The 84705-nt window shown below is 65.7% G+C and carries 81 protein-coding genes, 1 pseudogene and 4 riboswitches; of the genes and pseudogenes, 40 read left to right on the top strand and 42 right to left on the bottom strand.

Features of this window, described 5'->3' with window-relative positions; translation table 11 throughout:
- Positions 1-147: 147 nt before the first annotated feature.
- From AWB81_RS48500 to AWB81_RS19170, 6 genes are all read right to left on the bottom strand, one after another.
- Positions 148-699 (bottom strand): alpha/beta hydrolase, encoded by a 552-nt coding sequence (locus tag AWB81_RS48500; protein ID WP_062638140.1) that lies wholly within the window; start codon positions 697-699, stop codon positions 148-150.
- 69 nt (positions 700-768) lie between these two features.
- Positions 769-1890, bottom strand: a complete 1122-nt coding sequence (locus AWB81_RS19190) for an OpgC domain-containing protein (protein WP_087135065.1) — start codon at positions 1888-1890, stop codon at positions 769-771.
- Between the two features lie 162 nt (positions 1891-2052).
- Complete coding sequence (locus AWB81_RS19185; protein WP_062638139.1) at positions 2053-3231, bottom strand: osmoprotectant ABC transporter ATP-binding protein OsmV; 1179 nt, start codon at positions 3229-3231, stop codon at positions 2053-2055.
- The gene (locus AWB81_RS19180; RefSeq protein ID WP_062638138.1) at positions 3228-3881 is read right to left on the bottom strand and encodes an ABC transporter permease; all 654 of its coding nucleotides are present in this window, start codon (positions 3879-3881) and stop codon (positions 3228-3230) included. Before AWB81_RS19180 ends, AWB81_RS19185 begins: the two co-directional genes overlap by 4 nt.
- A gap of 10 nt (positions 3882-3891) precedes the next feature.
- Positions 3892-4773 carry a glycine betaine ABC transporter substrate-binding protein gene (locus AWB81_RS19175; protein WP_062638137.1) on the bottom strand — a complete coding sequence of 294 codons (882 nt, stop codon included), beginning with the start codon at positions 4771-4773 and terminating at the stop codon, positions 3892-3894.
- 56 nt (positions 4774-4829) lie between these two features.
- Entirely contained in the window at positions 4830-5546 is a 717-nt protein-coding gene (locus tag AWB81_RS19170) for an ABC transporter permease (protein ID WP_062638150.1), read from the bottom strand.
- 341 nt (positions 5547-5887) lie between these two features.
- Here AWB81_RS19170 and AWB81_RS44760 point away from each other — a divergent pair, with 341 nt between their 5' ends.
- Together AWB81_RS44760 and AWB81_RS19165 are read left to right on the top strand one after the other, a co-directional pair.
- The gene (locus tag AWB81_RS44760; RefSeq protein ID WP_143753551.1) at positions 5888-6280 is read left to right on the top strand and encodes a hypothetical protein; all 393 of its coding nucleotides are present in this window, start codon (positions 5888-5890) and stop codon (positions 6278-6280) included.
- Positions 6281-6307: 27 nt separating this feature from the next.
- Positions 6308-7063: a TerC family protein gene (locus AWB81_RS19165; RefSeq protein WP_062638136.1), complete on the top strand. Its 756-nt coding sequence runs from the start codon at positions 6308-6310 to the stop codon at positions 7061-7063.
- A 39-nt stretch (positions 7064-7102) separates the two neighbouring features.
- Here the strand turns inward: AWB81_RS19165 and AWB81_RS19160 are convergent, their stop codons facing one another.
- The 5 genes and pseudogenes from AWB81_RS19160 to cbiE all read right to left on the bottom strand — a co-directional run bounded on the left by AWB81_RS19160 (position 7103) and on the right by cbiE (position 11293).
- Positions 7103-7504, bottom strand: a complete 402-nt coding sequence (locus tag AWB81_RS19160) for a DUF4186 domain-containing protein (protein WP_062638135.1) — start codon at positions 7502-7504, stop codon at positions 7103-7105.
- A 6-nt stretch (positions 7505-7510) separates the two neighbouring features.
- A complete protein-coding gene (gene cobM / locus AWB81_RS19155) occupies positions 7511-8236 on the bottom strand; it encodes a precorrin-4 C(11)-methyltransferase (protein WP_062638134.1) in 726 nt (241 codons plus the stop codon).
- The gene (locus AWB81_RS19150) at positions 8233-8988 is read right to left on the bottom strand and encodes a cobalt-precorrin-6A reductase (RefSeq protein ID WP_062638133.1); all 756 of its coding nucleotides are present in this window, start codon (positions 8986-8988) and stop codon (positions 8233-8235) included. The genes cobM and AWB81_RS19150 overlap by 4 nt, the downstream gene beginning before the upstream one ends.
- The gene (locus AWB81_RS19145; RefSeq protein ID WP_062638132.1) at positions 8985-10082 is read right to left on the bottom strand and encodes a cobalt-precorrin-5B (C(1))-methyltransferase; all 1098 of its coding nucleotides are present in this window, start codon (positions 10080-10082) and stop codon (positions 8985-8987) included. Before AWB81_RS19145 ends, AWB81_RS19150 begins: the two co-directional genes overlap by 4 nt.
- Positions 10083-10104: 22 nt before the next feature.
- Positions 10105-11293, bottom strand: a pseudogene (gene cbiE / locus AWB81_RS19140) (precorrin-6y C5,15-methyltransferase (decarboxylating) subunit CbiE).
- Positions 11294-11396: 103 nt separating this feature from the next.
- Positions 11397-11572: riboswitch (cobalamin riboswitch) on the top strand.
- Between the two features lie 138 nt (positions 11573-11710).
- Between cbiE and cobG the strand changes: the two are divergent.
- From cobG to cobJ, 4 genes are read left to right on the top strand one after another with little or no spacing between them, the layout of a single operon-like run.
- The gene (gene cobG, locus AWB81_RS19135; protein WP_235025838.1) at positions 11711-12946 is read left to right on the top strand and encodes a precorrin-3B synthase; all 1236 of its coding nucleotides are present in this window, start codon (positions 11711-11713) and stop codon (positions 12944-12946) included.
- Entirely contained in the window at positions 12939-13565 is a 627-nt protein-coding gene (locus tag AWB81_RS19130; protein ID WP_062638131.1) for a precorrin-8X methylmutase, read from the top strand. The genes cobG and AWB81_RS19130 overlap by 8 nt, the downstream gene beginning before the upstream one ends.
- Positions 13562-14290 carry a precorrin-2 C(20)-methyltransferase gene (locus AWB81_RS19125; RefSeq protein WP_062638130.1) on the top strand — a complete coding sequence of 243 codons (729 nt, stop codon included), beginning with the start codon at positions 13562-13564 and terminating at the stop codon, positions 14288-14290. The genes AWB81_RS19130 and AWB81_RS19125 overlap by 4 nt, the downstream gene beginning before the upstream one ends.
- Positions 14278-15960 (top strand): precorrin-3B C(17)-methyltransferase, encoded by a 1683-nt coding sequence (cobJ, locus tag AWB81_RS19120; RefSeq protein ID WP_062638129.1) that lies wholly within the window; start codon positions 14278-14280, stop codon positions 15958-15960. The genes AWB81_RS19125 and cobJ overlap by 13 nt, the downstream gene beginning before the upstream one ends.
- A gap of 6 nt (positions 15961-15966) precedes the next feature.
- Here the strand turns inward: cobJ and AWB81_RS19115 are convergent, their stop codons facing one another.
- The 4 genes from AWB81_RS19115 to cobW form a co-directional block, all read right to left on the bottom strand.
- Positions 15967-16524: a vWA domain-containing protein gene (locus AWB81_RS19115; RefSeq protein WP_062638128.1), complete on the bottom strand. Its 558-nt coding sequence runs from the start codon at positions 16522-16524 to the stop codon at positions 15967-15969.
- Between the two features lie 113 nt (positions 16525-16637).
- On the bottom strand, positions 16638-17633 hold the full coding sequence (locus tag AWB81_RS19110; protein ID WP_062638127.1) for a magnesium chelatase ATPase subunit I: 996 nt from the start codon (positions 17631-17633) through the stop codon (positions 16638-16640).
- Entirely contained in the window at positions 17630-21388 is a 3759-nt protein-coding gene (gene cobN / locus AWB81_RS19105) for a cobaltochelatase subunit CobN (RefSeq protein ID WP_062638126.1), read from the bottom strand. The genes AWB81_RS19110 and cobN overlap by 4 nt, the downstream gene beginning before the upstream one ends.
- Positions 21389-21392: 4 nt before the next feature.
- A complete protein-coding gene (gene cobW, locus AWB81_RS19100) occupies positions 21393-22472 on the bottom strand; it encodes a cobalamin biosynthesis protein CobW (protein WP_062638125.1) in 1080 nt (359 codons plus the stop codon).
- A 107-nt stretch (positions 22473-22579) separates the two neighbouring features.
- Positions 22580-22877: riboswitch (cobalamin riboswitch) on the bottom strand.
- 55 nt (positions 22878-22932) lie between these two features.
- A riboswitch (cobalamin riboswitch) is annotated at positions 22933-23169 on the top strand.
- A gap of 158 nt (positions 23170-23327) precedes the next feature.
- Between cobW and cobA the strand changes: the two genes are divergently transcribed.
- Genes cobA through AWB81_RS19075 form a run of 5 tightly spaced genes read left to right on the top strand, consistent with a single transcriptional unit; the run spans position 23328 to position 26734 of the window.
- Positions 23328-24107: a uroporphyrinogen-III C-methyltransferase gene (gene cobA / locus AWB81_RS19095; RefSeq protein ID WP_062638124.1), complete on the top strand. Its 780-nt coding sequence runs from the start codon at positions 23328-23330 to the stop codon at positions 24105-24107.
- The gene (locus AWB81_RS19090) at positions 24104-24526 is read left to right on the top strand and encodes a cobalamin biosynthesis protein (RefSeq protein WP_062638123.1); all 423 of its coding nucleotides are present in this window, start codon (positions 24104-24106) and stop codon (positions 24524-24526) included. The genes cobA and AWB81_RS19090 overlap by 4 nt, the downstream gene beginning before the upstream one ends.
- Positions 24523-25125 (top strand): cob(I)yrinic acid a,c-diamide adenosyltransferase, encoded by a 603-nt coding sequence (cobO, locus tag AWB81_RS19085; protein ID WP_062638122.1) that lies wholly within the window; start codon positions 24523-24525, stop codon positions 25123-25125. Before AWB81_RS19090 ends, cobO begins: the two co-directional genes overlap by 4 nt.
- 14 nt (positions 25126-25139) lie before the next feature.
- Positions 25140-26438, top strand: coding sequence for a cobyrinic acid a,c-diamide synthase CobB (locus tag AWB81_RS19080; protein WP_062638121.1), 1299 nt, complete (start codon positions 25140-25142; stop codon positions 26436-26438).
- 2 nt (positions 26439-26440) lie between these two features.
- Positions 26441-26734: a DUF1289 domain-containing protein gene (locus AWB81_RS19075; protein ID WP_087135063.1), complete on the top strand. Its 294-nt coding sequence runs from the start codon at positions 26441-26443 to the stop codon at positions 26732-26734.
- On the opposite strand, the gene AWB81_RS19070 is transcribed toward AWB81_RS19075, so the two are convergent.
- Positions 26731-27534, bottom strand: coding sequence for a CbtA family protein (locus AWB81_RS19070; protein WP_062638120.1), 804 nt, complete (start codon positions 27532-27534; stop codon positions 26731-26733). The genes AWB81_RS19075 and AWB81_RS19070 overlap by 4 nt on opposite strands.
- A gap of 9 nt (positions 27535-27543) precedes the next feature.
- Positions 27544-27780: a CbtB domain-containing protein gene (locus AWB81_RS19065; protein WP_062638119.1), complete on the bottom strand. Its 237-nt coding sequence runs from the start codon at positions 27778-27780 to the stop codon at positions 27544-27546.
- Positions 27781-27815: 35 nt separating this feature from the next.
- Positions 27816-27939, bottom strand: a riboswitch (cobalamin riboswitch).
- 43 nt (positions 27940-27982) lie between these two features.
- On the opposite strand from AWB81_RS19065, the gene AWB81_RS19060 reads away from it, so the two are divergent.
- Positions 27983-28537: a histidine phosphatase family protein gene (locus tag AWB81_RS19060; protein ID WP_062638118.1), complete on the top strand. Its 555-nt coding sequence runs from the start codon at positions 27983-27985 to the stop codon at positions 28535-28537.
- 51 nt (positions 28538-28588) lie between these two features.
- On the opposite strand, the gene AWB81_RS19055 is transcribed toward AWB81_RS19060, so the two are convergent.
- Both AWB81_RS19055 and lhpI read right to left on the bottom strand, forming a co-directional pair.
- Positions 28589-28873, bottom strand: coding sequence for a hypothetical protein (locus tag AWB81_RS19055; protein WP_235025837.1), 285 nt, complete (start codon positions 28871-28873; stop codon positions 28589-28591).
- Positions 28874-28958: 85 nt separating this feature from the next.
- Entirely contained in the window at positions 28959-29900 is a 942-nt protein-coding gene (gene lhpI, locus AWB81_RS19050; protein WP_062638117.1) for a bifunctional Delta(1)-pyrroline-2-carboxylate/Delta(1)-piperideine-2-carboxylate reductase, read from the bottom strand.
- Between the two features lie 269 nt (positions 29901-30169).
- Here lhpI and ppk2 point away from each other — a divergent pair, with 269 nt between their 5' ends.
- A complete protein-coding gene (gene ppk2 / locus AWB81_RS19045; RefSeq protein ID WP_062638116.1) occupies positions 30170-31066 on the top strand; it encodes a polyphosphate kinase 2 in 897 nt (298 codons plus the stop codon).
- A gap of 22 nt (positions 31067-31088) precedes the next feature.
- Here ppk2 and AWB81_RS19040 read toward each other — a convergent pair whose 3' ends face one another.
- From AWB81_RS19040 to AWB81_RS19020, 5 genes are all read right to left on the bottom strand, one after another.
- The gene (locus AWB81_RS19040) at positions 31089-31301 is read right to left on the bottom strand and encodes a hypothetical protein (RefSeq protein WP_062638115.1); all 213 of its coding nucleotides are present in this window, start codon (positions 31299-31301) and stop codon (positions 31089-31091) included.
- A 148-nt stretch (positions 31302-31449) separates the two neighbouring features.
- Positions 31450-32979 (bottom strand): efflux transporter outer membrane subunit, encoded by a 1530-nt coding sequence (locus tag AWB81_RS19035; protein WP_062638147.1) that lies wholly within the window; start codon positions 32977-32979, stop codon positions 31450-31452.
- 8 nt (positions 32980-32987) lie between these two features.
- Positions 32988-36185 carry an efflux RND transporter permease subunit gene (locus AWB81_RS19030; protein ID WP_062638114.1) on the bottom strand — a complete coding sequence of 1066 codons (3198 nt, stop codon included), beginning with the start codon at positions 36183-36185 and terminating at the stop codon, positions 32988-32990.
- Between the two features lie 44 nt (positions 36186-36229).
- Entirely contained in the window at positions 36230-37417 is a 1188-nt protein-coding gene (locus AWB81_RS19025; protein ID WP_062638113.1) for an efflux RND transporter periplasmic adaptor subunit, read from the bottom strand.
- 55 nt (positions 37418-37472) lie between these two features.
- The gene (locus tag AWB81_RS19020) at positions 37473-38309 is read right to left on the bottom strand and encodes an alpha/beta hydrolase (RefSeq protein ID WP_062638112.1); all 837 of its coding nucleotides are present in this window, start codon (positions 38307-38309) and stop codon (positions 37473-37475) included.
- A 197-nt stretch (positions 38310-38506) separates the two neighbouring features.
- Between AWB81_RS19020 and AWB81_RS19015 the strand changes: the two genes are divergently transcribed.
- The 3 genes from AWB81_RS19015 (at position 38507) to AWB81_RS45755 (ending at position 40342) form a co-directional block, all read left to right on the top strand.
- Positions 38507-39517, top strand: coding sequence for a LysR family transcriptional regulator (locus AWB81_RS19015; protein WP_062638111.1), 1011 nt, complete (start codon positions 38507-38509; stop codon positions 39515-39517).
- A gap of 280 nt (positions 39518-39797) precedes the next feature.
- Positions 39798-40151 (top strand): DUF4148 domain-containing protein, encoded by a 354-nt coding sequence (locus tag AWB81_RS19010; RefSeq protein WP_062638110.1) that lies wholly within the window; start codon positions 39798-39800, stop codon positions 40149-40151.
- Between the two features lie 35 nt (positions 40152-40186).
- Positions 40187-40342 carry a hypothetical protein gene (locus tag AWB81_RS45755; protein ID WP_159938912.1) on the top strand — a complete coding sequence of 52 codons (156 nt, stop codon included), beginning with the start codon at positions 40187-40189 and terminating at the stop codon, positions 40340-40342.
- A gap of 173 nt (positions 40343-40515) precedes the next feature.
- Here the strand turns inward: AWB81_RS45755 and AWB81_RS19000 are convergent, their stop codons facing one another.
- Positions 40516-43038, bottom strand: coding sequence for an adenosylcobalamin-dependent ribonucleoside-diphosphate reductase (locus tag AWB81_RS19000; protein WP_062638108.1), 2523 nt, complete (start codon positions 43036-43038; stop codon positions 40516-40518).
- Positions 43039-43399: 361 nt separating this feature from the next.
- Here AWB81_RS19000 and mobB point away from each other — a divergent pair, with 361 nt between their 5' ends.
- Positions 43400-43942, top strand: coding sequence for a molybdopterin-guanine dinucleotide biosynthesis protein B (gene mobB / locus AWB81_RS18995; protein WP_062638107.1), 543 nt, complete (start codon positions 43400-43402; stop codon positions 43940-43942).
- 151 nt (positions 43943-44093) lie between these two features.
- Here the strand turns inward: mobB and AWB81_RS18990 are convergent, their stop codons facing one another.
- The 4 genes from AWB81_RS18990 to AWB81_RS18975 all read right to left on the bottom strand — a co-directional run bounded on the left by AWB81_RS18990 (position 44094) and on the right by AWB81_RS18975 (position 47607).
- Complete coding sequence (locus tag AWB81_RS18990; RefSeq protein ID WP_200822520.1) at positions 44094-44312, bottom strand: DUF2783 domain-containing protein; 219 nt, start codon at positions 44310-44312, stop codon at positions 44094-44096.
- A gap of 6 nt (positions 44313-44318) precedes the next feature.
- A complete protein-coding gene (locus AWB81_RS18985; RefSeq protein WP_062638105.1) occupies positions 44319-46001 on the bottom strand; it encodes an FAD-dependent oxidoreductase in 1683 nt (560 codons plus the stop codon).
- A gap of 259 nt (positions 46002-46260) precedes the next feature.
- Entirely contained in the window at positions 46261-47043 is a 783-nt protein-coding gene (locus AWB81_RS18980; protein WP_062638104.1) for an IclR family transcriptional regulator, read from the bottom strand.
- Between the two features lie 48 nt (positions 47044-47091).
- Positions 47092-47607, bottom strand: a complete 516-nt coding sequence (locus AWB81_RS18975) for a cupin domain-containing protein (RefSeq protein ID WP_062638103.1) — start codon at positions 47605-47607, stop codon at positions 47092-47094.
- 104 nt (positions 47608-47711) lie between these two features.
- Here AWB81_RS18975 and AWB81_RS18970 point away from each other — a divergent pair, with 104 nt between their 5' ends.
- Positions 47712-48452 carry an ABC transporter substrate-binding protein gene (locus AWB81_RS18970; RefSeq protein WP_062638102.1) on the top strand — a complete coding sequence of 247 codons (741 nt, stop codon included), beginning with the start codon at positions 47712-47714 and terminating at the stop codon, positions 48450-48452.
- A gap of 15 nt (positions 48453-48467) precedes the next feature.
- On the top strand, positions 48468-48899 hold the full coding sequence (locus tag AWB81_RS18965; RefSeq protein ID WP_062638101.1) for a GNAT family N-acetyltransferase: 432 nt from the start codon (positions 48468-48470) through the stop codon (positions 48897-48899).
- 31 nt (positions 48900-48930) lie between these two features.
- On the opposite strand, the gene AWB81_RS18960 is transcribed toward AWB81_RS18965, so the two are convergent.
- On the bottom strand, positions 48931-49620 hold the full coding sequence (locus AWB81_RS18960; RefSeq protein WP_062638100.1) for a DJ-1/PfpI family protein: 690 nt from the start codon (positions 49618-49620) through the stop codon (positions 48931-48933).
- 97 nt (positions 49621-49717) lie between these two features.
- Here AWB81_RS18960 and AWB81_RS18955 point away from each other — a divergent pair, with 97 nt between their 5' ends.
- Both AWB81_RS18955 and AWB81_RS18950 read left to right on the top strand, forming a co-directional pair.
- Positions 49718-50704 carry a GlxA family transcriptional regulator gene (locus AWB81_RS18955; RefSeq protein ID WP_200822519.1) on the top strand — a complete coding sequence of 329 codons (987 nt, stop codon included), beginning with the start codon at positions 49718-49720 and terminating at the stop codon, positions 50702-50704.
- Positions 50705-50950: 246 nt separating this feature from the next.
- The gene (locus AWB81_RS18950) at positions 50951-53866 is read left to right on the top strand and encodes a bifunctional diguanylate cyclase/phosphodiesterase (RefSeq protein WP_235025836.1); all 2916 of its coding nucleotides are present in this window, start codon (positions 50951-50953) and stop codon (positions 53864-53866) included.
- Here AWB81_RS18950 and AWB81_RS18945 read toward each other — a convergent pair.
- Positions 53835-54071 (bottom strand): hypothetical protein, encoded by a 237-nt coding sequence (locus tag AWB81_RS18945; protein ID WP_062638099.1) that lies wholly within the window; start codon positions 54069-54071, stop codon positions 53835-53837. The two genes, AWB81_RS18950 and AWB81_RS18945, sit on opposite strands and share 32 nt — an antisense overlap.
- Before the next feature lie 147 nt (positions 54072-54218).
- On the opposite strand from AWB81_RS18945, the gene AWB81_RS18940 reads away from it, so the two are divergent.
- A complete protein-coding gene (locus AWB81_RS18940; protein WP_062638098.1) occupies positions 54219-54452 on the top strand; it encodes a DUF2795 domain-containing protein in 234 nt (77 codons plus the stop codon).
- A 202-nt stretch (positions 54453-54654) separates the two neighbouring features.
- Positions 54655-54729 carry a pyrroloquinoline quinone precursor peptide PqqA gene (gene pqqA / locus AWB81_RS48300; RefSeq protein WP_008353049.1) on the top strand — a complete coding sequence of 25 codons (75 nt, stop codon included), beginning with the start codon at positions 54655-54657 and terminating at the stop codon, positions 54727-54729.
- A gap of 63 nt (positions 54730-54792) precedes the next feature.
- On the opposite strand, the gene AWB81_RS18930 is transcribed toward pqqA, so the two are convergent.
- The 9 genes from AWB81_RS18930 to ehuR form a co-directional block, all read right to left on the bottom strand.
- Complete coding sequence (locus tag AWB81_RS18930; protein ID WP_062638097.1) at positions 54793-55122, bottom strand: hypothetical protein; 330 nt, start codon at positions 55120-55122, stop codon at positions 54793-54795.
- Between the two features lie 111 nt (positions 55123-55233).
- The gene (locus AWB81_RS18925) at positions 55234-56631 is read right to left on the bottom strand and encodes an aspartate aminotransferase family protein (protein WP_062638096.1); all 1398 of its coding nucleotides are present in this window, start codon (positions 56629-56631) and stop codon (positions 55234-55236) included.
- A gap of 27 nt (positions 56632-56658) precedes the next feature.
- A complete protein-coding gene (locus AWB81_RS18920; protein ID WP_062638095.1) occupies positions 56659-58140 on the bottom strand; it encodes an NAD-dependent succinate-semialdehyde dehydrogenase in 1482 nt (493 codons plus the stop codon).
- A gap of 121 nt (positions 58141-58261) precedes the next feature.
- Positions 58262-58732 (bottom strand): Lrp/AsnC family transcriptional regulator, encoded by a 471-nt coding sequence (locus AWB81_RS18915; RefSeq protein ID WP_062638094.1) that lies wholly within the window; start codon positions 58730-58732, stop codon positions 58262-58264.
- A 1-nt stretch (position 58733) separates the two neighbouring features.
- Positions 58734-59762 (bottom strand): N(2)-acetyl-L-2,4-diaminobutanoate deacetylase DoeB, encoded by a 1029-nt coding sequence (gene doeB, locus AWB81_RS18910; RefSeq protein WP_062638093.1) that lies wholly within the window; start codon positions 59760-59762, stop codon positions 58734-58736.
- A 3-nt stretch (positions 59763-59765) separates the two neighbouring features.
- Entirely contained in the window at positions 59766-60974 is a 1209-nt protein-coding gene (gene doeA / locus AWB81_RS18905; RefSeq protein ID WP_062638092.1) for an ectoine hydrolase DoeA, read from the bottom strand.
- Positions 60975-60984: 10 nt separating this feature from the next.
- Positions 60985-61977: a cyclodeaminase gene (locus tag AWB81_RS18900; protein WP_062638091.1), complete on the bottom strand. Its 993-nt coding sequence runs from the start codon at positions 61975-61977 to the stop codon at positions 60985-60987.
- A gap of 1 nt (position 61978) precedes the next feature.
- Positions 61979-62944 (bottom strand): hydroxyectoine utilization dehydratase EutB, encoded by a 966-nt coding sequence (gene eutB, locus AWB81_RS18895; RefSeq protein WP_062638090.1) that lies wholly within the window; start codon positions 62942-62944, stop codon positions 61979-61981.
- Between the two features lie 78 nt (positions 62945-63022).
- Entirely contained in the window at positions 63023-64438 is a 1416-nt protein-coding gene (gene ehuR / locus AWB81_RS18890; protein ID WP_200822518.1) for a MocR-like ectoine utilization transcription factor EhuR, read from the bottom strand.
- Between the two features lie 460 nt (positions 64439-64898).
- Between ehuR and ehuB the strand changes: the two genes are divergently transcribed.
- The 7 genes from ehuB to AWB81_RS18855 all read left to right on the top strand — a co-directional run bounded on the left by ehuB (position 64899) and on the right by AWB81_RS18855 (position 70728).
- Positions 64899-65756, top strand: coding sequence for an ectoine/hydroxyectoine ABC transporter substrate-binding protein EhuB (ehuB, locus tag AWB81_RS18885; RefSeq protein WP_062638089.1), 858 nt, complete (start codon positions 64899-64901; stop codon positions 65754-65756).
- Positions 65757-65863: 107 nt separating this feature from the next.
- Positions 65864-66532, top strand: a complete 669-nt coding sequence (gene ehuC / locus AWB81_RS18880; protein ID WP_062638144.1) for an ectoine/hydroxyectoine ABC transporter permease subunit EhuC — start codon at positions 65864-65866, stop codon at positions 66530-66532.
- On the top strand, positions 66529-67188 hold the full coding sequence (gene ehuD / locus AWB81_RS18875) for an ectoine/hydroxyectoine ABC transporter permease subunit EhuD (RefSeq protein ID WP_062638088.1): 660 nt from the start codon (positions 66529-66531) through the stop codon (positions 67186-67188). The genes ehuC and ehuD overlap by 4 nt, the downstream gene beginning before the upstream one ends.
- An 82-nt stretch (positions 67189-67270) precedes the next feature.
- Positions 67271-68095: an ectoine/hydroxyectoine ABC transporter ATP-binding protein EhuA gene (gene ehuA / locus AWB81_RS18870; protein WP_087135066.1), complete on the top strand. Its 825-nt coding sequence runs from the start codon at positions 67271-67273 to the stop codon at positions 68093-68095.
- A gap of 86 nt (positions 68096-68181) precedes the next feature.
- Entirely contained in the window at positions 68182-69705 is a 1524-nt protein-coding gene (locus AWB81_RS18865; RefSeq protein ID WP_235025835.1) for an FAD-dependent oxidoreductase, read from the top strand.
- Positions 69706-69708: 3 nt separating this feature from the next.
- On the top strand, positions 69709-70317 hold the full coding sequence (locus AWB81_RS18860; RefSeq protein ID WP_062638085.1) for a UdgX family uracil-DNA binding protein: 609 nt from the start codon (positions 69709-69711) through the stop codon (positions 70315-70317).
- A gap of 30 nt (positions 70318-70347) precedes the next feature.
- Entirely contained in the window at positions 70348-70728 is a 381-nt protein-coding gene (locus AWB81_RS18855; protein WP_062638084.1) for a DUF3175 domain-containing protein, read from the top strand.
- 78 nt (positions 70729-70806) lie between these two features.
- On the opposite strand, the gene AWB81_RS46440 is transcribed toward AWB81_RS18855, so the two are convergent.
- The gene (locus tag AWB81_RS46440; RefSeq protein WP_167306280.1) at positions 70807-70965 is read right to left on the bottom strand and encodes a hypothetical protein; all 159 of its coding nucleotides are present in this window, start codon (positions 70963-70965) and stop codon (positions 70807-70809) included.
- Between the two features lie 206 nt (positions 70966-71171).
- Between AWB81_RS46440 and AWB81_RS18850 the strand changes: the two genes are divergently transcribed.
- The 8 genes from AWB81_RS18850 to AWB81_RS18815 all read left to right on the top strand — a co-directional run bounded on the left by AWB81_RS18850 (position 71172) and on the right by AWB81_RS18815 (position 78718).
- Complete coding sequence (locus AWB81_RS18850; RefSeq protein ID WP_327372376.1) at positions 71172-71336, top strand: hypothetical protein; 165 nt, start codon at positions 71172-71174, stop codon at positions 71334-71336.
- Positions 71337-71340: 4 nt separating this feature from the next.
- Entirely contained in the window at positions 71341-72690 is a 1350-nt protein-coding gene (locus AWB81_RS18845) for a PQQ-dependent sugar dehydrogenase (protein ID WP_087135061.1), read from the top strand.
- Positions 72691-73179, top strand: a complete 489-nt coding sequence (locus AWB81_RS18840) for a hypothetical protein (RefSeq protein WP_062638082.1) — start codon at positions 72691-72693, stop codon at positions 73177-73179.
- A gap of 205 nt (positions 73180-73384) precedes the next feature.
- Complete coding sequence (gene coxB / locus AWB81_RS18835; RefSeq protein WP_062638081.1) at positions 73385-74353, top strand: cytochrome c oxidase subunit II; 969 nt, start codon at positions 73385-73387, stop codon at positions 74351-74353.
- Between the two features lie 43 nt (positions 74354-74396).
- Positions 74397-76358, top strand: a complete 1962-nt coding sequence (gene ctaD, locus AWB81_RS18830; RefSeq protein ID WP_235025840.1) for a cytochrome c oxidase subunit I — start codon at positions 74397-74399, stop codon at positions 76356-76358.
- Positions 76351-76959 carry a cytochrome c oxidase subunit 3 gene (locus AWB81_RS18825; protein WP_062638079.1) on the top strand — a complete coding sequence of 203 codons (609 nt, stop codon included), beginning with the start codon at positions 76351-76353 and terminating at the stop codon, positions 76957-76959. The genes ctaD and AWB81_RS18825 overlap by 8 nt, the downstream gene beginning before the upstream one ends.
- Positions 76960-76970: 11 nt before the next feature.
- Positions 76971-77441, top strand: coding sequence for a hypothetical protein (locus tag AWB81_RS18820; protein WP_062638078.1), 471 nt, complete (start codon positions 76971-76973; stop codon positions 77439-77441).
- Positions 77442-77446: 5 nt separating this feature from the next.
- The gene (locus AWB81_RS18815; protein ID WP_062638142.1) at positions 77447-78718 is read left to right on the top strand and encodes a cytochrome c; all 1272 of its coding nucleotides are present in this window, start codon (positions 77447-77449) and stop codon (positions 78716-78718) included.
- Between the two features lie 21 nt (positions 78719-78739).
- Here the strand turns inward: AWB81_RS18815 and AWB81_RS18810 are convergent, their stop codons facing one another.
- Positions 78740-82849, bottom strand: coding sequence for a CheR family methyltransferase (locus tag AWB81_RS18810; protein WP_062638141.1), 4110 nt, complete (start codon positions 82847-82849; stop codon positions 78740-78742).
- Positions 82850-83637: 788 nt separating this feature from the next.
- On the opposite strand from AWB81_RS18810, the gene flhD reads away from it, so the two are divergent.
- Together flhD and flhC are read left to right on the top strand one after the other, a co-directional pair.
- Positions 83638-83955, top strand: a complete 318-nt coding sequence (flhD, locus tag AWB81_RS18805; RefSeq protein ID WP_062638077.1) for a flagellar transcriptional regulator FlhD — start codon at positions 83638-83640, stop codon at positions 83953-83955.
- A gap of 22 nt (positions 83956-83977) precedes the next feature.
- Positions 83978-84631, top strand: a complete 654-nt coding sequence (gene flhC / locus AWB81_RS18800) for a flagellar transcriptional regulator FlhC (RefSeq protein ID WP_062638076.1) — start codon at positions 83978-83980, stop codon at positions 84629-84631.
- Positions 84632-84705 lie beyond the last annotated feature (74 nt).

The raw sequence follows: 84705 nt of genomic DNA, 5'->3' as shown, positions 1-84705 counted from the left end.
GTCGCAGGTCGGCCGGCTGCTGCGCTTCGATCAGGTAGGTGAGGTGGCTGGCAAGCATCGCTCCGAAAAGTTAACAGCTCGGCGCAACGTTTACAACCACTTCCCGTACCAAAATTAAAATGCCGTCCAGTGCTTAACTGAACGGCATTACCCCTCGCGGCCTGTTTGCGCGGCGTATTTCGTTTCGATCTCCGGCAGCAGTTCTTCGAAAAACGCGGTTTCGATCGGCTCCTTGCGATCGACGTACCAGTCGGTGCCGCCCTGCGGCATCACGATCAGGAGCGGCGGAATCTCATGTTGCGCGATCAGCCGGTCGACGATCGTCTGGAGACGGCCTTGAGTGATCCAGTCGTAGGCGTCGCCGTTGTTTCCGTGCAGGAGGTACAGCACGGGATAGCGCCCGTCCCGTGGCGCATAGCCGGGCGGCAGATAGAGCACGTAAGGCCAGTCGCGATCGAGCGCTTCAGAGTGCATCGTGCGCGCGACGACCTTGCTCCCCGCCGCCGACGTCAGCACACCGGGAATCGGCTTCGTCGAAGCAGTCGCCTGCCGTACGGCCTTCGCTCCATGCACCGACTCGCTCGCCGCTGCGGACGCAGCTTGCGGCGCCGCGTAAGCGGCGACGATGGCGCCGGCGGCGGCGAGGCTGACCGTTAGTCGCGTTTTGAGGCGCATCGCGCGGCGGTTGGCGAGGAGCATTCGGAATGCGTTATCGTGAAGCAGGACGCGCCGGCGTGCGGCGCGCTTTCGGGAAAATCGGCTAGCGGCTCAACGTGCGCTGCGGGCGCGGGTGCCCGTGTCGAGCGCGGGCTTGGGCGTGATCGCGTGAACGAGCGGCCGCCGCAATTGCGGCACGGCGAGCAGCAGCGAAATCGCGACGGCGTCGGCGGCAAATCCGAGCGGTACGTTGATATAGCCGCCCGTCAGCGTGAACAGCACCGAATCGACGACGAGCGAGATCACCGTGCCCGCGACGAAGCAGACCATGCCGTCGCGACCGACGGCGCCGACCCACGGCAGGCGCGGGGCAATCTGCTTCACGATGCCGTAGCGCACGAGATTCGCGGCGAGCCACGCGATCGCCAGGAAGTTCGCGACGCGCGCACCGGCCAGATTGCGCTTGAAGTCGCTGTCGATGGCGCCCGGCAGCACGAGCAGCTTGTAGTACGCCATGCCCGCGACGATCGCGAGCGCGGCCACGCTCACCACCCAGCCGAATCGATGCGAACTCACGCGCTGATAGATGGGCTGGCAACGGGCGAGCACGCCCAGCACGAACATCAGCTGCCAGGCGGCGGGGTTGAAGTCCCAGAGGTTGTCGTCGACGGAGGGCAGGTAGTCGCCCAGTTCCGGCGCGAGCGCCCACAACACCACGCTCCCGCCGAGCAGGAGCCACGGCTTCGAGCGCGCGAGCGGCAGCAGGAGCGGCACGGCCAGCGCGAAGAACGCGTACATCGGCAGGACCGCCGCGAGATACGGCTGGCGCTTGAAGAGCAGGATGTCCGCGATGGACGCGACCGGCGCGCTCATCAGGCTGTCGAGGTCGCTGGTCGCGAGGTTTGGCGCGCTGCCGTAGAACGGGCGCAACACGAAGCTCGCGAGCAGCATCAGCGCGGCGGTGACGAGAAAAGCGCGGTAAATCTCGAACGAGCGCCTGACGAAACGCCCGCGCGCGACGCTCTCCGACTGGCGCGATGCCAGCGACACATACGCCGTGGCCGTCGCGAAGCCGCCGAGGAAGACGAAGACTTCGGCGGCGTCGTTGAGCGCGAACGCGTGCAGCGTGAAGCGCGACACCATGCTGCCGCCGATGTGATCGACGACGATGATCAGCAGAACCAGACCGCGAAAGAAGTCGAGTTCGACGAAGCGTTGAGATTTTCCCTGCATGCGGCTTTCGGGTAGCGCCTGCGCGGTGCAGGCTGTGACCAAGGCAAAGCCGCCCGAAAGGCGGCTCAAACGGACTTGGAGTTTACCCTAATTGTTGCGGTGCAATGTGATCGGAGTTTGACTAGACGTATCGATTGTTTACGCAGCGATACGTCCCCGATTTCACGCGTTGGACGCCTCCGCCGCAGCAACCGCCGGCGAGACAATCGCCGCCTGCCCCGTCTGGCGACGCGAACGGCCGGAACTCAGGTAATCGGCGATCGAATCCTGGGTCACTTCTCCCACATAGAGACCATCGGAATCGATGACGGGCATCCACGACGAATTGAATTGATACATCTTCGACAGCACGATGCGCAGGTTGTCGTCGACGGAAACGGTGGTCGCGAACGGCTTCAGCGCGTCGGCGCACGGCCCCCGCCCGTTGCGCGCCACACGCCGCTGAACGTAGCCGAGCGCGCGGCGGTCGCCGTCGAGCACGGTCAGGTAGCGGTTGTCGCTCTCTTCCATCATCTGGTAGGCCGTGGCGAGCACCGTGTCCGGGCGCGCGGTGTCGGGCTGCGTCGCGGCGTCGCCGGCCTTCACCAGCAACAGGCGTTTGAGCGTGCTGTCCGCGCCCACGAACGCGCCGACGAATTCGTCCTTCGGATGCGCGAGCAGCGTGTCCGGATGGTCGTACTGCACGAGCTTGCCGCGTCGGAATACCGCCACGCGGTCGCCGAGCTTGATCGCCTCGTCGATGTCGTGGCTCACCATGATCACGGTCTTCTTCAGTTGCCGCTGCATCTGGAAGAACTCGTTCTGGATCGACTCCCGGTTGATCGGATCGACCGCGCCGAACGGCTCGTCCATCAGGAGCACGGGCGCGTCGGCGGCGAGCGCGCGGATCACGCCGATGCGCTGCTGCTGGCCGCCCGACAGTTCCTTCGGATAGCGCTTCAGATACAGCTTCGGATCGAGCGCGACCATCGACATGAGTTCCGTCGCGCGCTCGCGGCAGCGCTTCTTGTCCCAGCCCATCAGGCGCGGCACGATCGTGATGTTCTCCTCGATCGTCATGTTCGGGAACAGGCCGATCTGCTGGATCACGTAGCCGATGTGCCGGCGCAGTTCCACTTCGTTCAGCGACATCGTGTCTTCGCCGTTGATCAGCACGCGGCCGGAGGTCGGCGCGATCAGACGGTTGATCATCTTGAGCGTCGTCGTCTTGCCGCAGCCCGATGGCCCCAGGAAAACGCAGATTTCGCCCTCGCCGACGGAGAGGCTCACGGAATCGACGGCCGTCACTTTCTGGCCGTCCTTCTGTGTGAAGGTCTTGGTGAGTTGGTCGAGTTCGATCATGCTTTTTGTACTCCCTTCGGTGTCAGAAGGCGCTGGAGCGCCTGCAATGCCAGGTCGGCGACGATCGCGAGCAGGCTCACGAGCACCGCGCCGACGAGCAGCTTCATCATGTTGCTCTGGCCGATCGCGCGGATGATCAGGCTGCCGAGCCCGCCCGCGCCGATCACGGCCGCAATCGTCATCACGCCGATGTTCATCACGACCGCCGTGCGCACGCCGCCGAGAATCACCGGCACCGCGAGCGGCAGGTCGACGAGGCGCAATCGCTGCCAGTACGTCATGCCGATGCCGACGCCCGCTTCCCTGATGCCGGGATCGACGTTGCGCAAGGCCAGAAACGTGTTGCGCATGATCGGCAGGAGCGAATAGAGAAAGACGGCGACGATCGCCGGCACCGCGCCGATGCCCTGGCCAAACCGCGAGAAGACCGGGATCATCAGGCCGAAAAGCGCGATCGACGGCAGCGTGAGGATCACGGTCGCCACGCCGAGCATCGGCGCCGCGAGCCATTCGTGACGGCTGATGAAAACGCCGAGCGGCACGCCGACGAGAATCGCGCAGCCCACCGCGATGCCCACCAGATAGATGTGCTGCAGCGTGAGCTGGATGAGTTCGGGCCAGTTGGCCGAGAGGTAGTCGAATACGTTCATCGTGGCCCCCTTATGGCAGCTTGTGCGTGCGCAGGAACTCGGCGGCGACCGCCGGCACGGACTTGCCGTCGATGTCGATCTGCTTGTTCATTTCCAGCACGACCTCGTTGTTCAGCGCCGCCGACAGCGCGTTGAGCTGCGTCGCGAGCTGCGGATTCTGGTCGAGGACCGGCTTTCTCACGACGGGCGTCGCGTTATACGCCGGAAAATAGTGGCGGTCGTCTTCGAGCGGCACGATGTCGAAGCCCTTCACGCGGCCGTCGGTCGTGTAGATCAGGCCGATCGAAACCTGGTTGTTGTGCAGCGCCGTGTAGACGAGGCCCGGGTCCATCTGGCGCACTTCCGGACGGCTGAAGTCCATGCCGTAGGCGGCTTCGAGCGGCTTCAGACCGTCGGGGCGATTCGCGAACTCGGCGTCCATCGCGAAGACGTGTTTCTTGCCGGGCTCGCTCCTGATCTTCTCCGCGAGCTGCGAAATCGTGCGGATGCCGGTCTCTTTCGCCGCCTGCTGCGGCAGGCCGAGCGCATACGTATTGTTGAGCGGCGAGGCGTCGAGCCACACGAGATCGCGCTTCGCATCGAGTTCCTTCACGCGCTCGTACATCGTCTTCGGATCGAGCTTTTCCGTGATCTTGTTGTAGACGATCGCGGCCGTGCCCGTGTATTCCCAGGTCAGGTCGACCTGGCCGTTTTCCTGCGCGCTGCGCAGAAGCACGCTGCCGAGACCCGTGCGCGCATCGATCGTGTAGCCCTTCGCGCGAAGGTACTGCGTCGTGATCTCGACGAGCACGTATTGCTCGGTAAAGTTCTTGCCGCCGATCACGAGGTTCGCAGCGTTCGCCCGCAGCGTCGTTCCGATCATCGCGGCGAGCACGAGCCAGCGCTTGAGCATCGAAGCTCTCATCGTTGTTTTCTCCTTGGCGTGTTGTCGGGTTTCTGCTTCGCGCATCACGCCGCGAGCCCGCGCCGCGCGAGCGCGCGCCGGCTGCCCGCCGCGACGATGCCGTCGAGCAAGAGCGCGAGCACCGCCGTGGCGGCCGCGCCGAGCAGCATCTGCTGCTGGTTGTTGAGATAGATGCCGGGGAAGATCAGCGTCCCGAGGCTGTCGGCGCCGATCAGGTACGCGAGCGGCGCACTGCCGACGTTGATCGCGAGCGCCGTGCGGATGCCCCCGACGATGATCGGCAGCGCGTTCGGCAGTTCCACCCGCGTGAGCGACTGCCACGGCGTCATGCCGATGCCGCGCGCCGCCTCGCGCAGCGCGGGCGACACGTTCCTCATGCCTTCGTAAGTGTTCCGCGTGATCGGCAAGAGCGACGCGAGAAAGAGCGCGGTGATCGCGGGCCGGTCGCCGATGCCGAAGATGCCGAGCGCGATCGCGAGCACGGCGAGCGACGGAATCGTGTTGCCGATGTTGAAGATCTGCATGAAGCGCTCGGCGTGACGCGAGAGCGACGGACGCGACAGCAGCACGCCGGCCGGCACGCCGACGACGAGCGCGAGCGCCATCGAGTAGCCGACGAGCACGAGATGGCGCGCCGTGTAGTAGACGAGATCGGCGCGATACTGCGCGAACGCGTCGGCGCCGATCGCGCGGCCAAGCAGCACGACGACGATGCCGATCGCGACGACGGCGGCGGCAACCCTGACGGGACGTTGGATCATCAAGCTGGAAGTCTCCTTGTTCGATGCGCCGCTCGCCGTCGGCCGCAAAGAGCGCAAAGCGCTGTCCGCGAAAAACATGGCGACACGACACAGCGGCGCCGTTCGACGCCGTGCTGGAAAAAGTTCGACCGGACCGCGCGTGCGCGGGCGTGTGCCCGGCAGCTAGGTTTGGCCGGCTGATCGACCGGCGTGAGTCGGCGGGGACATTCGATGGCAAAAGACCGGGCCGAAAGCCCGCTAGCCGCGAAAGGAACCCTGGTTTTTCCCGTCGCCGATGGCTGGTTGCCGGAGCCTTCGATTTGGCGTTGGCGGACGGGACTGGTACCGTCACGAGGACGGCGATGAATCAGGCTGCGACTGGCGAGCCGTCACAGGCTGAATGGACGGACCAGACACAACTCCCTGCGGGGAGCAAATCTGGGGCCTGGTCGTGCGGGCACGGGTTCTCATCGCTGCAAACGAAAGGCGAAGCGCGCATTTGTTTGCTTTGCGCCGGGAACCCCGCGCAACTATCGCTGAACTGCATCGATTGTGTTGGCGAGGCGGCAGTATATAAAATTGAGACGGCCGCGTCTACCTTTGAAAAAAACGCGGTGGTCGCCGAAGCGTCATTCACCGCGCCGCGAACTTTTTTCAAGAACGCCGCTCTGATCTTTTCAATTACCTTTCATCGAGAGGCCGGCGTCGGGTATTATCGGCGGCCTCGACAGCGCGCCGCGCATAGCCGAACATAACCGCTCCCTCCACGACACTCGAACCACATGGACTATTTCCTGGCACTGGCAAGCGATCCCGCCGCCTGGGCTGCACTCGCGACACTCGTCGTCATGGAAGTCGTGCTCGGCATCGACAACCTGATCTTCATCTCGATTCTCACCAACAAGCTGCCGCCCGAGCATCGCGCCCGCACGCAGAAAATCGGCATCGGGCTCGCCCTGATCATGCGGCTCGGGCTGCTTGGCACGGTCGCGCTGATCGTGCGCCTGACGACACCGATCTTCGATGCGTTCGGCCACGGCTTCTCGTGGCGCGACCTGATCCTGGTCGCGGGCGGCGTGTTTCTCGTGTGGAAGGCGACCAAGGAGATCCATCATCACGTCGCGCACGACGACAATCTCGACGACAGCGGCGCCGGCAAGACGTCCGGACTTTCGCCGATGTCGGCGATCGGGCAGATTCTCGTGCTCGACCTGGTGTTCTCGATCGACAGCATCGTGACGGCCGTCGGCATGACCGAGCACATTCCGATCATGTTCATCGCGGTGATCGCGGCAGTGACGGTGATGCTGTTCGCAGCCGGCCCGTTGTCGCGGTTCATCGAGCGCAATCCGACCATCGTGATGCTCGCGCTCGGCTTCCTGCTCGTCATCGGGATGACGCTGATTGCCGAAGGGTTCGGATCGCATGTGCCGAAGGGCTACATCTACGCGGCGATGGCGTTCTCGGCGCTGGTCGAGGGGCTCAACATGCTGTCGCGGCGGGCGAAGTCGCGCAGGAGCGCGCAGCAGCCGCATTGACTCCACAGCATCGCGCGGCCGCCGCCGCGCGATGCTGTGTCAGAACGGAAACTCCGACTGCCGCGAGGCCTTCTCCGGCTTCACCTCCCGCTTCGCTTCTTCGCCGAGCCACCACGCGATCGCATCCACGGCGTGCCGCCGCTCCGTCTCATCGAGCGCCCTTCCCGCTTCGATCCCATGCCATTTCGCGAGACAACCGCGGCAGCAGGTCCCGGTCGCGTGCTGCGCGATGAATACCGGGTGGCCGCGAAACGGCGTCTGCTTGCCGTCGTTCGCAAGCGTCGCGGAGGCGAGCCGTTTATCGATCAGTTCGCGTGCGTGCGCAATCACTTCGTCGAGACCTTTCTCGTGCAGATAAGCAAGCTCGCGCGCGCCTAGCCTGAAGCGCCTCCGAAACGCGGACTTCGATAGCGCATCGAACAGCGAATCGAGATCGCGCATCGTCGCTCAAGCCTTGCGATAAAGCGACGAATCCGCGAAACCCTCGGCGTCGAGCACGCGACCGACGACGATCAGCGCCGTGCGCTCGATGCCCTTCGACTGCACCTTCAGTGCGATATCGGCAAGCGTGCCGAGCACTTTCTCCTCGTCCGGCCAGCTCGCGCGAAACACCACCGCGACCGGGCAATCCGCGCCGTAATGCGGGAGCAGCTCGGCGACGATGCGCTCGATGTGCCGCACGCCGAGATGGATCGCCAGCGTCGCGCGATGCCGCGCGAGATCGGCGAGCGCTTCGCCTTCGGGCATCGACGTCTTGGTCGCGTAGCGCGTGAGGATGACGGTTTGCGAGATGCCGGGCAGCGTTAATTCGCAGCCGAGGGTCGCCGCCGATGCCGCCGCCGCCGTCACGCCAGGCACGATCTCATAGGGAATCGACAGCGCGTTCAGCCGCCGGATCTGCTCGCCGATCGCGCCATAGAGCGAAGGATCGCCCGAGTGCACGCGCGCAACGTGCTGCCCTTTTTCATGCGCGTCCCGAAGCAGCGCGACGATTGCATCCAGATCCAGCTCCGCCGTGTTCACGACGGTGTGCGCGGCGTGCCCCGAGAGCACCGCTTCAGGCACGAGCGACCCGGCAAAGAGAATCACCGGGCACGAGCGGATCAGCCGCTGCCCTTTGACGGTGATGAGTTCGGGATCGCCGGGTCCCGCGCCGATGAAATAGACCGTCATCGTGAAGCCTGCAACAGAGGTTGATCGGAAGGAAGCCAGTGCGCGAGCGCTTCGAGGGCGCTGGCCGTGTCGTCGAATTCGCGGGTCGCCGGGGGAAGTTCGGGCCTCTTCAGCATCACCACGGGCACGCGCAAGTCGCGCGCCACCGCGAGCTTCGCTTCGGTCGCACCGCCGCCGCTGTTCTTGCTGACGACGATCTCGATGTCCCGTTCCTCGAAGAGCGCGCGTTCGCCTTCGATGGAAAACGGCCCGCGCGCGCCGATGACCGTCGCGCGCGCGTTGCCTTCGTGCGCGTCGAGACAGCGGATCGTCCAGTGCTGCGACGGCGGGATTGCATCGAGATGCGCGAGCGGCTCGCGCCCGAGCGTCCACAGCACCCGCCGATACGGCGCAATGCGCGCGACGATCTCGCTCCAGCCGGCGACATCGCGCCAGTCGTCGCCGGGTTGCGGCGTCCACGCGGGACGCCGGATCGCCCAGCACGGCACGCCCGTCGACGCGCTCGACTCGCAGACATTGCGGCTCATGCGGGCTGCATACGGATGCGTCGCGTCGATCAGCAATCCGATGCCCTGCTCTGCGACAAACGCCGCAAGTCCCTGCGCGCCGCCATATCCGCCGACACGCACTTCGCAGGCAAGATCGGCGGGCACGCGGCCGAGTCCCGCGAGACTGTAGATGTGCCCTGGGCCGAGACGGCGCGCGATGGCGAGCGCGTCTCCGGTTCCGCCAAGAAGCAGCACGCGCTTCACGGCGCCGCCCCGACGATGCGTCCTTGCCGGTCAATCGCGAACGCCTCCACGACGATGCCTTCCGGCACCACGCCGAGCGCCACGTCGCGAGCCCGCGCGCACACGATATTGCCGAGCGCGATGCCTTGCGCACGCGCGAACGCGAGCGCTTCCTGACTGGTATTGGCCGCGCGGATCGCGTTCTGCAGGATCTGGTTCGCGCCCGCGTCGGCGGCCCACACGGCGAGCTGCGGCAGGTCGATGCTCGAATTGCGGCTGTGCAGGTCCATGTGTCCCGAGGCGAGCTTGCTCATCTTGCCGAAGCCGCCGCAGATGCTGAGCTTCCCGACGGGCGCGCGCCGCAGATGCTTGAGCACCGCGCCGGCGAAGTCGCCCATTTCGACGAGCGCGATGTCTGGCAGCCCGTAGTAAGCGCGCATCGCGTCCTCGCTCTGGTTGCCGGTGCACGCGGCGATGTGCGTGTAGCCGTTGGCGCGCGCGACGTCGATGCCCTGATGGATCGACGCGATATACGCCGAGCACGAGAACGGCCGGACGATGCCGGTCGTGCCGAGAATCGACAATCCGCCGACGATGCCGAGCCGCGGATTCATCGTCTTCTGGGCGAGCGCCTCGCCGTTCTCCACGCCGATGGTCACGTCGAAGCCGCCGGTGAAGCCATGCTCGCGCGCGAGCGCTTCGATATGTTCCGTCATCATCCTGCGCGGCACCGGGTTGATCGCCGGCTCGCCGATAGCCAGTGCAAGGCCCGCGCGCGTGACCGTGCCGACGCCCGGCCCGGCGAAGAACCGCACGCCCGGCTTCGACGACAGACGCACGCGCGCAAACACGATCGCGCCGTGCGTGACGTCGGGATCGTCGCCGGCATCCTTCACCGTGGCCGCTTCGGCGATGTTGCTGTCGCCGATCCTGTGCCGGCAGTACACGAGCGGCATGATGATGACCTGCCCCTTGGGCAGGGTGATTTCCGCGCGCTCGCTCGCTTCGCCGCACAGGAGCAGACGCGCGGCCGCGAGACTCGTCGCGGTGGCGCAACTGCCGGTCGTGTAGCCGCTTCTGAGCGGCGCGGGTGGTTCGGGCGTCTCGTCACGCATGGCTGGGTGGTCTCATCCGATGTCAGCGCTTGAACGCATGCAGCAGCGTGATCGGCAAAGCCTGGCGCCAGGTATCGAAGGCGCCGAGCGGCTCGGCCTGCGCGACGCCGATGCGCGTCAACTCGCCGCCATGCTGCTCGCGCCACGCGAAGAGCGCGGCTTCGCTCTGCAGCGTCACCGCATTGGCGACGAGCCGGCCGCCTTCACGCAGACGCGACCAACATGCATCGAGCACACCGGGCAATGTCACGCCGCCGCCGATGAACACCGCGTCGGGCGCGGGCAGGCCTTCGAACGCGCCCGGTGCAACGCCTTCGACCAACTGCAATCCCGGCACGCCGAGAGCATCGCGATTGTGCTCGATCAGGCGCTGCCGTCCGTGATCGGCTTCGATCGCGATGGCGCGGCAGGACGGATGCGCGCGCATCCATTCGATGCCGATCGAGCCGCAGCCCGCGCCGACATCCCACAGCAGTTCGCCTGGGCGCGGTGCGAGCCGCGCGAGCGTGATCGCGCGGACATCGCGCTTCGTGAGCTGGCCGTCGTGACGATAGGCGTCGTCGGGAAGGCCGTGCGTGAGCGGCAGGCTCGCGCCGTCCGCGCTCGCGCGGCAGTCGATGGCCACCAGGTTCAACGCGGCGACCCTCGCGTGCGTCCAGTCGTCGGCGCGGGCGTCGATGCGCCGCTCGTTCGCGCCGCCGAGATGCTCGAACACGCTCATGCGGCTCGCGCCGAAACCGCGGGCGTCGAGCAACGCGGCAATCGCGGCCGGCGACGCACCGTCGCTGCTCAATACGCAGAGGCGCGCGCCACGATGAAGATGCGCATTGAGCGCCGCGAGCGGCCGTCCGACGAGCGACACGCTCGCCACTTCCTGCAGCGGCCACTGCAAGCGCGCCGCCGCGAGCGACAGCGAAGAAGGCGCGGGCAGCACGCGCCATTCGTCGGCGGCGAGAACCCGCGCGAGCGAACAGCATCGGATCGCCGCTCGCCAGCACGACGATCGGGCGGCTTTGTTCGCGCAGCAGCGGCTCGACGGAAAACGGTTTCGGCCACGCGACGCGCCGCGCCCGCAGGCGCGCGGGCAAGAGCGCGAGATGCCGCTCGCCGCCGTAGACCGCGACAGCCGCGAGCAATGCGCGGCGCGCATCGCGCCCGATACCGGCCCAGCCGTCTTCTCCGATTCCCACCACGGTCAGCCAGGGTGACATCCGCCGATCCTCGATTCCGGTTCGTCCATGTTCGATGAGCGCGCGGGCCTGAAAAGCTCGCACGCAATGGCGCCGCGGCAGGCTGGCGAGCGCCAAAAGCGGGCATAATACCGCGTTAGTCGGTGCCCGTTCGGGCCTAACAGGGAACACAGTGAAACTGTGGCTGCCCCCGCAATTGTACGCAGCGAGTCCGTGCTCCACTGCCACTGGTTTATACCGGGAAGGCCGGCGCGGATGGCGACCTGCCAGCCAAGAGACCTGCCGACATAGTGCTCGCGAGACGCCGATCGGGCGGGGTGTACCGATCCAGCCGTGACCGCGCGAGTCCACACGGGTTACGCTTTGAGCACACATTCACACGCACCGCACGCTCCGCCGGCACCGCGAGTTTCCGCCTGTCCGGGGCTCGCGCGCATCGTGCCCGCACGCGACGGCGGCCTGTGCCGCATTCGCCTGATGGGCGGCGAACTGAGTTCGGCGGCGGCGCATGCCATCGCCCATGCCGCCGCGCACTACGGTTCCGGCGTGATCGAAGCGACCAATCGCGCGAACCTGCAACTGCGCGGCATCCGCGACGACGCGCACGAGGCGCTCGTCGCGCTTCTGCTCGATGCCGGTCTCGGCCCGGCGACGCCCGGCGCCGACGACATCCGCAACCTGCTCCTGAGCCCTGTCGCGTATGACGGGACGCGCTCGCTTGCCGCGCGAATCGTCGCGGAGATGCAGCGCGACGTGCGGCTCCATGCGCTCTCGCCGAAGTTCGCGTTGCTGCTCGATGGCGGCGAGCATCTCGCGATGCTCGATCATCCGCATGACATCTGGCTCGCGGCGCTGGACGGCGGCGCGCGTTTTGCATTTGGGCTTGCCGGCTGTCCGCCAATCGCGCCCGACGATGCCCCGGCCATCGGCTCGGTCGAACGATCGCAGGCCGTGCCGCTCGTGCTCGCGCTGCTGCAGGCATTTCTCGATCTCGCCGCGCCCGAGGATGCGCGCATGCGCGATCTGCTCGACGCGGTTCCGGTCGAACGCGTTCTGGCTTCGCTCGACGTTCCCTTCATACGCGACGCTCAAGCGTGGCGCCGCACGCCCGCCGATCCGGCGTTGCGCCTCGGCGCGCATGCGCAAGCAGAGAACAGCCTGCTGCACGTGGGCGCGCAACCGCCGCTCGGACGGCTTTCGGTATCGTCGCTGCATGCGCTGGCGGAGCTTGCCGTGACCCAAGGCTCGTCCGTCCTTCGAATGACGCCGTGGCAAAGCGTGCTGCTGCCCGACGTCGAAGCGGCGCACGCGCAGTTTGTCCTCGACACTATGCACGCGCTCGGCTTCGCGACCGACCCGGATCAACCGCTCGCGCGCGTGATCGCATGCGCGGGTTCGCCCGGTTGCGCGCGCAGTCCCGCCGATACCAAAGCCGACGCGCTGCGCCTTGCCGAGCGCCTGCCATCGAACGCCGGCGAAGTCCACCTGAGCGGCTGCGCGCGTTCGTGTGCAGCGGCGCGGCCCATCGCGACGACGCTCGTCGCCGTTGCGCCCGGGCGTTACGACCTTTTCCAGCAAGCAGCCCAACCGGACACCGAAAGCCGCTGCATCGCCCGCAACATCACCATCGAAGAGGCGGCCGCGTGGCTCGCCCGGAGCACTGCCGATGCTTGACTACATCCGCGATGGACAGGAAATCTATCGCCAGTCGTTCGCGACGATCCGCGCCGAAGCGAACCTCGCCGCCATCCCCGCCGAACTCGAAAAGCTCGCGGTGCGCGTGATCCACGCGTGCGGCATGGTCGACGCAATCGACGACCTTCGTTTCTCGCCGGGCGCGGCCGCAGCGGGCCGCGAAGCGCTCGCGGCCGGCGCGCCCATTCTCTGCGACGCGCGCATGGTGGCCGAAGGCATCACGCGCGCGCGGCTGCCGGCGAACAACCGCGTGATCTGCACGCTCGCCGATGCCTCCGTGCCCGAACGCGCCCGCGCGCTCGGCAACACGCGCTCGGCGGCCGCCGTCGAACTGTGGCTGCCGGACCTGGCGGGCAGCGTCGTTGCCATCGGCAATGCGCCGACCGCGCTCTTCCATCTGCTCGATCTGATCGATGCCGGTGCGCCTAAACCAGCGCTGATTCTCGGCTTTCCGGTCGGTTTCATCGGCGCGGCGGAGTCGAAGGCAATGCTCGCCGCAGACAGCCGCGGCGTGCCATTCGTCGCGCTGCAGGGAAGGCGCGGCGGCAGCGCGATGGCCGCGGCGGCCGTCAACGCGCTCGCCACGGAGGCCGAATGATGAGCGGGCGTCTCTTTGGTCTCGGCGTCGGCCCGGGCGATCCGGAACTCATCACGGTGAAAGCGCTGCGGCTGCTGAAATCGGCGCCGGTGGTCGCGTACTTCGTCGCGAAGGGCAAGAAGGGCAACGCGTTCGGCATCATCGAGGCGCATCTCGACGAAGCTCAGACGCGCCTGCCGCTCGTCTATCCGGTGACGACCGAAGCGCTCGAACCGCCGCTCTGCTACGAGACGATCATCAGCGCGTTCTACGACGAATCGGCGCTCGCGATTGCCGATCATCTCGAAGCGGGACGCGACGTCGCGGTGATCTGCGAAGGCGATCCGTTTTTCTACGGCTCGTACATGTATCTGCACGACCGGCTCGCGGCGCGCTTCGAGGCAGAGGTCGTGCCGGGCGTGTGCTCGATGCTCGGCGGCGTGGCCGTGCTCGGCGCGCCGCTCGTGTATCGCAACCAGAGTCTGTCGGTGCTGTCGGGCGTGCTGCCCGAGGGCGAACTGCGGCGCCGTCTCGAAGCAGCGGATGCCGCGGTCATCATGAAGCTCGGCCGCAACTTCGAGAAAGTGCGGCGCGTGCTGGTCGAACTCGGGCTCGCCGGACGCGCGCTCTATGTCGAACGCGCGACGATGGCGAATCAGCGCATCGTGCCGCTCGATGAAGTCGATCCGATGGCGTCGCCGTATTTCTCGCTGCTCGTCGTGCCGGGGGAAAAATGGCAGGCGTGAACCGGGAAGTCGCGATCGTCGTGCTGGGGCCGGGCGCGCTCGATACCGCGCGGCGCATCCAGTCGATTTATTCGGGTGCGAAAGTACACGGGCTCGCAAGCCGTGTTCAGGCCGACGTGGCTTTCACGGAACTCGGCGCGCATTTGCGGGCGCTATATGCGGCAGGCACACCGGTCGTCGCGCTGTGCTCGGCGGGCATCGTGATCCGCGCGATCGCGCCGTGTCTCGCGAACAAGGGCGCCGAGCCGCCGGTGCTGGCGGTGGCCGAGGACGGCAGCGCGGTCGTGCCGCTCGTCGGCGGCCTGTCCGGCGTGAACGTGATGGCACGCCAGATCGCCAGGACGCTCGATATCGGGCCCGCGATCACGACGAGCGGCGAGCTGCGTTTCGGCACCTGCCTGCTGAACCCGCCGGAAGGCTACGCCCTCGCCGACATCGAGCATGGCAAGCGCTTCGTGTCCGACCTGCTCGCAGGCGCTCCGACGCGCATCGAAGGCGCCGCGCCCTGGCTCGACGATGCCGACCTGCCTCGCGCCCCGGACGCGCGGCTCGCGATCCGCGTGACCTCGCGGGTCGCGCGACCGGGCGAAGGCGACGATCTGATGATTCATCCGCGCTGTGTCGTCGCGTGGATAGGCGATGGTGCGCGCGGCGATATCGCCGAACGCGTGCGGCTCGCGTTGCGCGAGCATGGCATCGCGCCGCCTTCGCTCGCGGTGCTGCTGGCGCCATTGCGAGACGCGGCAGCGGAGCCGCTCGCCGAAGCCGCGCGAACGCTCGGCGTGCCGCTGCGTTTCAGCGCGAAACCTCCATCGGATGTCAGCGAGCGATTCACGTCGCAAGGCATCGTGCTCGCGGTGTCCGAACGTCCAGTCGATCCGTCGACCACCGGCCGCGCGCGCGGCAAGCTGACGGTGCTTGGCCTCGGCCCGGGCAGCGCGGACCTGATGGTCCCGGCGGCGACGCAGGCGCTCGCGCAAGCCGACGACATCCTCGGCTACGAAACCTATGTGCGCATGGCGGGCCCGTTTCGCGACGGCCAGCGCGTCCACGGCACCGACAACCGCGAGGAGATGCAGCGCGCACGCCACGCGTTCGAACTCGCGAGCGAAGGACGCAAGGTCGTGGTCGTGTCGTCGGGAGACCCCGGCGTGTTCGCGATGGCGGCGGCCGTCCTCGAAGCGCTCGACGAAGCGCACGCGCGCGAGCCGGCATGGACAACCGTCGAACTAGAGATCGTGCCCGGCGTCTCGGCCGCGCTCGCGACGGCCGCGCGCGCGGGTGCGCCGCTCGGCCATGACTTTTGCATGCTGTCGCTGTCGGACAATCTGAAGCCGTGGTCGATCATCGAAACGCGGCTCAGGCACGCGGCCGAGGCCGATCTCGTGATGGCGTTCTACAACCCGGTTTCACGTGCGCGGCCGTGGCAACTGGATCGCGCGCTCGATATCGTGCGCGAGTATCGCGCGGGCGCGACGAAGGTGGTGCTCGGACGCGACATCGGCAGGCCGGGCGAGACGCTCGTCACGACGACGCTCGAAGCCCTGCGCTCTGCTCAGGTGGACATGCGCACGATGGTGATCGTCGGTTCGTCGACGACGCGCGGGTTTCCGAACGGCGCGGGAAGCGAATGGGTCTATACGCCGCGCTGGTACGGCGAAAAACCGTAGGGGTGTTCAGCGAACCAGGTTCGCAGCGGTGCTGTACTGCGCGCCCCACGCCTCGGCGAGCGTCGCGCACCGGCCGAGCCGAACCGCATCGCGCTCGAAATCGACGATGACGACGCGGTCCGCATCCACGGGACGCGAAGGCGTGTCCGACGTGCGGCCGTCGGTCAGCAGCCACAGCCAGCGCTCCTGCGCAGGGTTCTTCCGCGACGCGCGCGCGAGCACGTTACCAGCGGAGCGCATGCCGAGCGCGAGCGGCGTGCCGCCCCCGCCGCCGATCGGCGCGATCGAGTGTTCGTTCCACCAGTGCGCCGCGCCCGGCTGCCGGCGCACTTCGGCACGGCCACCGCCAAAACACACGAGCGCGACCTCCGCGCGCTCGCGATACGCCCGGTCGAAGAGCGCGATGAGCAGCCCCTTCGCGAGCGCGAGCCGCTTGCCCGCGAGCATCGAACCCGAGCAGTCCAGCACGAAGCAATAGAGCGCCGCGCCCTCCGCGCCCTTGCGGCGAAACCGGACGTGCCGCGCTTCGAGCGGCGCATGCCGTTTCGCGCGCAAGGTCTGCATCCAGTCGATTGAACGGCTCGCGGGGCCTTCGCGCCTGTTCGTCCGTCCCGCCGAATGCGATTCGAGCCATCGAAGGCGCCCTGCTTCGGCGTCCGGGTTCGGCCTTCGATGGCTCAGACTTTTTTTGGCTGCAACGGCCTCACGTTCTTGACCGTCGCTGTCTCGGCGGGTTCGGGCGGCAGATAGCCCCAGTCCGCGTCGTTCGCTTGCGGGTTTGCATGCGCTTGCGACTGTGGCTGTTGCGGCCTCTCGCCCTCGCGGCGTCGATGCTTCAGCACCGCTTCCGCGATGCTCTCCACATGCTCCACGCCGATCGCGCGTGCTCCGTCGAATGCCGCGAGCGCACGCGCCGCGCGCAGCATCACGAGATCCGCGCGCAGTCCGTCGACCTGCGCCGCGATGCAAAGCTCGCTCACGCGCGCATGGACGGCATCGTCGAAATCGAGACTCGCGAGTTGCGCGCGTGCATCGTGGATGCGCTGCGCGAGCGCCGCCTGCTCGCGCGCATGACGTTCGCGGAATGCCAGGCTGTCGGTATCGAACGCAAGGCGCGCCTTGACGATTTGCTGCCGCACCGACGCATCGAAGCAATTGCCGAGTTCCACCGCGAGGCCGAAGCGGTCGAGCAATTGCGGACGCAGTTCGCCTTCCTCCGGATTCATCGTGCCGATCAGCACGAAGCGCGCTTCATGCCGATGCGAGATGCCATCGCGCTCGACGGTGTTCACGCCGCTCGCGGCCACGTCGAGTAGCTGATCGACGAGCGGATTCGGCAGAAGGTTCACTTCGTCGACATAGAGCACGCCGCGATGCGCCTTCGCGAGCAGACCGGGCGAGAACTTCACGCCGCCATCGCGCAGTGCGCTCTCGATATCGAGCGTGCCGATCAGTTGTTCTTCGCTCGCGCCGAGCGGCAGGGTGACGAACCGGCCTTCGGGCAGCAGTTCGGCAAGGGCGCGCGCCGCAGTGGACTTCGCCGTGCCGCGCGGACCGGTGACGAGCACGCCACCGAGCGCCGGATCGACCGCGGCGAGCAACAGCGCCTCTTGCAACGGCTTCTGGCCGATCAGCGCAGCAAAGGGAAAAACGGAAGATTCGTTCAAGATCATTGGCCTTCGAGTTGCTGTTCCGCTTCGAGCAGATGCCGCTCGACCTGCGCGCGATAGTCGCCGGGGTTTTGCCACAGGCCGCGCTGCATCGCTTCGGTCAGGCGCTCGCAGATCGAATGCAGCGCGTGCGGGTTGTGGCGCTGCATGAACGAACGCGTGTCGGCGTCGTTCACGTAGGCATCGGTGACGAGCGCGTACTGATGATCCGACACCACGCGCGCGGTCGCATCGTAGCCGAACAGATAGTCCACGGTGGCCGCAAGCTCCGACGCGCCCTTGTACCCGTGGCGCTTCACTCCGTCGATCCACTTCGGGTTCACCACGCGCGAGCGGATCACGCGCGCGATCTCCTCGTTCAGTGTGCGAATGCGCGGCGCGGCCGGGTTGCTGTGATCGGCGTTATAGGCCTGTGGCTGTGCGCCCGACAGATGCCGGACCGCCGTGACCATGCCGCCCTGAAACTGGTGATAGTCGTTCGAATCGAGCAGGTCGTGCTCGCGGTTGTCCTGGTTCTGCACGACGACATCGATCCCCGCGAGCCGCGCGCCGAACGTCTCGCGCGCGTCGATGCCGTCGCCGCCCTGCGAGTACGCGTAGCCGCCCGCGCTCTGGAACGCGCGCGACAGGTCGCCGTCGTCCTGCCATTGCTTCGCGTCGATCAGTTCCTGCAGGCCCGCCCCGTACGCGCCCGGCTTCGTGCTGAACACGCGCCAGCCGGCGCGCGCACGCGCCTCTTTCGCATCGATGCCGCGCGCGACCAGTTCGTCGCGCTCGCGCATGATGCGCGCGCGGATGGGGTTGAGGTCTTCGGGTTCGTCGTCGAGTTCGGCGATCGCCTGCACGGCGGCATCGAACAGATGCATGAGATTCGCGAACGCATCGCGGAAGAAACCCGACACGCGCAAGGTCACGTCGATACGCGGACGGTTGAAGATCGTGATCGGCAGGATCTCGAAGTCGGTCACGCGATGACTGCCCGCGGCCCACTTCGGACGAACGCCCATTAGCGCGAGCGCCTGCGCGATGTCGTCGCCGCCGGTGCGCATCGTGGCCGTGCCCCACACGGAGAGACCGACCGCGCGCGGATAGTCGCCGTGATCCTGCAGGTGCCGCTCGATCAGCAGGTTCGCCGACTTGAGGCCGATCGACCAGGCGGCCTGCGTCGGCAGCGCGCGCGTGTCGACGGAGTAGAAGTTGCGGCCGGTCGGCAGCACATCGGGGCGTCCGCGCGATGGTGAGCCGCTCGGGCCCGGTGGCACGAAACGTCCGTCGAGCCCACGACGAAGCTGCGTGAGTTCCTGCGGTCCGCATGCATCGAGACGCGCGAGCAGGTCGCCTTGCAGGCGCTGCAGAACGAGCGATGTCATCGGCCATGCGCCCGGCGCTTGCGAAGCGTCGAGCAGCTTCGTCGCAAGCAGTTCGAGGCGCTCGCGTGTATCGCCGTGATGACGCCACGCCGCCTCCGTCACGTCGAGCAACGCGGCGGGACGCGGCCCGGTCCACGGCGCGGCCCAGTCGGCGTCGAGCGGATCGAACGCGTCGCCGAGTTGCAGGTCGCGTGCGAGCGCGCTCAGGAGACTTGCGTTCGCGCCCTGTCCGTCGCCGACCGGAAAGCGGCCGAGCGCGAGCAGCGTGTCGCGCCGCTGCACACCCTGCGGCGACGCGCCGAACGTATGCAGGCCGTCGCGGATCTGCGCTTCCTTCAATTCGCAGAGATAGGCGTCGGCGCGCGTGAGAAGCGCGTCGTCGTCGGCGGCAGCGAGTCCGAGTTCTTCGTGCAGACGTTGCGCGACGATGCCTTCGAGGATCGTCTTGCGAAGGAGCTTCGCGCGGCGCGGATCGACCATCAGCGCTTCGTAGTATTCGTCGACTTGCCGTTCGAGGTCCTGCAACGGGCCGTAGCTCTCGGCCCGCGTGAGCGGCGGCATCAGATGATCGACGATCACCGCCTGCGCGCGGCGCTTTGCCTGGCTGCCTTCGCCCGGATCGTTGACGATGAACGGATACAGATGCGGCATGGCCCCGAGCGTGAGGTCCGGCCAGCATGAACCGGAGAGCGCCATGCTCTTACCAGGCAGCCATTCGAGATTGCCGTGCTTGCCGACGTGCACGATGGCGTCGGCGGAAAAACGCAGCCGCATCCAGAAATAGAACGCGAGATACGAATGCGGCGGAACGAGGTCGGCGTCGTGATAGCTGGCGTAGTCGCCGCGTTCGCGCGAGCGCGCGGGCTGGATGCCGACGAACACTTCGCCGCAACGCCTTCCCGCGATCATGAAGCGGCCGCGGCGAACGGTCGGGTCCGCTTCGGGCGGCCCCCAGCGTTCGTTCAACTCCTGCTGCACGCTGGCGGGCAGCTTGTGGAACGCATCGAGATAATCGTCGAGCGCAAGGCTTTGCAGCGCGGGACGCAGGTCGCGCACGACCGGATCGTTGGTCACGCCTTCGGTCAGCGAGCGCATGAGCGCATCGCCATCGGCGGGAAGCGGGCCGAGGCGGTAGCCCGCATCGCGCAGCATCGCGAGGATATTGACGACCGACGCCGGCGTATCGAGCCCGACACCGTTGCCGATGCGCCCTTCGGAGAGCGGATAGTTCGCGAGGATCAGCGCGACGCGCTTCTGCGCATTCGCCGTCGATCGCAGACGGCACCAGCGGCGGCTCAGTTCGGCGACGAAGCGCACGCGTTCGTGGTCGGGCTGATAGCGCACGACATCCACCTGCGTATGCTTGCAGTGGTACGCGAGCCCCTTGAAGCTGATCGCGCGCGTGATGATGCGGCCGTCGACTTCGGGCAGCGCGACGTGCATCGCGACATCGCGCGAGTTCAGGCCGTGGTTGTCCTTGAGCCAGTCATCGCGATTGCCGCCGCTCAGGATCACCTGAAGCACCGGCGCATCGCCTGCGAGTTCAAACGGCGCGGGATCGTCGATTACGCCGGCCGCGAACGCCGTCGTATTCAGCACGAGCGACGCGCGATGATCCGCGCACAACTGCTGCATGACTTCGCGGCTCACCGCATCTTTCAGCGATGACATCGCGATCGGCAACGGATTCATGCCCTCGGCTTCGAGCGCATCGACGAGCGCGTCGAACACGGCCGTATTGCCCGATTGCAGATGCGCGCGATAGAACAGTATCGCCACCACGGGCGCGCCTTCGGTCCAGCGCGCGCGCCAGTCGTCGATGGTCGCGACTTCGCGCTCCGGATGATAGAGCGCGACGGCCGGCAGCGCGCTCGGCGCACGCGCTTCGCGGCCCCAGCCGAATGCGCGATGACCGATCGCGCGCAGAAACTCTTCCGCGTTCTGCGCCCCGCCCTCGCGCAGATAGCGCCAGAGTTCGTGGCAGAACGCGGGATCGGCCGTGCTCTTCGCGACGAGGTTCGGGTCTTCCTGCAGGTCGCCGGAGAACATCACGAGCGTCTGCTTCTCACGCTTCGCGAGCGCGACGATGCGTTCGATGCCGTAGGGCCAGTAAGCCTCGCCGCCGAGGTGATCGACGATCACGACGCGCGCATGGCGCAGCACGTCGTCGACGTAAAAGTCCACCGACGCGGGCTGGCGCAGGAACGCCTGGTTCGCGAGCCGCACCGCCGGAAAGCCCGCTTCCAGCCGTGGTACGGCGCTCGCGAGCAGAGAGAGCGTCGTGTCGGCGGAACTCAGCACGACAATCGGCGCGGGCGTCTGCTCGATGCGCATGACGCCCGCCGCGTCATCGACGAATCCGCCCGGCGTCGTGCGCAGCAGATGCATGGCCTTACGCCTGCGCCGGAGCGCGGGACAGCGCAACCGTCAGCGCTTCCTGTAATGCGCGCTGGTCGAGGTCTTCGCCGATCAGCACGAACCGGCTCGCCGCTTCGCCCGCTTGCCAGCGGCGGTCGAAGTAACTGTCGAAGCGCTTGCCGACGCCCTGCACGACGAGCCGCATCGGCGCGCCCGGCAACGCGGCAAAACCCTTCACGCGATAGATCGTATGGGCTTCGACCAGCACCTGCAATGCCGCGACGATCTGTTCGCGCGACTCGACCTGCGCGCTCACGACGACCGAATCGAAGTCGTCGTGATGGTGGTCGGTGTGGCCTTCTTCATCGGGCGAACCGTGGTGATCGTGGCGCAGATGAATCGTGTCTTCCGACGCGGATTGCAGCCCGAGCAGCGCATGCAGGTCGAGCTGCGCCATTTGCGCGGGCACGATCTTCACTTCGGCCGGAATCTCGCCGCGAATCAGCGCTTCGACCTTGGCCTGCTGGGCTTCATCCATGAGATCGGTCTTGTTGAGAATCACGAGATCCGCCGAGGCCAGCTGGTCTTCGAACAACTCGTGCAGCGGCGACTCGTGATCGAGATTCGGATCGGCGCGGCGCTGCGCATCGACGGCTTCAGGGTTGGCCGCGAACTGGCCGCTCGCCGCAGCCGGGCCGTCGACGACCGTCACCACCGCATCGACCGTGAACGCGTTCTTGATCGACGGCCAGTTGAACGCCTGCACGAGCGGCTTCGGCAACGCGAGCCCGGACGTCTCGATCAGCACGTGATCGATCGCATCGCGCCGCTCGACGAGTTGCTCCATGACCGGATAGAACTCTTCCTGCACGGTGCAGCAGAGACACCCGTTCGCAAGCTCATAGAGATTGCGAACGGCCGACGACGCTTCGTCTTCGCACCCGATGCCGCAGCCCTTGAGGATCTCGCCATCGATCCCGAGCTCGCCGAACTCGTTGACGATCACGGCAATGCGCAGACCATTGGCGTGCGAGAGGATATGCCGCATGAGCGTGGTCTTGCCGCTGCCGAGGAAGCCGGTCACGACCGTCACCGGGATTTTGCGCGTTTGCATCCGTTGCTCCGTGAGTGTGCTGCTGCTTGCGCCATGGCGATTCGTGTGGTTCGCGAATCGCCAGGCGTCATGAGGGGTTGAACCGCGCGCCGCATCCCCGCGACGACGATCCGTTCTGTTGTCTGGCCGGTATCCGGGCTGACGAAAACGCCGCTTCACCTTCCCGCGCGCAATGGGCATGACAAACGCGCAGTGGAGCAATGCAGATGCGGCGAACGCACGTGCACCGAAGCCGGCATGGCCGCGCGCGAGGCATCGATACGATGCGCGACGTGCGGCTTTCGCTTACCGTTGCGGGGGCAGCGCAGGTTGGCGACGATCCGTGGCGGACCGGACGCTTCCTGCTTCCCGTTTAACCGCGCGCGAAGAGCAACGCGCGCGAGCACCAGAATGCGAGCAAGTCTAGGCTGCAAGCGCACGAGCGTCAAGAAAGGACGCCCCTTGCAGCGGCCTTCCTGTGTTATCTTTGGCCCGCGTCTGGTGCTCATGCGCGGCTCATCGAGGCCCGCATAGTCAAACGGGAAACAGGAGCACAATAGCTTTTGCCAAGTGCCAATCTGTGCTGTCCCCGCAACGGTACGCGACCGGCGGCTCAACCTGCCGCGCATTCTTTTCACGGCCACTGCGAGGCAACGAGCGGGAAGGCGAACGAAGTGAGGTCGCAAGCCCGGATACCGGCCAGCGCAAGTGGCAGGCAACGTGTGCATCGCACCGCTGCCTTGGCCGAACGCCCGCGTCCGCGAGGGACGGATCCGCGGTGCGCAGTGCATCCCAGACGCATCACATGAATCCAGCTATCGCGCGCGAACGTGCGGAACCTGCATGGCGCCATCGCCCGAACCGGCGAGGTGTCGCATGACCGCGCCGCAAGGCCGCGTCGACCTGATCGGCGCAGGCCCCGGCGACGTCGAACTGATGACGCTCAAGGCCGTCAGGGCACTGTCGGAGGCCGACGTCGTGCTCGTCGACGATCTCGTCAACCCCGACGTGCTCGCGTTCGCCCGCACCGATGCGCTCATCACCTACGTAGGCAAGCGCGGCGGCCAGCCTTCGACACCGCAGCCCGTGATCCTCGAACTCATGCTCGCACACGTGCATGCGGGACGCCGCGTCGCGCGGCTAAAAGGTGGCGATCCGTTCGTGTTCGGGCGCGGCGGCGAAGAGATGCAGGCGCTCGCCGCCGAGGGCGTGCAGGTCGGCGTGATCCACGGTATCACCGCGGGCATCGCCGCGCCGGCCGCCATCGGCATTCCGGTCACGCATCGCGATCATGCAATGGGCGTCGTGTTCGTCACGGGCCACGGTGCGAGCAAGGACGCGAGCGGCGACGGCAACCGGGAGCCTGACTGGGCCGCGCTCGCCGCAACAAAGATGACGCTCGTCATCTATATGGGCATGCGGCGACTCCCCGACATCGTTGCCGCGCTGATCGGCGCCGGCCTCGACCCGCGCACGCCCGCCGCCGCCATCGAAGCCGCCACGCGTCCCGAGCAGCGCCATCTGCTTGCACCGCTCGAGAGCCTGCCCGATGCCGTAAAAGCGGCCGCGCTCGGGGCGCCCGCCATCGTCGTGATCGGGTCCGTTGCGGGGCTTGGCATCGCAAGCGCGCTCGGTGCAATGGCAGGCACGTCATGACGACGCTTTCGATCGTGCTCGGCATCGGCTGCAGGCGCGGCGTGAGCGTCGAGGAAATCGAAGCCGCCGTGCAGAGCGCACTCAACGCACTCGATACGCCCGGCGCGCGTTCGCTCGCCCGCGTGCGCGTAGTCGCGAGCATCGAAGGCAAGTCGGACGAGGCCGCGCTGCTCGCGTTCTGCGAGCGCCATCACCTGACGCTGCAGCTTTTCACGGCGCAGCAGATCGAGGGCGTCGACACGCACGCACCGGCGTCCGCGCAGGTCCGCAAGCATCTGGGCGTCGGTGGTGTTTGCGAACCCTGCGCGCTGCTGGCGTCGCACGAGGGACGCATCGTCGTGCCGAAGACGATCGTCGACGATGTGACTGTCGCCATCGCCGCAGATCACTCAATTCATTATTCAAAGAGCCACGCATGAAAACCGATACCGAATCGCACCTGCGCATGACGCAGCGTCGCAAGGAAGGCCATGAGAAAAAGCAGGCCGCCGCCGATCACGAGAAGGGCCTGCTGATCGTCAACACCGGCAACGGCAAGGGCAAGACGACGGCCGCGTTCGGCATGGCCGTGCGCGTGCTCGGCCACGGCATGAAGCTCGGCGTCGTGCAGTTCATCAAGGGCGCGCTGCATACGTCCGAACGCGATTTCCTCGGTGCGATCGCGAACTGCGATTTCGTCACGATGGGCGACGGCTACACCTGGAACACGCAAAACCGCGAGGCGGACATCGCCACCGCGAGGAAGGGCTGGGACGCCGCGTGCAACATGATCAAGAGCGGCGAGTATCAGATGGTCGTCCTCGACGAACTCAACGCCGTGCTCAAGTACGAATACCTGCCGCTCGACGAAGTGCTCGGCGTGCTGAACGCGCGGCCCGCCACGCTCCATGTGGTCGTCACCGGCCGCCATGCGCCCGATGCGCTGATCGAAGCCGCCGATCTCGTCACCGAGATGCGGCTCGTCAAGCATCCGTATCGCGAGCAGGGCGTGAAGGCGCAACGCGGCGTCGAGTACTGAAGGCTATCGATCCGATGCACACCTGCCCCGCCCTTTTTATCAGCGCGCCCGCATCGCACCAGGGCAAGACGACGGTCACCGCAGCGCTCGCGCGGCATCACACGCGGCAAGGCCTGCGCGTGCGCGTGTTCAAGACGGGTCCCGACTTCCTCGACCCGATGATTCTCGAACGCGCGTCGGGGTCGCCCGTCTACTCGCTGCATCTCTGGATGGTGGGGATCGACGCGTGCCGTGCCCTGCTTGCCCGGGCCGCGCGCGATGCCGACCTGATCCTGATCGAAGGCGTGATGGGTCTCTTCGACGGCACGCCGAGCAGCGCGGATCTCGCCATCGCGTTCGGCGTGCCGGTGCTCGCCGTGATCGGCGCGCACGGCATGGCGCAGACCTTTGGCGCGGTCGCGTTCGGGCTCGCGCGCTATCGTCCCGAGTTGCCGTTTCATGGCGTGCTCGCGAACAAGGTGGCGTCCGCGCGGCATGCGCAGATGGTCGGCGAGGCGTTGCCCGAAGGCCTGCGCTATTGCGGGCATCTGTCGAATGCCGCCGACATCGCGCTGCCCGACCGCCATCTCGGTCTGACGCAGGCGGCGGAAATCGCCGATCTGGACGCGCGTCTCGATCGTGCAGCCGATGCCATCGGCGAGACAGCACTCCGCGAACTGCCGCCCGCGATCGCATTCGAGGACCAGGCGCTGGACGACCCACCGCGTCTTCTCGACGGCATGCGCATCGCCATCGCACGCGATGCCGCGTTCTCGTTCATCTATCCCGCGAACCTCGACCTGCTTCGCGCGATGGGCGCACGTATCGAAGCGTTCTCGCCGCTCGCCGACGAACCCGTGCCCGACGATGCCGACGCGCTCTATCTGCCCGGCGGCTATCCCGAACTGCACGCGGCGACGCTCGCGCGCAATACACGGACGGCGGCCTCGATCAGGATGCACACGCAGCGCGGAAGGAACGTTGTCGCCGAATGCGGCGGCATGCTTTATCTGCTCGACGCGCTGAAGACCATCGACGGCACGCAGCACGCGATGCTCGGCCTGCTTCCCGGCGAAGCCGCGATGCAGCCGCGCCTCTCAAGGCTCGCGATGCAGCGCATCGAAACATCGCACGGCACGCTGACCGGCCACACGTTCCACTACTCGAGCGTCGCCACGCCGATGCAGCCGCGTCTCACCGCGACGCACGCGACCACCGGCGCGGCAGGCGAAGCCCTGTACCGGCACGGACCGGTCACGGCGACCTACATGCACGCTTACTGGCCGTCGAATCCGGCTGCCGCTGCCGCGCTCTTTCGCGGCGAACCGCTATGACAATGACGACTGCAACGATCGCCGAAAAAGAACCGCCGCTCGAACTCGCCTTCACGATCGAGCGCGCGAAATCGCAGCAGCCCATCGGATCGCCGTGCACGAACGTGTGCCGCCTCGATCAGGCAACGGGCCTCTGCGAAGGCTGCTTCAGGGATCGCGCGGAAATCAAGGCGTGGAAGACGATGGACGATACGGCGAAGCTCGCGCTCTTCGATACGCTCGTAGCGCGGCATGAAAAAAGGCGGCTCGCAGAGGAGCCGCCTTTCGCCTCGGCCGAGCCGCAGAACGAGAGCTAGGCGTGCGCCACGCGCCGCACCGGGGCGCGTTCCAGCTCGCGCGCGGCAAGCGGGCCGAAGACGAGCCCGAGCGTGGTCCAGAGCAGCGCCTGAATGCCGACCGCCGCGATGCGGAAATTCCACAGCAGCGAAGCCGAGAAGTCCGCCGGGACTTCATCAATGGAAGGCAGCCCGAACTGCGCGATCGCGATCACGACGATATACGCGGCGCCCGCGATCAAAGTGGCGTTCCATTCGCCGTGCTGCCCGCGCATGCGCCTTTGCAGATACACCGCGAGCACCGTCGAAGCGATCGAGATCGCAACCATCCCGAAGAAGAGCGCCGTGCGCGGGCCGATCGTCTCCGGATTGCCGACCGCCGGCGGATTCGGCGGGTACTTGATGAACGGCACGATCGCGATGCTCACGAAGCCGAAGAGCGCAAGCAACGCCGACGTGCCGCGTGTGCGCAAGGCGCCGAGGCGTCCATACGCGAATGCAAAGACGAGCGAGAACAGCCCGCCGAGCGCCGTGCCGAACACCGCGACGCCCGTGAGCAGCCCGAGTCCTGCCTGCGTGCCGCGACTCACGAGTTCCTCTTCGTCGCCGTGGTCGTGGGATGCGGCCGCCTGCCCCGGCTGCGAGCCGGCTGCTGCATGATCGTGCGAATGTCCGGCGTTCTCCTCCGCGTGCTCATGCTGCGCCTCGAACGCGATTGCGCGTGCGACCGACGGCTCGCCGAACGTCCTCGCGAACCCGAAGCCGACGAGGCCCGCGACCAGTCCCGCGATCATGCCGCGTATCAACAGATTGCGAATCATCGTGCGTCCTCAGTGACAGGGAAAGCCGAGCAGATGGCGCCCGTCGTGGACGAATTCGTGGATGTAGGTGCCCGAGAAAATCGATGTCGCGCCCTGCTCCGCGCCGACGAAGTAGATCGCGATCAGCAGGATGAGGCCGATGAAGATGGCCCAGGGAAGCACTTCACGCACCGGAATGGGTATCGGTGCATCGTTTGCGGGCGAAACTGCGGCGCCGCCATGGGCGGAAGCTGCGAGAGGATTCATGTCGTTCTCCAGGGAATGCACGTCCCGACAGATGAAGATGAAGGAAGGATGCAGCGGGGGTCTGACTCGCGCGCGCGCCGCATCGGCACACACGCTCACAGTGGCGCGACCGTGCCGGGTTTTCACCGACTTCCTCGCACTGCAAGCTTGCCATTCTAGGAGGATCGACGGCAAAGTAAAGCATCTACCAAGGATTCACGCGATGAACACCGAATTGATCCTGCTATGCCACGCAGCGACACACGCGATGAAGGCAGGCATCTTCCCCTCGCGCGACGACCCGATCGATCCGGCCGATTGCGCCGGCCTAGCCGACCGGCTTGGGACGGGCGGACGGCGCGTCGTCACGAGCCCGGCGCGGGCGGCGCGGGAAACGGCGGCGTCGCTCGCAGTGGACGCGAAGGTTGATCCGTCATTCGACGATCTCGACTATGGCCGATGGCACGGTCGTTCGATTCGGGATGTGCACGAAGAAGATCCGCGGGGACTCGCGGCGTGGCTGTCCGATCCCGCGAGCGCGCCGCATGGCGGTGAAAGCATCGAGCATCTCGCGACACGCGTGATGGCCGGGCTCGATCGTTATGCGCGACGCGAGCCGCATGTAATCGTCACGCATGCGATCGTGATCAAGATCATGCTCGCGCGCGTGCTGGACGCGCCGCTCGCGTCGGTCTACGCGATGGACCTGGAGCCGCTCGCGCCGGTCACGATCGTCGGCGGGGACGCGCACTGGCGCCTGCGCGTACGGGCGTGCTGAGCGCGATTAGCCGAGCAAACCGCGCGTTTGTTACCAGCGCATGGAAAATAGCTACGCCTTGGCGCCGCGTGCCATGCGTTGCAGCGTCGACGAATCGATCGCGCCCGCGCAGATGCGCACCGCCTCGGACAGCGTGCGCGGCCGGCCCGAGCCGAATTGCGCTTCCAGCATTGCGACGGCGCGCAGGCGCTCGTCGTTGCCGAGCTTTTCTCCGGTCGCCAGTTCCAGCACTGAGATGAAGTAAGCGGCGGGCGGTGTCGCGCGGTCCGCGCTCGCCGTCGTGGCGTCCCATGAAGCGGCGCGCGACGGCGCCCAATTGTCTTGTCGACTGTTCATTGTCCAATCCGGTTTAAAGCAACTGGGTTCGGAAGTGAGCAAGGAGCATTCCAGGCGACGAATGTCTTAACGACCGTGACGGCGCTCACCGTTTCGACAACACGTCTCGCGCGACGCGGCATGCGGCGAGGTCCCACGCGGCGCAACCCACTGTCTTGAGCAACAGCGGCCGTGCGCCGCGCGCCGCTGCCCGAGCGTCGTCACGAAGCACGCTGGCGAGCGGCTGCACGAGGTCCCAGTCGATGCCCGCCTGGATCAGGTCGCCTGCTTCGTGGCGGGCGCCGGCGGGATCGTCGACGAAGACGTCGCTTGCCAGAACCGTCGACGCCGCGATTTCCGCCGCGTCGGGCGTGAACGCGCCTACGCCGATGACGAGCCGCCCCGGCCGCGCCGCGAGCGTGTAGACCGGCGTCTTGCTGGTCGTCGTCGTGATGACGACGTCGACGGAATCGGGAATGTCGCCCGCGAGCGGCGCCAGGTTCGCGGACAAATCCCCGTGCGCGGCGCAAAACGCCTCGGCGCGCCCAGGCTGCGAGCCCGCGATCGAGATGCGCGCCGCCGGAAAGAGGCGCGCCAGCGCTTCGACGTGATGGATCGCCTGCTTGCCGGTGCCGATCACCAGCACCTCGCCGGGGGCGGGGTCGAAAAGGCTGCGGATGCCGAGCATCGTCACCGCGGCGGTGCGGCGGCCGGTCACCGTGGGGCCGTCGAGCATGAATTGCGGCACACCCGTCGATGCGTCGAAGGCCGTGACCTGGCCGTGGATCGTCGGCAGGCCGAGCGCGCGGTTGCGCGGGCACACGTTCACGAGCTTGTGCATCGCAAGATCAAGCGCGCTTGCGGGCATCGAAAGCATCACCGCGCCCTCGGCGAGCGGCACCACCATGCGCTCGGGGCTCGCGATGCGGCCTTCGGCGTACTCGAGCATCGTGACTTCGAGCGTCGCGACGAGGTGGTCGAAGGGCAAAAGCCGGGCGGTTTCGGTTTCGTCGAATACGGGAATGGCGGTGGGCTTCGTGTCGGTCATCGTGAGGGTCGCTCGTGCTGGATACGGAACGGCCCATTCTACCGATCGACGCGGCGCCCGACGCCGCGGTGGCGCATCGGGAAGGTTCGCATGCGATGCTGCCTGCGTCGAAGTACGATGCTGCTTAGTCGCGCAGAGCGCGTCGAAATTGCATCGACCCCAATAGGGCGCGCGTCACACGCCTGACACCGTCGACCGGGATAATCGGCCGTCCCCGCGGGATCGCAAGCCGGATCGCGCCGCGCGCCAGCACATCAACGGAGCCCATCATGATTTCGCAAGACAGGCAGCGCCGCTTCGAAGCGGACCTGATCGACAGCTACGACGAAGAACTCGAGATGGAACTGGACGATCGCCTGCTCGACGGCGACAGCGCGCTCACCGAGGAATCGCGCGCATTGCGCAAGCTCTATTTCCGCGAGCTGTTCCGGCTGCAGGGTGAACTCGTCAAGTTGCAGGACTGGGTGGTGAATACGGGGCACCGGCTCGTCGTGATCTTCGAAGGGCGGGATGCCGCCGGCAAGGGCGGCGCGATCAAGCGCATCACGCAGCGGCTCAATCCGCGGGTGTGCCGCGTGGCCGCCCTGCCCGCGCCGAACAATCGCGAGCGCACTCAGTGGTATTTCCAGCGTTACGTGTCGCAACTGCCGGCGGGCGGCGAGATCGTGCTGTTCGACCGGAGCTGGTACAACCGCGCGGGCGTCGAGCGCGTGATGAATTTCTGCAGCGACGAAGAGTATGAGGAATTCTTCCGCTCGGTGCCCGAGTTCGAGAAGATGCTGGTGCGAAGCGGCATCCAGATCATCAAGTACTGGTTCTCGATCACCGACGACGAGCAGGAGGTGCGCTTTCAGGCGCGCATCGAGGATCCGCTGAAACAGTGGAAGTTGAGCCCGATGGATCTGGAGAGCCGTCGGCGCTGGGAGGCTTATACGGTGGCGAAGGAGATCATGCTGCAGCGCTCGCACATTCCGGAGGCGCCGTGGTGGGTGGTACAGGCGGTAGACAAGAAGCGCGCGCGGCTCAACTGCATGAGCCATCTGCTCGCCCAGGTGCCGTATCACGAGATCGAGCATCCCGCGATCGACCTGCCGGCACGCGTGTACAACGACGATTATCTGCGGCAGCCGGTGCCCGAGAGCATGATAGTGCCGGAAGTTTATTGATTGACCGGGCGCGTGCGCGGCTTCAGCAGTGGCAGTGACCGCAGATCGCGCGGGCTTCGCTGCGGCCCGCGCGCGGCCTGAAGACCGCCTTGAACACATACTGCGAACTCTTTGCGACGACGACCAGCGTGACCTGCGCGAGGTTGAAGTCGAGCGTCACCATCAGGCGCATGAGCACGAGCATCGGCAGGACGACGGCCGGTTGATACAGTTGTCTTTCGATCAAGGCTCTCATTGCAAGCTCCTATTCCATGATTTGAATTCTACGGAGCGTGCACTGCCGGATAAAGGTTCCGAAGGTGAAGACATATGTTCGTATTCGCGAACAATTCGGGCACTGGCGCGCGGAGCGAGGTTCGACACCCGCTCCGCGCGCCCGCCGATCACCGCTGGGCCAGCGAGGGCTCCACAACCGGCGTGGGCATCGCATCGCCCCACCCGCCGCCAAGCGCGCGAATGAGATTCACGGTGGCAATCGCCTGCGTTCCGGAAAGCTGCACGGCAATCCGCTGCGACTGCAAGACCGTCCGCTCCGCATCGATCACATCGAGATAATTCACCGCGCCTTCGTTGTACTGCGTGCGTGACAACTGCGCCGCGCGCGCCGACGACTTCACTGCATCCGCCTGCGTTCCCGTCTGCCCTTCGAGGATGCGCAGGTCCGACAGGTTGTCCTCGACCTCCTGGAACGCGACCAGCACCTGCTGCCGGTAATTCGCCACATCCTCCTCGTACACGGCGCGCGCGTTCGCCAGGTTGCCCTTGCGACGGCCGCCATCGAAGATGGGCATCGACAGTGCCGTGCCGACGAGCGGTCCGAGCAGGAACGTGCGGCTCGACCACTGGAACAGGTCGCCGAGCGTCGCCGACTCGAAACCGCCCGCACCCGTCAGCGTCAGCGACGGAAAGAACGCCGCCTTCGCCACGCCGATCCGCGAATTCGCCGCCGCCATCGCGCGCTCGGCCGCTGCGATATCCGGCCGGCGCTCCAGCAACGATGAAGGCAGCCCCGGCGGCACGCGAATCTCGACAGGCTTCAAAGGGTTCGCCGCCATCGAGAACTGCGCGGGCGCCTTGCCGAGCAGGACCGCGAGACCGTGCTCGGACGCCGCCCGCAACCGCTGGACCGTCATCGCATCGGAACGCGCTGTCGCGAGTTCGGACTTCGCACGCGCCACGTCGAGTTCGCTGATATCGCCTTCGGTGAAGCGCCGCTGCACCAGCTTCAGCGCCTCTTCACGCAAGGTCACCGTGCGCGTGAACACGTCCATCTCGGCATCGAGTTCGCGCAGGTTGAAGTAGTTCTGCGCGACGTCCGCCTGCAGCGCCAGTTGCACCGAGCGGAACAGCGCCTCGCTCTGCTGCGTGTCGGCCTTCGCGGCATCGACGGTCGATGCCACGCGGCCAAACAGATCCACTTCGTACGACGCGCTCGCCTGCGCGCGCCACAACGTCTGCGGGGACACGTTCACGTTTTGCGGCTGCAACTGCGATGCCGGCGAAAGCTTCTCGCGCGTCGGGCCGAAGCCCGCGTCGATGGTCGGGAAGAGTCCCGCGCGCGCCGTCTGGTTGATCGCACGCGCTTCCTTCACGCGCGCGGCCGCGGCCTTCAGGTTCTGGTTCGCGTCGGCAGCCTGGTGCTCCAGGTCGTTGAGCGTCGCGTCGCCGAAGATCGTCCACCATTCGCCGCGCATCACTTCTTCCGACGGCTCCGCGGTCTTCCACGTGCCGGCTTCGGCGGGCGAGATCTTGTCAGCGGACGCTGTCGTCTCGACCGGCGTTTCCTTGAACGCGGACGGCGCGTTCACATCGGGCTTCTCGTAGTTCGGCGCGAGCGAGCAGCCCGCGACCACCAGCAGCGACGCCAGAAGCCCCGACAACCCCAGCCATCGTCTGGATAACGACTTGTTCATCATGTCCCTCACTGCGCCTCATACGAGGCATTGATTCCGCGCATCTGCGGATGCGTGCCGTGCTTGTCGGTGATGTGTTCGGTGCGTGCGAGCTTGCGCAGCAGCACGTAGAACACCGGCGTGAGCATCAGGCCGAAGAGCGTGACGCCGAGCATGCCGAAGAACACCGCGATACCCATCGCATGACGCATCTCCGAACCGGCACCCGTCGACAACACGAGCGGCACCACGCCCATGATGAAAGCAATCGACGTCATCAGGATCGGGCGCAGACGCAGCCGGCTCGCCTCGATCGCGGCCTGCACGATCGAGCGTCCCTGCATCTCCAGCTCGCGTGCGAATTCGACGATCAGAATCGCGTTCTTCGCCGACAACCCGACCAGCACCATCAAGCCGATCTGCGTGAAGATGTTGTTGTCGCCATCGGTGAGCCACACGCCGAGCAGCGCCGACAGGATGCTCATCGGTACGATCATGATGATCGCGAACGGCAGCGTGAGACTCTCGTACATCGCCGCCAGCACCAGGAACACGAGCAGCACGCTGATCGGGAAGATCCAGAGCGCCGCATTGCCTGCGAGGATCTGCTGGTACGTGAGATCGGTCCATTCGAACTTGATCCCGCGCGGCAGCGTTTCCGCCGCGATGCGTTCGGCGGCAGCCTGCGCCTGGCCCGACGAATAACCCGGCGCCGGACCGCCGTTGATGTCTGCCGACGTGTAGCCGTTGTAGCGCACGACCATCTCGGGACCGTAAGTCGGCGTGACCTTCACGAGCGATGAAAGCGGCACCATTTCGCCATTGGCGTTGCGCGTCTTGAGCAAGCCGATGTCGTCGGCGCTGGCGCGGAACGGCGCATCCGCCTGCACGCGCACCTGATACACGCGGCCGAAGCGGTTGAAGTCGTTCACATACAGCGAGCCGAGATACACCTGCATCGTGTTGAACACGTCCGTCACGGAAACACCGAGCTGCTTCGCCTTCACGCGATCCAGATCGACATTCAGTTGCGGCACGTTGATCTGATAGCTGGAGAACGTCGGCCCGAGTTCAGGCGTCTGCGAGGCGCGCTTGATGAATGCCTGCGTCGCATCGTTGAGCGCCTCGTAGCCGAGCGCGCCGCGATCTTCCAGCTGCATCTTGAAGCCGCCGAGCGTGCCGAGACCGAGCACCGGCGGCGGCGGGAACACGGCAATGAACGAGCCCTTGATCGCGGCGTACTTCTGGTTCAGCACACCGGCGATCGCGCCTGCCGAGAGTTCCTTCGTCTTGCGGTCATGGAACGGCTTGAGCGTGACGAACACGATGCCCGCGCTCGACGAGTTCGTGAAGCCGTTCACCGACAGCCCCGGGAATTCCACGGCGCTTTCCACGCCCGGCTGCTTGCGTGCGATGTCCGTCATCTGGCGAACGACCTGCTCGGTGCGATCGAGCGAGGCGCCGTTGGGCAACTGCGCGAAGCTGATTAGGTATTCCTTGTCCTGCGCGGGCACGAAGCCGCCCGGCACGACCTTGCCCATCAGCACCGCGCCGCCGAGCAGCACTGCGTAGATCGCCATCATGATCGCCTTGCGGCTGATCACTTTGGACACACCCTTGCCATACGCTTCCGAACCGCGATGGAAGACCTTGTTGAAGCGCTTGAAGAAGCCGCCGAACACGCGGTCCATTGCGCGCGTCAACCAGTCCTTCGGCTCGTCGTGGCCCTTGAGCAGCATCGCGGCGAGCGCGGGCGACAGCGTCAGCGAGTTGAACGCGGAGATCACCGTCGAAATCGCAATGGTCATCGCGAACTGCTTGTAGAACTGGCCCGTGAGACCCGACATGAACGCGAGCGGCACGAACACGGCCACCAGCGTGAGCGCGATCGCGATGATCGGCCCGCTCACTTCGCGCATCGCCTGATAGGTCGCTTCACGTGCGGAGAGCCCGGACTCGATGTTCCGCTCCACGTTCTCCACGACAACGATCGCATCATCGACCACGATACCGATCGCGAGCACCATCCCGAAGAGCGAGAGCGCGTTGATCGAGAAGCCGAACGCGAGCAACAGCGAGAACGTCCCGATGATCGACACCGGCACCGCGAGAAGCGGAATGATCGACGCGCGCCATGTTTGCAGGAACACGATCACGACCAGCACGACGAGCGCAATCGCTTCGAGCAGCGTGTGAATCACGGCCTCGATACTGGAGCGCACGAACTGCGTCGGGTCATAGACGATCTGGTATTCGACGCCCGGCGGCATGTCGGCCTTCAGTTCCTTCATCGTCTCGCGGACCTGATCCGAAATCTGCAGCGAGTTCGCGCCCGGCTGCTGATTGATCGCGATGGCGACCGCCGACTTGTTGTCGAGCAACGAACGCAGTCCATACTCCGATGCTGCGAGTTCCACGCGTGCCACGTCGTGCAGACGCGTGACCGCGCCGTCGGGCGAGGTCTTCAGCACGATGTCCTTGAACTCGGCCTCGTTCTGCAGACGCCCCTGCGCATTCACGTTCAACTGCACGGGCACGTTCGGCAGCGTCGGCGACGAACCGATCACGCCGGCCGCGACCTGCACGTTCTGCTCGCGAATTGCGTTGACGACGTCGCCCGCGGTCATGCCGCGCTGCGCGACCTTCTGCGGATCGAGCCAGATGCGCATCGAATAGTCGCCGGAGCCCCACAGCTGCACCTGCCCCACGCCGCCGATCCGTTCGAGCCGGTCCTTCACGTTGATCAGCGCGTAGTTGCGCAGATACGTCATGTCGTAGCGGCCGTTCGGCGAGTTCAGGTGGACCACCATCGTGAGCGTCGGCGACGACTTGATCGTCGTGACGCCAAGGCGCTGAACATCCTCGGGCAGACGCGGCATCGCTTGCGATACACGGTTCTGCACGAGCTGCTGCGCCTTGTCCGGGTCGGTGCCGAGCTTGAACGTGACGGTGATGTTGAGATTGCCGTCGCTGTTCGCCTGCGACTGCATGTACAGCATGTTCTCGACGCCGTTGATCTGCTCTTCGAGCGGCGAGGCCACCGTTTCGGCGATCACCTTCGGGTTCGCGCCCGGATACTGTGCGTGCACGACGACCGACGGCGGCACCACTTCCGGATATTCGGAGATCGGCAGCTTGAACATCGCGATGACGCCCGCGAGCAGCACGACCACCGATAGCACGCCCGCAAAAATCGGGCGGTCGATGAAGAATTTGGATATGTTCATGACGGTTCTATTGCCTTTTTGAAGCGCCCTCGTGAGGCGCCCGATTAGGACGCGGATTTCGCCGGCGTCGGCGCGTTGTTCGCCATCGCGACGCCGTTCGCCTTCACGACATCGTTCGGACGCACGCGCTGCAGGCCGTTCACCACGATGCGCTCGCCAGGTTCCAGCCCCTTCGTGATGACGCGCAGGCCTTCGTGCTGGGTGCCGAGCGTGACTTCGCGATACTGCACGCGGTTGTCCTTGTCGACGACCATCACGTACTTCTTGTCCTGGTCGGTGCCGATCGCGGCATCGTCGACCATCACGGCCGCGTGCGGCGTGCCGCCGCCCACCTTGATGCGCGCGTAGAGACCGGGCAGCAGCGAGCCGTCGGCGTTGTCGAAGCACGCACGCACGCGGATCGTGCCCGAGCTCGTGTCAATGCGGTTGTCGACCGACGCCACCGCGCCTTCGCGCGAATAGCCTTCTTCGTTCGCGAGGCCGAGCGAAACCGGCACCGTCGCCTTCGAGTCGCGGCTCAGATAGCGCAGGTAGGTTTGCTCGTCGACGTCGAACGAGGCGTAGATCGGCGAGACGGACACGAGCGTCGTCAGGAGCGGCGCGTTCGCACCGGTCGAAACGATGTTGCCCACCGTCATCTCCGCACGCGACACGCGGCCCGACACGGGCGCGACGATGTTCGTGTAGGTCAGGTTGATCTTCGCGGCTTCGAGCGCGGCCTGCGCGGACTTCACGCCCGCGACGGCCTCGCGTGCGGCGTTCTGCTTCTCGTCGTAGTCGCGCTTGGCAATCGCGTTGTCGGTGAGCAGGCGCTCGGCGCGTGCCGCATCCGTCGACGTGTAGCCGTTGCGCGCCTGCGCAGCCGCGAGCTGCGCCGCCGCGCGATCGACTTCGGCCACGTACGGGCGCGGATCGATCGTGAAGAGCGGATCGCCCTTCTTCACGAGCGCGCCGTCCTTGAAATGCACCGCGACGATCGTCCCCGGCACGAGCGGACGGATGTCCACCTTGTCGACGGCTTCGAGACGGCCCGAGTAGCTTTGCCAGTCGGTGATGGTCTTCGAGACCACCGTCGCGACGTCCACTTCCGTCGCCGTCGCGCTGTGGGCCGCGGCCTGCGCGCTGTTCACGGGTGCGTCGCCGTGCCCGCGCCACGCCGTATAGCCACCGAGGCCCGCGACCACGAGCGTGGCGCCTAGCGCCGCGTAGATGCGTTTGCGAGTGAAGAACATGTCGAAAGCTCCAATAGAGTCGTTGAGATTTTTTTTGGCTCGCATGCAGTGCCGATCAAGCCGGCTTCGCAAGCGAGAGACGTTTTCTGAAGAAGGCGACGACGTCGGCCAGTGCGGCCGGATGCGTCGCGAGACCCTTGTGCGAGGCGCGGCAATGGCGCGTGACCTCGGTCGGGATGCCCGCGGCGATCAGTTCGCCCGCGTACTTTTCCGCTTCGATGTGCAGCAGGTCGTGCTCGGCGCTTGCGATCAGCGCCGGCGGCAGGCCCGCAAGACGGCGCGATTCGAGCGGCGCCGCATACGGGTGCAGCCGTTGCGATGCATTCGGCAGATACGCGCGATAGCAGCGGGCGCACTCGCTCATGCCGAGATCGGTGCCCGTCACCTTGCGCTCGTCGGCGAGACGCGTGAGGCTCGGATCGAGAAGCGGCGCAAGCAAGGCCTGCGCCGAAATCGCGATATCGCCGCGATCACGGGCGATTGCGGCAAGACAGGTCGCGAGATTGCCGCCTGCGTCATGCCCGGCCACACCAATCCGGTGCGGGTCCGCGCGCTGTGCGCGTGCATTCGCGACCGCCCACTGTGCGGCGCGATAGCCGTCTTCGGGCGCGGCGGGAAACGGAAACGCCGGCGCAAGCGAATAGCCGACCGACACGACCCACGCGGGCGTGTCGCGTGCGATGGTCGCGGCGGCGATCTCGGCGTCGTCGAGCGTGCCGTGGGTAAAGCCGCCGCCGTGAAAATAAAGGACAATCGGCAGGACGGTGCCGTCCGACGCGGGGCGATAACTGCGCAGCACGATCGGATGAGCGTGTCCCGCGATATGGACTTCCTCGATGCAAAGCCTCGAAGGTGTCGTTTGACTAAGCCCCTGATCCAGCGTTGTTGCCATGGTTTTTGCGGCGCGTTTGCGCCATCCCACCTGAGTTGCGATGGGACGAATTCTGGTACCCGCAGGTTTTTAGATAAATGCCTATAATCCGGCAACACAATTCGGTCGCACTGAACAATCGCGACTCGTCATCCTTAATCGTTTGTTAGCAGCGCGCTTAATTCCCGGCGCTGCAATGCTTTTGACGGTGAGAGAACATGGATCGGCTACAAGCTATGCAGGTGTTCACACGCGTCGTCGACACCAACAGCTTTTCGCGCGCAGCGGATACGCTCAATCTGCCGCGCGCGTCGGTGACGACGATCATCCAGAACCTCGAGGCGTTCCTCAACGTGCGGCTCCTGCAGCGCACGACGCGGCGTCTCAATCTCACGCCCGACGGGGCCGCGTACTACGAGCGGTGCGTGCGCATCCTCGCGGACATCGAGGAAGCCGAGGGCTCGTTCGCGACCAGCGCGAAGGGTCCGCGCGGCAAGCTGCGGGTGGACATGCCTGGGGCGATCGGGCGCAACATCGTGATGCCCGCGATGTGCGAATTCCACACGCGCTATCCGGATATCGAACTGATGGTGGGCTTCGGCGACAAGCCCGTCGATCTGATCCAGGAAGGCGTCGATTGCGTGATTCGCGTAGGCACGCTGCAGGACTCGAGTCTTGTCGCCCGGCGCATCGGCGTGTTTCAGGGCCTGACCGCCGCAGCCCCGCAGTACCTGGAGCGGCATGGCGTGCCGAAGACCATCGAGGACCTCGAACACCACACGGCCGTGAACTATTTTTCGAGCCGCACCGGCCGCGTGATCGACATGGATTTCGTCGTGGACGAAAAAACGGTCGAAGTGAAGATGCGCGGCATGATCGCAGTGAACGACGCCGAAGCCTATCTGAGCTGCGGCGTGAAGGGCGTCGGGCTCATTCAGGTGCCGCGCTTCATGGCGCTGCCGTTTCTGCAAACGGGTGAGCTGGTCGAAGTGCTGCCGCAGTGGAAGCCATTGCCGATGCCGATTTCGGCGGTCTATCCGCACAACCGGCATCTGTCGCAGAAGGTGCGCGTGTTCGTCGACTGGGCGGCCGAACTGTTCGAACGCTGCCCGCTGCTCTCCGGCCAGGAAGACGCCGAAGGCCGTTGCCTGCCGACGAGCACGTCGTCGTCGAAGATGGTCAGGTACGGCACGCCTGAAGTCGCCGGCACCGTCGATGTGGTTGCATAGCTAACGGTTGAGGTTTGGGTTTGGCACGGGCGTTCTTTCGAACGCCCTTTTTGTTTTTTGTCCCTTCGGATCCTGAGCCTATTACCTTCCCAGTCGTGTACTGACCCTCCGAATCCCCCGCCCCACAAGGCGCTGCGCGATTGTTCGTCGAACTCGATTAATCTTTTCGCACTTCGCACATTTATCCGCGGTCGCAGCTTGACTACATTTCGTCCTGTCGCAGCGGAGCCGGGTTCATCGAACCGACGCTGCTCATCGAATCATCGACAGGAGCGTCATCATGAAGAGCCAACTGATCGCAGGTTTAGCGCTTGCCGCCATTTCCGCAGTCGTTTCGACGACGGCGTTCGCCGACGGCGGTCAGGGCATCGGCCGCGCAGGCACGTATCAGGTGCAGACGACGACGGCGCAAAGCACCAAGACGCGCGCCGAAGTGCGTGCCGAACTCGCGGCGTCCTATTCGGACGGCACGCTGCCGGCACTCAACCGCAACACGTATCCGGACAAGAGCATGGCGGGCGAAGCGGTCGCCGCGCAGTCCGCACGCCGCGCTGCCCTCGCTGAGCAACGCAACCGCGAGATCGTGGAGTATGCGAACGGATCGGCAACGCAGAGTGGCGTCGCCGCTCATTGAGCAGGCATTTGCAGATCGGATTTGAGAGAAACATCATGAACGACAACACACCGCTTGAGCAGTTCTCGGCCCTTGACGACTGGGCGCCTTCCGCGCCCGTCTGGCGTCCTTATGTGCAGGAACGGGCCAGCGCGCCGCGCACGGCGGATTGCCAGGCTGCGGAGGCCGGAGGGTCCACGTGGGCGCGGTGATTGTCGCGGTGGTCTTCGTCATTGCGACAATAGCGGGACCGCAAGTCGTATCCGATGCGGCCCGCTCGCAGGTCGAGCAGGCGGTCGCGCAGGCTTCGCACCCGTCATCAGCTCAAACCGTCACGCCGCCACCCGCATCGGATACGCGAGGCTGAGCGCCTCGCGTGGCTCCTTCAACCGCACGCGCCTATTTCACCGCACGCCGTGCAGAAGTCGCAGCCGTCCTTGCGGATGACCGCATTGGCGCCGCACGTCGAGCACTTGCGGCCGTGCATGCGCATGAGCGAATGCGCATCGTTGGTCGATGAATCCAGCTGCGTCGGATCATCCTGGTCTGCTTCGTCGAACACAGGCTGCGCGGCCAGCGCACGCGCGTGAAGCTGCGCAAGCGCACGCGAGGGAACCTGATTGCCCTCTGCATCGAGAAAGCCGCGCCGGAAGAGAATCTGCTGGATCGCGTACGCGAGCGCCGCGACTTCCGAATCGTGCCAGCGCGGGCTGCGATGGCCGTCGAGCCGTTCGACATCCCCGAGACGCACCTGCCCGCGATCCCACGAGACCTTGCGCATGTCCTGCAGGTTGCGCGCGACGAAACCGCCGCGCGCAGCGAGCGACAGCGAACGCATGGTCGCCGTGATCCATTGCTGCGATTCGTCGCGCTGCCCGGTCGGGATAAAGAATTCGATCGGACGCTCGATGGTCACGTCCTCGCCGCCGAGCCGCCCCGTCACCTCGATGAACGACACCGCGACATAGAGCGACTTCTTCCCCGCCTGCGTCAGATACTCGACCTTCTCGATGATCGCGGGCAATTCGCCGCGCGGCCGATGGTCGATTGCTATGCGCAGCGGGTCCTGTTCCAGATCCGGGTCGGGCGAATCGGCGGGCGTCGTCTCGGGCGTGACCGACAGCACCGCGCCCAGCGTCTCGTTCGGCCGGTATGTCGCGAGCCCTTTCAGACCGCGCCGCCACGCCTCGAAATACAGATCCTGAAACTTGTCGAAGGGATAGTCGGCGGGAACATTGACGGTTTTCGAAATCGACGTGTCGACGAAAGGCTGTACCGCCGCCATCATCTCCAGATGGTCATGCGCGGACATCTCCAGCGCATTCACGAAGTAATCGGGCAACGCATTCACGTTGCCGCCCAGCTCGCGATACAGCCGGTACGCGTGATCTTCCACTGCGAACGACTGCCGCCCGCCATCGGCCATGCGTTTCGTGCGCTGATAGGTCCACGAGAAGGCGGGCTCGATGCCGTTCGATGCGTTGTCGGCAAACGCAAGGCTCACGGTGCCGGTCGGGGCGATGGACAGCAGATGGCTGTTGCGGATGCCGGTCTTGCGGATGTCTTCCTTGATGTCCTCGGGCAGGCGCGAAGCGAACGTGCCTTCCTCCAGATACTGCGTCGCATTGAAAAGCGGAAACGCACCGCGCCCGCTCGCGAGTTCGACCGAAGCACGATAGGCTTCGTCACGCATCGTGCGCGCGACGCGCGTCGCGAATTCGCGGCCTTCCGGCGCGTCGTAGCGGATGCCGAGCATCACGAGCGTGTCGCCGAGACCCGTGAAGCCCACGCCGATGCGCCGCTTCGCTTCCGCCTCGCGCGCCTGCTCCGCCAGGGGCCAGAGCGTGACGTCAAGCACATCGTCGAGAAAGCGCACCTGGATGCGCGTGGTCTTCGCGAGCGCGTCCCAGTCGAATGCCGGGGTGCCGCCGCGCTGCTGCGCGAACGCGTCGCGCACGAAGCGCGTGAGATTGAGCGGCCCCAGATTGCAGCAGCCATACGCGGGCAGAGGCTGTTCGCCGCACGGATTCGTCGCGCGGATCGTCTCGACGCCGCGCAGGTTGTTGTCGTCGTTCATGCGCGACATGAAGACCACGCCCGGTTCGGCCACGTCGTAGGTCGAACGCATGATGACGTCCCACACTTCGCGCGCCCGCACCTCGCGATAGACCCACATGCCGTCTTCGCGCCGCCGCAGGTCGCCCGATGCGCGCAGCGACGGCGCAGGCTCCGCGCGATGCACGAGTTCCCAGCCTGCATCGTCGGCGACGGCCTGCATGAATTCGTCCGACACCGCCACCGACACGTTGAAGTTGTTCCAGCGCCCTTTCTCATGCTTGGCCGCGATGAATTCGAGCAGGTCGGGATGCGTGCAGTCGAGGATGCCCATCTGCGCGCCGCGCCGCGAGCCCGCGCTCTCGACCGTGCGGCACGACGCGTCGAATACGTCCATGTAGCTGCACGGGCCCGACGCGGACGAGCCGGTCGAATGGACGCGCGCGCCCTTTGGCCGGATCGCGGAAAAGTTGTAGCCGACGCCGCCGCCGCGCCGCATCGTCTCGGCCGCCTGCAACAGCGCCACGTAGATGCCCGGCAGGCCGTTTTCATCGACACCCTGGATCGCATCGCCGACCGGCTGCACGAAGCAGTTGATGAGCGTTGCCTCGATGCCCGTCCCCGCCGCGCTCATGATGCGGCCCGCGCCGAGCGCGCCGCGCCGGAAGTTGTCGACGAAGTCTGCTTCGATCTTCTTGCGCAGTGCCTCCGGTTCTGCCAGCGCAACACCGCGCGCGACGCGCCGGTAGATGTCCTCGATGCGGCTCTCGTCGCCCTTCGCGTACTTCTCGATCATCACGTCGATCGAAAACTGCTGCGGTGCAACCGGAGTGTTGAGATTGTCTTCAGCCATGTCGGTCCTCGAATACGCGCGGGCACCGCATGTCATGCACGGCCGGATCCGCAAACGTGATTCAAGACGATAGCGCGATTGCGCGACGAGCGCCAAGTCTCTACGGCGGTGTTTTTCGCATTGCGCCTTTCGGAGCAGATCGAACGAACGAGTGGCGTCGCCCTGTCCCTTTGGCGAATGGTCAGGGCATTGTGCGCGAGGCAAGCTTTGGACCAGCCTGTCGTCTTTACCGATGACTGCCGTGCGCCGCATCGAAGCAGGGCGTTTTGCCGCTACACTGCAGGTCGCATCATTCACAGATAAAAAACATTGCCGCGGCCCGATCCGACGGACGCGGCAAAGAACCGAACGGACCACGCGCATGATTCCACCGAAGCCGCCGCTCTTCGGCATCTCCGGCCGCTCCGGCCAGGGCAAGACCACGCTGATCGAAGCGCTCCTGCCCTGGCTGCGCGCGCGCGGCCTCGTCGTCAACGTGATCAAGCACAGCCATCATTCGATCGAGCTCGAGCCCGCGCACAAGGACAGCGCGCGCTTTCGACGTGCCGGCGCGGGCGAGGTGCTGATCGCGTCGCCGCATCGCTATGCGATCGTGCGCGAACTACGCGGCGAGCCGGAGCCTTCACTCGATGAACTGGTGGCCCGCCTCTCGCCGGCGGACCTCACGATAGTCGAAGGCTTCACGCGCGAATCGCTTCCGCGGCTCGAAGTCGTGCGCGTGGCGCTCGCCACCGAGCCGCCCTACAAGACCGACGCGGCCATTCTCGCCATCGCGAGCGACGATCCCGCCGCGCTCGCGACCACGCTTCCGGTCCTGCCGCTGAACGACATCGACCGGATCGGAGAATTCATCTGCAAGACCGTCCATGTCAATTTCGAGATGCCGCGCACGCTGGGTAATTGAGGTTTCCAACCACACGCGTCCGGCATTGCCGCATCGCTGAAGGCGCACGACCGCATGGCTGCGCCTCTCCCCGTCCTGAGTGTGGCGGAGCGTTAGCGAATCGCTGGCATGTCCGTCAATTTCCCTGACACGACGAACGTCAAGCAGACCCCTAGCGTGCCTTCCCGGCGACGTCGTCCGCGACACTTTTCCTCGCCAGCGCGAGTGCCTCGATGAGCACCTCCGCATCGCCGATATGATTGGCGAGCAGCAGCACAAGCTTTGCGTTCACCATCTGGCTCTCTTCTTCCGAGAGTCCGTTGTGCGTATCGATCAGACGCTCGTAGAAGCCGTCGTAGTCCGCGATGTTCGTTTCGATATTCAGTTTCATGATCGTTCACCCGTTGCACGTCGCGCGTTGGATTGCCGCCGCAACCGAAGCGGCGTCGAAGGCGCGCCAGCGCGCGCACACATGCTGGTCCGGACGCAGCAGATAGAACGTGCCGGGCCGGGCGTCGAAGCGTTGCGCGACCACGCCGTCCACGTCCTCCAGCACGGTCATGCCCGCGAGCGGTGCGATCGCCGCGCCGCGCGGCACGACGATCAGCGTGCGCATCGGGATCGACTTGCCTTCGAGCGTCGCGAGCCGGCCCGCGCAGTCAGCGGCCGCATCGACCGACGCGCAGAAGTAGACACCCGTAAACGCGCCGCCGCCCGTCTGCCCGAGCAACCACGCCGCCTCGCCGTCGATCCGCACCGGCGCATCCGTGCACACCGCGCCCGTCACCATCGAGCCGAAGAAGACGTCACCTTCGCGGTCGGCGGTATTGAGCAGCGAATCGTGCAGCACGGCCGGCACCGAGAGCCGCCCGCTGTTCGCCATGCGGCGCGCGAACGGACAGTCCTTCGCGAGCCGTAGCGTCGCATCGCGGAAGAGCCGCGACACCGGGCTCTTCGGCGTGATGAAGTCGGTGGCGCGGGTCGAGTTGCGGATGTTTTCGTCGGCGGCGTACTCGCGCTCGGACGCATAGGTGTCGAGCAGCGTGTCGGGCGCGTCGCCGTTCAGCACGAGGCGCAGCTTCCACGCGAGATTGTCCGCGTCCTGCACGCCGCTGTTCGCGCCGCGCGCGCCGAACGGCGACACGCCATGCGCCGAGTCGCCCGCGAACAGCACGCGGCCGTGGCGGAACTTGTCCATGCGCAGGCAGGAGAACGTGTAGACGCTGACCCATTCGAGTTCGAATTCGACGTCCTCGCCGAGCAGCGCCTTCACGCGCGGAATCACGCGCTCGGGCGCCTTTTCCGCGACCGGATCGGCGTCCCAGCCGAGCTGGAAGTCGATGCGCCACACGTCGTCCGGCTGGCGATGCAAGAGCACCGACTGGTTGCGGTGAAACGGCGGATCGAACCAGAACCAGCGCTCGGCGGGAAACGGCGCCTTCATCTTCACATCGGCGATCAGGAAGCGGTCCTTGAACGTGCGGCCGCGGCTGTCGAGGCCGAGCGCGCGGCGCATCGGACTGCGCGAGCCGTCGGCGGCGACCATGTACTGCGCGCGCAGCGCATAGGTGCCATCGGGCGTCTCGATCTGCAGCTCGACGCAATCCGCGAGCTGCGTCACGCCGACGACATTGCTCTTCCAGCGCAACTGCAGGTGGTCCTCGCGCATCGCGCGCTCGGCGAGATAGCCCTCGACGTAGTACTGCTGCAGATTGATGAACGCGGGCCGCGCATGGCCGGTTTCGGGCAGCAGGTCGAACGTGTAGACGAGCTCGTCCTGCAGGAAGACCTTGCCGACGTTCCAGCTCACGCCCTTGTCGACCATCGGCTGGCCGCAGCCGAGGCGGTCGAAGATCTCCAGCGTGCGCTTCGCGAAACAGATGGCGCGCGAGCCGTCCGAGAGCTTGTCGTCGTTGTCGACGAGCACCGTGCGCACGCCCTGCTGCGCGAGGTCGATCGCGGTCGCAAGGCCCACCGGCCCCGCCCCGACGACAACCACCGGATAAGGCGCCGGCGACGCGGCATCGTGTTCGGCGGCTCGCGTGTACTCGAACCGAAGCGTTTGAAAATCAGTCTGCATGGCGTCTCCGTCTCTCCTGTCGATCGGGGCTGGCGCTTGCTCCGGCCCCATGCGCTCACTCCGATCCCATCCAACATGGCTGCTGCCCTGTCAGGCATAACCATCAAATGCGTTTGGCTTTGCCTGTTAATTACGCATTGTACAAAGCATTTCACATGGTTGAATCGCCGTTTACCCTAAGCGCGAGCGACAGGCGCGCGAAATCGCGCGACGGCGCGTCGTACGCGCTCGCGGATATCTGCGTTGCGAGGAAGGGACTTCAGGCGGCGGAAAAGCCCAGTCGTGCGGAAACGCGCGCGGCGCAAGCGCGCAATGGGCTCGCGACGGCGCCGTCCCATGCGCCGTCGAAGGAGCCGCTCGGGCCGATCGCCGTGATGGCGAGAACGATGTTGCGGGTGTGATCGAAGACGGGCGCGCTCATCGCGCTGATGCCCGCGACGGGTTCGTCGATGGTCCGCGCGATGCCGTGCCCGCGCACTTCGGCGAGTAGCGCATCGATCTGCGCGCGCGTAAAGTCGCGCCGGGCCGCGCCGATCTGCAGGCCGCCCGACGCCTCGATCGCGACGAGCGCATCGACTGTGAGCGGCGGCAGGTAGGCCGCGAACGCGCGGCCGGTGGCGGTTTGAAGGAGCGACATCACAGTGCCGGTGCGCATCGTGACGTGGATCGGCACGCTCGCCTCGTTGATATGGACGATCGTCGGGCCGAAGCTGCCGGCGGTCGCGAGCGCGACCGTATGCTGGATCTGAGCCGAGATTTCTCCGACTTCGGGAATCGCGAGCCGAACCGGGTCGACGCGCTGCAGGCTGATGAGCCCCATCTGCAACGCGAACGGCCCGAGCTCATAGCGCCCGGTGGCGCCGTCCTGCTGGATCAGGCCGAGATTGCCGTAGCTCACGAGATACGGATGCGCCTTCGCCGACGACATTCCCGCCTTCTTCGCGAGATCGCCCAGCAGCATCGGGCCGCCGTGGTCCACGAGCGCGCGCAGGAGCGCGCCGCCCACTTCGATCGACTGAATACCGCGCCGCGCTCCGCTCATCCCTGGCCTTTTTGTATCGTTTAACGAGATTGGGCGGGATGATAACCGCTAGGCGCCGCCGGCGGGACCGAGACGCGCGATCAGGTCGCGATGCGCCGGATGAGCGGCCGCGAGCGCCTTTACATCGGCGATCTCGAACTCGCTGAATTCGAATCCCGGCGCGACCGTGCAGCCGACGAGCGCATACCCCTCCGGCGACGCGCAAACGGCCGCGAACCAGTCGCCCGCCTTCACGACGGCCTGGAACACGGCGTCCGGATGCGTGAGCGCATTGCCGAGCCGGTGCGTGGCGAGTTCGCCTTGCGCGTCGAGCACGTGGATGTCGACGGGGACGCCCGCGTAGAAATGCCACAGTTCGTCGGAGCGGATGCGATGCCACGCCGAATGCGCGCCGTCGCAGAGCAGGAAGTAGATCGCCGTCGATGCCGAGCGCGATTCGCCCGTGCCCTCGCGCGTCACGCGCGAATCCGAGCGATACGTCTCGCGGAAACAGCCGCCTTCCGGATGCGGCTGCAGGCCGAAGCGGCGGATGAGTTCGTCTTTGTCGATGTCGGTGGCCGGCATGGGACGCGTCCGTCTGGAACGAAACGCTCATTCTGCATCGGTGGGCGCGCGACCGAGCGCTTTCCTGTTAAATAGCGGGCATGTTCCATCGACCCGGACCCGCCATGACCATCGATTCCACCCTGCTGAACGCGTTCGCGCCCACCGGCAAGCTGCGCGCGTCGATCAACCTCGGCAATCCGCTGCTCGCCAACCGCAACGCCGCGACAGGCGAGCCCGGCGGCATCTCCGTCGACCTCGCGCGCGAGTTCGCGGCGCGGCTCGGTATCGAAGCCGAACTGACCGCCTTCGATACCGCGTCGAAATCCGTCGAGGCCGTCACGACCGAGACCGCCGATATCGGCTTCTTCGCGATCGATCCGGTGCGCGGCGCGGGTATCGCGTTCACGGCGCCGTATGTGCTGATCGAAGGCTTCTATCTCGTGCGCGACGATTCACCGGTCACGACCAACGACGACGTCGACCGCGAAACGAATCGCGTGGTGGTCGGCAAGGGCAGCGCCTACGATCTCTTTCTCACGCGCGAGCTGAAGCACGCACAGATCGTGCGGGCGGAGTCGTCGCAGGCGGTCGTCGAGCAGTTCCTGCGCGATGGCGCCGAAGTCGCCGCGGGCGTGAAGCAGCAACTCGAAGCCGATTCGGCAGGCAAGCCCGGCTTGCGGCTGCTCGGCGAGCGCTTCATGGTCATCCAGCAGGCGATGGGCGTGCCGAAAAGCCGCGGCGAAGCGGCGGCGGCGCATCTGCGCGAATTCGTCGAGGAGATGAAGCGCTCGGGCTTCGTCGCGGATGCGCTCGCGCGGCATGCCGTGAAAGGCGCGTCGGTGGCGCCTGCGGCGGACGCGTAGGTTCCGGCCCGCGCGATGGACGTGAAAATCGAAGTCGCCGACTGGATCGACGCCGAATTCGAAGCGGACGTGAGCGGCGGCCTCGCTGCGTTCAATGCACGAGAACTCGGGCCGTCGGCGCAGCGCGATCTGGCGGTGTCGGTCTATCGCGGCGATGAGTTCGTTGGCGGACTGGCGGGCTTCACCGCGTGGGACTGGCTCTTCGTCAAATGGCTCTGGATTCGCGACGACGCGCGCGGCGAAGGACTCGCCACGCGCGTCGTGGAAGCGGCGGAGCGCGAAGCGATCCGGCGCGGCTGCCGCGCGGCGTGGCTCGACACGCTGAACCCCGCCGCGAAGCAGTTGTACGAGCGCTGCGGCTTCGCGGTCTTCGGCGAGTTGCCCGATTTCAGCGCGGGTCGCACCCGCTATTTCATGCAGAAACGGTTCGGCGGGGTGCGGGCCTGACGCGTGCGGCGCGCGTCGCCGCTTCGGCTCGTCAGCTTGCCGTGGCGAGCCGCGCCGCCACCCGCTCCACGATCTTCGCGCGCGCCGCGAGCGACGCCGCCGAGCGCTCGCGAACCGTCTCGACCACGCTACGCGGCGCGCGCTCCGGCGACCCCGCGTCGAACGGCGGCGCAGGCGCGTATTCGATTTCCAGCTGGATCGCCTGGGCTTCTTCATCGCCGACGAGTTCCGCCGCGAGAGTCAGCGCGAAATCGATCCCCGCCGTGATTCCGCCGCCCGTCAGCAGGTTGCCGTCGCGCACGACGCGCTCCTTGACCGGCACCGCGCCCAGTTCGGCGAGCAGCGAATGGAACGCCCAGTGCGTCGTCGCGCGCCGGCCGCGCAGCAAGCCCGCCGCGCCGAGCACGAGCGAGCCGGTGCACACCGAACTCACGTAGCGCGCGCCTTGCGCCTGACGCCGGATGAAACCGAGCGTTTCCTCGTCCTCCATCAGCGCGCCGACGCCCGAACCACCCGGGATGCAAAGCACGTCGAGCGGCGGGCAGTCGTCGAAGGTCGTGTCGGGCGTGAGCAGCATCCCGCTCGACGATTCGACGGCCGCGCGCGTCTTCCAGATCAGATGCACGACGGCGCCGGGAATCTGCGCGAAGACATCGTGTGGACCGGTCAGGTCGAGTTGCTGGACGCGCGGAAAAAGCAGCAAGCCGATATGGAGCGTCATTTCGATTCCTCTCGTTCTCGTGAATGGGGATGGACAGGGTAATCGTACGCCGCTAGGCTATGGCGAAATTGACACCAAGCCCACTTTTCACGCCAACATGACGACCCAACCCGACCCGCGCCGCATCGACGTGCTCGCCTTTCCGAACGCGCAATTGCTCGATGTCGCCGGGCCATTGCAGGCGTTCGCGTCGGCGAACGAACTGGCCTGCGCCGCGGGCGCCGCGCCGCCCTATCTGCCGCGCGTAGTGGCAACCGGCGGCGGCGCGATCACGACCTCCGCCGGGCTCGGCATCCTCACGCATCCGCTGCCGCCCGCCGACGATCCGCCCGACACGCTCGTCGTCTCCGGCGGCTGGGGCGTGTACGAAGCGGCGCGCGACCCGGCGCTCGTCGCGTGGGTGCGCGCGCAGGCGGCGCAGGCGCGGCGCACGGCGTCGGTGTGTACCGGCGCGTTCCTGCTGGCGGCGGCGGGCCTGCTCGACGACAAGCGCGCCGTCACGCACTGGACGCGCTGCGCCGAACTGCGCCAGTGCTATCCCGCCGTGCGCGTGGAGCCCGATCCGATCTTCATCCGCGACGGCGCCGTCTGGACTTCGGCGGGCGTGACGGCCGGCATCGACCTGGCGCTCGCCCTGATCGAAGACGATCTCGGCCGCGCCCTCGCGCTCGACGTGGCGCGTCATCTCGTCGTGTTTCTCAAGCGTCCGGGCGGGCAGGCGCAGTTCAGCGCCGCGCTGTCGCTGCAAAAAGCGGGCGACCGTTTCGGCGAACTGCATGCTTGGATCGCGGAAAACCTCGCGGCGGATCTCTCGCTCGCCGCGCTCGCGACGCGCGCCGGCATGAGCGAACGCAGCTTCGTGCGCCATTACCGGGCACAGACGGGCCTCACGCCCGCGCGTTCGATCGAGCAATTGCGGCTCGAAGCCGCGCGGCGCCTGCTCGGCGACACGCGGCTGCCGGTCAAGCGGATCGCCGCGCGCTGCGGCTTCGGCTCAGAGGAAACGATGCGGCGCGGCTTTCTGCGGGCGATCGGTGTGACGCCGCAGGCTTACCGGGAACGGTTCGCGTCGGGCGGCGCGTGAAAGTCGGGCGAAAGCATTTTGTTCTGGGACGCTGGCGCCTTATTCTTCATACGAAGCGCGGTATCCGATCGCGTACTGGTTTTCCACGATTCGGCTCAAGGCGCCCCCACCGCTGCCGTTAGCACGAATAGACCGATCCATTGAAACGGCCGAACGAGCGCCCTTTTGCCGAACCCGAACGCCGGCCGCCGACCGGATCACTCCGAGACTGGCTTTTGGCTCCAACCGCCGATGAGTGTTTTCCCCATGATTGACGCGCTGCCGGACTCGAACGATGCCATCAGCGCGGACGCCGGCGCAGATACCGGCGCGCCTTCGGTCGATGCGTTGCTCGGCTCCGCGCGCGGCTGCGGCCGGCCCGGCGCCTGGGCCTGGTATCGCGCGGGCGAGCAGTTGCACCTGGCGGGCCAGGGCAATGCGTCGTTCGACTGGCCGCAGAGCATGACCGAGGAACGGCTCGCGCAGCAGTGCGCGGAGCACGGCTGGCATCGCTGGGCCACGGGCCGCGGCGAAAGCGTGCTCGGCTGGCTCGTCGCGCCGAAGTCGCTCGCGGGCGAAGAGTGTCTGCGCGACCTCGCGCGGCGCCTCGGCGAACGCGTGCAGGCGGACGCCCTCGTGCGCGCGCAGAACACGCAGCGCGTGCTGTACGAAATCGCCTATCTGGCGAGTTCGGTGCCCGAGCGCGCGGCATTCCTGCAAGGCGTGCACGAGCGGCTCGGCACGCTCATCGACGCCGAAAACTTTTATCTCGCGCTCTACGACCGCAAGAGCGGCAGGATCACCTATCCGTACTACGTCGACGTGATCGACACGGAAGTCGTCGCGGCCGAGAACTACGACATCCTGAATCCCGCGCGCCTTTCGATGACGGCGCACGTCCTCACGACCGGCCAGCCGCTCCTCATCGACGCCGCGATGATCCGCACGGCCGAAGCCGAAGGCCGCTACTACTGCATCGGGGACCGGCCCGAGTTCTGGATGGGCGCGCCGCTCAAGAACGCGTCTGACGAAGTGTTCGGCATGCTCGCGATGCAGGTCTACGACGTCTCGCGCGTCTACAGCGCCGAGGATCGGGCGCTCTTTCTGGTGGTCGCGCGGCACGTGGCGATGGCGCTCGACCGGATCCTGCACCGCGCCGACCTCGAAGAGCAGGTCGCGCGGCGCACGTCGGAGCTTTCGCGGGTGAACGCCGCGCTGCGCGAAGGCATCGCCGAGCGCGAGCGCGCCGAGCACCTGCAGGCGGCGCTGTTCCAGATCGCCGAGTTGTCGAGCCGTCCCGGCGACATGGTCGAGTTCTTCCGGAGCCTGCACGGGATCGTCGGCGAGTTGCTGTATGCGCGCAATTTCTACATCGCGCTCTTCGATACCGACAGGCGCGAGGTGTCGTTCCCGTATTACGTCGATGAGATCGTCCAGGACCCGCCGCCGCCGCGACGCGGACAGCGCGGGCTGACCGAATACGTGATCCGCCAGCGCCGTCCGTGCCTGATCGACGCCGACGAGGCGCGCCGCCTGATCGCCGAGTGCACCATCGATACCGGCAACGAGAGCGTGCGGCTGCGCTCGTGGCTCGGCATCCCGCTCTTCGACGGCGACGACGTGCGCGGCGTGCTCGCCGTGCAGAGCTACGCGCCGCTCGTGCGCTATTCGCAGCGCGATCAGGAGCTGCTGACCTTCGTGTCGCGCCACATCGACACCGCGCTTTCGCGCCGTCGCGCCGCAGAGGCGCTGCACGTGGCGAATGCGGAACTGGAAGCGCGCGTGCAGATCCGCACGCGCGAACTCGACAACGCGAATGCACGCCTCCTGCACGAGAACTCGCACGACTCGCTGACCGGGCTGCCCAACCGCAGTTACCTGCTGCAGGAGTTGCAGGCGGCGTGGCGCGACTATCGCGCGCATGGCGATCAGGTGACCGTGATGTTCATCGATCTCGACCGCTTCAAGGTCGTGAACGACAGCCTCGGCCATCATTACGGCGACCTGCTGCTGATTCAGGCGGCCGGGCGCCTGCGGAACTGCCCGCGTTCAAGCGACCTGCTCGCACGTCTGGGTGGCGACGAGTTCGCGGTGCTCTCGCCGAACGCGTCGCAGGGCGATGCCGTCGCGATCGCAGAGCGCGTTCTCGCCGCGTTCGACCTGCCCTTCCACATCGACGACCATGTGGTGTTCTCGTCGTGCAGCATCGGCATCGTGAGTGCGGACAGCCAGTTCCACACCGAGCCCGCCGACCTCCTGCGCGACGCCGATACCGCGATGTACCGCGTGAAGAACGCGGGGCGCGACAGCTTCGTCGTGTTCAATCAGGAGTTGCGCCGCGAGGTATCGGACCAGGTGGAACGCGAAGGCGCGCTGCGCAACGCCCTCAAGCGCGACGACGAACTGCTGCCCTACTTCCAGCCGATCGTTGATGTGAGGAGCGGCGAGGTCGTCGCGATGGAGGCGCTCATTCGCTGGCGTCAGCCGGATGGGCGCATAGTCGGGCCGGGCGAGTTCCTGCCGGCTGTCGAAGGCCTGCGGCTGATCGGGCGGCTCGATCTCTACATGCTGACGCGCATTGCGGTGATTCTCTCGGAGCCGCAATTCGCGAACTGGCCGCCCGTGCATGTGAACTGTTCGAGCTACAGCATGACGCGCCCCGACTTCGCCGACGACGTCCTCGCGCTATTGCGCCGTCATGGCGTCGCGCCGTCGCGCGTGTGTCTGGAACTGACCGAGGGCGCGCTCGTCGCCGAGCCCGACCTCGCGCGGCGCACGATGCAGCAACTCGCGGATAACGGCATGTCGGTCGTGCTCGACGACTTCGGCGCGGGCTTCTCGTCGCTGAGTTACGTGCACCAGTACCGTTTCAGCGGCCTTAAGATCGACAAGTCGTTCATTCTCGAACTCACGGCGAGTCCGCGCAGCCGCGCGATCGTGCGGGCGATCGTGCGGATGGCGGAATCGCTCGACCTGACGCTTGTGGCCGAAGGCGTCGAGGATGCCGAGACGCTCGCCGTGCTGCGCGACATGGGCGCGGCGCAGGCGCAGGGCTACTTCTTCGACAAGCCGATGCCGCTCGACGCGCTCATGCGCTCGCCCGCGGCGGGCCGCCTCGCGCACGGCTACACGAGCGCGCCGACACCGCTTTTCAGGGCATCCCGCCGAGCGACGGGGAGATGATGCTGCCGGGCTCGCCTTCGGCGGGGCCGCCGTCGACGTCGGCGGCACGCGTCGCTATCGGCGGATGATGCGCCTTGCATGCATCGACGCTGTCGGGGCCGAGGCACTGCTGGAACGCATCGGCGACGCCTTTCGATTCGAATGTGTAGATGGCCTGATCGACCTTGACTTCGGTGTCGGAAATGCGGTCGGCGGTGATGGTCATGGTCCTTTCCTCGCGTGGTTCGTTGGGGGTTGACGTCTTTCGCTCAAGCATCAAGCGCGCCCGCACGGTGCGGCGCAGCGGGTACATGCGGTGCTGCACTAACGATGCTGTCCCTGCCAACTCACGACTCAAGCAAAGGAGAAGGACATGGCCCAGCATCCCGCTCACGCACAGAACCATCGTCATCCCGACGAACCGCGCGCGGAACAGATCACGAGTGTGCTCAAGGGCGCCGATTACCCGATGGGCAAGGAAAAGCTGCTCGCGCTGGCGAAAAGCAATGGTGCGGATGGCGAAGTGATGGCGGTGCTCAATCGCATGAGCGACCGCAAATTCGACAGCCCTTCGGCCGTCCTGCGCGAAGCGACGCGCGTGGAATGACAACGGTCTGAACAATCCGCGTGGCTCTTGTAAACCGCGGTAACGATTTCCAGTGATGCGTTCTGCGAAGAAGGTTTAGGATAGGGCTAGCGTCGGATAAAACGGACGCGCGGCTTGGCACGGCGCTTGCGGCACGAATTGCAGTCAACAGTCGCGCAACGGTTATGCGTGGGCATGACCGGCCATTGCAAAAGGAGGCTCTATGAAGTGGGAAACCCCTAGTTTCACCGACATGCGCTTTGGCTTTGAAATCACGATGTACATTGCCACGCGTTAAGTCCGATGCGGCCGCTTGAGCGGCCGCATTTTTTTGCGCTTTCGATTTCCTGGGGCGTTCGTTTTAATCGGCTTTCGCAGCCCGCGCATTCGGATCTTTCAGATCCGCGTTCTGCGCATCCAGCCCGCCCGCGCCCGCGGGTTCCGGCCTGTCGCCCGATCCATAGGGCACTTCCGCCGTCTGATGCGGATGCTGGTCGAGTCGTCTCGACTCCGGTTCGGTTTCCCCTGCATTCGGCTTGCGCACACCTTGCTTCGGATCGCCGCCCGTCGCCGAGCCCGGTCCCGGCTGATTGCCTATCGAGCCGCCTCCGCTCGCGCCGCTCCCCGGATCGCCGAGCGGCTTGTCGGTGCTGTCGTCGCGGCTGGTTTCATTGCGTTCGATGGTAGCCATCTCGTTCTCCGTCGTCAGTGTCACCAACGAACAGCAACGCGCGTACCCGTTGAAACGCAAAAAGGCCCGCGTACGCACGCGGGCCTTTCACAACGACTTGCTGCTACCGCCTCAATGCGCGGCAGCCGTTCCGATCACCTGATTCGCCACCTCGTCGACGGCCTGGCGCACGATGCCGACGATCTCGTCGACTTCCGCGCGCGTCGTGACGAGCGGCGGCGCAAAGCCGAGGATGTCGCCATGCGGCATCGCGCGCGCGATCACGCCGCGTTCGAGCGCCGCCGCCGACACCTTCGGCCCCACCTTCAGCGCGGCATCGAAAGGCTTGCAGCCTTCTTTGTCGGCCATGAATTCGAGCGCCGCCAGCATGCCGGCGCCGCGCACTTCGCCAACGAGCGGATGACTGTCGAACGCAGCGTGCAGTTGCGCCTGCAGATAGCCGCCGACCTCGGCCGCATTCTGCGTGAGGTTCTCGCGCTCCAGGATGTCCAGGTTTGCGAGCGCCGCCGCCGCGCAGATCGGATGGCCCGAATAGGTCCATCCATGACCCATCGCGTCGTATTCCTGCGAGCCCTTGTCGATCACATCCCACACGCGCTCGCCGACGATCACGCCCGATAGCGGCGCATAGGCGCTCGTCAGGCCCTTCGCGACGGTGATCAGGTCCGGCTTGATGCCGTAGTGCTGCGCGCCCATCTTCGAGCCGAGGCGCCCGAAGCCGCAGACGACCTCATCGGAGATCAGCAGGATGTCGTGCTTCCTGAGCACTTCCTGGATCGCGGGCCAGTAGCCTTCCGGCGGCGCGATGATGCCGCCCGTGCCCATCACCGGCTCGGCGATGAATGCGGCGATGGTGTCCGCCCCTTCGCGCGCGATCATCTTCTCCAGCTCGTCGACGCAATACGCGGTGAACTGCGCCTCGCTCATGTGGGCCGGCGCCTGACGGTACCAGTGCGGACACACCGTGTGCTTGATGCGATCGAGCGGCAGGTCGAAGTTCTGGTGGAAGCTCGGCAGGCCGGTGAGGCTGCCCGTCACGATGCCCGAGCCATGATAGCCGCGCTGGCGCGAGATGATCTTCTTCTTGTTCGGACGCCCGAGCACGTTGTTGTAGTACCAGACGATCTTGATCTGCGTTTCGTTCGCATCGGACCCCGACATGCCGTAGTACACCTTCTTCATGCCCTCCGGCGACCAGCCGATGATGCGCGACGACAGCTCGATGATCGTGTCGGTCGAGTGGCCCACGTACGTGTGGTAGTAGGCGAGCTTCTTCGCCTGCTCGTAGATCGCGTCCGCGACTTCGGTGCGGCCATAACCGATGTTCACGCAATAGAGACCCGCGAATGCGTCGATGTAGCTCTTGCCCTGATGGTCCTCGATGCGAATGCCTTTCGCGCCCGTCACGATCCTGCCCGGCAGCGCGCCGCTCGCGTGGTCGTGGGCGTGCGTCGACGGATGCATGAAGTGCGCGCGGTCTTCGTTGAAGAGTTGTTCGAGTTGGGTCATGTGCTTCTCCTTGTTTGTCCGGTTCGGTCAGGCAACGGCCGTGCAAAGCGGCAGGCCGAGATTGCCGAGGCAGAAATACTTGGTTTCGACGAACGGCTCGAACCCTTCCGAGCCGCCCTCACGGCCGAGGCCAGACGCCTTCATGCCGCCGAAGGGAATCGGCGCGCCGGTGAACTTCACGCCGTTCACCGACACCATCGCGAAGTCGAGCCGTCTCACCAGTTGGAAAATCGTGTCGATGCGCTGTGCGCAGACGTAAGCGGCAAGACCGTATTCCGTGTCGTTCGCGAGCGCCACTACTTCGTCGAGCGTTTCGAATGACGAAATGGCCGAGGTCGGCGCGAAGTTTTCCTCGTCGTAGATGCGCATGCCCGGTTGGGCATCGGCGATCACAGTAGGTTCGAAAAACCATCCGCCCAAGGCATGCGGCTTGCCGCCCGCCGTGATGCGCGCGCCCTTCGCCCGGGCATCCTCGACGCGCGAGACGGTCGCATCGAACGCCGCCTGATGCATGAGCGGGCCGACATCGACCTTGGCCTCGAACGCCGGACCGACTTTCAGCCGCTTCACCGCCTCGCTGTATTGCGCGACGAAGCGCTCGTAGAGCGGCGCTGCGACAAAGATGCGATTGGCCGCGCAGCAGTCCTGGCCCGAGGTCTGGAACTTCGCGCCCACCGCGACTTTCACGGCCTGATCGAGGTCCGCGTCCTCGGTCACGATGAACGGCGCGTTGCCGCCGAGTTCCAGCGCGAGCTTCTTGATACCCGATTCCGCCGCCGCGCGCGCGACGAGGCCCCCTACGCGCGTCGATCCGGTAAAGCTCACGGCGCGCACGCGGGTGTCGCGCACGAGCGTCTCCATTGCCATCTGCGGCTCGCCGAGCACGACGTTGAAGACGCCTGCCGGGAATCCCGCCTCTTCCGCTAGCTGCGCGAGCGCAAGCGCCGAGAACGGCGTCTCGTGCGCGGGCTTGACCACGGTCGTGCAGCCCGCAGCAATGGCCGCGGCGGCCTTGCGTGTGATCATCGCCACCGGGAAATTCCAGGGCGTGATCAACGCCGCGACGCCGACCGGCTCCATCACCGTGCCGAGATGCGCGCCCTCGATGTGGCTCGGAATCGTGCGGCCCGCAAGACGCTTTGCTTCGTTGGCGAACCACTCGACGAAACTCGCCGCATACGCAATTTCGCCGCGCGCCTCCGCGAGCGGCTTGCCTTGTTCGAGCGAGAGAATGCCCGCGAGATCGTGCTGATGACGCAGGATCAGTTCATGCCAGCGCAGCAGCACGGCGCTGCGCTTTTGCTGCGGCACCCAGCGCCACGTTTCGAACGCGCGCTGCGCGGCATCCACAGCAGCTTCGATCTGCGCTGCATCGAGCATCGGCACATGGCCGATCACGTTCTGGTCGGCGGGGTTCTGCACGGCGACGGTCGCGGCGCTGTTGCTGTGCACCCAGCGGCCATCGACATAGCAAAGCGACTTGAAGAGGATTGGATGACCCAGCATCATGAACGGCTCCTGTTTGTCCTGGTATGCATCCAATGTAAGGCTTCGGCGTGCTGCGAATTTTTGGTTGTGGACCGCTTTGCTTGAGGTTTTTTCTGTTCCAGCCGCGCCTGTCAGGAAGTTTTCAGGTCCAGTCGGGCACGTCGTCCGGCATGCTCTTCACGATCTTTGTCACGATGTAGGTGAAGTACTTCTCGATGCCGAGTTCGTCGACGAGCAGCGAATCGATGAAGCGCTGATAGTGGTCGATATCGCGCGATACGACGTGCAGCACGTAGTCCACGCCGCCTCCAGTCGCATAGCATTGCGCGACTTCCGGCGCCTCCGTCACGCGCTCTTCGAAGCGCCGCATGTCCTGCGCGGTGTGTCGCGCGAGCGTCACTTCCACGACGATGCGGCTGCCCCTGAACGCTGTCGCCCAGTCGATCTCCGCGCGATAGCCGCGAATCACGCCGCTCTCTTCGAGCTTCTTCACGCGCTCCCACGCGGGCGAGATCGAAAGGTTCACCTCTTCGGCAAGCTTCGACTTCGTGATGCGGCCATCCCGCGCAAGGATGCGCAGGATGGCGAGGTCGTAACGGTCGAGTTTGAGCAACTTAGATCGCCACAGGAATGTTGCGCTCGACGATATCCGCGACGACGGCCACCGTATCGCCGATCTGCACGAGGCCCGGAAAGTGGCGCGCAGCCAGCAGGCCGCCACGCTTCGCGCGGTACTCGACGGGCGCGGTGCCGGTGCGCGTCGCATCGTAGACGCGCGCGAGCACGTCGCCTTCCTCGACGATGTCCCCTAAATCACGGCACATTTCGAGCAGGCCGCTATGTTCGCTCGTCGTGTAGCAGGAGCCGTCCGGCATGTCGAGCAGCATCGTGGTGCGAGCCTTTTCGCCGTTGTCGAAGGTTTCCTTCGACAACACGCCCGTATGCGCGAGCAGGCCGTACACGCCGCGCTCGGCGACCGCCACGCTCGCCGCCGTCGCGGAGCCGCCGCCGCCCAGTTCCGTCGACACGAACACCTTGCCCGCTTCCTCCACCGCGCTGTCGAACAGGCCGACGCTGTCGAGTTCGAGCATGCGCATCGAATACGGCGCACCGAACGCGCGCATCGCGGCCTCGCAGCGCGCCTGTTGGGTCGAATCCGGCAGCAGGTGAATCGCCGCGAACGGCACGAAGTCGAGCGTCCTGCCGCCCGCGTGGATGTCGAGAACGTAGTCGGCAAGCGGCAGCAAATGGCGCTGGAAATAGTCCGCGATCTTCTCCGTCACGGTGCCGTCGGGCTTGCCTGGAAAGCTGCGGTTCAGGTTGCCCGCATCGATTGGCGACGTGCGCGTGCCCGCCTTGAAAGCCGGAAAGTTCATGAACGGCACGATAATCACGCGGCCGTTGATATCGCCGGCCTTGAGCGTCGAGGCGAGCTTCGACAGCGCGATCGGCCCCTCGTACTCGTCGCCGTGATTGCCGCCCGTGAGCAGCACGGTCGGCCCTTCGCCGCGCTTCACGACGGTGACCGGAATCATCACCGCGCCCCACGCGGAGTCGTCGCGTGAATACGGCAGCTTGAGAAAGCCGTGCTGCTCGCCGTCGGCGGAGAAATCGACCGTCGGCTGAATGGGGGACGCGCGCATTCGCTACTCCTTCACGAACAGTTTGCGAGGCGTGTTGCAGAAGGTCTCGACCCCGGTCTCGGTAATCAGGATGCTCTCCGTGATTTCGAGGCCCCAGTCGTCGAGCCACAGCCCCGGCATGAAGTGAAACGTCATGCCGGGTTCGAGGACCGTCTTGTCCCCGGGACGCAGGCTCATCGTGCGCTCGCCCCAGTCGGGCGGATAGCTCGCGCCGATGGGATAGCCGCAGCGGCTGTCCTTCTCGATGCCCGACTTGCGCAGCACCGCGAAGAACGCGTTGGCGATGTCCTCGCAGAGGTTGCCCGGCTTCGCCGCGGCCAGCCCCGCTTCGATGCCTTCGACGACCGCCTTCTCCGCTTCGATGAAATGTTGCGGCGGACGGCCGAGAAACACTGTGCGCGACTGCGGGCAGTGATAGCGCCTGAAGCATCCGGCGATTTCGAAGAACGTGCCGGCGTTCGCGGTGAACGGCGAATCGTCCCACGTGAGGTGCGGAGCGGCTGCGTCCGAACCGGTCGGCAACAAAGGCACGATGGCCGGATAGTCGCCACCATGACCTTCGACGCCGGTAATGCCCGCCGCGTAGATTTCCGCGACGAGATCGCTCTTCTTCATGCCCGGCTCGACCTTGTCGAGAATGCGCGCATGCATCTTCTCGACGATACGCGCCGCCACGCGCATGTACTCGATCTCGCGTGCCGACTTCACCGCGCGCTGCCAGTTGACGAGTGCGGTCGCATCGACGAACTGCGCCTTCGGCAAGTGCTGCGTGAGCGACGCGTACGCCTTCGCGCTGAAGTAATAGTTGTCCATCTCCACGCCGATGCGGCAGGTGTCCCAGCCGCGCGCCGCGATCACTTCCTGCGACAGGAAGTCCATCGGATGGCGCACTTGCGATTGCACGTAATGATCGGGGTAGCCGACGATATTGTCGTGCTGCATGAACACGGTGCGCTTCGCGCCGTTCGCGTCCTGGCCGCGGCCGAACCACACGGGCTCGTCTTCCATCGAAAGCAGCACGCACTGATGCACGTAGAACGACCAGCCGTCGTAGCCGGTGAGCCACGCCATGTTGGTCGGGTCGGTCACGATCATGAGATCGACGCCGGCCTTCTGCATCGCGCGCCGCGTCTTCGCGATGCGTGCCTCGTACTCGCTGCGCTCGAACGCCAGTCGGACGTTCGGCCGTTCCTGTTGCGTTGTTTCTGACATCGTCCCCTCTTCAGAGCGTCACGTCGTTGGTGAAAATGGTGCCTGCGCCCACCGCCTTCGCGCGCGCAATCGCGAGCGCGGCGATGGCCGTGTCCTGTGCGCCGGTGCCGGTCAGGTCGCAGACGGTGATGTCCGCGTCGTCGGTGCGCCCCGGCGCTTGTCCCGCGATCACTTGCCCGAGTTCCGCGAACGCCTGGTCCGCCGTGACCACGCCGGCTTCGATCGCGTGATGCAGTTCGCCGAGCACGCGCGTCTGCTGCACGCGGTCGCAGATGTAGCGCGCGGCCGTGAAGATGTCGGGCGCGAGTTCGTTCTTGTGTTCCGCATCCGAGCCCATCGCCGTGATGTGCAGGCCCGGGTGCAGGTCGCGTGCATGGATCAGCGGCTCGCGGCTCGGCGTTGTCGTGATGGCGATGTCGGCGTGCCTGAGCGCCTGACTCACGCTGTCGGCGACTTCGCACTGCACGCCTTCGGTCTCTTTGGCGAAGCGCGCCGCGCGTTGCGGATCGCGCGCCCAGACGCTCACATGATCGATCTTGCGCACGAGCATCAGCGCGCTCAGTTGCAGTCGCGCCTGCTCGCCCGCGCCGATGATCGCGACACGCGTCGCCGTTTTCTTCGCAAGCCAGCGCGCGGCCACCGCGCCTGCGGCGGCGGTGCGCACGGCGGTGAGATAACCGTTGTCGAGCAACACCGCTTCGGTCAGTCCGGTACGCGCCGACAGCACGAGCATCAGTCCGTTCAGGCTCGGCAGCCCGAGCGACGGATTGTTGAAGAAGCCCGGGCTCACCTTGATCGCGAAGCTCTCGAAGCGCGGCAGATAAGCGGTCTTCACGTCGACCTCGCCCGCGTGTTCGGGAATGTCGAGGCGAAGGATCGGCGGCATCGCGACGGCTTCGGTCGCGAGCGAACGAAACGCGGCCTCGACCTGATCGATGGCGGCGAGATCGAGCGGCACCAGCGCACGCAGTTGCGCTTCGCCGAGGATGGATATGTCGGCCATGTCACAAGGCTCCAATGATGCGGCGATGCGTTTCGATATCGATATTGCAGCCGCTGACGACGATCACGAGCGGTCCGCGCGACTCTTTCAGCACGCCATCCAGCACCGCCGACATGCCCACCGCCGCCGCGCCTTCGACGACGAGCCGCTCCTCGCGATACGCATGCACGATGCCCCGCGCAATCGATGCTTCGTCGAGCAGGACGACGCGATCGATCAATTCGCGCGTCATCTGGAACGTGTGCCGGTTGTCGAGCCCGATGCCGCCGCCGAGCGAATCGGCGAGCGTTTCGAGTTCGTCGACGAGCACGGGCTTGCCCGCCGCGAGGCTCGCGTGCATCGCGGCACCGCGCTCCATCGTCACGCCGATCATCTGCACATCGCGATTGATGTTCCTGGCCGCGAACGCGACGCCGCTAAAGAGTCCGCCGCCCGAGAGCGGCACGAGGATCGTCGCGGTATCGGGCAGCGCTTCGAGAATTTCGAGGCCGATGGTGGCCTGCCCGGCGATCACGCGCGCATCGTCGAAAGGCGGCACGAATGCAAAGCCTTCCTCGCGCACGAGGCGCAGCGCCTCGACCTGCGCGTCGTCCTGGCTCTTGCCGGCGATCACGACGCGAGCGCCGAGCGCCGCAACTGCATCGACCTTGTTCTTTGGCACGAGCGACGACATGCACACGGCCGCTTCGATGCCGAGCGCGCGCGCCGCATGGGCGACGGCGCGTCCGTGATTGCCCGTCGATGCGGTCACGACGCGCGTCGCGCCTTCCTCCGTGAGTTGGGCGAGCGCATTGGTCGCGCCGCGCAACTTGAAGCTGCCGGTCGGCTGGAAGGTTTCGAGCTTGAGATGGACCGGCACGCCGGCAATGCGCGAGAGCGCCGGCGACTGAACGAGCGGAGTGCGGCAGACGCGCCCTTCGATGCGCTGGCGCGCGCGATATACATCGGCAAGCGAGATGGCGGACATGTGAGCGCGGCTGCGTTGAGTTCCAGTGCAACCGAGTCTAATGTCCTAAAAAATCGATTTGGAATGTCCTAGATCATTTCAATTGAAGTCGTGCACATGCGGGTATTGCTCGAACACGGCGCGGATCGTTTCGACGGCGTTGCGGAATGTCGCGTCGGTCACTTCTGCGCCCACGCACAGGCGCACCGCGTTCGGCCGTTCGGCGCCACGCACGAGGAACGGATCGGGCGAGGTGACCGCAATGTCGCGATTGCGCAGTTCGCGCGTGATCCGGTCGGCCTGCCAGTAGTCGGGCACACGCAGCCACACGGAAAGCGCGTGCGGATGACTGCCGAGCACATACGCGCCGAGCGCTTCGCGCACGATGGCCTGGCGCTTGGCGAGCCGCTCGCGCTGAATCTTGACGAGGCGCTGCGCGGTGCCGTCGAAGATCCAGCGCGTCGCCACTTCTGCGATCGGCGAGGTCGCCATCCAGCTGCTCACGCGCAGCACGCTTTCGGCGCGCAGCGCGAGGCGCGGCGGCATCGTCAGGTAGCCGGTGCGCAGGCCGCTCAATACCGACTTCGTCATGCTCGTGCAATAGAACGCGCGCTCGGGGATCACGCTCGCGATGGGCGTCTGCGCTTTCGCGGGCAACGCACCATAGACATCGTCCTCGATCACGTACACGCCATAGCGATCGGCGATGCGAGCGATCGAGCGGCGCCTCGAATCGGGCATCATCGCGACGGTCGGATTGTTCAGCGTCGGCGTGCAGACGAGCGCGGAGACGCGCTCGCTGTCGCACATCTCCTCGAAGTGCTCGGGACGGATGCCGTGCTCGTCGATCTCCAACCCCTTCAGCGTAAACCCCAGCACGTTAGCTGAACCTATCACGCCGTGATCCGTCAGGCTTTCGCACAGCACGGTGTCTCCCGGCCCGACGATGGAGGCGAGCGCGAGAAAGATGCCGTGCGCCGCGCCGTTCGTAACGAGCAGCGTGTCGACGTTCGCCGGCATGTTGAGCGACGCAAGCCATTCGACGCCCGCTTGCCGGTGATGCTCGAAGCCCGCGATGGGCCGGAATGCGCGTATCCACGGCTGGTCGTCGATGGTCGCGAGCGTCGCGCAGACCTTGCGCCACATCGCGTCGTGTTCGGCGGTGTGAACGATGCGCGCAATCGAGAAATCGACGACGGAGCGCTCGGCGGTATCGAGCATGTAGTTCGACATGGTCTCGGTGACGCGTTCCGCGACGAAGCTGCCGCGCCCCACCTCGCAGCGGATCAGGCCTTGCCGCTCCAGTTCCTTGTAGGCATTGGTGACGGTCTGCACGCTGATTCCGAGGTCCGCCGCGACATCGCGCTGCGGCGGCAGGCGCGCGCCGGAAGCGAGCGCGGCGTTCTCGATGTCGTTCGCTATCGCCTTCACGAGGCGCTTGTATTTGGACTGCGCGCCTTGCACGGTTTTCACCGCCTCGCGCCATCGGTCGTTCACTTTTGCTCCTTCGTTCATGTGCTCGTTTCTTTGGTGGTTCTGTGCTCCTGTGGAACTTGTTTTCTTTGTGGTCCATTAGCTCTGCCCCTGTCCGGGGCGGGAGTTACTTTCTTTGCTGCTGCAAAGAAAGTAAGCAAAGAAAGTAACTCCCGCCCCGGACAGGGGCAGTGCCAATCGACCAAAACCAAAACAAGTTCCATGGAAACGCAGGCGCATCAAACGGTGTTGAACGACGCCCCGTCCGATCCGTCCGGCCCCTCCATAGTGGCACCAATACCGGGCGTAAAATAATTGTCCTAGAGCAATCGGAACAAATATATGGCTTTGTATGCTGCGTTCATGGCTGTGTTACGCGACACCCGCAATGCCTTGCCAGTCAAGGATCGGCTTAGGGTTTTCGAGCATCCGGCCTTGAGCGCCGGAAGAGTGTGCGGCGCAACCCACCACGCTGAACAACGAACCATCAAACGGGATCAACATGCAAATGAAGCGAGTGTCTGGAATGTTGGGGGCGCTGTGTGTCGTGGCAGCCGCGGGGCTGGCCGCACATGCGCCGGCCGCGAGCGCGGAAACCACCTTGCAGCGCATCCAGCGCACGGGCGAGGTGCGCATCGGTTACGCAAATGAAAACCCGTTCGCCTACACGACGCCCGATGGCACCGTGACGGGCGAGTCGCCGGAGATCGCCAAAAAGATCTTCGCAAAGCTCGGCGTGAAGAAAGTGGATGCCGTGCTGACCGAATGGGGTGCGCTGATTCCGGGCCTGCGCGCAGGCCGCTTCGACGTGATCGCGGCCGGCATGTATGTAACGCCCGAGCGCTGCAAGCAGGTTGCATTTGCCGATCCGCAGTACGAGATTCCGGACACGCTGCTCGTGCTGAAGGGCAATCCGAAGGGCCTGAAGAGTTACGGCGACGTCGCGAAGGCACCGGACACGAAACTTGCGGTGATGGCCGGTACGGCCGAGCTTGGCTATTCGCGTGAAGCCGGCATCAAGGACGACCAGATCCTCCAGGTGCCCGACACGACCGCGCAACTGCAGGCCGTGCGCGCGCGCCGCGCCGACGCAGCGGTCGGCACCGCGCTGACGATGAAGGGTCTCGCCGCGAAGGGCGGCCCGCAGTTGGAGGCCATCGCCGACTTCAAGGACGACCCGAAGCACACCGGTTACGGCGCTCTGGCCTTCCGTCCCGAAGACAGGGACCTGCGCGATGCAGTGAACAAGCAGTTGCACAGCTGGCTCGGCACCGAAGACCATCTGAAGACGGTCGCGCCGTTCGGCTTCGACAAGAGCAATCTGCCGAAGAAGACCACCGCCGAGTTGTGCGGCGGCTGAAGTGAAGCAGTAAGGCGCGGGCACGTCCCATCGATGTGCCCCGCCATGTGATTCACGGCGCGCCGGACGTCCCGAAGCGCGCCAGCAAGTTCAAGCGAGGAACCGCCATGCGTGAACTCATGCCCCTGCTGATGAAGGGCACCCTCGTCACCATCGAACTCGCGTTCTACAGCATCCTGCTCGCGATCGTGATGGCAGGCGTCGCGACCGTGTTGCGCACGGCACCGTGGCGACCGGTGCGATGGCTAGGCAATGCCTATGTCGAAGTCTTCCGCGGCACGTCGCTGCTCGTGCAGCTCTTCTGGTTCTTCTTCGTGCTGCCGCTGCCGCCGTTCAATCTCGCACTGACGCCATTCACGGTAGCCATCGTCGGACTCGGGCTGCACTATGGCGCGTATGGCTCCGAGATCCTGCGCGGCGCGCTGCGCTCGGTGCCGGGCGGCCAGTATGAAGCCGCCATCGCGCTCAACATGCCTGCGGCGACCCGCATGCGCCGAATCGTGCTGCCTCAGGCGATGATCAACGCGCTGCCGCCCGCCACCAACCTGATGATCGAACTGCTCAAGGGCACGTCGCTCGTCTCGCTGATCACGCTCTCTGACCTCACGTTCCGCGCGCGCCAGCTCGACGAATCGACGTTCAAGACGGCCGAGATCTTCGCGCTCACGCTCTTGATCTACTTCGTGCTCGCACAGGTCATCTCGCTCGTGATGCGTCACTTCGAACGGCGCTTCAGCAGCCACATCGCCCGCCGCACGCCGAGGACCGCGCCATGACCCATTTCTTCGACATGAAATATGCGCTTCACATCCTGCCGGATCTGTTGCGCGCGTCGATGTACACCATCGGCATCACGCTCGTCGGCTTTGCGATTGCGCTCGTGCTTGGCTTGCTTCTCGCGATCCTGCGTCGCAGCGAAATTCACGCGATCTCGAAGCCGACAGCCTTCTTCGTCGAATTCATCCGCAGCACGCCGCTCCTGATACAGGTCTATGTGCTCTTCTATGTCGCGCCGCTCTACGGAATCACGATGTCCGCATTGATGGCGGGCACCATCGGCATTGCGGTGCACTATGCGTGCTATGTGTCGGAGGTGTATCGCGCGGGACTCAACGGCGTTGCGCGCGGCCAGTGGGAAGCGGCCTGCGCGCTCTCGCTCTCGCCGTGGCGCACGTATGGCGGCGTGATCCTGCCGCAGGCGATCCGTCCGATCATTCCCGCGCTCGGCAACTACCTCGTCGCGATGTTCAAGGACACGCCGGTGCTCTCCGCGATCACGGTCGTCGAACTGATGCAGCAGGCGAAGAACATTGGCTCCGAGACGTTCCGCTATCTCGAACCGATCACGATGACGGGACTGTTCTTTCTTTTGATCAGCGTGACGTTCGCCTCGGGCGTGCGCCACCTCGAACGACGCGTGAGGCTGCCATGATCTTCAATCCGCAAGTCCATATCGATCACGCAACCCAGACCCGGCCCGGCGGTGCACGCTGATGGAACTCCAGGAGAAGCAGATGAAACGAGATCTCGACCCTGCGCTCGGCGCAGCCGCCGACGCAGCAGCCACCACGCCGATGGTCCGCTTCAGGGGCGTGACGAAACGCTACGGATCGCTGACCGTGCTCGACGCACTCGACCTCGACGTCGCGCGCAACGAGAAGGTCGCGATCATCGGGCCGAGCGGCTCGGGCAAATCCACGCTGCTGCGCGTACTGATGACGCTCGATCCGCTGACCGATGGCGTGATCGAAGTCGAAGGCGAACCGCTCACGCACCAGATGAAGAACGGGGCACTCGTGCCCGCGTCCGATCGTCATGTGCGTCAGGTGCGCAGCAAGATCGGCATGGTGTTCCAGAGCTTCAACCTCTTTCCGCACATGAGCGCGCTGCAGAACACGATCGAAGCGCCCTTGAGCGTGCTCGGCATGTCAGAGAAGGAAGCGACCGAGCGCGGCCGCGAACTGCTCTCGATGGTCGGTCTTGCAGACAAGTGCGATCACTATCCGTCGCAACTGTCGGGCGGGCAGCAGCAGCGCGTGGCGATCGCACGTGCGCTCGCGATGCGCCCGAAAGTCATGCTGTTCGACGAGGTGACGTCCGCACTCGATCCCGAACTGTGCGGCGAAGTGCTCAACGTGATCCGCAAGCTCGGCCACGAGCACAATCTGACGATGCTGATGGTCACGCACCAGATGGGCTTCGCCAAGGAATTCGCCGACCGCGTGTGCTTCTTCTCGCAAGGGAAGATCGTCGAACAGGCGCCGCCGCAGCAGTTCTTCTCCGCGCCGCAGCATGAGCGCACGAAGCAGTTCTTGCGGGCGGTGACCGAAGCCATGTAAAGCAGCGGACGCTGCGGTCCGCGAATTGCTGCGGCGTGCTCATGTGATCCACACGCGATCCCTGGGAGAACGCCATGCAGCCGTCGATGCAAAAGGTCGCCCGCCTCGCCGATTTGCCGGCGGAACGCGGCACGCGCGTGAAAATCGGCGAAACGCCGGTCCTGCTGGTGCGCGAAGGCGACACCGTCCATGCATACACTGCCGATTGTCCGCATGCCGGTGCGCCGCTCGAAAAGGGCGCGCTTTGCAATGGACGGATCGTATGTCCGTGGCACAAGGGGACGTTCGAGATCAGCGACGGCTCGCTTGTCGAACCGCCCGCGCTGCAGGGACTGACGCGCTACGCATCCACCATCGAAGACGGCGATGTGTACGTATCGCCCGAGCCGCTCGAATCGGAAGTGCGCACGTCTGCCGGCGGGACGGCCACGATGCTGGTCGCTGGCGCGGGAGCCGCCGGCGCTGCGGCCTGCGTGACCCTCCGCGAGGCCGGATTCGATGGACGCGTCGTACTCGCGGGCGCCGACGCATCGGTCCCGTATGACCGCACCGCGCTCTCCAAATTCGTTCTCGCAGGCGACATGCCGCCCGAGGACGTGCCTCCCCTCTTTGATCCCTCGCTTTTCTCCACGCACCGGATCGAGCGTATCGAATCCGATGTGGTCGCGCTCGATGCTTCTAAGAAGCGCGCCGAACTGGCGAACGGCACAGCCGTCGATTACGACGCCGCGCTCGTCTGCACCGGCGGCACGCCGCAACCGCTGGACGTGCCCGGCGCGACGCTCGCGAACATTTACCTCCTGCGCAACCGCGATGACGCGAGCGCCATCGTCGATGCCTTGAAGGGCTGCAAGCGCGCCGTGATCGTCGGCGCGAGCTTCATCGGGCTCGAAGCGGCTTCGTGCCTCCGCAAGCGCAGCATCGAGACGATTGTCGTGGCTCCGCAAAAGGTGCCCTTCGCGAAGCAGTTCGGCGAGCGCATCGGCGCGATGTTCAGGCGACTGCACGAGCGCCATGGCGTATCGTTTCGCATGGAGCGAAACGTCAGCACATTCGAAGGCGACAGCGCCGTGCAGACGGTCGTGCTCGACGACGGCGAGCGCATCGCCGCCGATGTCGTGATCGCCGGCACCGGCGTGAAGCCCGCGACGTCGTTCATATCAGGCATCGCGCTTACGGACGATGGCGGCATTGACGTCGATTCCGGCATGCGAGCGGCGCCCGGACTTTTCGCGGCAGGCGACGTCGCGCGCTTTGCGCTGCCGCGCGCGCAAACCCGATTGCGTATCGAACACTGGCGCGTCGCACAGCAGCACGCGCGCGTCGCCGCGTACAACATGGCCGGCGCGAACCGCGTGTATGAAGGCGTCCCGTACTTCTGGACCTATCACTTCGGCAAGCGATTCGACTATCTCGGGCATATCACCGAACCGGATGACGTGGTCATCGACGGCGACCTCGACACGCAGCAGTTCATCGCGTATCTGCTGAAGGATGGCAAGGTCGGCGCGGTTATCGCGTGCGAGCGCGAGGACCAGACCGCGCGCCTTGCCGAAGCGATGCGCGAAACGCTGAGCCTCGATGCCGCCCGCGAAGCCGTGAAGGCCTGAATCATGGCAACCAGGACGCTTCCCGGCTTCGAACCGGATCAGGAACCGGCATCGCTCGATGCATGCCGCCGTTGCCAGCTATGGAAGGACGCGACGCAGGCGGTGCCCGGTGCGGGGCCGCGACAGGCGCCGCTGATGATCGTCGGCGAGCAGCCCGGCGATCAGGAAGACCTGCAGGGCAAGCCCTTTGTCGGACCGGCGGGTGCGATGCTGGATCGCGCGCTCGAAGAAGCGGGCGTCGACCGCAAGAAGGTCTATGTGACCAATGCGGTCAAGCATTTCAAATGGGAGCCGCGCGGCAAGCGGCGCATGCACAAGACGCCCGCACAGCGCGAAATCGACGCCTGCCACTACTGGATCGATATGGAGACAGGCAAGGTCGGTCCGAAGGTGATCGTAGCGCTGGGAGCTACGGCGCTGAAGTCCGTGCTGCAAAGCTCTGGCGCCAAACTGCAGGCGTCGATTGGACATGCAATCGAGCATGACGGACGCCTGGTCGTCGCGACCTATCATCCTTCGTTCGTGTTGCGAGCGCCCGATCCCGAGTCGCGCGAGAAGGCCTATCGCGCGATTGTCGAGGCGTTGCGTGAGGCGCACAAGCTGATCGCGTAATGCCATTCGATAACACCAGGAGGTCCGCACATGCCAGCAAGCCGTAAAGCATCCAGGACGACGCGCGGCACTCGCCAGCGTCATGCGTTAGTCAGCGCGAAAAAGAAGACATCGACTGCAAAGAAGAACGGCAAGAGCACGAGCCGATGGTCGCATCACGTGATGGAGACAAGCGACGCGATGGACATCGAAGGCGATATCTTCAAGAAAGGCAATGCGCAGGAAATCGCGGACTCGCTCAAGCGATCGTCGGAACGAAGCAAGCGGCGCAAGGGCACGCCGTTTCAATCCGCGATGTCGATGCTTAATTTCTATATCAATCGCGCAGGACGCAACCTGCCTAAGACGCGCCGCAACACGCTCGATCAGGCAAAGAAGCGATTAAGGGAAGCGTTCGGACGCAAGCCCTGACGCGACCCATGCATTACGCGCGCGGCCTCGCCATGCGGCGAAACCGCGCGCTGTCAGCTACTCATACCGAAAGCGGAATCACGGCTGACGTTGACCGCCCTTATGCTGCGGCTGCGCCTGGTTCTGCTGCTTCTGGCCGGATTGCTGCCCTTGTTGCTGTTGCCCCGGTTGCCTGTCCGATTGATTCGGATTCGATGGCTGGTTGCCCGACTGCTGCTGTTGCTTGTTGTCGCCCATAGTGCCTCCTGTGTCAGCCAGTGCCTCACAAACGAACCGTGCGATACCGGCAATGGATGGAGCGTTATCGCGGCTTTCACCGCACCTTCTCAGAAGCATCAGACGTTCCCGGCCACCGCTCGGGTTGCAGATGCGCGTCCAGCGGATGTGGAATGCGTTTTGCTGTCTTGCCCTGACAAGACGAGCCAATGCGCAAGGAGCGAACCATGACACAAACTCCCCTCAATCCCGGCGACGAAGCCGAGCCCGGCACACCCGGCAGCGGCGAGGACCTGTGTTCCGTCTGCAACGGCTCCGGTAACAAGGACGGCGCGAAGTGCGAAGCGTGCGGCGGCACCGGCAAGGTGGTTCAGGGCGTCGGCGGAGGCTGAGCAGATGCGTCCACCCACTTCGTTGGCGCGGCGCCCGTGCGCCGTAGTTGCTGCGTCGTTGATCACCCTGACGCTCGCCACGAGCGGCCACTCGGCGGCAGATCAGGACACGATCGGCTTCGGCTTCGGCCCCGATCCCGAGTTGCCGGCGCCCCAAAAGAAGTCGCTGATGCCGACCGTCAACATCGCGCCTGCGTCGCCGTGGACGGAAGGCGAAAAGCCGACCGCATCCGCCGGCTTCAATGTGACTGCATACGCGACCGGCCTCGATCATCCGCGCTGGCTCGCGACGCTGCCGAACGGCGATGTGCTCGTCGCCGAAAGCAACGCACCCGCCCAGCACGACTCGAACGCCGGCATCAAGGGCTGGGTGATGAAGAAGGTGATGAAGCGTGCAGGCGCGGGCGTGCCGAGTCCCGACCGCATCGTGCTCCTGCGCGATTCGAATGGCGACGGTATCGCCGAAACCAAGACCGTCTTCATCGACAAGCTGCATTCGCCCTTCGGTATGGCGCTCGTCGGCGACGACCTTTATGTGGCCGACACCGACGCCATCCTGCGTTTCAGGTACCACGCCGGCGATACGCGCATCGCGGCGCCCGGCGAGAAGTTCATCGATCTGCCGGCCGGTCCGATCAATCATCACTGGACCAAGAACCTGATCGCGAGCCGCGACGGCAAGCATCTCTACGTGACGGTCGGCTCGAACAGCAACGCTGCGGAAAACGGCATCGATGCGGAGCGCGGACGTGCCGCGATCATGGAAGTCGATATCGCAAGTGGCCAGTCGCGGCTCTTCGCGACAGGGCTTCGCAATCCCAACGGCATGTCGTGGCAGCCACAAAGCGGCGCGCTGTGGACGGTGGTCAACGAACGCGACGAACTCGGCAACGATCTCGTACCCGACTACATGACTTCCGTGAAAGACGGTGCATTCTATGGATGGCCGTACAGCTACTACGGCCAGCATGTCGACGATCGCGTGAAGCCGCAGCGCGCCGATCTCGTGCAGTCCGCGATACCGCCGGACTACGCGCTCGGCTCGCACACCGCGTCGCTCGGCCTCGCGTTCTACGATGCCCAGGCCTTCCCGGAGCACTACTGGAACGGCGCGTTCATCGGCCAGCACGGATCGTGGAATCGCAAGCCTCGTAGCGGCTACAAGGTGGTCTTCGTGCCGTTTCGGGACGGCAAGCCATCGGGGCCGCCCGAAGACATCCTGACGGGTTTCCTCTCGCCCGACGGTCACGCGCATGGCAGGCCGGTGGGCGTCGCAGTCGATCATGGCGGCGCGCTGCTCGTCGCGGACGATGTCGGCAACGCGGTCTGGCGGGTGGTGCCCGCCAGCAAATAGATGGCCGCGCGCGCCGCAAAGAAGGCGACGAACGCCGCCGCGCGCAGCGCCGGGCTCTTTGCGCTCGTCGAGCGGCAGGTGCTCGGTCTATACGATGCTGGCGTGCTGTCGCCCGCGGTGCTGCATCATGTGATCGCCGCTTACAGCGATCGCGATATCGACTGGCACGAAGAGCCGCAGGCTCGCAGCGTCGACGATCATTCGCTGCATGAAGTCGTCGTGCTCACGATGATGCCGGGTCGCGCGCTTCGCAATGCCCGCAAGGACTTTGTGACCGTGATCGGGCATCTCGCGGGCGCGCAGCCGCCTGGCGTCAGTGAGAGCGAGCCCACGCAGGAAAACGACGACGAGTTGCTGAACCAGCTCTCCGGTGCCGCGACTCGACGCGTCAAGACGCGCCCAGAAGAACCGAAGCAATCCACGCGCAAGAGCACGGGTTTCAATCCGCTCGTCAAGGCGCGTGCGTTTCGCCAGGACTCGAAGGGCTGAAGGCGAAGCAAGACCTTACGCCACCCCGACGGGCATACCCATTGCTCCTGCGACAGACATCGAGTCTGCGTCTGTCATCGGAGCCGGTTCATGCCATCGCCCAGCCATCGCAACGCGGACGTGCTCGTCGCAGTTATTTTTCGCCCCGGCGATGCAACGCCCTGAACTCGCGCGGACCAGGAAACTCGTCAGTGTCATCGCATCGATGGCACCCCTCGCAGCGCGCGCCGACGATACCGCCCCGCTCAACTATTTCCTGCACGCGGCAGGACCGGCCGCCGCTCCCACGCTTGCGCTCGACTGGATTTTCACGGCGATCTGCACGGCCGTCTGCATGATCGTCGCGGTGCTGCTGGTCGCGGGCATCGTGCGCAGGCGGCCCGAATTGCCGGCGCGCGGACTGATCCATACGAGCGGCATGCGATGGATCGTGATCGGCACCGGCGTCTCGACGCTCGTGCTCACCGCGATGCTCGCGCATGCGCTCGTGACGCTCGAGCGCGTCGCGACGCCGCCCGCCACGCCCGCATTGACCATCACGGTGACGGCCTACGACTGGTGGTGGAAAGTCGCCTACGACGATTCGCCCGATCCCACGCGCCGCTTCGTTACCGCCAACGAGATCCATATCCCGACGGGCGAGCCTGTGCGCATCGTGCTGCGTAGCGCGGACGTCATTCATGCGTTCTGGGTCCCAAGGCTCGCGGGCAAGACCCAGACGATTCCCGGCCAGACCAACGAGCAGTGGATCCAGGCCGACGCACCGGGCGTCTATCGCGGACAGTGCACGCAGTTCTGCGGCGCCCAGCACGCGCACATGGCATTCGAAGTCGTCGCGCAAGACCGCGCGGCGTTCGCCGCATGGCGCGACCGGCAGGCACGGCCCGCCGCACTCGACACGTCTTCGCTCAGCGGGCACAAGCTATTCCTCGACAAATGCGCGGGCTGTCACGCGATACGCGGTTCGGATGCGACCGGCATGCAGGCGCCCGACCTGACGCATCTGAACTCGCGCCGCCTCATCGCGGCGGGCGCGTTGAAGAACACCGCGCAGAACCAGCTCGACTGGATCGCACATGCGCAGTCGATCAAACCCGAATCGCTGATGCCGTCCATCGCGCTTACGAGCGACGAAGCCGCGAAGCTGTCGGCGTATCTCGCGACACTGAACTGACGATGAGGAGCCGTTGCCCGTCATGAGCCGCAGCAACCCGAACATGCGCGTGCCGGAGCACGGCCGCGCGCCATTCGCAAGCGAGACGCAAAAGCGCCTTCAGCGGCTCTGGGAAACCGAGCCCGGTTGGCGCGGCTGGCTCTCGACAGTCGATCACAAGGCGATCGGCCTGCGCTATCTGGTGACCGCGTTCGTGTTCCTGCTGATGGGCGGCGTCGAGGCGCTCATCATGCGCGTGCAGCTCGCACGACCGGAAGCGACCGTGCTCACCCCCGCGCAGTACAGCCAGCTCTTCACGATGCACGGCGTCACGATGATCTTCCTCTACGCTCTGCCGGTGCTCTCGGGTTTCTCGAACTATGTCTGGCCGCTCGTCCTCGGCGCTCGCGACATGGCGTTCCCGCGCCTGAACGCGCTGTCGTACTGGCTCTTTCTGTTCGCGGGCGTGTTCCTCTATTCGAGCTTTCCGTTCGGTCAGGCGCCCAACGCGGGCTGGTTCAACTATGTGCCGCTCGCGGGCCTCGAATACAACGCCGGCCCCAACGTCGACATCTACGCGCTCGGCATGGTCCTGCTCGGCATTTCTACGACGGTCGGTTCCGCGAACTTCGTCGTCACGCTGTTGCGCATGCGCGCGCCCGGCATGTCGATCGATCGCGTGCCGGTGCTCGTCTGGGGCACGCTCACTGCATCGGGCGGCAACCTGCTCGCCGTGCCCGCTGTGAGTCTCGCGTTCATGTTGCTGTGGTTCGACCGCCAGTTCGGCACGCATTTCTTCGATGTGTTGAACGGCGGCCGGCCGCTCCTCTGGCAGCATCTCTTCTGGATGTTCGCGCATCCCTGGGTCTACGCGATCGTGCTGCCCGCGATGGGCATCGTCTCCGATGCGCTGCCGGTCTTTTGCCGGCGGCCGCTCGTGGGCTACACGCCGGTCGCGCTCTCGACGGTCGCGACGATGGTGATCGGCTTCATCGTGTGGATCCATCACATGTTCGCGACGGGCATTCCCGCGCTCGCGCTCGCGTTCTTCGGTTCGGCGAGCATGGTGATCGCGATCCCGAGCGCGGTCGCGACCTTCGCCTGGCTCGCGACCATCTGGACTGGACGCCCGGTCTTCAAGACGCCGTTCTATTTCTTCGCGGGCTTCATCCTGCTGTTCGTGATCGGCGGCGTATCGGGCGTGATGACGGCAGCCGTGCCGCTCGACTGGCAACTGAACGAAACATACTTCGTCGTCGCGCACCTGCATTACGTGCTGCTCGGCATCAACGTGTTTCCGGTGATCGGCGGGGTCTACTACTGGTTTCCGAAGTTCACCGGCCGCATGATGAGCGAGCGGCTCGGCAAGCTCGGCTTCTGGACGATGTTCGTCGGCTTCAATCTCGGCTTCTTCCCGATGCACATCGCGGGGCTGCTCGGCATGCCGCGCCGCGTCTATACCTATGCGCCGGACATGGGCTGGAACACGGTCAACCTGCTGACCTCGATCGGCTCGTTCGTCTTTGCGCTGGGCGTGCTCGTCTTCATCGTCGATGTCGTCTGGAGCTATCGGCGCGGACCGGTAGCCGGGGCGAATCCGTGGGACGCACCGACGCTCGAATGGTCCGTCGCCTCGCCTCCGCCGCCGTACAACTTCGCGACGCTGCCTTTCGTCGCGAGCCGTCATCCGCTGTGGGAAGACCGGCTCGACACGCCGTCCGGCGCAGAGCGCTCGCAACTCGACGAAGGCTATATCCTCGACCACGGCCGGGAAGCGCTCGCGACCACGCCGCTCGAAGCCCTGCCCGACGCGATCCTGCGCATGCCTTCTGACTCCTTTGCGCCGTTCCTGCTCGGGCTCTTCGCTGCGAGCCTGTTCGGCGGCATGGCCTTGCATGCGTGGACGTGGTGTGCGCTGTCGGTCGTCGGCTGCGCGGCGTCGCTGATCGCCTGGCTGTGGCCCGAACGCGCGCTGCATCAACGCGAACCGGACGGCGCGCAAGTGCACGGAGGCGCCCATGGCTGAACCGCTCGGCGCATTCGATACTTCGCGCGCGCTGCCCGTCGGAAGCGTGGGCCGACGCCCGGGCGGCTACTGGGGCATGTGGACGCTGATCGGCACCGAAGCCGCGCTGTTCGGCTATCTGATCTTCTCGTACCTGTATCTCTATTCACAAAGCGGCACTCACTGGCCGCCCGAAGGCCTGCCGAAGATCGCGCCTGCCGCGTGGAATACGGTCGTTCTGCTGTCGAGCAGCGGCTTCGTCTGGCTGTGCGAGCGCCTCGTCGTGCGCGGCAGACCGAAGCGCGCCGCCTGCGCGATGCTAGTTGCGATCGTGCTCGGCATCGTGTTCGTCGGCGTGCAACTGAAGGAGTGGCGTGACCATCCGTACGGTCCGTCTACGCACCTCTACGGTTCGCTTTACTTCACGATCACCGGCTTCCACATGGCGCACGTTATCGTCGGGCTCGTGGTGCTGATGCTGCTCCTCGTCTGGACCGCGCTCGCCTACTTCGACAAAGCGCGCCACGCGCCGCTCACGATAGGCGGCATGTACTGGCATTTCGTCGACATCGTCTGGTTGTTCATTTTCTCGACGCTGTATCTGAGCCCGTTCGTTCTTTGAGGAAACCGCCCGTGAATCCGCCATCCGCCCGGCCGCCGCGCGCGCCGGGCTCCCGATCCGCGAACCGGCGCGCGTCCTCGCACTGGCTGAGCCTGCTGTACGGTCTGCTCGGTGCGCCGCTCGCGTGGATCGTGCAGATCTGCGTGTGCGAGGCGCTCGCCGCACAGACGTGCTACCCGCTGCAGACACCGCTCGCGCGGCCTGTCGTTCCGTCGCTCGCTCCGCTGATCGGCGGCGTCAGCGCGGTGTGCCTCGCCGTCGCGTTCGGTGGATTCGCGGCCGCGTGGCGCAGCCTGCGCGACGTCCGCCGCGAGGACGCGCTCGGGGCAGCGAGGCTCGCGGGCGCACGGATCGCGCACCCGATCCAGGGACCGGTGCGCTTTCTGTCGCTCGTCGGCGTGATCGCGAGTTCGATTTTCGTGCTCGGCGTGCTCGCCACGGCGACCGCGGCGCTAATCGTCTCGCCGTGCAAGCCGTGGTGATCGCGATGAAGCGCGCCGTGCTCCCCATTCTGTGCTTGATCGCCCTCGTCATGCCGCTCGTTGCTCGTGCCGAAGACGCGGCGCTCGTCGCGCGCGGCGCCTATCTCGCGAAAGCCGCCGACTGCGCCGGCTGCCACACGGCGCCCAAAGGCGGCGCGCCGTTCGCGGGCGGACTCGGCATGGGCTCGCCGTTCGGCACGATCATGACGAGCAACATCACGCCGGACCCGGTCGCGGGCATCGGCAAGTATCGCTACGAGGATTTCGCGCGGGCGTTGCGTGAGGGCGTGGCACCCGGCGGCAAGCATCTCTATCCCGCGATGCCCTACCCGTCGTTTTCCAGGATCGATGACGACGACATGCGCGCGCTCTACGCGTATTTCATGCACGGCGTGACGCCCGTTCCGGTCGCCGCGCCGCCGACACGCCTGCCTTTTCCGTTCGATCAGCGCTGGGCGCTCGCTTTTTGGAACCTGGCGTTCGCGCCGGCCGGCCACTACGCGCCGCGCACCGACCGCGACGCGCAATGGAACCGCGGCGCGTATCTCGTGCAATCGCTCGGGCATTGCGGCGCGTGCCACACGCCGCGCGGCCCCGCGTACGAGGAGCGCGGCTACACGGAGTCGTCGCCGAAATATCTCACGGGCGGAACGAACGATCACTGGTTCGCGCCCAATCTCACGGGCGACCCCGGCGCGGGCCTGGGAAGGCTAGGCGCGGCCGATATCGCGTCGTTCCTGAAGAGCGGCCACGGCGGCGGACAGGTCGCATTCGGCAGCATGGTGCAGGTGGTAGAGGACAGCACGCAGTACCTCGACGACGACGACCTCAACGCGATCGCCGTCTATCTGAAGAGCCTGCCCGCGCGCGAAAGCTCCGGAGCGTATGCGTCGCGTTCGCTCGCGGCGAAAGTCAGCGCGGAGTCGATCCGCACCGGCGAGCCGGCGCGTCCCGGCGCGGGCATCTATCTCGCCTATTGCGCGAAATGCCACCAGGCGGACGGCGGCGGCGAGCCGCGCAAGTATCCGCGTCTCGCGGGCAATCCGGCCGTGCTTTCCCCCGATACGGCATCGCTCTTGCGCCTCGTCGTCGAAGGCGGGAACAGCGCGGACACCCGAAGCGGGCCGAAGCGCGAAAAAATGCCGTCGTTCGCCGGCCAGTTGACCGACTTGCAGATCGCGCAGGTCGTCACGTTCGTGCGCACGTCGTGGGGAAACGACGCGCGCCCCGTCACCGCACGCGACGTGACGACACTCCGCCACGCGCTGCACAAGTGACCGCCGACAGCCGCGCTGGCGTCAGCCGGCCGCCGGCCTCTTCAGCATCACCTGCTCCACGGCTCCGATCAGCGCTGCGAGCGAAACCGGCTTGGTCAGATGCGCATCGAAGCCCGCCTGCAAGGTCTTCTGCTCCTGCGCCGCGCCGCTGTATCCGGTCAGGGCGACTGCCGGAAGTGCCGCGAGCACGGAGATCGAGCGGACTTCGCGCATCAGCTGATAGCCGTCCATCACCGGCATTCCGACGTCGCAGACTAGCAGGTCGTAGCGCTCGCGCTCGAGCTCCGCCAGCGCTTCGGCGCCGTTCGTGGCCGTCGCAACCCGCGCGCCTTCCAGCGTCAGCAGCGAGCCGAGCGCGTGGCCGGTTTCGACATCGTCGTCGACGACGAGAAGCGACAATCCCGCGAGCACGCTCGATTCGCCCGGCAGCGCGCCGGGCAGCGCGGCGTCGTCGCCCGCGGGCGGCAGCCACACCGTGATGCACGTGCCCTTGCCGTGCCCGTCCGAGCGCACCGCGACGCGCCCCGCATGCATCTCGACCAGCTGCTTCACGAGCGCGAGCCCGATGCCTAGCCCGACGCCCGACTTGCGGCGCGCCTCGTTCGCCTGCGAAAACATGTCGAAGATGTGCGGCAGGAATTGCGGCTCGATGCCCTCGCCCGTGTCCGCCACTTCGATGCACAGGTTCGCGCCGTCGCGCGTCAGGCCGATGTTCACCTTGCCGCCCGCCGGCGTGAACTTCAGCGCATTGCTGACCAGGTTCCACACGATCTGTTCGAAGCGCACCGGATCGACTTTCGCGAGCGCCGGTTTGGCTGCCGTCGTAAGCGAAAGCGTGACGCCGCGCGCGGCGGCGTCGCCCTCCATCGCATCGCAGATCGACGCCATGGTCGGCGCCAGATCGGTCAGTGCGAGCTTCAGTGCGAGCTTGCCGGTGCGCACGCGCGACAGGTCGAGCAGGTCGTCGATGATCTGCGCCTGGCTCAGCACCGCGCGCTGGATCGCGTCGGCGGCCTCGACGATCGCCGGCACCCCGCGCGACTCGGGCAGGCGCGGCAGCAATTCCGCCTTCACGTTGATGAGATTGAGCGGATGTTTCAGTTCGTGCGAGAGCACGGCGAGGAAATCGTCCTTCAGGCGGTTCGCGGCCTCGGCGCGCTCGCGCACGAGGCGCTCCTGAGAAAGCTGCACCTGGCGCATGTCCTCGACCGACTTGCGGTCCGTGAGATCGCGCGCGATCTTCGCGTAGCCGGCGAATTCCGGGTCCGACAACGGCGTCACCACGCCGCTGCAGAACACCCGGCGCCCGCTTTTCGCGACGTGCCAGCGTTCGTCGTCGGCGCGGCCGTCGGCGGCGGCCGTCTCGCGCTCGCGCGCGGGCACGCCCTCCGCGCGGTCCTCGGGCGTGAAGATCATCTCGATGTTCCTGCCGAGCGCCTCGCTCTCCAAATAGCCGAACACGCGCACGGCGCCCGCGTTCCAGCTCCGGATCACGCCCTCCGGGTCCTGCACGATGATCGCGTAGTCGTTGGTGGTCTGCGCCGCGAGCCGCAGCCGCTCCGCGCCTTCTCGCGCTTCTTCCTCGGCGCGCCGGCGCGCGGTGATGTCGATCAGCGTCAGCACTGCGCCGTCGATGCGATCGTCGCCCGTGCGGTACGGCAGGAGCCGCGCGAGGAACCAGCGCTCGTCGCTGCTCGAGACCTGGCGTTCGATCAAGCGCAGCGACTGGAAGGTCGCGGCGACATCGTCCGCGAGTTCGGGGTAATGCAGCCGGTGCGTGATGTCGAAGAGCGAGCGGCCCACGTCCGCGCCGATCAGGTTGAAGACGCCCGTCGCGCTCGGCGTATAGCGTTTCACGCGCATCGCGCGGTCGACGAAGATGGTCGCGATGTCGCTCGACGCAATCAGGTTCTGGAGATCGTCGTTGGCCTTGCCGGTTTCCTCGATCTTCGACTGCAGCTCGCTATTGACGGTGATGAGCTCCTCGTTGACCGACTGCAGTTCTTCCTTGCTGGTTTCGAGTTCTTCGGTGGCCGAACGCAGTTCCTCGTTGATCGCCTGCAATTCCTCGTTCGACGCCTTCAGTTCTTCGGTCGACGTCTCGTACTGTTCGATCGTGCGCTGCAACTGCTCCTTGCTGCGCTGGACCTCGCGTTCGAGCTGCATCAGCACGGAATCGGTACTGGCCTCGGCAGTGGCCGGGAGCCCGTCGGTCATGGCCTCCTGCACTTCGTCGAACAGCACGAGCACGAAATCGGCGTCGGCGTCGGCGTCGTGGAAGGGGCGCACCGTCATCGTCACATAGCACGGGCGCGCGTCCCGCACGAGGCGCACGCGCCGCGCCTCGACGCTGTTGCCCGTCTGCAGCGCCTGGAAGAGCGCCGTACGCAGGTCGAGCCGCAATTCCGGCAGCACCAGCGCAATCACGTTGCTCGACGGCTCGCCGCCCACGTAGCGCAAAAAGCGTCCGACGTTCTCGGACATGTGCACGATCTTCGAATCGCGGTTCACGATGATGCTGGGCGGCGCGTACTGCTCCAGCACGCGCTGGTGCAGCGCGCTGAACGAGAAGTTGCGGCGCGCCGGAATCAGCGCGGACGCGGGATCGGCGACGGCGGGCCCGGGCGTCTGGCCGGTCACGGCGGGCGTCATCATCGACGGCCGGCGCGGCTGCGCGATCGCCTTCGCGCGATAGATGCGGTGTTTCTTGTCGACGACGCTGAAGAGGTCCTCCACCGAATCCGCCGATTCCGAGCTGCCGAGGAACAGATACCCGTTCGGATAGAGCGCGAAGTGGAACATCTCCAGCACCTGGCGCTGCACCGTGCGGTCGAGATAGATCAGCAGATTGCGGCACGACACGACGTCGAGCCGCGAAAACGGCGGATCGCGCAGCACGTTGTGGAGCGCGAACAGGATTTTCTCGCGCACCGGCTTCAGCACCTCGTAGCGGCTCGCGCTCTTCGCGAAGAACTGCCGCAGGATGTCCGGCGGGACGTCGGTGACGATCGAATCCGGGTAGACGCCGGTACGCGCCCTCGCGACCGCGCTCTCGTCGATGTCGGTGGCGAAAAGCTGCAGCGCGGCCGGCGAGCGCGCCGCGTTCTGGTGCTCGGTGAAGAGCATCGCGAGCGTGTACGCCTCTTCGCCCGACGAACACCCCGCCACCCAGACCCGCACCTGGTCGTGATCACGCTTGCGCTCGTAGATTTCGGGCAGCACGTCGCGCGCGAACGCCTCGAACGCTTCGCGGTCACGGAAGAAATTGGTCACGCCGATCAGCATGTCGGCGAGGAGCGCGCCCGTTTCGCGCGGATTGCCTTGCAGGAAATCGCGATACGTGACGAGATCGGGCAGCGCGTTCACCTGCAGCCGCCGTTCGATCCGGCGCAGCATCGTGGCGCGCTTGTAGTGGCGAAAGTCGTGGCCGGTACGCGCGCGCAGGCTCGTGAGAATGTCCTGCAGCGCTTCCTCGGCACGCGAGCCGGCGTCCGGGCCGGGTGCCACCTTGCTCGTGCGCGGTGCGAGCGCGGGCAGGCTGATGCGCTTCGCGTTGGCCCAGAGTTCGAGCAGCTTCTGCGGCATCTCGACGACCGGCAGCACGAGGTCGACCTGGCCCGTCGCGATGGCGCTCTGCGGCATCTCGCCGTATTCGGCGTCGTTGGGCTCCTGCGCAAACGTGACGCCGCCCACTTCCTTCACCCGCGCGAGGCCTACGGCGCCGTCGCTGCCGGTGCCCGAAAGGACGATGCTCATCGCGTGCTGGCCGTGTGCTTCGGCGAGACTGCGGAAAAACGTGTCGATGGTGACCGGACGCCCGCCCGACGGCGCCGCGTCGCGCACGCGCAGATGGCCGTCGATCATCGTCAGGCTCTTGGCCGGCGCGATGACATAGACGTGATTGCGCTCGATCGGAACCGGCTCGCTCACCTGGACGACGCGCATGCGCGTCGCGCGGCGCAGCACTTCGTGGGCTGTGCTGACGTGATTCGGCGACAGATGCAGTACCGCGACGAACGCCATTCCCATGTCGGTGGGCGCGTTTTCGAAGAAGCGAATCAGGGCTTGCAGACCGCCCGCCGAGCCGCCCAGCCCCACAACGGGGAAATTGAGCGCGCTTTTGGCGAACATGGTGCCGGCATCGGCGGCGGCGGTTTCGGATGGGTCGAGCGATGGCTCCGGCGTTGTAGTGCTATCGGTCACTACGAATCCTGTTTTGCTCGTGAGTATTTGGAATGAAGCAGCGGGAATTACCCTGGCCGCTGCCGAAGATACCATTTGCGCGCATATTTCGGGCCTATCGAACGTTCGCCCGGCCAAGGCCCATATTGCGGAGCGTCAGGCGGCGATTCGCGACCGTATTTCTGAACATGCGCGCCCGGATTCTCGCCTTCCGGCGAAACATCCTTATTGCAGCCCGCGTTTAATTCATGCGCCTTTCCCTTCCCGCCTGCGATTTACACGCTTAATCGGTCGTTAGAAGGCGCCGCGGCGAGTCGTCGTACCTCGCTTACTCCGGCCCCGCTTATTCTGTTTTGCGCACTGTCAACGAGTGGGCCAATTCCTTCGTTTCTGTCTTGAAATTACCGGTTTGCACCTTGTTACAGATACTCGGTAATCACGTGTCGGAATGCCCAAAAAGATAAAAGGGATCGGTTACTTTTTCCTGTTACAAACTCCCGGAAAAAGACTGAAAAACTTACCGAATCAACGTGTTGTTTTCCTGAAAATTATTATTGAGATGTTCTTGATTTCCCACCGGACGGTACTTACAATCCGTTTCACAGTGTTGTTACAAGTTGTAACACGCTGTATCAAAGATTATGTAGCCGGGCGGATCTAAGTCCGGTGAGGCACAAAAAAAGATATCGGCAAAAAATGCCGGCCAGGTTCGGGGAATTACTGGAAGCAGCAAAATCATGAACGGTCGTGAAACGCTGGAATCGATTCGCGAAATCAACCTGTCGTACATCATGCTCGCACAGCGGATGTTGCGCGAGGATCGTGCCATCGGCATGTTCCGGCTTGGCCTGTCGGCCGAACTCGCTGACCTGCTGGCCGGTCTCACGCTGCCGCAGGTCGTGAAGCTTGCGGGATCGGATCAGCTGCTGTGCTTTTTCCGCTTCAACGATCACACGATGCTGTCGGCACTGACGCAACCCGCGAAGAACGCGGACATTGCGCCGACGCACGCAGCCATCCTGCTCGCCGGCCAGCCGGCCGAACAGTTCGCTTGAGACGGGGCCAGCCATGACCACAATGCTGAAAAAAAGCCTGACCGAAGACGCACAGGAAGTATTCCGCGCAATCGCACTGATCGAACTCGGCGCGCGGATGCAGGTCCTGGAAAGCGAACTGACGCTTTCGCGCGACCGCATGATCCGTCTTTATCGCGAAGTGAAGGGCGTATCGCCGCCGAAGGGGATGCTGCCCTTCTCGGCAGACTGGTACATGACGTGGCTCGCGAACATCCACGCATCGCTGTTCTACAACACCTACGTGTTTCTGAAGAACGAAGCGGGCTGCTCGCACCTGGACGCATTGACCAAGGGTTATCGGCTGTATCTCGAGCACTGCAACCATAGCGGCGCCGAGGCTGTACTGGATTTGACGCGGGCCTGGACTCTCGTGCGCTTCTTCGACGCCGACATGCTGCAGCTCACGCGCTGCTGCCGCTGCACCGGCAAGTTCGTTGCGCACAAACATGATTTGCAGAACAACGTGGTGTGCGGGGCCTGCCAGCCGCCGTCACGCGCGGGGAAGACCAAGAAAGCGGCGGCCGCCCGTCAGGCGACCGAAGAAGCCGCTCTGGAGGTGGTGAGCCAGAATGAAGTGCCGGGCGAATCATCGGTGCTCGACAATGCGGCGCTCTTTGCGCCGCGCACACAAGGCCTGGTCGCACAGGCTGCTTGAACGGTAGCGGCGCCAGCCGTCCTCGAGGACCGCCCTCGGGCGGTGGACAGCCGGCAATGCCGCTACCGTTTTCC

Source organism: Caballeronia arationis, assembly GCF_001544975.2.
Taxonomy (GTDB): Bacteria; Pseudomonadota; Gammaproteobacteria; order Burkholderiales; family Burkholderiaceae; genus Caballeronia; species Caballeronia arationis.
This window is presented reverse-complemented; position numbering and strand designations above follow the sequence as displayed.

Coding starts and splice junctions, on each gene's coding strand:
- AWB81_RS19130 (WP_062638131.1), top strand. CDS start 12,939: ATGCTTGACTACATCCGCGATGGACAGGAAATCTATCGCCAGTCGTTC.
- AWB81_RS18965 (WP_062638101.1), top strand. CDS start 48,468: ATGGACGTGAAAATCGAAGTCGCCGACTGGATCGACGCCGAATTCGAA.
- cobM (WP_062638134.1), bottom strand. CDS start 8,236: ATGACGGTCTATTTCATCGGCGCGGGACCCGGCGATCCCGAACTCATC.
- AWB81_RS19065 (WP_062638119.1), bottom strand. CDS start 27,780: ATGAATCCTCTCGCAGCTTCCGCCCATGGCGGCGCCGCAGTTTCGCCC.
- AWB81_RS19110 (WP_062638127.1), bottom strand. CDS start 17,633: ATGATCTTGAACGAATCTTCCGTTTTTCCCTTTGCTGCGCTGATCGGC.
- AWB81_RS18925 (WP_062638096.1), bottom strand. CDS start 56,631: ATGACCCAACTCGAACAACTCTTCAACGAAGACCGCGCGCACTTCATG.
- AWB81_RS18990 (WP_200822520.1), bottom strand. CDS start 44,312: ATGAAACTGAATATCGAAACGAACATCGCGGACTACGACGGCTTCTAC.
- cobW (WP_062638125.1), bottom strand. CDS start 22,472: ATGCAAACGCGCAAAATCCCGGTGACGGTCGTGACCGGCTTCCTCGGC.
- AWB81_RS19020 (WP_062638112.1), bottom strand. CDS start 38,309: ATGGCAACAACGCTGGATCAGGGGCTTAGTCAAACGACACCTTCGAGG.
- doeB (WP_062638093.1), bottom strand. CDS start 59,762: ATGCGCGCGTCCCCCATTCAGCCGACGGTCGATTTCTCCGCCGACGGC.
- ehuB (WP_062638089.1), top strand. CDS start 64,899: ATGCAAATGAAGCGAGTGTCTGGAATGTTGGGGGCGCTGTGTGTCGTG.
- AWB81_RS19180 (WP_062638138.1), bottom strand. CDS start 3,881: ATGAACGTATTCGACTACCTCTCGGCCAACTGGCCCGAACTCATCCAG.
- AWB81_RS19115 (WP_062638128.1), bottom strand. CDS start 16,524: ATGCAGACCTTGCGCGCGAAACGGCATGCGCCGCTCGAAGCGCGGCAC.
- AWB81_RS18855 (WP_062638084.1), top strand. CDS start 70,348: ATGCCAGCAAGCCGTAAAGCATCCAGGACGACGCGCGGCACTCGCCAG.
- cobA (WP_062638124.1), top strand. CDS start 23,328: ATGACCGCGCCGCAAGGCCGCGTCGACCTGATCGGCGCAGGCCCCGGC.
- AWB81_RS18865 (WP_235025835.1), top strand. CDS start 68,182: ATGCAAAAGGTCGCCCGCCTCGCCGATTTGCCGGCGGAACGCGGCACG.
- AWB81_RS18940 (WP_062638098.1), top strand. CDS start 54,219: ATGGCCCAGCATCCCGCTCACGCACAGAACCATCGTCATCCCGACGAA.
- AWB81_RS18960 (WP_062638100.1), bottom strand. CDS start 49,620: ATGACGCTCCATATCGGCTTGCTGCTTTTTCCGCGCGTCCAGCAACTC.
- AWB81_RS19030 (WP_062638114.1), bottom strand. CDS start 36,185: ATGAACATATCCAAATTCTTCATCGACCGCCCGATTTTTGCGGGCGTG.
- ctaD (WP_235025840.1), top strand. CDS start 74,397: ATGCGCGTGCCGGAGCACGGCCGCGCGCCATTCGCAAGCGAGACGCAA.
- doeA (WP_062638092.1), bottom strand. CDS start 60,974: ATGTCAGAAACAACGCAACAGGAACGGCCGAACGTCCGACTGGCGTTC.
- AWB81_RS19075 (WP_087135063.1), top strand. CDS start 26,441: ATGACGACTGCAACGATCGCCGAAAAAGAACCGCCGCTCGAACTCGCC.
- cobN (WP_062638126.1), bottom strand. CDS start 21,388: ATGCATCTGCTGCGCACGACGCCGGGCGGATTCGTCGATGACGCGGCG.
- AWB81_RS19070 (WP_062638120.1), bottom strand. CDS start 27,534: ATGATTCGCAATCTGTTGATACGCGGCATGATCGCGGGACTGGTCGCG.
- mobB (WP_062638107.1), top strand. CDS start 43,400: ATGATTCCACCGAAGCCGCCGCTCTTCGGCATCTCCGGCCGCTCCGGC.
- AWB81_RS19145 (WP_062638132.1), bottom strand. CDS start 10,082: ATGCGTGACGAGACGCCCGAACCACCCGCGCCGCTCAGAAGCGGCTAC.
- AWB81_RS19010 (WP_062638110.1), top strand. CDS start 39,798: ATGAAGAGCCAACTGATCGCAGGTTTAGCGCTTGCCGCCATTTCCGCA.
- AWB81_RS18930 (WP_062638097.1), bottom strand. CDS start 55,122: ATGGCTACCATCGAACGCAATGAAACCAGCCGCGACGACAGCACCGAC.
- ehuC (WP_062638144.1), top strand. CDS start 65,864: ATGCGTGAACTCATGCCCCTGCTGATGAAGGGCACCCTCGTCACCATC.
- AWB81_RS18985 (WP_062638105.1), bottom strand. CDS start 46,001: ATGCAGACTGATTTTCAAACGCTTCGGTTCGAGTACACGCGAGCCGCC.
- AWB81_RS18900 (WP_062638091.1), bottom strand. CDS start 61,977: ATGGCCGACATATCCATCCTCGGCGAAGCGCAACTGCGTGCGCTGGTG.
- AWB81_RS19170 (WP_062638150.1), bottom strand. CDS start 5,546: ATGATCCAACGTCCCGTCAGGGTTGCCGCCGCCGTCGTCGCGATCGGC.
- AWB81_RS18920 (WP_062638095.1), bottom strand. CDS start 58,140: ATGATGCTGGGTCATCCAATCCTCTTCAAGTCGCTTTGCTATGTCGAT.
- AWB81_RS18850 (WP_327372376.1), top strand. CDS start 71,172: ATGACACAAACTCCCCTCAATCCCGGCGACGAAGCCGAGCCCGGCACA.
- AWB81_RS19000 (WP_062638108.1), bottom strand. CDS start 43,038: ATGGCTGAAGACAATCTCAACACTCCGGTTGCACCGCAGCAGTTTTCG.
- AWB81_RS19190 (WP_087135065.1), bottom strand. CDS start 1,890: ATGCAGGGAAAATCTCAACGCTTCGTCGAACTCGACTTCTTTCGCGGT.
- AWB81_RS19040 (WP_062638115.1), bottom strand. CDS start 31,301: ATGAGAGCCTTGATCGAAAGACAACTGTATCAACCGGCCGTCGTCCTG.
- AWB81_RS19035 (WP_062638147.1), bottom strand. CDS start 32,979: ATGAACAAGTCGTTATCCAGACGATGGCTGGGGTTGTCGGGGCTTCTG.
- AWB81_RS19090 (WP_062638123.1), top strand. CDS start 24,104: ATGACGACGCTTTCGATCGTGCTCGGCATCGGCTGCAGGCGCGGCGTG.
- AWB81_RS45755 (WP_159938912.1), top strand. CDS start 40,187: ATGAACGACAACACACCGCTTGAGCAGTTCTCGGCCCTTGACGACTGG.
- AWB81_RS18815 (WP_062638142.1), top strand. CDS start 77,447: ATGAAGCGCGCCGTGCTCCCCATTCTGTGCTTGATCGCCCTCGTCATG.
- cobJ (WP_062638129.1), top strand. CDS start 14,278: ATGGCAGGCGTGAACCGGGAAGTCGCGATCGTCGTGCTGGGGCCGGGC.
- AWB81_RS18825 (WP_062638079.1), top strand. CDS start 76,351: ATGGCTGAACCGCTCGGCGCATTCGATACTTCGCGCGCGCTGCCCGTC.
- eutB (WP_062638090.1), bottom strand. CDS start 62,944: ATGTCCGCCATCTCGCTTGCCGATGTATATCGCGCGCGCCAGCGCATC.
- flhD (WP_062638077.1), top strand. CDS start 83,638: ATGAACGGTCGTGAAACGCTGGAATCGATTCGCGAAATCAACCTGTCG.
- AWB81_RS18945 (WP_062638099.1), bottom strand. CDS start 54,071: ATGACCATCACCGCCGACCGCATTTCCGACACCGAAGTCAAGGTCGAT.
- AWB81_RS18840 (WP_062638082.1), top strand. CDS start 72,691: ATGGCCGCGCGCGCCGCAAAGAAGGCGACGAACGCCGCCGCGCGCAGC.
- ehuD (WP_062638088.1), top strand. CDS start 66,529: ATGACCCATTTCTTCGACATGAAATATGCGCTTCACATCCTGCCGGAT.
- AWB81_RS19015 (WP_062638111.1), top strand. CDS start 38,507: ATGGATCGGCTACAAGCTATGCAGGTGTTCACACGCGTCGTCGACACC.
- AWB81_RS18845 (WP_087135061.1), top strand. CDS start 71,341: ATGCGTCCACCCACTTCGTTGGCGCGGCGCCCGTGCGCCGTAGTTGCT.
- AWB81_RS18860 (WP_062638085.1), top strand. CDS start 69,709: ATGGCAACCAGGACGCTTCCCGGCTTCGAACCGGATCAGGAACCGGCA.
- AWB81_RS19185 (WP_062638139.1), bottom strand. CDS start 3,231: ATGATCGAACTCGACCAACTCACCAAGACCTTCACACAGAAGGACGGC.
- AWB81_RS48500 (WP_062638140.1), bottom strand. CDS start 699: ATGCTCCTCGCCAACCGCCGCGCGATGCGCCTCAAAACGCGACTAACG.
- AWB81_RS18955 (WP_200822519.1), top strand. CDS start 49,718: ATGACGACCCAACCCGACCCGCGCCGCATCGACGTGCTCGCCTTTCCG.
- AWB81_RS18810 (WP_062638141.1), bottom strand. CDS start 82,849: ATGTTCGCCAAAAGCGCGCTCAATTTCCCCGTTGTGGGGCTGGGCGGC.
- AWB81_RS44760 (WP_143753551.1), top strand. CDS start 5,888: ATGAATCAGGCTGCGACTGGCGAGCCGTCACAGGCTGAATGGACGGAC.
- AWB81_RS19060 (WP_062638118.1), top strand. CDS start 27,983: ATGAACACCGAATTGATCCTGCTATGCCACGCAGCGACACACGCGATG.
- AWB81_RS19160 (WP_062638135.1), bottom strand. CDS start 7,504: ATGCGCGATCTCGATTCGCTGTTCGATGCGCTATCGAAGTCCGCGTTT.
- AWB81_RS19080 (WP_062638121.1), top strand. CDS start 25,140: ATGCACACCTGCCCCGCCCTTTTTATCAGCGCGCCCGCATCGCACCAG.
- AWB81_RS19125 (WP_062638130.1), top strand. CDS start 13,562: ATGATGAGCGGGCGTCTCTTTGGTCTCGGCGTCGGCCCGGGCGATCCG.
- cobO (WP_062638122.1), top strand. CDS start 24,523: ATGAAAACCGATACCGAATCGCACCTGCGCATGACGCAGCGTCGCAAG.
- AWB81_RS19165 (WP_062638136.1), top strand. CDS start 6,308: ATGGACTATTTCCTGGCACTGGCAAGCGATCCCGCCGCCTGGGCTGCA.
- AWB81_RS18975 (WP_062638103.1), bottom strand. CDS start 47,607: ATGCCGGCCACCGACATCGACAAAGACGAACTCATCCGCCGCTTCGGC.
- AWB81_RS19055 (WP_235025837.1), bottom strand. CDS start 28,873: ATGAACAGTCGACAAGACAATTGGGCGCCGTCGCGCGCCGCTTCATGG.
- AWB81_RS18980 (WP_062638104.1), bottom strand. CDS start 47,043: ATGAGCGGAGCGCGGCGCGGTATTCAGTCGATCGAAGTGGGCGGCGCG.
- coxB (WP_062638081.1), top strand. CDS start 73,385: ATGGCACCCCTCGCAGCGCGCGCCGACGATACCGCCCCGCTCAACTAT.
- ehuR (WP_200822518.1), bottom strand. CDS start 64,438: ATGAACGAAGGAGCAAAAGTGAACGACCGATGGCGCGAGGCGGTGAAA.
- AWB81_RS19025 (WP_062638113.1), bottom strand. CDS start 37,417: ATGTTCTTCACTCGCAAACGCATCTACGCGGCGCTAGGCGCCACGCTC.
- AWB81_RS18950 (WP_235025836.1), top strand. CDS start 50,951: ATGATTGACGCGCTGCCGGACTCGAACGATGCCATCAGCGCGGACGCC.
- AWB81_RS18970 (WP_062638102.1), top strand. CDS start 47,712: ATGACCATCGATTCCACCCTGCTGAACGCGTTCGCGCCCACCGGCAAG.
- lhpI (WP_062638117.1), bottom strand. CDS start 29,900: ATGACCGACACGAAGCCCACCGCCATTCCCGTATTCGACGAAACCGAA.
- flhC (WP_062638076.1), top strand. CDS start 83,978: ATGCTGAAAAAAAGCCTGACCGAAGACGCACAGGAAGTATTCCGCGCA.
- ehuA (WP_087135066.1), top strand. CDS start 67,271: ATGAAACGAGATCTCGACCCTGCGCTCGGCGCAGCCGCCGACGCAGCA.
- ppk2 (WP_062638116.1), top strand. CDS start 30,170: ATGATTTCGCAAGACAGGCAGCGCCGCTTCGAAGCGGACCTGATCGAC.
- AWB81_RS46440 (WP_167306280.1), bottom strand. CDS start 70,965: ATGGGCGACAACAAGCAACAGCAGCAGTCGGGCAACCAGCCATCGAAT.
- AWB81_RS19175 (WP_062638137.1), bottom strand. CDS start 4,773: ATGCTCAAGCGCTGGCTCGTGCTCGCCGCGATGATCGGAACGACGCTG.